At 48.0% G+C, this 115,343-nt stretch carries 71 protein-coding genes, 4 pseudogenes and 1 other annotated feature (1 of these 76 running past the window's edge); of the genes and pseudogenes, 9 read left to right on the top strand and 66 right to left on the bottom strand.

Annotated elements, in window-relative coordinates:
- Window positions 1-966: the 3' portion of an IS701 family transposase gene (locus AC6RNO_RS21720; RefSeq protein ID WP_497106742.1), read on the top strand. Its footprint begins 153 nt before the window's first position; 966 of the gene's 1,119 nt are visible here — the last part of the coding sequence; the start codon falls outside the window, past its left edge; its stop codon occupies window positions 964-966.
- A 46-nt stretch (window positions 967-1,012) separates the two neighbouring features.
- Here the strand turns inward: AC6RNO_RS21720 and AC6RNO_RS21715 are convergent, their stop codons facing one another.
- From AC6RNO_RS21715 to AC6RNO_RS21585, 27 genes and pseudogenes are all read right to left on the bottom strand, one after another.
- Window positions 1,013-1,474 (bottom strand): hypothetical protein, encoded by a 462-nt coding sequence (locus AC6RNO_RS21715; RefSeq protein WP_497106721.1) that lies wholly within the window; start codon window positions 1,472-1,474, stop codon window positions 1,013-1,015.
- Window positions 1,475-2,184: 710 nt separating this feature from the next.
- Window positions 2,185-2,442 (bottom strand): hypothetical protein, encoded by a 258-nt coding sequence (locus AC6RNO_RS21710; protein ID WP_497106720.1) that lies wholly within the window; start codon window positions 2,440-2,442, stop codon window positions 2,185-2,187.
- Window positions 2,443-2,955: 513 nt separating this feature from the next.
- Window positions 2,956-3,924, bottom strand: coding sequence for a 2,3-diaminopropionate biosynthesis protein SbnB (locus AC6RNO_RS21705; RefSeq protein ID WP_497106719.1), 969 nt, complete (start codon window positions 3,922-3,924; stop codon window positions 2,956-2,958).
- 38 nt (window positions 3,925-3,962) lie between these two features.
- A complete protein-coding gene (gene sbnA, locus AC6RNO_RS21700) occupies window positions 3,963-4,964 on the bottom strand; it encodes a 2,3-diaminopropionate biosynthesis protein SbnA (RefSeq protein WP_497106718.1) in 1,002 nt (333 codons plus the stop codon).
- A gap of 47 nt (window positions 4,965-5,011) precedes the next feature.
- Complete coding sequence (locus tag AC6RNO_RS21695; protein ID WP_497106717.1) at window positions 5,012-10,720, bottom strand: SDR family NAD(P)-dependent oxidoreductase; 5,709 nt, start codon at window positions 10,718-10,720, stop codon at window positions 5,012-5,014.
- A 51-nt stretch (window positions 10,721-10,771) separates the two neighbouring features.
- Entirely contained in the window at window positions 10,772-12,010 is a 1,239-nt protein-coding gene (fabD, locus tag AC6RNO_RS21690) for an ACP S-malonyltransferase (RefSeq protein ID WP_497106716.1), read from the bottom strand.
- Between the two features lie 19 nt (window positions 12,011-12,029).
- Window positions 12,030-20,720, bottom strand: coding sequence for an amino acid adenylation domain-containing protein (locus tag AC6RNO_RS21685; protein WP_497106741.1), 8,691 nt, complete (start codon window positions 20,718-20,720; stop codon window positions 12,030-12,032).
- 15 nt (window positions 20,721-20,735) lie between these two features.
- The gene (locus tag AC6RNO_RS21680; protein WP_497106715.1) at window positions 20,736-23,405 is read right to left on the bottom strand and encodes an amino acid adenylation domain-containing protein; all 2,670 of its coding nucleotides are present in this window, start codon (window positions 23,403-23,405) and stop codon (window positions 20,736-20,738) included.
- A gap of 37 nt (window positions 23,406-23,442) precedes the next feature.
- Window positions 23,443-27,411 carry an amino acid adenylation domain-containing protein gene (locus AC6RNO_RS21675; RefSeq protein WP_497106714.1) on the bottom strand — a complete coding sequence of 1,323 codons (3,969 nt, stop codon included), beginning with the start codon at window positions 27,409-27,411 and terminating at the stop codon, window positions 23,443-23,445.
- Between the two features lie 32 nt (window positions 27,412-27,443).
- Window positions 27,444-30,731 (bottom strand): amino acid adenylation domain-containing protein, encoded by a 3,288-nt coding sequence (locus AC6RNO_RS21670; protein WP_497106713.1) that lies wholly within the window; start codon window positions 30,729-30,731, stop codon window positions 27,444-27,446.
- A 9-nt stretch (window positions 30,732-30,740) separates the two neighbouring features.
- Window positions 30,741-31,913 (bottom strand): aminotransferase class I/II-fold pyridoxal phosphate-dependent enzyme, encoded by a 1,173-nt coding sequence (locus tag AC6RNO_RS21665; protein ID WP_497106712.1) that lies wholly within the window; start codon window positions 31,911-31,913, stop codon window positions 30,741-30,743.
- Between the two features lie 20 nt (window positions 31,914-31,933).
- On the bottom strand, window positions 31,934-38,455 hold the full coding sequence (locus AC6RNO_RS21660) for an amino acid adenylation domain-containing protein (RefSeq protein ID WP_497106711.1): 6,522 nt from the start codon (window positions 38,453-38,455) through the stop codon (window positions 31,934-31,936).
- Window positions 38,456-38,479: 24 nt separating this feature from the next.
- Window positions 38,480-39,733 (bottom strand): lysine 2,3-aminomutase, encoded by a 1,254-nt coding sequence (locus AC6RNO_RS21655; protein WP_497106710.1) that lies wholly within the window; start codon window positions 39,731-39,733, stop codon window positions 38,480-38,482.
- 410 nt (window positions 39,734-40,143) lie between these two features.
- On the bottom strand, window positions 40,144-41,205 hold the full coding sequence (gene rsgA, locus AC6RNO_RS21650; RefSeq protein ID WP_497106709.1) for a ribosome small subunit-dependent GTPase A: 1,062 nt from the start codon (window positions 41,203-41,205) through the stop codon (window positions 40,144-40,146).
- An 89-nt stretch (window positions 41,206-41,294) separates the two neighbouring features.
- Window positions 41,295-41,747 (bottom strand): GNAT family N-acetyltransferase, encoded by a 453-nt coding sequence (locus tag AC6RNO_RS21645; RefSeq protein WP_497106708.1) that lies wholly within the window; start codon window positions 41,745-41,747, stop codon window positions 41,295-41,297.
- A gap of 107 nt (window positions 41,748-41,854) precedes the next feature.
- Window positions 41,855-46,348 carry an amino acid adenylation domain-containing protein gene (locus AC6RNO_RS21640; protein WP_497106707.1) on the bottom strand — a complete coding sequence of 1,498 codons (4,494 nt, stop codon included), beginning with the start codon at window positions 46,346-46,348 and terminating at the stop codon, window positions 41,855-41,857.
- Between the two features lie 191 nt (window positions 46,349-46,539).
- Window positions 46,540-47,238, bottom strand: coding sequence for a 4'-phosphopantetheinyl transferase superfamily protein (locus tag AC6RNO_RS21635; protein WP_497106706.1), 699 nt, complete (start codon window positions 47,236-47,238; stop codon window positions 46,540-46,542).
- Between the two features lie 191 nt (window positions 47,239-47,429).
- A complete protein-coding gene (locus AC6RNO_RS21630) occupies window positions 47,430-47,672 on the bottom strand; it encodes a phosphopantetheine-binding protein (protein ID WP_497106705.1) in 243 nt (80 codons plus the stop codon).
- An 87-nt stretch (window positions 47,673-47,759) separates the two neighbouring features.
- Window positions 47,760-48,755 (bottom strand): annotated as a pseudogene (locus AC6RNO_RS21625) (IS630 family transposase).
- Window positions 48,756-48,907: 152 nt separating this feature from the next.
- Window positions 48,908-49,735, bottom strand: a complete 828-nt coding sequence (loaP, locus tag AC6RNO_RS21620) for an antiterminator LoaP (RefSeq protein ID WP_497106704.1) — start codon at window positions 49,733-49,735, stop codon at window positions 48,908-48,910.
- Between the two features lie 882 nt (window positions 49,736-50,617).
- Window positions 50,618-50,818: pseudogene (locus AC6RNO_RS21615) on the bottom strand (helix-turn-helix domain-containing protein); the annotation flags it as partial.
- A 31-nt stretch (window positions 50,819-50,849) separates the two neighbouring features.
- Entirely contained in the window at window positions 50,850-51,062 is a 213-nt protein-coding gene (locus AC6RNO_RS21610) for a hypothetical protein (protein WP_497106703.1), read from the bottom strand.
- Between the two features lie 70 nt (window positions 51,063-51,132).
- Window positions 51,133-52,137 carry a hypothetical protein gene (locus AC6RNO_RS21605; protein WP_497106702.1) on the bottom strand — a complete coding sequence of 335 codons (1,005 nt, stop codon included), beginning with the start codon at window positions 52,135-52,137 and terminating at the stop codon, window positions 51,133-51,135.
- 417 nt (window positions 52,138-52,554) lie between these two features.
- Window positions 52,555-53,439: pseudogene (locus AC6RNO_RS21600) on the bottom strand (transposase); the annotation flags it as partial.
- 622 nt (window positions 53,440-54,061) lie between these two features.
- Window positions 54,062-55,409 (bottom strand): annotated as a pseudogene (locus tag AC6RNO_RS21595) (IS4 family transposase).
- Window positions 55,410-55,724: 315 nt separating this feature from the next.
- Window positions 55,725-56,120, bottom strand: a complete 396-nt coding sequence (locus tag AC6RNO_RS21590) for a hypothetical protein (RefSeq protein ID WP_497106701.1) — start codon at window positions 56,118-56,120, stop codon at window positions 55,725-55,727.
- Between the two features lies 1 nt (window position 56,121).
- Window positions 56,122-56,331: a methyltransferase domain-containing protein gene (locus tag AC6RNO_RS21585; protein WP_497106700.1), complete on the bottom strand. Its 210-nt coding sequence runs from the start codon at window positions 56,329-56,331 to the stop codon at window positions 56,122-56,124.
- Between the two features lie 236 nt (window positions 56,332-56,567).
- On the opposite strand from AC6RNO_RS21585, the gene AC6RNO_RS21580 reads away from it, so the two are divergent.
- The 3 genes from AC6RNO_RS21580 to AC6RNO_RS21570 all read left to right on the top strand — a co-directional run bounded on the left by AC6RNO_RS21580 (window position 56,568) and on the right by AC6RNO_RS21570 (window position 61,810).
- Window positions 56,568-57,890, top strand: a complete 1,323-nt coding sequence (locus AC6RNO_RS21580; protein ID WP_497106699.1) for a TniQ family protein — start codon at window positions 56,568-56,570, stop codon at window positions 57,888-57,890.
- A gap of 92 nt (window positions 57,891-57,982) precedes the next feature.
- Window positions 57,983-60,664, top strand: a complete 2,682-nt coding sequence (locus tag AC6RNO_RS21575; protein WP_497106698.1) for a TnsB C-terminal domain-containing protein — start codon at window positions 57,983-57,985, stop codon at window positions 60,662-60,664.
- Window positions 60,665-60,667: 3 nt separating this feature from the next.
- Window positions 60,668-61,810, top strand: a complete 1,143-nt coding sequence (locus tag AC6RNO_RS21570) for an AAA family ATPase (RefSeq protein ID WP_497106697.1) — start codon at window positions 60,668-60,670, stop codon at window positions 61,808-61,810.
- A 188-nt stretch (window positions 61,811-61,998) separates the two neighbouring features.
- Here AC6RNO_RS21570 and AC6RNO_RS21565 read toward each other — a convergent pair.
- A protein-coding gene (locus tag AC6RNO_RS21565) for an IS5 family transposase (protein ID WP_497106696.1) occupies window positions 61,999-62,771 on the bottom strand; the annotation gives its coding sequence in 2 pieces (ribosomal slippage) (window positions 61,999-62,441 and window positions 62,441-62,771; 774 coding nt in all).
- Between the two features lie 567 nt (window positions 62,772-63,338).
- Between AC6RNO_RS21565 and AC6RNO_RS21560 the strand changes: the two genes are divergently transcribed.
- On the top strand, window positions 63,339-64,943 hold the full coding sequence (locus AC6RNO_RS21560) for a TniQ family protein (RefSeq protein WP_497106695.1): 1,605 nt from the start codon (window positions 63,339-63,341) through the stop codon (window positions 64,941-64,943).
- Between the two features lie 527 nt (window positions 64,944-65,470).
- Here AC6RNO_RS21560 and AC6RNO_RS21555 read toward each other — a convergent pair.
- From AC6RNO_RS21555 to AC6RNO_RS21535, 5 genes are all read right to left on the bottom strand, one after another.
- A complete protein-coding gene (locus tag AC6RNO_RS21555; RefSeq protein WP_497106694.1) occupies window positions 65,471-65,698 on the bottom strand; it encodes a hypothetical protein in 228 nt (75 codons plus the stop codon).
- Window positions 65,699-65,725: 27 nt separating this feature from the next.
- A complete protein-coding gene (locus AC6RNO_RS21550) occupies window positions 65,726-68,038 on the bottom strand; it encodes a ComEC/Rec2 family competence protein (RefSeq protein ID WP_497106693.1) in 2,313 nt (770 codons plus the stop codon).
- A 1,016-nt stretch (window positions 68,039-69,054) separates the two neighbouring features.
- Window positions 69,055-69,567 (bottom strand): deaminase, encoded by a 513-nt coding sequence (locus tag AC6RNO_RS21545; protein ID WP_497106692.1) that lies wholly within the window; start codon window positions 69,565-69,567, stop codon window positions 69,055-69,057.
- A 21-nt stretch (window positions 69,568-69,588) separates the two neighbouring features.
- Window positions 69,589-70,881, bottom strand: a complete 1,293-nt coding sequence (locus tag AC6RNO_RS21540; protein ID WP_497106691.1) for a homocysteine synthase — start codon at window positions 70,879-70,881, stop codon at window positions 69,589-69,591.
- Between the two features lie 69 nt (window positions 70,882-70,950).
- Window positions 70,951-71,478, bottom strand: coding sequence for a ComEA family DNA-binding protein (locus AC6RNO_RS21535; protein ID WP_474683408.1), 528 nt, complete (start codon window positions 71,476-71,478; stop codon window positions 70,951-70,953).
- A gap of 155 nt (window positions 71,479-71,633) precedes the next feature.
- Here AC6RNO_RS21535 and comER point away from each other — a divergent pair, with 155 nt between their 5' ends.
- Window positions 71,634-72,464: a late competence protein ComER gene (gene comER, locus AC6RNO_RS21530; protein WP_497106690.1), complete on the top strand. Its 831-nt coding sequence runs from the start codon at window positions 71,634-71,636 to the stop codon at window positions 72,462-72,464.
- 40 nt (window positions 72,465-72,504) lie between these two features.
- Here the strand turns inward: comER and leuS are convergent, their stop codons facing one another.
- From leuS to AC6RNO_RS21445, 17 genes are all read right to left on the bottom strand, one after another.
- Window positions 72,505-74,964, bottom strand: a complete 2,460-nt coding sequence (gene leuS / locus AC6RNO_RS21525) for a leucine--tRNA ligase (protein ID WP_497106689.1) — start codon at window positions 74,962-74,964, stop codon at window positions 72,505-72,507.
- 100 nt (window positions 74,965-75,064) lie between these two features.
- Window positions 75,065-75,317 (bottom strand) — a binding site (T-box leader).
- Between the two features lie 97 nt (window positions 75,318-75,414).
- The gene (locus AC6RNO_RS21520) at window positions 75,415-76,176 is read right to left on the bottom strand and encodes a methyltransferase domain-containing protein (protein ID WP_497106688.1); all 762 of its coding nucleotides are present in this window, start codon (window positions 76,174-76,176) and stop codon (window positions 75,415-75,417) included.
- Window positions 76,177-76,183: 7 nt separating this feature from the next.
- Window positions 76,184-77,071 (bottom strand): S1-like domain-containing RNA-binding protein, encoded by an 888-nt coding sequence (locus AC6RNO_RS21515; RefSeq protein ID WP_497106687.1) that lies wholly within the window; start codon window positions 77,069-77,071, stop codon window positions 76,184-76,186.
- Window positions 77,068-77,415 carry a ribosome silencing factor gene (rsfS, locus tag AC6RNO_RS21510; RefSeq protein WP_474683403.1) on the bottom strand — a complete coding sequence of 116 codons (348 nt, stop codon included), beginning with the start codon at window positions 77,413-77,415 and terminating at the stop codon, window positions 77,068-77,070. The genes AC6RNO_RS21515 and rsfS overlap by 4 nt, the downstream gene beginning before the upstream one ends.
- A 12-nt stretch (window positions 77,416-77,427) precedes the next feature.
- Window positions 77,428-78,006, bottom strand: a complete 579-nt coding sequence (gene yqeK, locus AC6RNO_RS21505) for a bis(5'-nucleosyl)-tetraphosphatase (symmetrical) YqeK (protein ID WP_497106686.1) — start codon at window positions 78,004-78,006, stop codon at window positions 77,428-77,430.
- Complete coding sequence (locus tag AC6RNO_RS21500; protein ID WP_497106685.1) at window positions 77,990-78,583, bottom strand: nicotinate-nucleotide adenylyltransferase; 594 nt, start codon at window positions 78,581-78,583, stop codon at window positions 77,990-77,992. Before AC6RNO_RS21500 ends, yqeK begins: the two co-directional genes overlap by 17 nt.
- A gap of 12 nt (window positions 78,584-78,595) precedes the next feature.
- Window positions 78,596-78,889: a ribosome assembly RNA-binding protein YhbY gene (gene yhbY / locus AC6RNO_RS21495; protein WP_497106684.1), complete on the bottom strand. Its 294-nt coding sequence runs from the start codon at window positions 78,887-78,889 to the stop codon at window positions 78,596-78,598.
- Window positions 78,890-78,902: 13 nt separating this feature from the next.
- A complete protein-coding gene (locus AC6RNO_RS21490) occupies window positions 78,903-79,769 on the bottom strand; it encodes a shikimate dehydrogenase (protein WP_497106740.1) in 867 nt (288 codons plus the stop codon).
- 24 nt (window positions 79,770-79,793) lie between these two features.
- Window positions 79,794-80,909 carry a ribosome biogenesis GTPase YqeH gene (gene yqeH / locus AC6RNO_RS21485; protein WP_497106683.1) on the bottom strand — a complete coding sequence of 372 codons (1,116 nt, stop codon included), beginning with the start codon at window positions 80,907-80,909 and terminating at the stop codon, window positions 79,794-79,796.
- A gap of 9 nt (window positions 80,910-80,918) precedes the next feature.
- Entirely contained in the window at window positions 80,919-81,419 is a 501-nt protein-coding gene (locus AC6RNO_RS21480) for a YqeG family HAD IIIA-type phosphatase (RefSeq protein ID WP_474683398.1), read from the bottom strand.
- A gap of 151 nt (window positions 81,420-81,570) precedes the next feature.
- Entirely contained in the window at window positions 81,571-83,802 is a 2,232-nt protein-coding gene (locus AC6RNO_RS21475) for a transglutaminase domain-containing protein (protein WP_497106682.1), read from the bottom strand.
- Window positions 83,795-85,078: a DUF58 domain-containing protein gene (locus AC6RNO_RS21470; protein ID WP_497106681.1), complete on the bottom strand. Its 1,284-nt coding sequence runs from the start codon at window positions 85,076-85,078 to the stop codon at window positions 83,795-83,797. Before AC6RNO_RS21470 ends, AC6RNO_RS21475 begins: the two co-directional genes overlap by 8 nt.
- 5 nt (window positions 85,079-85,083) lie before the next feature.
- Window positions 85,084-86,043 (bottom strand): AAA family ATPase, encoded by a 960-nt coding sequence (locus AC6RNO_RS21465; RefSeq protein ID WP_497106680.1) that lies wholly within the window; start codon window positions 86,041-86,043, stop codon window positions 85,084-85,086.
- A 1,096-nt stretch (window positions 86,044-87,139) separates the two neighbouring features.
- A complete protein-coding gene (gene spoVAE / locus AC6RNO_RS21460; protein WP_497106679.1) occupies window positions 87,140-87,490 on the bottom strand; it encodes a stage V sporulation protein AE in 351 nt (116 codons plus the stop codon).
- A gap of 2 nt (window positions 87,491-87,492) precedes the next feature.
- Window positions 87,493-88,506 (bottom strand): stage V sporulation protein AD, encoded by a 1,014-nt coding sequence (spoVAD, locus tag AC6RNO_RS21455; protein WP_488435547.1) that lies wholly within the window; start codon window positions 88,504-88,506, stop codon window positions 87,493-87,495.
- Between the two features lie 3 nt (window positions 88,507-88,509).
- Complete coding sequence (gene spoVAC, locus AC6RNO_RS21450) at window positions 88,510-88,980, bottom strand: stage V sporulation protein AC (RefSeq protein ID WP_474683392.1); 471 nt, start codon at window positions 88,978-88,980, stop codon at window positions 88,510-88,512.
- Between the two features lie 27 nt (window positions 88,981-89,007).
- Window positions 89,008-89,910 (bottom strand): DUF421 domain-containing protein, encoded by a 903-nt coding sequence (locus AC6RNO_RS21445; RefSeq protein WP_474683391.1) that lies wholly within the window; start codon window positions 89,908-89,910, stop codon window positions 89,008-89,010.
- A 104-nt stretch (window positions 89,911-90,014) separates the two neighbouring features.
- On the opposite strand from AC6RNO_RS21445, the gene AC6RNO_RS21440 reads away from it, so the two are divergent.
- Window positions 90,015-90,221 (top strand): DUF1657 domain-containing protein, encoded by a 207-nt coding sequence (locus AC6RNO_RS21440; RefSeq protein WP_474683390.1) that lies wholly within the window; start codon window positions 90,015-90,017, stop codon window positions 90,219-90,221.
- A 318-nt stretch (window positions 90,222-90,539) separates the two neighbouring features.
- Here AC6RNO_RS21440 and AC6RNO_RS21435 read toward each other — a convergent pair whose 3' ends face one another.
- Complete coding sequence (locus AC6RNO_RS21435; RefSeq protein ID WP_488435548.1) at window positions 90,540-90,977, bottom strand: MarR family winged helix-turn-helix transcriptional regulator; 438 nt, start codon at window positions 90,975-90,977, stop codon at window positions 90,540-90,542.
- A 159-nt stretch (window positions 90,978-91,136) separates the two neighbouring features.
- On the opposite strand from AC6RNO_RS21435, the gene AC6RNO_RS21430 reads away from it, so the two are divergent.
- Together AC6RNO_RS21430 and AC6RNO_RS21425 are read left to right on the top strand one after the other, a co-directional pair.
- Window positions 91,137-91,700, top strand: a complete 564-nt coding sequence (locus AC6RNO_RS21430) for a nitroreductase family protein (RefSeq protein ID WP_488435549.1) — start codon at window positions 91,137-91,139, stop codon at window positions 91,698-91,700.
- Window positions 91,701-92,589: 889 nt separating this feature from the next.
- On the top strand, window positions 92,590-93,381 hold the full coding sequence (locus tag AC6RNO_RS21425) for an alpha/beta hydrolase family protein (protein ID WP_497106678.1): 792 nt from the start codon (window positions 92,590-92,592) through the stop codon (window positions 93,379-93,381).
- A 100-nt stretch (window positions 93,382-93,481) separates the two neighbouring features.
- Here AC6RNO_RS21425 and AC6RNO_RS21420 read toward each other — a convergent pair whose 3' ends face one another.
- The 15 genes from AC6RNO_RS21420 to AC6RNO_RS21350 form a co-directional block, all read right to left on the bottom strand.
- The gene (locus AC6RNO_RS21420) at window positions 93,482-94,588 is read right to left on the bottom strand and encodes a GDSL-type esterase/lipase family protein (protein WP_497106677.1); all 1,107 of its coding nucleotides are present in this window, start codon (window positions 94,586-94,588) and stop codon (window positions 93,482-93,484) included.
- An 8-nt stretch (window positions 94,589-94,596) separates the two neighbouring features.
- A complete protein-coding gene (locus AC6RNO_RS21415) occupies window positions 94,597-95,622 on the bottom strand; it encodes a glycoside hydrolase family 88/105 protein (protein WP_474683384.1) in 1,026 nt (341 codons plus the stop codon).
- Window positions 95,623-95,649: 27 nt separating this feature from the next.
- The gene (locus tag AC6RNO_RS21410; RefSeq protein ID WP_474683383.1) at window positions 95,650-96,495 is read right to left on the bottom strand and encodes a carbohydrate ABC transporter permease; all 846 of its coding nucleotides are present in this window, start codon (window positions 96,493-96,495) and stop codon (window positions 95,650-95,652) included.
- Between the two features lie 12 nt (window positions 96,496-96,507).
- Entirely contained in the window at window positions 96,508-97,401 is an 894-nt protein-coding gene (locus AC6RNO_RS21405) for a carbohydrate ABC transporter permease (RefSeq protein ID WP_474683382.1), read from the bottom strand.
- 91 nt (window positions 97,402-97,492) lie between these two features.
- The gene (locus AC6RNO_RS21400) at window positions 97,493-98,830 is read right to left on the bottom strand and encodes an ABC transporter substrate-binding protein (protein ID WP_474683381.1); all 1,338 of its coding nucleotides are present in this window, start codon (window positions 98,828-98,830) and stop codon (window positions 97,493-97,495) included.
- Between the two features lie 116 nt (window positions 98,831-98,946).
- Window positions 98,947-100,494 carry a response regulator gene (locus tag AC6RNO_RS21395; RefSeq protein WP_474683380.1) on the bottom strand — a complete coding sequence of 516 codons (1,548 nt, stop codon included), beginning with the start codon at window positions 100,492-100,494 and terminating at the stop codon, window positions 98,947-98,949.
- Window positions 100,495-100,500: 6 nt separating this feature from the next.
- The gene (locus tag AC6RNO_RS21390) at window positions 100,501-102,264 is read right to left on the bottom strand and encodes a histidine kinase (RefSeq protein WP_497106676.1); all 1,764 of its coding nucleotides are present in this window, start codon (window positions 102,262-102,264) and stop codon (window positions 100,501-100,503) included.
- Window positions 102,265-103,044: 780 nt separating this feature from the next.
- On the bottom strand, window positions 103,045-105,117 hold the full coding sequence (locus AC6RNO_RS21385) for a beta-galactosidase (protein ID WP_497106675.1): 2,073 nt from the start codon (window positions 105,115-105,117) through the stop codon (window positions 103,045-103,047).
- Window positions 105,118-105,726: 609 nt separating this feature from the next.
- Complete coding sequence (gene rhaS / locus AC6RNO_RS21380) at window positions 105,727-106,773, bottom strand: rhamnose ABC transporter substrate-binding protein (protein ID WP_497106674.1); 1,047 nt, start codon at window positions 106,771-106,773, stop codon at window positions 105,727-105,729.
- Window positions 106,774-106,953: 180 nt separating this feature from the next.
- Window positions 106,954-107,949 (bottom strand): ABC transporter permease subunit, encoded by a 996-nt coding sequence (locus AC6RNO_RS21375; RefSeq protein ID WP_497106673.1) that lies wholly within the window; start codon window positions 107,947-107,949, stop codon window positions 106,954-106,956.
- A gap of 1 nt (window position 107,950) precedes the next feature.
- The gene (locus AC6RNO_RS21370; protein WP_474683373.1) at window positions 107,951-108,988 is read right to left on the bottom strand and encodes an ABC transporter permease; all 1,038 of its coding nucleotides are present in this window, start codon (window positions 108,986-108,988) and stop codon (window positions 107,951-107,953) included.
- 21 nt (window positions 108,989-109,009) lie between these two features.
- Window positions 109,010-110,536: an ATP-binding cassette domain-containing protein gene (locus AC6RNO_RS21365; RefSeq protein ID WP_497106672.1), complete on the bottom strand. Its 1,527-nt coding sequence runs from the start codon at window positions 110,534-110,536 to the stop codon at window positions 109,010-109,012.
- A 1,083-nt stretch (window positions 110,537-111,619) separates the two neighbouring features.
- Entirely contained in the window at window positions 111,620-113,107 is a 1,488-nt protein-coding gene (locus tag AC6RNO_RS21360) for an ATP-binding cassette domain-containing protein (RefSeq protein ID WP_497106671.1), read from the bottom strand.
- Window positions 113,108-113,150: 43 nt separating this feature from the next.
- Window positions 113,151-113,927, bottom strand: a complete 777-nt coding sequence (locus AC6RNO_RS21355) for a DeoR family transcriptional regulator (protein ID WP_497106670.1) — start codon at window positions 113,925-113,927, stop codon at window positions 113,151-113,153.
- 446 nt (window positions 113,928-114,373) lie between these two features.
- A complete protein-coding gene (locus tag AC6RNO_RS21350) occupies window positions 114,374-114,694 on the bottom strand; it encodes a cupin domain-containing protein (RefSeq protein ID WP_474683369.1) in 321 nt (106 codons plus the stop codon).
- Window positions 114,695-115,343: the final 649 nt, after the last annotated feature.

The following is a 115,343-nucleotide window of genomic DNA, read 5'->3' as shown; positions in this document are numbered from 1 at the left end:
CAGGCTAAAAACGGAGAAGGGCGGAAACTCGTATTTCTAATCGTCGACGATACGTGCTGCAAGAAAGACAGGTCAACTAAGAAAATGGAAGCACTCAGCTTCCAATATTCTCATGAAGCCGGAAAGTCTGTTTGGTGCCATTGTCTGGTTACCGCTCACGTAGTCGCACATGGCTGCTCCTATGCCTGGGATTATCGCCCTTATTATCAAGAGGCGTATTGCCAGCAGCAGCGACTTCCTTTTAAGAGTAAAAATGACTTGGCGTTAGAGATGATCGAGGTTTTTCCTGCCCAAGATGACGAGCGTGTCTATGTCCTCATGGATAGCTGGTACACCAGCGAAAAAGTCATTAACGCCTGCAACCGTAAAGGATTTCATGTCATTGCCGCAGTAAAAACCAATCGCCGGATTCGTCCGGCAGGGATATCGATTCCGATAGATGATTTCGCAATGCAGTATATCCGAAAGTCTGACCTCCACTCCGTTACGGTGGATGGTCAGGGGAAGTACTGGGTATACCCTTACGAGGGGGCCGTCAGCGAAATCGAAAACGTCAAGCTGCTGCTATCCTGGAAGGACGTGTATACCGCTTCGAGCAAACCGCAGGTTTGTCTCATGTGTACGGATCTGTCTTTGGATCTCGTTACGATTCAGAGATACTATCACGTACGCTGGAACATCGAGACGGGATACCGGAACTTTAAGGAGTTGCTGGGCTTTGACCAATACCAGTTGCTTTCGTTTACAGGCATTGAGCGATTTTGGGCTATCCAGTTCTTGACGCAAAACTTTCTGGAGTTCCAGCGACAGGAATGGCTGGAGCAGCAAGCCGAGTTGACGCTTGGTGATGTCGTGCGCCGCATTCGGGAAGAGTATTTGGGGCAGATCATCGTTTATGTGTATCAGCAGGCCCTAGAGAAGAAACCTCTTTTTGACATTCTTCAGCAACTCAAGCTGTCTGCCTAAAATCCAAGTGGCCGTTTACACTACAGGTCTGCCCTTTTGACCTTGTTCACGTGAAATTCGCAAGACTCAAGTTATTAAGTAAATTATCGAATCTTACGAATGATTCATCATAATTAGCACCCTTATTTTTGTCAAAAGCATCCATATTTCTATCAAATCCATACAAATGATTCTCAATGAATTCTTCTTTTGACGATATCTCTGTTGAAAAAGCCCATGGTAAATTCATGGTATTATAGTAATTTTTATGAAGAGCATACAAATAATCTATTGTTTTATTTTTTAAAATTTCAAGTTCGTTAATTCGTTCTTTTCTCGTTGAATGAAATTTAGACTGAGCGTCTCTTAATTTATTTAATTCTTTAACAATGCATTGCTTAGTCACCGTGTTTTGTAATAAAAATTGATACACTGAAACAACTTCAAATAATAAGTCTTCCCCCTGTAAATTTTTCAAGTACTCTTCTATGCTTTCAATCTGTTCTGTTAAACTTTTTATATCATTCATGATTTTGACTCCAAAAGTTTTATTTCATAAGAAAGTTTTTTTTCAATCACTTAATTCAAAATAAATGCAAAAAAATCCTATACTTTATTTGCTAAGGAGTAGAACCATAAGTTGTCTGTTTAACTGTCGAATTAGTTGAAGGCTTAACTGATGAAAATATTTATCCGGTGTACCTATCCCGGCTGCAATCAAAATAGCCATAAACAACACTAACCAGAAGGTCAGACGTTTGTATCTTTTCAAATAAAATTCCACACCTGACATAGACGGGTCGATGTAAGTCTTTTTTATATCAGCTAGATCTTTCTCATCCAGCACCACAAACTCCGATGCATAATCATCGAAAAGTGTAGTAATATCATTTGATTTTTTGCGTACGTAATTGCTGTTAATGAAATATGAGATGATGAAATAGAGGCAGTGAAACGCTAAGGCAAGTAGCAAAAACCATCTTTCGCCGCGCGATAGCCCCAGTGCCCCAGAAAATACCGCTGTGATAATCCCATTTTCATTAATCGATTGAATGTTGTTGGTTTAGATTGTGTCAAATCTAAGCCATGTGTGATGAGTCGCTTCAATGAAATATTTGACAAGATGAAATCCATCTTTTCATCTAAAAAGTAAAAATATACTACTAATATACCATATTTAGATAGAAAAATATAGAAAAAAATAGGACCTGATTCTCATCAGTCCTATTTCAAATTTGATTACATCGAATCAATACCGATTTTCATGTTTGAAAATCTACCTTTAAAATCACAAACAGCATCCCAAGTTCCTTCTGCATTATTTAACTCTTCATCATAGGGCAGTTTTGGGTTCAGATACGCAAATAAAATTTGATTTGCAAGTTCTTCATCGCATTGTATTGGTGAATATTGAATGGCTGCTCTTTGTTTTAAATTTTCATCAATGATAACATCACAAGTTATGACTAACTGAGCCTGTACTCTCCGTGCATTCAAATGGATCCCCCCCACTCCTACTCACTTATTAGATATGTATTCCTGTCACTAAATTCTTAACCCTTTTTTTTACCCGCACTAATCAGCAATAGATCCTAAGTATGTGTTATTACACTTTATACATTGATAAAACATGAGATGACTCTTCGTCGATCCTCCGCATTCAAAGATGGGATTGTCATTAAGATCCGTGTTCAATGTGACTTTTGACGTTGCCGCGCTGCGATTAATTCTTTGATATTTCATCGAAATTCGCTCCTTGGTTTTATTCTTGCTTCTATTTTCGCCAAGAATTAATCGTTCCAAAAGCCCTAATTAAATAAATCAAGCTTCTTTTTCATAAAATAGCCTCTGGATCCCAGACACAGCTAGTACGCAATTTTGCAGAAGTTCGCTTGTCACATCGGCCAAAAATGCTGAGCACCGAACACAATGGTTCCCAGTACAAACGTAAATAGCAACTCACCGATAACAAATATCGCTGAACTGTTTTGTTTTTTCTTGCTTATTCTATTAGTCATCTAATAGAACTCCGTTTCCTAGTGAAATTGCTTTCTTATAATAATAAGAGGCCATTGCAATATCGAACGCAGCCATCCCCATGGGATTAAAATAAATAGGATCATCTGCTGCAAACCAACATTTTTCTGTCTCACATACCATGTCTACAATTGATTTGGTCTGATCCTTGGTTAGTCCCCTCTCCCTTGCTAAGACCTCAATATCTGTATTCTCCCTGCATACCTCATCCCAATTGTCCACGATGATAGATTTGGTGTAATTAAGGATGTCTGGTGTATAATCTCTGAGCGACACGTTGAGCAATAAGGAGCCTGGTTTGGGTGGTGTATTAATGTATCGCTGCTTCGAGCCCGTGCAAGTGATGACAATGTCCGAGGCATCATATGCCTCAGACCAATTTGCCGCGATCGTGACTTTATGTTTTATCGTAATAGGCAGGTCATTGGCTTTTATACCGGCAATATCGTTAATGATGAATTTACTTATCTTGTCGCCAAACTGGTCCTCGAGCATCTGCAAATGAAGTTGGCCTATTGGCCCAAAACCGATAATGCCTACGACAACATCCTGAAAGTTACGTATTTTCTCATAATATTGAACAACAAGCCCGGATACGGCAGCAGTACGAATTCCGCTAATCAGTGCCGAATTGATAGTGGCTATCGCTTTTCCTGTTGATGCATCGTTCAAAATCGTAACCGAGTGGGCTCGCTGCATGCCTATTTTTACATTACCCGGAAAACTGGCAATCCATTTAATACCGGCAGCAAATAAATGGCCCCCTACAAAGGCAGGCATAGCAATTAAGCGGTTGGCTAAATCATGAAAACGTAAATAAGGTTTAACAGGCTGGTTGTAATTGTTGGCATGAAATAATCGTACGGTATCTTCGATAACACGTACCGATTCGGACCAGTCTACCCCACACTTCAACAAATCGGATGTATTCAAATACAACATAGCATCGCTCGACCTCCGCTTTTTTCTTCAGACATTTATCAAAGCATCGTTATGGCAGTTTCCTGTGACTGTAACCAAGCAAACCATTCTAAGTTGTATATAGTATCTAAGTAGGGCGTTCCGCTATCTGCACACAAAAAAACGACATTAGGCTTGACGCCCATGTCAATTGCATCAAAATAGTGTTGGATTGCATAATATACACTCCCGGTAGATCCACCTACGAATAAACCGTGGCGCTCAAACATTTCATGACAAGAGATTGCCGCATCGACCTCCGATACGTGAACCACCTCATCAATGCTAGCTTCACTAAGTATGCTCGGCTTAATACTTGAACCTATACCCGGGATATATCGTTTTCGAGGTACTTGATTAAAGATAACCGATCCTACAGTATCAATACCGACAATTTTGATATCAGAAAACTTCTCTCTCAGTATTTTCGAAAGCCCCGTTATTGTACCTCCAGAACCGACACCGATGAAAGCGTAGTCAAGCTTATTGAAAGAGCTATTCAACTCTTGGCCTAATCCGTAATAGTAAGCACGAAAACAATCATGATTGCCGTATTGATTAGGCCAGTAGCTGTCGCTTATCTTACTTTGTAATTGCTTAACCATTTGAATACGGTTTAACAGATACCCTCCCGTTTCATCGCGATCTATTACTTTTTCAACATCATAGGCCATATGCCTCAAAAGTTTTTCCGTTGTGGAAGATACGTTAGGGTCAATCACAGCAATAAATTTAATACCAATCATTTTACAAATGGTTGCAATTGCGATGGCGAAATTTCCTGAAGAAGATTCGATTATTACTGTATTTTCAATAATTTCCCCTCTCTTTATTGCCTCTAAAAGCACGTATATGGCAGGTCTGACTTTAATGCTACCAGTTAAGTTCAAAAACTCCAGCTTGCAAAATAAATTGATATGCATATGATCTAGCTGGATTAAAGGAGTCTGACCTACCTTATCGGCCAAATCCATTAGCTTATTCAACGTTCGATTTTGCCATATTAATTGTCTAGTCAACATCCTCGTCGACCTCCAATAGTCATTTGCGTCAACCTTTGCGTTCTATCTCATTTTATCTCGTTATAATCGAGTAGTTTCTGAATAAACATGGACATGACCGGCTTTAACTCTTCCATCACAGCCGCTACATCGGATGGCTTCATACGTCTGTTTCTATAAACACTTGCTACAAAATCATTTACCAAGCGGCTTGAAATCGTAATAATCTTGTCTCCTAATTGATAAAGTTCTTCGTCATCAGAAGGAGTGTACCAATCAAGCAAAGTCTGTACCCAAAGCTCCTTGCCTCCGAGGTTTACATATATTTCGTTCAGCAGTGTTTTAAATTGACTTGCCTCAAGGTCAGCCTGTTCAACCAGAGCATATATGTTATCGAGTTCTCTCCCCATATGTTGCTTTCGTCGAAGTGACGACAACAAACGATTGAATTGTTTCACATGGTTAAAACGAAGCGGTGATTCATCGTCCGGCAACCGCTCCAGTGTCAAAATGCATCTGGCATCTTTCGGCAGGAAACCGTAGATGTCTTCAATCGTTTGATACGTAGTGGTGAACTGTTCATACGAAACCTTCTGATTGTTCATACGTGCCAGATGATTATGATTAATCATCGTGTATAGCTGTTTATCCGCATCGTACCCGGTTAGGATCGTCAAGTGGTCCGTATGTTCCTTCATATAAAATGGTGTGTAGAATGTATAATACTCATCGAATGAAACCATCACGGGTACTTCATTATCCAGATGACTCGTAATCATCCGGTGCAGATTCTCTAAACCTTCAACCTTCTCAACATGAACACGGTACCCGAATTGTTTGAGCAGTTCGTTGTCCGAAGGATACCCGCGCAATTTCTCTTGATTGTTATAATCGAACAATGATCCTTCATCCTGCAGATCAAACCCACGTTTCATCCCGAGCAATAGTTTAAAATGTTGGATCAACGATACATCATCGGCTGTCATCATAAGGGCCAATCCCCTGTCATAACAGTCAAATTGCCGCCATGACAGCTTGTTTACAAAATCATATTCCCCTTGTTTTTTCGATACTTTCCGTCCTGTGCCTTCTTTCTTTATCGTGGTTTGGGCTAGGGGGACTGCTGGCTGTTGAGCTTTTCTTACCTGCTCGGTGCTCTGGTCTCCCTCGGTTTGCTCACCCGCGGCAAGAAATTGTGCAAGGTCTGCTACCGTTAAATAGTTAAAGATATCAGTGACGTCAACCTCTTGATTCATATGATGTCCAATATGACTCGACAGCCTGACCGCTATAATCGAGTCTCCACCTAAATCGTAGAAATTGTCGTAGATGTTAAGTACCTCGACACCTAAAACATCACCCCAAATATCAGCCATCTTCCGTTCCGTAGTCGTATACTCCTCTTCTTTCTTACCAAGCACTCGTACACGCTTAAGCTGTGTACCGATAGCGTGATCTTGACGAGCTGTCTCATAAGCTCGCTTATCGACTTCTATTTGAATGGTTTCGGCAAGCATAATTGGAAAATTTTCCTTTATGGTTCGAATGCGGTCATAATTTAATTCTCCAACGATAACCTGTCCTCGGGGCGCCATTAAGTGCTGCCTAAATGCGTGCAGTGCAACTGCAGTAGGTAGGGGTTTAAATATAGAGTCCTCTGACACTGCACCAAAATCGACTGCCATGCCCGTTTCCTTCCATGCACTCCACGCGATTGCAAGCGTAGGCTTACCTTTCATAGTTCTGGCTTGCGCGAATGCATCAAGGTAGGCATTTGCCGCCGCATAATCGCCTTGACCAACCCCTCCAATCCAGCCGGTTATCGATGTAAATACAATAAAGAAATCAAGCTTGTCATCTTCGGTGTGATGGTCTAGAACAGTCGCGCCGCGCACTTTTGGCAGTAGCACTTCGGTAAATACAGACTCCTGCTTCCTAAATAAGAAACCGTCTCCTGCAACACCAGCAGCGTGAATAATGCCAAGGATGCCACCGAACCGTTTGCGCAACTCAGAAAATAATGACTCTATCGCAGTGGAGTCAGCTACGTTAGCTTCACAGCAAATTAGAGTAGCTCCTGCAGCCCCAAGATTACGGATCTTCTGAACACGAGATGTCAGCTTAGCGTCATGTGACGATACGATAATATCATCCCATTCATCTTTAGGGGGTAATGCGGTCCTGCCGATCAATGCTATGGTTACTTTCGGATTCATTTTCACAAGACAGGAGGCGATTTCAAGTCCGATTCCTCCTAGCCCGCCTGTGATGATATACACACCCTGGTCCTTAATGGACACCTCCTTCACTTCAGAAACTGCATCGAAACGGTTTAGCTCCATTACATAACGGCTGCCATTGCGATAGGCAACAGGAGATTGCTCATTCAATACAGACTCTTGGCTTATTGTCTCTAATAAATCAACGTTTCCATCGACATCTATGCATATACAGCGCACCGTCCTATGCTCTTGATCAATGACATTTGCCAGTGATAATAGTGCACTGTTCCTCGGCACGACAACCCCGTCCTGAGCAGAAACTTGGTATGCACCTTCTGTAACAACACACAACGTAAGCCGGTCATGCAGCTTCTCTCTCAGTAAGGCGCGGAACAACCGAAATAAATCCGTTATTATCTCTTCATCCCCATTGTTCCATTCATCGGGAGCCTTGAATATGACGGTCTGAATATGGTTGCCTCGTAATCCAGACACCAGGACATCGAATGATTCCTGATCCTGCTTTCCATTCATAACAAGATCAAAGACGCGCTGACTTGCGTTTCTCTTACGCTGAAGATTCAAGTAGTCCCCCTTGTAACGGAACACAGCGATAGCATCTTGGAATAAACCAACCGCATCATGTGATTGAACATCTTGTTTCCAAGTCTGCCGCCATGTTAAGTTAGCGGAAACATCCGATTGATCCAGAAGACGTTGAACTGAACGTTCGTTCACCCGTTGGACGACATATTCATCAATACGAGCGAGTAGCTTTCCGCCAAGATCCATGATATGTAAATCAAATTTTACAATTTCGCCTTTCGTGGCGGAATCATCGTTTTTTGTACAAACACAATAGATTTCACTGGGAAGCGCGTGATAAACCGATACATTTTTATAAGAGAATGGAAGATACGGCTCGTTACCTAACAAACCACAATACAGCATGCTTCCTACAGCGCTATCCAGCAGTCCAGGATGAAGATAGTAGTGCTGCAGCCCTTCGGTTTCGGATAGCTCCAAGTGGCATAATACCGTATGGTCATTGACCCAAACCTTCTTCAAATTTTTAAAGCGTGGTCCATAATTCTGATCAATATTGCCATAATAGATGTTCTTTGCTTCGAGCACACTGCTGGCTTCCTGTTGCAAACTACTATATTCAAAGGTTTCAGCAGAAATCGGGAGGTTGTCGAACCCGAGCTTACCCTGTGCGTGTTCCCGCCAATTGTGATCACCTTCCCGCTTGCTGATCACTTTGAAGTGGATAAGTTCTCCTTCCCTGCGAATGATGCTCTGCACTTTACGAAATTCGTTTTCTGCCAAAATGATTGGTTCCAGAAACACGAAATCAAACAGTTGGGTAACCGGTATCCTTCTATAAGCTTGGCCTACTTGCAGCGCTATCTCAATATATGTCGTGCATGGAATGACGTATTGGCCGAACAGCTTGTGTTCAGCTAATATCCAGCTGTCAGTGCTGAAATTCGAAATGAATAATGATTGATCGATAGTGTCCCACACGTTTGCATGTAAAAGCGGGTGGGCTAACCGTTCGCCGTAGCCGATTACTTCTGCTTCCGATGATCGCTTTTCGATGCTTCGGATTCCGTTCACGTCTGGCCAGCACCGCTTGCGCTCGAACGGATATACCGGCAAATGTACCCGTTTGTTCGATTGGAACTGATAAAGCCTCTTCCAACGAACATCCGCACCTTGCGCATATACGTTTGCGAGTTCACGGAGGTCGTCTATAGACGATAAACGGATAAGCTGCTGCACCAAACGCTCTGCACGCTGGTTGAGATCGGCACTTTCGGCAGCGAAAGATATCTTCCCTACGGCTCCTGATTTCCTGGTTGATGATGGTTTATGCCATCCGTAAAAAAAATCAGGATGGACAATCGTTTCAAGATCACTCTCGTATGCCGTGTCAATTTTTGTAATCAAATCATCTATGCCTTCACATACAATGGATAATCTATGACTGTGATGACCTCGGCCAACATTGGCTGTATAACAGATGTTATGCAAATCAGCGAGTTGCACACCTTTTGAAGCGAACCATGACTTATAACGCTTGAGCAAGTTTTTTACGCTGTCAGCAGTTATGCCTGACAAGGTAAGAATACCGTTAGCAAAGGAAGATTCTTTCGGTTGTTTCTCTTCTATTGGTACAGGTGCCTCCTCTAACACGAGATGCACGTTAGTACCACTTAAACCGAAAGAACTGATTCCTGCACGTCGGACGACACTACCCACTTCCCAATGAGCCAGCGTATCATTTACATATACCGGCGAAGTCTCAAAGTGAATATTTCGATTGGGGCTTTTGAAATGCAGATGCGGTGGCAGCTGTTTATTCTTCATCGATAAAAGGACTTTTATCATACCAGCAATACCGGCGACATGGTCGGTATGCCCAATGTTTGATTTCACGGAACCGATCGCACAAAACTGAAGACGGTCCGTGTATTGACGAAAAGCTCGTTCCAACCCGTCTATTTCCACCGGGTCACCTAATTTCGTACCCGTTCCGTGGGCCTCCACGTAGCTGATGGTTTCTGGATCGATCCGGGCATCTTTCCAAGCTTGCACAATGACCTCTTGTTGCGCGATAGAATTTGGAGCCGTCAAGCCTGCGGAGGCGCCATCCTGATTCGCCGCGCTTCCTTTGATAACGCCATAGATTAGATCCCCGTCCGCAATAGCCTGTTCGAGAGGTTTTAAAAGTACAGTGCCGACACCCTCGCCCATACCGGTTCCATCTGAACGATGATCGAACGATTTCGTTTTACCATCTGACGAGAGGATACCAAGTTCATTGCTACCATCATCTAACGTCATTAAGATAATCTTTACACCACCAGCAAGCGCCATATCACACTCCCGCCTTCGAATAGACTGACATGCCAAATGTACAGCCATTAAAGAGGAGGAGCAAGCGGTGTCTACGAGCATGCTTGGGCCTTTAAGGTTCAATAAATATGAAATGCGGGAAGCAATGACGGATTTGATATTGCCCACCGTAGAAGACGGCACCAGTTCCGGATCAATTTCCTTTATCATCCGCTTATATTCTTCGCCGAAATCGTTGCTGAAACCGACGAAAACGCCAGTTCGGCTTCCCGAGATACAGTCACCTCCATAGCCTGCATCCTCAATGGCTTCCCAGCAGGTTTCCAGAAACAGCCGCTGGTTAGGATCCATTAGCCCAGCCTCTTTCGGTGATAATCGAAACAATGCCGGATCAAATTTATCGATCTCATCTAAATAGGCCGCTTTGCGAAATCGCATCTTTTCATGGTTTATACCGTTTTTTCGAAGTAGGGGCAACAGGTCCTTCTGCCTGTCGATAGGCAAATCTCTGATGCAGTCTTCTCCGTTTTTCAGACTATTCCAAAATTGTACCGGACTATTCGCATCGCCAAACCGACATGCCATGCCGATCACAGCGATGTTTCCGCTCCCCGCATTGTCCCGGTCTTCTGCCTGAGAAGATGTATGGCTGCTATTCAGCCTAAACCGATCCAGTCCCAGATACTTACTCACGTTTTATCCTCCTCATGTTCTACTCTATTACGTGTGTAGGGTAACGGTTCGCTACAATATAGGATTCCGATGTCCAGTCTCTAGAAACAGCTGATTATAACGCATTTCTTGTTCCTCCATCGGCGCTTGTTTCGCACGCATTATGCTCATGAGTAGTGAATAAGCAGTGTACACTTCCGTTGCTGTGGCCTGTACTTGCCCGCTCTCCAAACTTGCCCGCAATGCAAGTAGTTCCGCGTACGGCTCCGACACGCCGCGCTTATATTCACCGGCTTGTGGGTTGCGATTTTTGGTGCAAACAATGACCGCGAGAGCCCTGTCCACTAAGTGTGTAACCGATAATTGCAACCGTTCCTTCTCAGCTGCGATCCCTATAGTCACACTATCTATATCTTCCGACTTATCGAATCCGTATACATGGAACGGCATGTTACGCGCTAGGCTTTTCAACACGTTGCGCGGACCGATCTCGATAGCCGATGCTGCATATGCAGCAATATAATCCATGACCGCTTGCCAATGAACCGGCTGTATTAGTTGGTTCGCCAACTGCTCTACTATCTCGTCAGCTCCTGTATAAAGCCGGCCTGTCGCACTCGATAGTACCGGCCACTTCGGATCACAATATTGGAATTGACCAAGCACCTCACGCATGCGGTTTACTACAGGCTGCATAAGTGGCGAGTGAAAGGGTGCACTGACGTGAAGGGCGACTACCGGGGTCGCTCCTAGCTGCAAGCAGGCCTCCCCTACCTTCCGCACCTCTTCCGCGTGACCCGAAATAACGATCTGATGCGCCGCATTATAATTCGCAATAACAACGACCCGGCCGTCTTGGGAATACTCACTGCACAATCTTTCGATAACATTGGCCTCCAAACCGATGACAGCCAACATAGCGCCTTCATCTTCTGCAACGGCCTGCTGCATGAGTTGCCCTCTGTTTCGAACGATTCGTAGTGCATCTGCATAACGAATGGCCCCCGAACAAGCGAGGGCCGTTATTTCTCCTAAGCTATGACCCGCAGCGAGTGCAGGCTCGATATCAAATTCTTGTTGAAACACACGAAACGCGGCCATACTAACTGTAAGAATAGCCGGCTGGGCAAATTCTGTCATAGAGAGCTGTGCCATATCACCGGAAAAGCACATCTCTTTTAACGAATACCCTAACGCATCCTCCGCTTCTTCGAATGCTTCGCGAGCAACGGTGAAGCGATCGTAAAAGGTTCGTCCCATTCCCACATATTGAGATCCTTGCCCGGGAAATAACAACGTCAAGTTGTCCATCTATGTCTACCTCCCTACACTATATAACGTACTCGTTAAGCAACATCGTCAAGAGCCGCTCAAAGTCGTCAAGTAAATTCCTTACGCTGTCTTGATGCAAGAAGGAACCGTTACATGTGGTTCGGAAAAAGATACCATCTTGCGTAGCTTCTACGGTGTGGACAAGATCATGCTCTGTGTCATATACATGCAAATCGTTCGACAGCTCGCTGAACAGGGGGATCATCTCATTCGCTTGTCGGTGCTCCCACTTTTGCCTCCGCCAGAACGAATCCTCCCATTGGTTTGTGATCGCAAATTGCCGCTTTTGATGGACGTGAAGAAACATCTCCGAGAAATTGGCACATCGAATCAGCTCAATGCGAAGCGGAAGAACTGTCGAACCTTGGGCACCTTTTACCGCTTGCTCCAAATAAATATCCTGACTTCCCGTAATTTGTGACAATAAGTAAACGTAGAGGGCAAGCAAAATATCCGTAGCTTCAACTGACTCTTGCTCCGCCGCGCGCTGCAAGTTGGCATACCGCTCACCTTGAATTGGGAAATTCATCCTTATCCATTCTTGTCTAACCTGACGATCCTGTCTAATATACTCACGCGGCAGCCGAAGGAGTACCCCTTCCATCTCTTGCAGCCAATAATCGGTATCGTTTTCCGCAAAGCCGACATTCGATTCCGGTAACTGTTCCTCAATAAAATGGGCAAGTGCCGAAATCGTCGGGTACGCGAATAAATCCGCAATTCGAACCGTACCGGGATACAAAGCTTCCAGCTTCCCATGTACTTGGACGATGGCAAGTGAGTTACCACCTATCTCAAAGAAGTTATGGTCGACACCGTGCTCGTCCATATGCAGAAGCTCACGCCATATGTACCACAACTGCTGTTCGATCGGCGAATGCGGGTTCGTACATTCCGTTGCAACTGGTGCCGAGATGCTGATCTTAGATTCCGGGAGCGCTCGCCGATCCAGCTTGCCGTTTGGCGTCAATGGCCAGCGCTCCATATAGATGTACGAGAGCGGTACCATATACTCAGGCAGAGTCTGACGCAGTTGCAACTGCAGTTGTTTGGGCTCCATTTCTGCCTCGCCTACGTAGTAAGCTGTCAGAAAAGGATTCGCGGTTTTTTCCCCCGCTAATGTAACGACCGCCTCTCTAATGCTGGCATGTTTACAAAGCGACTGCTCAATCTCACCTAACTCAATTCGATATCCCTTCAATTTTACCTGAAAGTCGCTACGTCCCACGTATTCGATGCTACCGTCAGGTCTCCATCTTGCCAAGTCTCCGGTTCTATACATGCGCTGGTCTTGATGAAAAGGACAAGGAATGAACCGTTCGGCCGTCAGGTCGGTTCTGCCATAATATCCCCTCGCCACAGGCTCCCCTGCGATATAAAGATCACCAACAATATTGATGCCCGCCGGCTGCAATTTCCGGTCAAGAATGTACACTTGTGCATTCGGTATCGGTCTGCCAATCGTTACCTTATCCGCGCTAGTCAGATCCTGGATCGTAGACCAAATGGTCGTTTCAGTCGGCCCGTACATGTTATAGATTTTTGCTTTAGTCTGAGCTTTAAGTCGCTGGAGAAGCTTGAGAGGCAGCTCCTCCCCACCGATATAAATCATTTTTAAATGTTGGAGGGCCTCCGGCAGGTTGGAATCTTCCAGCAACAGTTGCAGACGGGACGGTGTCAGCTGAATCATATCTACGTCATGTGCAACGATCAGTTGTTTGATCGATTGCGGATTAACCTGATCATCCTCTGAAGCGATCATGATAGATGAGCCGTTCACGAGCGGTATGAGCGTTTCAAGAATAAAAATATCAAAGCTAATGGTGGTCAGCGCAAGCCAATTCCCACCATGGATGAAGTCGGCTGCAGCTTCTACTCCCGCTTTGAAAGCAGTGAGGTTGCGATGCTCGATCATGACGCCTTTTGGCCTGCCTGTTGATCCTGAAGTATAAATCATATAAGCAAGATGGTCAGGCGTAGCTTGTGGAAGCGGGTCAAATTCATATTCAGTATCGCCTTCCGTTTCATCCACATGAATAACTGTCGTCATGCCGCTCAGCTTATGCCCCAATGAACGATCGGCCACGGCCAAATTTATGCCGCTGTCTTCCAGTACGTATTGAATACGCTCTTCAGGATAATTGGGATCGATTGGGACGAACGCAGCCCCGGACTTTAATATACCGAGCAGACCGATCACCATATCGACGGATCTGTTCATGAACAGCGCGACGAAACGGTCCACCCCCGCGCCATTCTTAACTAGAATGTCCGCCACGCGATTCGCTCTATTGTTCAGCTCACCGTAAGTGAGTCCCAGCTTCCTGTCTTGTACAGCGCGATGATAAGGATGAAGACTTGCCCGTTCCTCAAATAGTTGTACAATTGTTTTCTCACGCGCATAGTGCGTGCTGTTATCGTTCCATCGGTCGATCAATAGCGACTGCTCTTCGGCAGACAAAAGAGAAATCTCCCCAATCGTTAACAGAGGATGCTCGACCAGCGATCGCAAAACCGCTTGGAAGTGGCCCGCCAAAATGTCGATCGTTTCCTTACGGAATAGTTCGTTGGAGTACTCAATATCTACAATAAGCCGCTTATTTCGCTCGATAATATCGAACGTCAGATCAAACTGCGAAGAATGCTGTTCGAATGGGTATGGGAGGATGCGCAGGTTACCATCATAATCGTACAGTTCCCCCTTGGCATCGCCCGTATTTTGCAGAATGAACATGACGTCAAAGAGTGGATTACGAGACGTATTCCGCTGAAGACACAGTCGATCAACCAACATTTCGAATGGATACTCCGTATGGGAAAGCGCCGCTAGCGTATTTTGTTTAATGTCTTCCATAAAATCGTCAACCCGTCTGTCGCTTCTCGGGAAGTTCCGCATGGCAAGCGTGTTAAGGAACAGACCTGCTATCCCTTCTAACTCCTCATAATTCCTTCCTGCAACCGGTGAACCGATGATAATGTCTTCATCACTACCATACTTGGCAAGCAAAATGTTGAGCGCTGCGAGCAGCGTCATGTATAATGTCGCACCGCGCTGTTGGCCGAAGCGAATGATGTGGTCGGTTAGTTCGGCATCTACCTCGAACGTCAGCACGCCCCCGGAATAGCGCTTTACATTAGGACGGGGGAAATCGGTTGGCAGGTTGAGTACCGGGAGTTGGCCCGACATGACCGAGCACCAATATTCCTCTTGCTTCTTATAGCTCGCATCTTGTAACCGGTCGTTGTGCCATACGCTGAAATCTTTGTACTGAATACGCAGCGAAGGCAAAGAACCGCCGTGATAGAAATGAAAGAATTCATTAATCAGAATGTTGATCGATACACCATCGGAAATAATGTGGTGCATATCTATTACCAATACATGATTGTTCGACCCTAAGCGGAACAATTTGCTTCTTATTAGCGGTGCTTTCGACAGATCGAAAGGTCGAATAAACCGATTGATTTCATCGTGAACGAACCCCCCGGGCGACTCATCGTGTTCTAATGTGAAATCGACCGCGTCAACGATGTACTGGACGAGTAGGCTGTCTTTAATCGCGAACGTTGTCCGGAAAGTTTCATGCCGTTCAATCAGCAATCGAAACGCTTCCTCAAACCGTTCTCTATTTAATTCTCCATCAAGTTGCAGCACGGTTGGAATGTTGTAGGCGACCGAACCGTTTTGCATTTGCTCCAGTACGTAGATCCTTTGCTGGGAAGAGGTGGCAGGATAATACTCCGCCCACTGTGCTGCCGGGATAGTCAGTACCTTCTCTTCATCCGCCGCGGGCGCTATGACGGTTGCAAGCTGACGGATCGTAGGGTTGGTGAAAATATCGTTGATCGTAACCGGCGGCGAGGCATGCTTAGCCAACCTTGTCACAATACCGATTGCTAGCAGCGAGTCTCCACCTAAGGTGAAGAAGTTATCATCCAAACTTAACGTGTCATACCCAAGTACTTCAGCCCAAATCTGCCCGACAAGAAGCTCATCGGCTGTGTTCGGGATCCCGTCCTCCCTGCCGGTTAGAATGAATGAAGTATTGAGGTCGATTGTTGGTACTGACGGCGTAGGTGCGTTTTGATAATCCTCCTTAGTAAAGATATCCTCAGAAAGTTTGATCTTCAGGGATGGCCTCCACTGCTTCAAAATGTCTAAATCAAATTGTCCGATAATCATTTGGTTTACATCTTTGGACAGAAGGGCGTCAAAGGCCTGCATTGCACCTGCTATCGGCATATAGCCAATAAAGCCCGGACCAGTGATTTCCTCAAACGCATACCAGTTCAATGCTAGCGCATTTTTTCCGTTATAACGGCGATATGCACTATAGGCATCCAGGAAGCTGTTCGATGCAACATAATCGCTGCCCGTGGCTCCGCCCCATATCGAGGCGAGCGAAGAGAACAGAATAAAGAAATCCAGACTGTCCGTTTCAACAAGAGCGTCCAGAACAACCGTTCCGTCCAATTTCGCCTTCAATCCCTTACGGAAACTGTCAAACGATTTGGTCGCGATCGGCTCGAACGATTGATGCATTGCACCATGAATTACTCCGTTAATCGGGCCGTAATGATCGTTCACCTCACGTACGATCGTCCTCATTTGTACGGGCTCTGATACATCTGCAGCGTAATAGAGGATCGTCGAGCCCATTATCTCTATATCAAGCATGGCCGCCATCTTCTGCGCTTCTACGAACTCGCAATCGGGACGGACAATCCAGTCGTTCCACTCCGGCTTTGGTGAGAGTGGAGTACGATTAACGATTACAAGTGTAATATTCGCTTTGCTTGCTAAATGCTTGGAGATTTGTAATCCAAGCTTGCCTGCACCACCTACGATTAAATAAACGCCACCAGCACGTATGGCGATCGGAGCAGAAGTATCGGCGAGTGAGTCGACATCACTTCTTCCCATTTCAGGGACGAAGCGCCCGTTCCGATAAGCAACCAACGAGTCCTCATGATTAAACATTATTTCATGGACTACGTGCAGTGCCAGTTCTTCGGCTGTCAATTGTCCGGTCGATAGGTCAGTAACGTAACATTGGAGCTTCGGATTTTCTTGTGGGATCACTTTAGCCAGGCCGACAATCGGTGCCTGTTCCGGATGAATCTCCTCGCTATCGGACACGGCCTGCGAACGGTCGGTTATAATCCGAATTTCAACAGATTGCTCCAAATTCAGCGCAATAAGTGCCTTCGTCAAATGAAATAAACTATACGATCCGAGCTCCTGCGCCCGTTGAATGTGATCCTGCGTATATGAGCCGTCTTGATGCGGGATGTCCAACGACCACAAGTGCACGATACCTTTCAGGTGGACGCTTTCTTCTTTTAGCGAATGAAGCATTTGTACGTAATGATTATGCTCCCTAACATTTATGCTGAATTGATTTGAATGCTCCTGAATAAACGATTCCCCTGGACTAACGGTGTAGACCCCGTTGCCATTAGAGAGGAGCATTTGTGCTAATGCATCTCCAACGCCCTGTTCATCTACAAACACAAGCCAATTGCCTGGCTGAGAGGTGCGGGAGTACGCCTTTTTCAGTTCTGTCCCTTTCCAAACAATCTCGTACGTCCAGTCTTGATACACCTGAGGACGATAACTTGATTGCCCGATTATTAGCATCGTTTCGGCTATTTCACGGGAATCCTTCTGTACCGGATAAGAGCCGATCGCTTGGTAATTGGTATCCAGCAGAGCTTTCTCCCAGAGCTGGTGGTCGATCAACGGAGTGCTCTCCCGAAGCTCAGTATCTTTGAACGCCCACCAACCTTCGGCAAGTCCCCAGATCAGGTTCGTGGATGCTCGGTTTTTAACAAGCTCGATCGCACATAGAATACCTTTCTGCGCAAGCAATGTGTGGAGGTTGAGCAGCGAACCCCGAATATCTTGCGTGGCACGGATCACATTATAAGCAATAATGACATCGTAACTATGAAGCTTAAAGCCTTGCTCGCTTAGTCGCTTCTCGATGTCCAACAACTTGTAGTGCAATCCTGGATATTCGACCTCGAACTGTTTTTGGGCTTGAATAAGCTGGGAGTTGTCGATATTGGTAAACGTATATTCGTACTGGGCGTCTTTAATTTTAGGAAGTAGCAACTGCGTCAAGCTTCCCGTCCCGCCGCCTACTTCGAGAATTCGCAATTTGCCATGAAATGAACGAATATATTGCGCAATCGTCTCAACGGCCATCAATTCGCACATATCGACGCGAGACTTGGCTTCGTCTTCAAATGATTTGAAAAATTGCGTTGTTCCGTCCGGATACAGCACTTGTAGCGGATTGATAGCTCCGGCCAACACGTCATCGTAGTGGGAAAGACAATGCCTCAACAATCGCCAAGTCCCTTGGTTGCCAGGGAAGCGATTCAAGCATTCCTCGAAGTAAGCATCTGCGTCGCCAATTTCATCTAAAGTTGTCGCGATATACCCCGATCCGTTAAATGTCACGAAACCAGTCTCAACTAACAGGCGGAGCACATATCGGAAGAGACGGAGCTGCTTTGCATCCAATCGCACGGCAGCACTTAATTCGTCGAATGCATGCGCCTTTTCCCCACGGAATAATCCCTTTGCATGAAATAACTGCATAAAATAAATGGCACAGTAAAGAGCTTCATTGTCGAATAAATTGGCAGACTGCTTATATCCGACATGTGTAAGCAAACTTTCGCCGAATAAAAATGTCGAACGTGCAATATCATGAATGTCGGCCTGTTCACGGACTGTAACGGTATGGCCTACTTCGGCTACCGTCTTATTCCCTGAACTAATTACATCCTTAGTGGAAAAGTCACTGGTCCAATGACGCGTTTTCGCAAAAGGATACGTCGGTAGCGGTACCCGTCTCCACGCCGACCCTAAATAGAACTCCGTCCAATCGATATCTACGCCGCTGGCAAAAGCTCTGGCCGTCGCTTCGGCTTTTGTCTCATCCTTGAATAGATTGACATTACCGCCTAATCCCCCGGTACTTCCGAAAAAGACACCTTTTTCTGCCGCAGGCGGCCAGCCTTCTTCTTGTGGCCAACGTTCGACAAGTTGTGTCAGTTTGCTTCTCAACTCTTCTTTACTCGCGGTGGCAATGGCGATACGATAGCGATAGGCGTCTCTTCCACAGCCGGAAGTGGCACAGATATCAATCAGGTGATGTTCTGTGGTTGTTATATATTCGGTGAATCGACGCACGTACGCCGACAGGGAGGCAAGCGTTCTGGCCGACAACACGAGCACACCCTGCATCGGCTCATGCGAGCAGTTACGCTGTTCTTTTAAGTCCGATTCTTCAAGAATGACATGAACATTCGTTCCGCTTAGACCGAACGCACTTACGCCAGCGCGGCGGATAGGTTGCCAGTCGCTTGTTTTCCAAGGTAGCAATGTCTCATTGATGTACACAGGCGAATCAATGAAAGGGATTAGTGTATTAGGTTTTGTCACATGCAGCGTTGGCGGGATCTTACGATGCTGCATCATTAATACGACCTTAATAATTCCCGCTATGCCGGATGCGGCTATCGTGTGGCCAATGTTACTCTTCAACGAGCCGATTGCACAAAATTGTTTCCTGTCAGTATGGAAACGGAACGCGTGTTGAAGCCCTTCAATTTCGATCGGATCTCCTAACCGAGTGCCCGTCCCATGTGCTTCGATATATGAGATTGTCTCAGGGTTAATTTTGGCTCGTTTCCAAGCCATGCGAATCGTGTCGCTTTGTGCAATAGCGTTCGGTGCGGTGATTCCACTAGACCGTCCGTCGGAGTTGATGGCAGACCCTTTAATCACAGCGTGGATGTAATCCCCATCTTTAATCGCCTGATCGTACGCTTTTATATATACAACTCCAAGCCCTTCACCGGTAACCGTGCCGTCCGCTGAATCATCGAACGCCTTGGTCCGGCTACCTGGAGATAAAATACCGAAATCGGTGTTCTGCTCAATTGGAAAAAGCGATAGATTTACGCCGCCGACTAATGCGCGGTCACAATCATGGTTTTGAATTGCCATGCAGGCCTGATGCAGTGCGGTGAGGGATGAAGAGCATGACGTATTGATGAGCTGGCTTGGCCCAAATAAATTCAAATGGTATGAAATGCGCGATGCGATAATGGCTGCAACATTGCCCGCCATCGACGAAGCGTCAACCTTATCCAAATAACGCTGATATTGCGACTCATTGTCGCAATATCCGACGAAGACACCGGTGCAACTGCCGTTCATCATGGCAGAACTATACCCCGCATGTTCAATCGCTTCCCATACGAGTTCCAGGAACAGCCGCTGATATGGGTCCATACTTCGAGCCTCGGCAGGGGAAATATGGAAAAAGGCATTGTCGAAATGATCGACATGCTGAAGATAACCAATCTTTGCAAAGCTGTAATTCTCATGTCCAAATATCTTGTCTGCAAGCCCGGCTATGTCTGGAACTCGTTCTTCAGGCGGAGTTCCAACCGATTCTTTACCGGAGGACAAGTTCTCCCAGAATTGCTGTAAGTTGTCGGCATCCGGAAAACGACAAGCCATGCCGATAATCGCGATGTCGGTATTGACGGCTTCGGCATTTTTTGCACTCGCATTCGTAAGCTCCGTCAGCATTGCAAGCGCATCCTTCTCATCCACGCGTTGAGCGGCAAATTGTTCGAGAATGTACATTTTCGTGAGTTTCATTTCATTCACCTTTCATTACTCTATCTGTTGTGCACCCTCTTCTACTGTAATAACACCTTCCTTGACTTTTCTGAGCAGACTCAGTAAATCGGCTTCAGTCGTCTTCTGCTCTGGCTCTGTGGGGCGTACCTTGACAGCTTGTTGTTCAAGAAATTGAGCTAATGCAGCGATGGTATGTAATGTGAATAGTTGCGCTACAGTTACAGAGCTGTTAATTCGCTCGACAATTAAAGCATGCAGTTTCAAGATAAGCAGCGAGGTCCCACCAATTTGTAGAAAGCTGTCGTTAATGCCCACTCGGTTTAAACCAAGCACTTCTTTCCAAATTTGCACCAGTTGCTGCTCCAGCTTCGTGCGGGGAGGATCATAATCCTTATCCGATTCTTCCCTGTCTGTTAAGGCGATGAGCGCTTTCCGATCGATTTTGCCGCTTTTCATGAGCGGCATTTTTTCAATCTTCAACAATAGAGAAGGTATTATATGCCTCGGAAGTCGCTCTTGTAAGTAAGCATTCAATTCGCGTGAAGTCATTTCGTTACGAGGGACATAAAAAGCAACCAGTACACGTTTCTGCGTGTCGAATACTACGGCTGCTTCCTTCAACTGCGGATGGGCGAGCAGTGCAGCTTCGATTTCGCCAATTTCGACCCGGTGGCCACTAATTTTAATCTGGTGATCGATCCGTCCTTCGAAAATAATCCGGCCATTCGAATCGTAGCGTCCAAGGTCCCCCGTTTTATACAGCTTGGAGAATCCCACTTCAGGATATGGATTCTCGACAAAATGCTCCGCTGTTTTGTCCGGATTATGCAAATACCCCAGTCCAAGACAATTTCCGGTTAAATAAATTTCTCCTTGTTGTCCAATTGGCGTAAGGTTGCGATATTCATCTAGCAACAAGATTTTGGCATTACCTATTGGCTTTCCAATTGGAATAACGCCTTCATGATTAGGTCCGACCTCAAAATAGATAATACCAATCGAGGTCTCAGTCGGACCATACAAATTCGTTAAACGTATGGTAGGGAAGCGCTTCTGAAATGTTTTAACACATCGGGCCGTCATTTCTTCCCCACCTATTATGAGATGCCTCAAACTTTTCATAGCATCGTCTATATGGTCTTTTGATTCCATTTGTTCAACCAGCAAATTAAAAACGGATGGCACAAAATCCGTGATGGTAATTTTTTTGCTGGATATGATGTGCAGCACATCTGTGAGTGTCATTTGAAACTCCGGTGTCGGTAGAACGCTACGCGCCCCATGCAAGAGAGGCCAGAACATCTGCCAAACGGCGCTGTCATAAATATGCGGCGTGGTCTGCAAAATTGCGTCCTGTTGACTACAGCCAAAATGCTCGTCCATCCATAGGAAGCGATTCGTAATCCCAATATGCGGAATGACTGCCCCTTTCGGCCTACCTGTAGAACCGGATGTATAGATGACATAGATGGGATCCTCGGGTAAGGCAGTATTTGCGATTTGTTCCGGCATTGGCGCTAGCCTTGTATGATCCACAACGATTACCTCAGTTGGCAGCGCTACGTGTTGGGACTGCTCTGCGCTTGTTAATACAATGCGAGTTTCCAATTCCACAAACAATGATTGGAGACGTTCAGCAGGCTCCGTTACATCCAGAGGGACGAACGCGGCTCCGGTCTTCATCACCGCCAATAAGGCCACCGGCTGATTAAGTCCATGATTGATAAGAACGGGAACATACGAGCCGCGGCCGATTCCCCGATCATGTAACATCCATGCAAGCGCATTTGCTTTCTCATTCAGTAACTTGTAGGTTAGTGTCTCTTCACCATATTCGATTGCCGTATTGCCCGGTGTTTGCTGTGCTTGTTGCTCAATCAAACGATAAATCGGGGCCGACAGCTCATAGGGGCGCTCCGTTTGGTTGCGAGCAAACAGCAGTTCATTCCTCTCCACTGACGTCATCATCTCAATCATTTGAATCGGCCTATTTGCGTCCACCGAGCTTTCCTCCAACAAGCGAAGGTAATGGCCGATCATTCGATGAATGAAATCGGGCGTAAACGTACCAGAATGAAATTTTACCCGCCCCGTTATTTCGCCATTGGATTCTTTTAAGATGAACGTTAATGCGGCGGGCAACTGCGACAAGGCCGACTCGTCCTGCATGCCTTCCATCATAAAAGCGGTATCCAACACCAAGGCCAACTGCTCCTTGTCAAAATCCAGAAACTCAACGATTTTGGCAAAAGGAAAGTTGTGATGGTCCGTTGCGTCCTTTACCACTTCCTTCACCAGTCGCATAAAGGCAGTCAGGTTCATGCTTTCATCTAGTTTTGTTCCAAGTGGCAGCGCGTAGTTCCATGCATTGGGCGGCACTGGATGATGAAAAACCGGTGTGAGTACGATTAGATCTTCCACTCTCTTGTACCGGCGGATAAGCAAGAAAAAGTTGGACAGTAAGTACAGATACAGCTTGACCGGGTGAGCATAAGAATTCGTTATGTATTGAACCGTTTGATCCGGCACTAGGAACGCAGCTTCTTCATAGGAAGTGCACTCCGTTTTCATCGATGGATCACTGTAATCCCGGATTGGGGATAATGTAAGATCCATCCCGCTCAACTTGTCTCTCCAAAATTGTTCCTCCACTTGAAAATCATGACTATTCAATACAATATTATGATTCACCGTCAGTCTCACGGAATATGTCCCCTCCTTGTATAAACAGCTCAACAAACTACACGTCGAAGTCCCAATCTAATGAAGATTTCTGTAAAAATGCGATCTCGCGGATAATATGCAATTCGTGTAACGGTTCGTGCGGATTGTTTAACACTTGCATCATGATTGCCGCGTAATCCTCTAATATCTGCTGTGCAGTTTCTCGTTTGTATCGTTCACAGTTATAATCTAATCTGAATTTTAGGCAGCCATTAGAAAGATACGTCTCTAAATGCCAGTCCACTTTAGTGGTATGCGCTTGGAGGGGGTAGTTGCTGAACTGCATGTCTCCGATTTCGAGCGCCGATTCGCGAGTTCCCCCATTGTGAAAGACAAACATGGCGCTAAACAATCCGGAGTTGGCGACTGATGGATTGAGCGGCAACTGCTCTATTGGCAAATCCGACATTTCGAGGGCTGACACAATCCGCTCCCCTACATCGGTTAAAAACGTATGGAACGCGATAGTACCGGTTACACGAGTACGGATCGGTAGTGTATTAATGAACATTCCAATCGTTTGCTGAAGCTCTCTGAATTTGCGAACCGAGACAGGTGTACCTACTACAATGTCCGCATTGCCGCTATATTTGTGTAGCAGCAAATAGTAGACTGATAGCAGTACGGTGAACAGGGTCGTACGCTGCACAGCTGCAAGCTGCTCAAGTTGACGAGTCCGTTCGGTGTCGAACGTTAAATCAATCGTTGCCGCACGGTACGCCGATTTCTCCGACCACTCAAAATCGCTAGGAATTGCGAGTGTAGGAGCCGGCGTGCGGAACAGTTCCGACCAATAGGTGAGCTGCTTGTTGAACGCATGGGATTGAAGCTGCTGATTTTGCCATACAGCATAATCTTTGTGTTGTACTTGAATAGGAGACAAACGACCTCCTGCATATAGCCCACCGAGGTCTCGAATCAGTATTTCAATTGATGTTCCGTCGGCAATGATATGGTGCATATCGATCAGCAACACATGTCTTTCCTTCGACAACTCGATTAACCCAACCCGTAATAGTGGGCACTGTGTAAGATCAAATGGACGAATAAAAGCTTGAATCGCAGCGTCCAAATGATACTCAGCGGCATCAAGCCGTTCAATTTCAAACGTTATAGAAGGGGATATCTGTTGAACTACTTTGCTGTCTTTGAAAGCAAAAAAAGTTCGGAACACTTCATGTCGTTCGACTAGTTTCTGAAAAGCGCGCTGCAGCCTACTTCGGTCCAACGCTCCGTTAACGATCCGTACTCCGCTAATATGAAAGCTTGTATCATCGGGATTCAACTGCTGACGGATGAACATCTTCTCCTGTGCTGGCACAACCGGATAATAAGGTTGGTTCGGCGCCTTGTCCAGTACCGCGCTAGCTCGCTCTGCCCGCTCAATCAGCTGTCCCATCACTTTAATAGTCGGGTTGTGAAACAATTCCCCCACCGTAATGTCTACTCCGAATCGTTGGGCAATCTGCATTTGCAACTGGTTTAGCTTCAAAGAGTGCCCGCCAAGGCTGAAGAAATGATCCGAAGCACGGATATGGTCCGGTTCCATCCCCAATACCGAGCCCCATATTTCCGTTAATGCCCGCTCGGTATCATTTAACGGCCTTTCCAACGTGGCACTAACAGTGATATTGTTAAGCTGTGGTATAGGTAATGCGAACCGATCCAACTTGCCGTTCGTATTAAGTGGTAGTGTCTCGAGTTGAACCAAATAGCTGGGAACCATGTATTCAGGCAGCGTTTCTAATAGATACTGCCGAATCGCGTTGCGGTTCAGCTCTTGATCCGACACGATATATCCGCAAAGATACGGCTCACCATCATCGTGTTTGCGTGTGGCTACCGCAGCTTCGCGGATAGAAGGATAGCCCGCTAATACATGCTCGATCTCTCCTAACTCAATCCGATAACCGCGAATCTTGATCTGATCATCAATCCGTCCATAATATTCGAGGTATCCTTCTTCATTCACCCGCCCCAAGTCTCCGGTTCGATACATGATTTTATAATGCGAATCGTCATGCAGCTTTCCATAAGGATTCGGGACAAACGATTTGCTCGTTCGTTCCTCGTCGCCATAATATCCGTATCCGACACCGGGACCGGCAACACATATTTCCCCTTTAACCCCTGCAGGGCACATCCTCATTGCAGAATCGAGAACGTAAATCGCCATATTTTGAATAGGTCTGCCGACGGGTATAGTGCTTGCATCTGTGTCAGCCGGCTGATATATGAAGTGATGCGTAATATCGTCGGACGCTTCTGTTGGTCCATATGCATTAACGAGCGGGATCGCAGGGTAATGTTTGAACCACCGATTCACAAGTATAGCAGGCAATGCTTCCCCCGTTACCATCATCCAGCGGAGTGTTGGCAGCGCAAGGTTTTCTGGATCCCTCGTTTCCACGTTATGCAACAACTCTCTTAACAGCGATGGAACGCTTTCTGCAATCGTCGTCCCGCTGTCTAGCAACGTACAGAACAGCGCCTCCACATCCATGACGTTTTCGGTGTCAATGACTCGTACAGATCCGCCCACCAGCAAAACAGCCAAGTACTGCCATACCGATATATCGAAGCATAGCGAAGCCGTTTGGGCAACAATATCTTGCTTCTCAAGATGCAACGCGTTGATCTTGGCGAATATATGGTTAACCATCCCACGATGGTGCACCATCGTACCCTTCGGTTGCCCCGTCGTTCCGGAAGTAAAAATCATATAAGCTAAATCCGTTCCATTGCCTTGCAATTCTAGATTGGCTACGGAATAGGGCAAAAGCTTGGTATCGTCTTCCCCAAAACAAAATTTATATTGAAGCGAATCTGCGGCCTTGCTCAATAAAAGCTTGTCTTCTTCACCAAGCGCACCGACGATAATACCGGATATTTCGCTTTTTTCCATTATGTAGTCAATACGCTGTATCGGAAAGTTCGAATCGATTGGTACGTAAGCGCCGCGCACTTTAAAGATTGCGAGAATCGCGATAAGCGTTTCCGCACTGCGGTTCATATATAGGCCGAGTTTCTCACCCGGCTTAAATCCTTGATCCAGCAGGTAACGAGCCAATTGATTCGCCCGTTCGTTCAATTCCCGATAGGTTAGTGACTTAGTACGATCTACGATCGCCATACAATCGGGGGTACGATTCGCTTGCTCTTCGAACAAGCGGTTGTAGGGCAGTTCGCTAGGAAACGGAACTTCGGTATCGTTGAATTTTAAAATAGAACGCATTTCATCGTCGGATACGAGTTCAATCTCAGACAGTTTCATGTCCGGGTCGGCCATCATCTGTGCAACACTCGCGAATAAATGCGAGCAGAATCGCTCGATCAAAGCCAATTCGTACTTTTGGCTGTCAAAGCTAACCTCCACATAAAGCGACTGTTCGTCTTTTCTGAAACTAAATCTAAGTTCACTCTGTACGGACTGCAAATAAGCAGGGTCGTGCAAATTTTGGTACAGGCATGTTGCTTCAAAGAAACGACGGCTCGTTGCGTTCTCGTCACCATAAAGCTCGTCGATTAATGCGAGCACATCGTAATTCTGATGCTTTATAGCCTCGACGATTTGCTGTTGTGTATGTGCAAGTAGTGTACGCAGGGTGTAACTGTGCGACATTCGTAGGCTGACGGGGAGCACCAAATTTAAATAAACTCTCCCTTCTTCTTGCCTCATTACCGGCATGCCGATATAAATGTCGTCATGCCGGGTATATTTGTGTAGTGCAATTCCAAATCCGGCCATCAGAACGGTGAAGATACGCTGGTCGGACCCGTTACTAATTTGAATCATACGCTCGCTCACCTCTGAAGGAAGCTGCAGAGCCAGTTCTGCAGCTTCCTCATTAGAACGGTGAGTGAACCGACGAGTCGGAAAATTTAATGGATGGTGCATTCCGGCTAGCTGATTCGTCCAGAATTGTCTGGCGTCCTCAAGTTTACCGCTAGTACGCAAAATATTACGTGTTACGGAATAGTTCATTCAACTTCTCTCCTCTCCGTCAGCTAGGCCGTCTAGAAGACAAAATCTCCGGCATCCCATTCACTTGTGGCGAAAGCCACTACATAATTTAATCGAATATTGCCGATCTGTACGTGCGGCATGTCGACAATTTGTTCTATAACCGCGATAAAGTCATCATTCATTCTGGCAATGGTCTGCTCATCGAACAAACCGATATTATACTGCCAATTTAGCAGCAGACAATTTTGTATATCCATCACTTCCAGTGCCAGATCAAGCATGGCATATTGCCGTTTGTACGGATAACTCGTTATTTGCAGGCTGGAACTTTTCCTCAACAGTTGTTCAGGCTGATGAAGGGTAAGCATCGTCTCTACCAGTGGAGTTCGCGCGCTATACCGATCATATGGTACGTGACGAAGCAACCGCTCGAAAGGATACAATCCATTTTCCAACGATTTGCTTACATGATGTTTGACGTCTGATAGATATTCAGTTACGGCAAACTGTTTGTGAGGCTTCATCAGCAGTGCAATTAAATTCGTGAATGCGCCAATTGTTCCGTAAAACTCTGAGCGGACACGGTTATCCATATCACAGCCAATTACCAGTTCCTCTTGATTGCAATATTTACTGAGCAAAATCGAATATGCGGTCAATAGCGAAATATATAACGTGATCTTATGATGAATACTGAATTGGCGTACTCTCGCTGTGAGATCTTCTGGCAGTTGGACTTGTAACTCGCCTCCCGCAAAAGCTCTCGTCCCGGTCCGTTCATGATCGGTCGGCAGTTGCAGCAGCGGTGGATGTTGCTTAAATAAATGCAGCCAGTAGTCTTCTTCCCGCTTCCATAACGTCGATTGCTCGTATTGGATCATCCATGCCGCGTATTCCTTTGGCTGCATGGAAGCATTCGGCAGTTGTATACCGTCGTACAAGTCGGCGAATTCTCTTAGCAGGATAGTTTTCGATATCGCATCCGATATAATATGATGCATATCGATCATAAGAAGATGAACACGCTCATCCAGCTCAATTATCCCAACCCGGACTAAGGGAGCAACGCCTAAATCAAAAGGACGGATAAACGAATGAATCGCCTGCTCGATCTGCCGGCCCTCCACCTTTACGGTTTCAACTTGTAGCGACACATCTTGGTGAATTTTTTGACTAACTATGCCGTTGACCTTATGGAACGAAGTCCTCAGCCCTTCATGCCGCTTGACAAGCTCCAATAGCAAATGATCAACTTTGTCTTTGTTGAGAGTTCCCTCTAGCCTGAGTACGCCTGGGGAATTGGAACTCGCCTCTTCTCCCTCGATCTCTCGCAGCGTGTAGATTTGCTCTTGGAACGGCGTCACTGGGTAATAATCCGCCGGAGCAAGCTGCACTATGTTAGCCTCCTGTTGGATCCCGGATATAACCGAAATATGTTCAGAAATTGCTCGGATCGTTTGATGTTCCAACAACGCTTGCACACTCAATTTGATACTTAACTGCCGCTCGATAGCCGCTACAAACTGTATGGCCTTCAACGAATGACCGCCAAATTCAATAAAGTTATCGTCTATCGCTGGCGATGATACTTGCAGTACTTCTGCCCAGATTTCTGCAAGCTTCTGCTCTACCTCATTGCGTGGAACAGCATATTTGCTATTCGAGTCGCGAGCACCCGGCTCCGGCAGTGCTTTGCGATCGATTTTACCATGAGGGGTTAATGGCATTTCCGGCAGATCCATTAAAAAGCTCGGAACCATGTAAGCCGGTATAGCTTCCTCTAGATAAGCACGCATATCGCCCGGTGAGACGTGGTTTCCATTACATACGTAATAAGAGACAAGATCGGTAACTCCACTTCTAGACGATGCAGCAATGACCACTGCTTGACGAACATCGGGATGTTGCAATATGGCACGCTCTACTTCTTTGAGCTCCACCCGATAGCCGCGAACTTGTACTTGATCGTCTTTACGGCCCCAGTATTCGAGAATGGAGTTTTCATTTAAGCAACCGATATCGCCTGTACGATACAATTGCTTTCCGCTTACTGGATGAAAGGTGAAAGCCTTCTCGGTCAGATCAGGCTTACGTAAGTAACCGTCTGTAATTCCTACGCCTCCGATACAAATCTCACCCTTAATGCCAGGAGGACAAATCTCCCCTGATTGGCCGAGTACATATATGTGCGTATTGGCTATCGGCACGCCAATCGGAATGTTGTCCCCTCTGCTTGAAGGAGTATCCATGCACAAATAAACCGAAGCGTAAATGGCGGATTCGGTCATTCCATATATATTTGCTATGCGTGCTCGCTGAAAAAGTCGATTCCAATCTTGAACTAAATCGGCTGAAATCGCCTCACCGCCATTAAATACCCATTGTAACTGAGGGAGTGGATCGCACTCATTGCGTGACTCGACATACGATAAGAACAGTCTCATTATCGCGGGTACGAATTGCGTTATGGTAATGTTCTCCCGGTTCAGCCACTCGAACAACAATTCGGGACTCTTGCCATCCTCTTCCTTCAAGATGGAAAGCTTCGCTCCTACAATAAGGGGCCAAAACAGTTCCCATACCGAATCGGTGAAGGATATCGACGTTTTCTGTGCAATAACGTCCGTTTCCTTTAAAGGAAATTGGTCGTTTAGCCAAAAGAGAGTATTCAACACCTGTTTGTGCGTAATCGTTACACCCTTCGGGTGTCCGGTGGAGCCAGAGGTATAGATGACATAGGCGGTATCGGATTCCTTACCGCGTGATTCGAATTCCGTAAGCAGTTGCTTCACCACATCTTCATTCGAATAGTGGGATAAAACCGCAGTGGTCCGATCTATCTGATCCAGACATATGACTGACGCGATGCTGTCCGGCTTATCCTCAGTCCATTTATCGAGATGAACCGATTGCGTTACTAATATGTTGCAGCCACTGTCCTTTAATAAATATTCAATTCGTTGCCGGGGATAATGCGGGTCGATCGGAACATACCCCATGCCATTCTTGAAGATAGCTAATGTCGTTGCAATGAAGTCGGTACCTCTATCGGTCATTACAGCAACCAAGTCCGCTCGCGCACCGCCCGTTTGCAGCAGTAGATGAGCGATCTGATTGGACTTCGCATGTAGATCCCCATACGTCACCTTGTGCTCGCCGTCAATAACGGCAATTCGATTCGGGTCCAGTTTTGCCTGTTCGAGGAACAAATCTGCGATGGTAACTTCGGACCGGTATGCCGTGCGCGTATTGTTAAACTGCATTAATTGTTCCGATTCATCAGCAGACAGCAAGTTAAAGTCGTGCAGTCCAATATCAAATATCAGCATATCGTCCATCCTTGTCTCCTACCGTTTCAATTTGAAGAATTTCACCAATCGCTCGATGCCTTCCTCATAGTCAGCAGTTGAGTAGGACAACCGCAGCATATTAGGGATCCCGAAATCCGATCCTGGCACGGTAGCGACATGTGTTGCATTAAAGAGTTCCGTCGCCAGCTCAAGCGAAGTTTCAATGTTATGTCGCCACATAAAACGCTCGCAATCGAGTGCTAGATAGAATCCACCACGGGACCGCAGAGCCCTTACATCTTCAACATTCTGCAGCGCTTCTAGCGTATAATCTCTACGAGCTTTATAGATGCCGACCAAATGCTCCACTTCATGCTGATGATCAAGCGCTGCCACCGCCCCGAACTGAACGATCGGGTCAGCCGTTAGCAATGTATGATGCTGTATAACGGTGAGCGGCTGAACAAGTTCATCCGGTACGATCGCATAACCGACACGTCTGCTATACATCCGATAACCTTTGGAGAAGGCGTCTGTCGTTACAAATTGGGATTTGGTGTTCTGCAGTTGCATAACGGACTCGCACTCATCATCGAAATATGTGTTAGCATAGATCTCATCGTTGATAACCGTAGCTCGTCCATCGACGATTCGGTCGATGGTGTACAGCTCGTCTCGGGTCAATATGTTGCCCAGCGGGTTGCCCGGTGTGTTAATGACAATCACTCTCGTCTTATCGGTGAAATTTTGCTCAAACGAATCAACATCTAACGCGAGCGTATCCAGATTGATTTGGTAATACCGTACCTTTGCTCCGACAAGCAGTGCACAGAAATGATACAGCGAATAATACGGGTAAGGAAGCAGTACCTCGTCACCTTCTTTTAAAAGCAAATAAAACAAATTTCGGAATAACGAGCTGGTTCCTACGCTGATGACAAAGTTCCCAGGTTTAATCGTTACTTTATACTTCTGCTCGTAATGAGTCGCTAACTTCGCTTTCAACTCCGGGAGTCCGCCCGGGTAGACCAGCGTGTACTTTTCGAACGAATCAAGCGCCGCTTGCATCGAGCCGATAATATCCGGATGTAGCGGGAGTTCAGACTTCCCCAGTGTCATCCGAATCGCTTTTCCACCCTTTTGCTCCAGTTCGTTAGCCATTTGATCGAGTATAAACATCAAAAATCTTTCATTATGAAAATTTATTGGCGATCTGATGATCGTAGACATGCCGGTATTTTCCCTTCATTTTAATTTTTTGGTGATTCAGCAAGCTTATTCACGATGGCCGAGAAACGCTGGGCCAGTGATTCAACCTTTACCTCATCGATTCGCGTAGGATCATAGCCGAATATGATTTGAATCGAGCTACTGTACACGACGCAGTTTACAAGTAACGGGCAGCCGGTAATCATAGGCTCGTGATAATCGGTCAGCGTGCCGTTCCATACATCCACCTGTCCATCCGGCGAGAATGTCTGTGCCATGAACAAAGTAGGCCATGACAGGGTGCGTTCGGACTCGAGACACGCTGCCGGATAAACCGCTAATGCAGCCGCTTCCGCCAATGCCTGCTCCGTGCAATCGAGCAATTGAACGAATGATGCGGCGCCACTAGTATCGACACTAAGCGGTACGTAATTGTTAAAATTGCCAATCGAATCGCGATAGCCCACGTCTCTTCCATTAACGGCGATTCCAGCGGATACTACTGACTGCTGTGTCATTTGCCGCAGAAGAAGTACATACGAAGTTAATAGAACAGTTTCGATACTACGCTTTATATGTTCGACGCATTGCATAAACGATGTAAACCTAGCCCCGTTCAAAGATAACTCAACTGATGCTGCGGCCTTGCCACCGACGCCAAAAGGATATTCTAATGCCTGCGAACGTTCAACCCACTGCTGATGTTCCCTCTCTAGCATGCCGTATTTCACCATTTGACTCTGCTTATAAGCGAAAGATGCGTAACTGTGGTAATGAACAACTTCTGAAGCATGATCAGCGGACACAGCATTGTACATTGATTTCAATTGCTCCAGGATCAGTATAATACTGTGTGGATCACAAACAGAAGCATGCAAACATCCAATCAGCCGCTGCTTTTCTTTACCGAGTCTGACCAAACTGAAGCGAACATACTTTCCCTCTGCCGCGAGTAGCGGATTGCTCATTTCGGCTTTCATCAGCTTAGTTAGACATTCGCTGCGCTGTTCTTCGTTCATCTCCTGCAAATCGACTGCTATAAGATGAAACTCCTCGATCTGATTGCATGACCAGAGCAACGGGTGACGCTTTAGCAATGTATGAATCGACTTCTCGAGCAGTGCATGATCAAGCGTTTCGATACAGTCGAATCCGAAGACAACGTTCGTTGCCGTTTCTTCTTGTTGTTCCTGCAGCAGCCAACGTGCCTGCATAAAGGACGGTTTCTTCGAATACAAGCTTTCCTCTTCGTAACTTGTCGTTAGTCGCCGATGCTGTGCGACCGTCCCATCTGTGAGCAAAAGGTAACTGGTTCCGGTAGGTCGTACGTAGATTCCTTGTTCGTCTGCAAATTGATACCGAACGCCTGTTGCTGTAAATCGATCAATAAATTGCATAAGATTTGGGACCGGATATATCACTTCCGTAACACTGCTTCCATACTTCATGAGCACCTGTTTCGCATTTCCACTTTGAGGTGCAGTCAGTTCAATGATTGTGCCCCCATGCTGACGCAGCGCGGCTACGACATCATGGGTCAGCATACACGCATATTGTTCCGTTACCGTATAGCCAAACAACAGCAAACTGTGCACTGCAGCTTCGATCGATTCAGTCAATAAACGAATCGTGGGGACGATGCCGGTTTCAACCGTTGACTCTGCTGAGGCAGCACTGCCTGTCTCGATCAGTTCGACTAAACCTAGCCCTTTCAAATAAAGGAAAGTGACGTCGGCACCGCCGAACAAGACTGCCGCCTTCTTCTCACTTACTACCTCGAAATGAACGCCGCGGCGGTGCAGTTCATGTAGTAAACGATCGATATCAGCTGTCGTGAAGCACAGATGGTACGGTCCTTCTCCGCGTTCCTCCAGTATGTGGAACACAGGGGATGCCGAATCAACAGGTGCAACCAATTCAATTGGGATGCTGCGTTCCATGCTTCCAATCGACAGGATTACATGCTGCAAAGGCTCATGAAGCGATGGCCCCATATCTATCCCGATTTCTTGGTATTGACTACGCACATCTTCAATGTCCGCTACTGCAACTCCAATATGGTGCAGTCCCATCCGGTCTTCGACCTGTTTCGTTAGGCTCGGTTGTCCACTTACAATTGTGATATCTTCAAGCCGCTGCTCAGGATTAGATAATACTGCGTCCAATACAAGCAGGAAGTTGTCTGAGAACGTTTTCATGGTTTCCTGTCCGAACAATTGAGTGTCATACTCCAGTACACACTGGTACGCCCCCGGTAAAGGTGTAACATCAATCTTGAAATCCAGCTTTGATGTACTCGACTCATACGAAATCTGCCTTAGCTGCATCTCCCCAACCGTATGTTCGAGCTCTTGCTCCCGCTGATTATGATAAATAAGCATCGTATCAAACAGTGGGTTTCTTCCCGGTTGAATCGCCTTGCCGCAATGTGCAACGATCTCTTCAAACGGATACGTCTTATTTTCGTAAGCTTGCCAAACGGTCTGCTGTACTTCTTTTAGAAAATCAACATATGTTGCCGATCCTTTTGGAAAGCAGCGGATCGGCAAAAAATTTACAAATACGCCAACGATATTATCCAAGCCTGTATGATCTCTACCGGTGACTAGAGACCCAACAACTAAATCTTCTTGCGATGTATATTTGTGCAAGAGCACATAATAAGCAGACAATAAGATGATATTGACCGTACTGCCTTTTTCGCGAACAGAGCGGTTCAACCGATGGAATAAATCGCCCTCAATCGAGAAGACGTGATGATTGCCTTCAAACGTCTTGACTAACGGTCTCGCATAGTCGGAGGGAAATTGCATGAGCGGCAACTTGTCCCAGAATTGATTAATCCAGAACCCTCGCTGGTTGCTCCAGCTTTCTCCACCTGCTTTTTTCCAGAAATAGGATGTATAATCCTTGTACTGCAAGTGTACAACTGGCAGCTGAACCCCTTGATAGATCTGCATAAATTCGTTCATAAGAATGTTGAGCGAAATACCGTCCAACACAATATGATGAGAGTCGAACAATAAGTAGTGTCCCTCATGGCTGGCATCGACAATTGCTACACGCATCAGCGGCGCTTGCGACAGATCAAATGGACGAATATAATCTTGTAAAACTTGTTCAATTGTCCGCTCATTCATAGATTTTTGATCTATATCGAACGCAACCTCATCATGAACACGTTGATACACTTCTCCATCTTCCAAGAAAAATGAAGTGCGAAGTACTTCATGACGATGAATCATTTGCCTCAGCGTGTCGGCTGCCTTGCTACGATCAAAAGCGCCCGTAATTGATAAGATACCGGACATGTTATAGCTGGTGTTCGCTCCCTCCAGCTGACGTAGGATATACATTTTTTTCTGTGCGGAAGATGCACGGTAATACGGCTGAGGTTCTGCTTTCGGTATTGGCTCAAGTACAGGTTGCCGTTGCTTGCTTTGTTGCGCAATAAAAGATGCCAATTCACGGATTGTTGGATATCGGGCAACATCTTGCAGCGCAATGTCTACCGATAGTTGGATCTGTATTCTAGTTATCAGTTGCGCCGCCTTTAGCGAGTGGCCACCTATGGAGTAAAAATGGTCGTCTATGCGAATAGTTTCCATTCCCAGCAGTTTGCACCAAATGCTTGCTAACTCGGCCTCCACTTGGTTATCGAAATGCACAGCTCCTCTGGCTTCCGTGGCCGTGTATTCCAACTGCTGTAATGTTGTCTTGTTTAGTTTGCCGCTTGTTGTATACGGCAGCATTTCCATCTCTTTGTAAAAGGACGGAACCATATATTCTGGCAATCGTGAAGAGATATGTTCTCGTATCTTATTGCAGTCAACCGGGCTGCTGGCAACATAGCATACCGCCAGCATTTGCTCGTCTCTTGGTCCTGGAACGGCCACCACCGCAGCTTCCTTAATAGTTGGAAGACGTCGTACTACAGCCTCAATCTCTTCAAGTTCAACACGGTTTCCGCGGATTTTTACTTGAAAGTCTTTACGCCCAAAATACTGTAGGGTACCGTCTTCCAGCCAGCGTGCTAAATCGCCCGTGCGGTAAAGACGGCCATATGCAGTCTCAAGATAGGATGCTACCGTTCTAGCCTCATCCCCAATATAGCCTGCCGTTACCCCCATTCCACCTATGTACATCTCCCCCGTACTGCCTCTCGGCAGTAGCCGCAAATCCTCGTCCAGTATATACACGCTTACGTTATAGCTGGGTTTTCCAATGGGAATCGGACCAGTAAATGTCAAATTCTCTAGCACGCGATATCCCGATGTAGAGATACTATTCTCCGTTGGACCATATAAGTTATATAGCGATGCCTGCGGCAAAAGCGCATAATGATGCTGTACCAAGCTGGCCGTCATCATTTCACCGGTGCAAATAACTTTCGTGACGGAAGTAAGCGCCCCTTCCGCCATATGCTCCAGCAGTGCGCGATACATTGTCGGCACGACCAGAATGAAATTAATATGATGAAACTGAATCAAATCAACCAGCTTCTTTGGCGATTTGTTGTCGTTGTCCTGAAGTAAAACAAGCGTCCCACCACCTAGAAGCGTACAAAAAATTTCAACAACAGAAGCATCGAAGGTCAATGTTGCGATTTGCAGTGTTCTCGTTTCAGCATGAATGCCAACGAATTCATTGTGCCACCACAGTGAATTGATTAATTGGTTGTGATTCACCACAACACCTTTCGGTATCCCTGTGGAACCGGATGTAAACATCGCGTATGCAGGCGAAGCTGATGAAAGACAGTTTCCTTCCATCGCTAACGCAGATTGCCTTTCCCACAGGTTTAAATCCTGCACATTCAGTAGCTCTAACCCAAGTTCGCTGGCCAGGTCCATATTTGCGTTATCTGTAATCACTAACGTCGGTTGAATCTGATCGATAATCTGCTTAATTCGTGCAATCGGCATAACAGGATCCAACGGGATATAGAAGGAACCGCTCTTTAATATACCGAGCAGCATTACGATCATTTCCGTCGAGCGGCCGCATAATACCGCGACCGGCCGACTTATGCCTGTAACCTTGCCTGAAATGACCTTCGACAGTTGGTCTGCCTGTTGCTGTAACTGCGCATAGGACAACTGTTTATCGCTATGTATTAGCGCCGTGGCATCAGGCATTCTATCTGCCACTTGATCGAACAGTTCATGCACGCATCGGTCTACTGGCACACTGACAACGTCTATATAGCCAGCGTACAATTGCGGCTCTTGTTCCATTGTAAAAACGGGCACATCGATGATCCGCCTATCCGGCTGATCGATGATGCCCGTCAATATATTGCTATAATGATGAGCGATTCGCTTCATTATAGCTTCCTGAAACGAAGAAGCATCGTAATTAAAATGAATGTCCAGTATATCATCATCTTGCTGTATTTCTACGATTAGCGGATAATTCGCCGTCTCAAACGAATGAATGTTCTCAATCTCAAGGTCTAGGTTCAAGTTGCGCAGCGACTTATTGATCGGGTAATTTTGAAATAAAAACAAGCTGTAAGCCAGAGCACTGTGCGCATCAATCCCCAAATACGTCTTAAGGTCGGCGCCTGATACGGTGAGGAAAGGACTCCTTTCGTGCTGCTCTCGGCTCAATACATGAAGCAAATCTCCAACCGTAGTCGTCGCGTCCCACCTTACCCGCTGTGGGTAGGTAGAAACAAATAAACCGACGATCTCTTCTATACCGACCAGCGATGCAGTCCTACCTGTATGCGCCACTTCGAATAGGATATCCTTCGTTCCGCTATAATTGCTTAGTAACACAGACCACCCTAGCTGCAATAAGGTGCTAATCGTCACTTCGTATCTACGGGAGAGTCGTTCCAAGGTTTCCGTCATTTCCGTACTAAGACGGATATGTAACGAGCGATGATCCTTGGTCTTTCCGTCATACCTATTGAACGGAAGAGCTGTCGGTGCGGTAAAATCATGTAAGTAGTTTTTCCAATAAATCGCCGCCTGAGGGTTCTCCTTCGCTTCCTTTAAGTAAAGTAGGTACTGCTTATATTTCACTTTAGGGCGGATTGTCACTTCTTGCCCCTTGACCAATCTGCCGTAAATCGAAAAAATTTCATTTAACATCACCCCGGAACTCCAACCGTCCATCATGATATGGTGGAAAGACCATACGATCATATACTTGTCATGTGCGGTCTTGATTGTTCGAATCCGCATGGTGTCGCCGGACTCTAGTTGAAATCGTTTCTTCTTGTCCTGTTCTAGCAGGAGCTCTAACCTTTCGCCTTGAGCGTCATCCCCCAAAGCCGACCAATCATAATGCGGAATTTCAATTACCTTTTGTTTCGTAATAATCTGGACCGGAGATTGAATATTCTCCCAGCGAAACACGGCACGCAACATTTCATTACTAGAGACCGTCATTTCTACCGCTCTGCTAAAGCACTGGTGATCAAGCACACCCCGAAGATAGAGAATATGCTGACCATGGTAGTTTATCGAAGCCGGCTCCAGACGATAATGATACAGCATGCTCTCTTGTGTCGGACTTAGCGGGAGTATATCGGCTACGTCACTTGTTTTCATAGATTCTCTCCCAATTTAGATACTTTAAAGCGACATTAAATGATGCTCCGTACTATTATCCATCGCTTCGCCGGACTCATCCACGTACGGCAGTCCATTATATTTGAATACATGGTCGAGGCAATACATCTCGCCTTGCTTATAATCGAGCAATAGAATTTCTTCTGGCGATGTTGGAACGAGTTGCTTCAGACGTTCAGGCAAGTATTGCGGAGCAACGGCCTGGTGCCATTTCAACAAGATTTTTTCCGGTTGCTGACTGCTTGGATAGAACCCGCAAATCTCGAATTTACCGAAATCGTGGGAGGTAAGCAGAACCCCCTTCTTCTCCAGCCCGCCAAGGTTCCGTTTAGACTCAGCGACATTACGGAATGCCTCATCCAACGTTATGGCGTACTGCTCCACGCCGCGAACTGGCATAAATACCGTCATATAGTAAGAGATGATTTGGTTGTCCAAAAATTTTCGCTGCAAATCAATCAATGTTTCGACCGTTTCATTCACACCGCGGATGACAGCCGGTTGTCCCCTAACCTGTACACCAACATCTTGCAATGCTCTGGTTGCTTTGATAGCCATCGGGCTAAGTTCACCTGGATGATTAAATTGGGATATGACGCTTACTTGCTTGCCATCCATCTTTTTCACTTTACGGAAAAACTCTAATAATTCCTCGTCTAGAAACCGTTCTGGGTAATATGCCAAGCCCTTCGTGGCAAATCGCACTAAACGGATATTCGGTGCAGCCAGCAAGGATCCAATTAATTCAGTAAGTTCAGATGTCTTACGGAAAGATGCAGGATCGCCACCAGTGAGAAGGATGTTATCGACATACGAATTTTTCTCTAAATACTGAAGTGCCATATTAAGCTTGTCGTTTATTTTTTTGTGTTCATGCTCTTCATGACGGATCTCGTTCACTTTATAACAGAATTGGCAGTTGGCGATGCAATAATCATCGATATGGAGCAGCAGCGTCTTCTTATATTTATGCTGCAGGAATGATGTATCACCTTGCCGATATGATCGATTTCCATACGGGTCGAATCTTCCCTTAAATGGCTTCGTACCAGGTGGAGGGAGCACGACATTTATCATTTGAGTACGGTAGGGTTCTGTTTGTTCAGCGATCAGATTGGCATAATATAGTGTAACTTTAAATGGCATATAAGACTGCTCCAGAAGGGTGCGTCTCTCTTCCTTCTCCCCATCGCTAAACCCTACAATTCTAGCAAATTCCTCTAAGCCTTTATTTCCTACGAGCAATTCAATGTTCACAGTCTATCTTCCTCTCAAATGGAATGTGTGATATATGGTGGTATCTATTGAATGAAGATGCGCAAACTCCAACAGCAAATAGGTATTGAAGTCAGAATCAAACCTTCAAAAGTCAATTGACCTAACACGTCTCAAACACAACTTACGCTCATATGCTGTTGATCAGTTAGTCATCATGGAAAATCTCGTATGTGTGAGATTGTCCCTGCATATGCCTCATTACCGATGTATGTACCATATTTAGCCCAGTTTGTTAACTCCCGAATCGCATCAGACACTGCCCTTGCGACGAATGATAGCTGTACTGCATTCAGATGTTTGCTATATAGCAAATAGACTTGATCGATAATTACGACCAAGTCTTAGAAATAGCTTTTTTCCCGTTACCACTTCACATCGAAAAGATGATCCTAATATCGCCTTTTCTTTCGATTGATCGATTGGAACAGCTTCTTTCGCTTCTCCTTCTGCTTCAGTTCTTCCCGCTTGTTATCTTTAATCGCAAGATGTTGCGATTCTTTTAGAAGCTTCACATAGCTTTTGAATCGCTCGGTGCTCAGTTGTCCTGTCTCCATCGCCCTCTGCACCCCGCACCCCGGTTCTCCTTGGTGTAGGCAGTCCCGATACTTACATGTGGCAACGAGTGATTGTATATCTTGGAAGTTATGATCAATCTGCTGGTTCTTCCACATTTGCAATTCTCGCAGACCAGGCGTATCAATAATCATGCCGCCTCTAGAGAGCATCACCAATTGCCGATGCGTCGTGGTATGTTTGCCTAACCCGTCGTGCGCCCGTACAGCGCCCACAGACATAATATCTTGCTCGCTTAAGCAATTCACTAAAGTGGACTTACCGACGCCAGAGGATCCTAGCATGGCAATCGTCCGACCGGGTTTGCAATATTGGTTCAATTCATTAATCCCTTTTTGGTGCACTGCACTGATTACATGCAGAGCGACGTCGGGGGCAATCTGCTGTACTAGACTTATTTTATGCTCAACATCATTACATTGATCGGCTTTGTTTAAGAGGATAACTGGATGAGCGCCGCTCTCACTTGCCATAACCAAGTATCTTTCCAGACGGCGGAGATTAAAATCATTGATTAAAGAATTTACTAGAAACACAGTATCGATATTTGCAACGAGCACTTGTTCTTCGGTCGTGTTGCCAGCCACTTTCCGAGAAAACTTACTAAACCTGGGCAAAATGAAATGAATGATCCCTTTGTCCATTTCATTCATTTGTTTATAGATGACCCAGTCCCCCACAACGGGAAAATCACGTTTGTTTTCAGCCGTATATTGGAACTTTCCAGATACAGTTACCTGTACGGTCTCTGCTTCCGTCATGATGGTATATACATACCGATGCTCTTCAATTACTCTACCGACATGGAAACCTTGCTGTTGATATAGTAAGAAATACGGTTCAAAACTTTGCTTCCAACCCAATAAGTCTAGCCCCATTCAATCACTCCGATCATGTTTTGCCAAAGGGATTATGGCCAGGTTACTCACATAATCTAATTAATTATTGCTTTTTCGATTGATTCAAATTATTTCAACCTGTAATAACGGATAATCTCATCTCCAATAATTTCACCATTCATATAAAAACCCATTGATTCGTATAAATTTGCTGCAGCAGTATTATTGGGGCGATGTCCTAGTTTCAATTTGTCCGTATCATAGTTATTTTTGAAATAATTGATCAATTTAGAAAGGGCTTGCTTGGCATATCCTTTTCCTTGAAATTTCTCCTCAATCATGAACGTCGTTAGCCAATACTCGCCATCATCCGGATCTAAATTGTAGATGAGAAAGCCTACCATTACATCGTCAGCATATATGGCCTTCAAGCGAAAATGAGTTGCAAACTTGGACTCTGCTATCCAATACACGACAGGAAATGGATATAATTTTAGCTGCTCCTCGCTGACACGAAGCTGTGTCGCGGCATACCAATTCTGCTCTGTAATTTCTTCTAAACGCACGTTAACTTTGTCCAATCGTCACGCCTCACTCTCTTAAATTGGAAAAAAGATATTGTCCCAAGTATTTATCGATAGCTTCGTTACACCGTCAATCATCAGAAGTGACGATTTATGACCTTGAATCAGAGTCGGAAAAGCTGTTTAAGCTCTTCTGTCGATAGGCCAGCCAACTCAAAGTCTGAGGACGTGAATTCCGGGTTTTCTTTGGCAGTGCAATACTCAACGATTGACTTGATGTGTTCTTCGAATGCTTTCAGAAACTGTCCCATATGCTCTGCACTTAATCGGAATGGATTGTAAGTAATTTGAATGGTTAGCTTATCGGTTACGACTAAGCAGTTAACTTCGATTAAACAGCTAAGCTGATTCGATAGGCTGAATTCTACACCTGTCTCCGCCATCATAATTTGAAAGTATTCATTGTCTACCGCTTTGGAGAACTCCCCCAAATAATTGAATCGAATGTTATCGCGCTCGCTTTCTTGTATTGCGCCACAAATGTATTTATATATGCCGTAATTTTTCCCATTGTGAGGTACACCCCTGACAAGTTCCTTCATCTCCTTGATCTGTTCACCCAGCTCATCGCTGTTAAGATCGGCATGTAAAGGATACAAGCTGGTGAACCATCCGACGGTCTCTGTTAAGTCCAACCTCGAACCTTCCTCCCTGCCGTGGCCCTCTAGCTCAACTGTAATTGCATTCAGATGCGTCATTTGTCTGATCGTGCGAATTAATGCTAGCACCAGCAACTCTCTTGTCTGTGTATTAAATGCTGTGTTCACGCTGGATAAAAGGCCGCTTGTGACTACCTCCGGTAATTCAGAATAAATGGTACTGGACTCGTTTATCAGGCCTTCCTCCTGAATCGCATGAGGATACCGGAATGGATGAACGTTTACATCCCGCCAATAATCCAGCTCGTTTTGCGACATGGATTGGCTTTGCAAATACAAATCTTCAGCCCATGCCTTGTACGAATACGTTTTAAACGGTAATTCCAAATCTTTTCCTTCCCGTAGCTGCTTCAACAACATATGCAGATGGGACAAAATAATTCGCCATGACACCCCGTCCATGACTAGATGGTGAGCAGTTAGCAGGAAACGGTTATCTTGCGTGCCGAGAACAAACAGGCCAGCCTGAACTAACAAATCCCGGGTGAGCCTTGTTCTACTTTTCATTTTCGTAGCAATTTCAATAATACATTCTCCTTGCTGGATCTTATGCATATGGGATAAATCAAAACAGTCGATACTGTGCTGATGAAATAAGTGGTCTTTATTAAAAAACAGTTCATTGTTACCATCTAAATTGAGTCTTAGTGCATCGTGATGTCGGATGATAACGTTCCAGCACATCGTTAGCTCTTGAAGTGTGATTTCCGGCGAGATCGAAATCATAATCGACTGGTGATACTGTTCCGGATTATTCAATTGTAACGACATAAACCACTTAATCGCAGGCGTTTTCGGCAATATCCCGCTCACTTCATCTCGAGATCCAATAACTTTATTCACTTTTTCAACAGATAAGCTCATGTCTTCGATAACTGGACTTTTCAAAATATCTGCAGCAGTTAACGTTAGTCCCAAAGCTTTCATCTTTGTTGATATTTGAATCGCGCTGATGGAATCCCCACCTAGATGGAAGAAATGGTCGTTCATGCCGACACCGGCAATGTTCAAAGTTTCTTCTATCACTTGCAAGAGTGTATTTTCGATCTCATTGCGTCCACCGACATGATTTTCACGTGCAATTTGCATCTCGGGTTTAGGCAATTGCTTAATATCCACCTTGCCATTAAGTGTTAATGGAATCTGTTGAAGCTGCATGTAATAATCCGGAATCAAGTACACAGGAAGTTTTAGTGCTAGGTATTGTTTCAGTTCGAAATCCGAAAAAGATATGTCCGCAACTAGATATGCACATAGATGTGAATTTCCGTTCGGGCCCTCAATCTCAATTACAACTGACTCGCGGATAGCAGGATGATTCAAGAGATTATATTCAATTTCATTCAAGTCGATTCGATTCCCTCTAATCTTCACTACCTGATCTGCTCTGCCTTCATATACAATAATTCCATTTAGTGTGGCATGAGCCAAATCGCCCGTTTTGTAAAGTCGCTCATTGAAGTCATGGTGATAAACAAAAGCCCTCGTTGTTAAATCATCACGGTTCAGATATTCCTTTGCCAGTCCCCAACCTGCAATATACATTTCCCCTGTAACGCCGTAGGGGACTGGCACCAAATCAGGATCCAGTATATAAATCCGAGTATGATCGATTGCCACACCGATCGGAACTGAAACATCGTCATCCCGGTTTGGATCGAATTTATGAATCATGCAGCCTACGGAAGCTTCAGTAGGACCATATTCGTTATAAATTTCAATATCATGTCCGAAAGCATTCATGATGTTACGAGCAACACTTACTTTCAAGTCCTCCCCGCCCACGATAAATCGTTTCACGCTTGCCGCCGTATATGTTTGATGTGCGATCATAGAGAGATGTGAGGGAGTAAGCTTAATGATGGTGGATTTATTTTCTCTCAATATCGTAAATAGCGGATGTCCCTCTATTGCTGGAGGATATACGATAATTTGCCCTCCGCTCACAAGAGGCGTAAAGATAGAGGTAACCGTCAGATCAAAGGCTAGCGAAGAGAATAACGGAAATACATCCATTTCGCTCTTTACATAAACACTTTTCGCCCATTGTATATAGTTCGTCAAACCTTTATGATAAATGACTACACCTTTCGGCTTCCCAGTCGAGCCTGAAGTGTAGATCACATATGCCATTCCATTAAGCGGATCTACTGTGGTAGCTGGATTGCTTATTGCTTCTTCAGACCACTTATTTGTATCACGCAAGTCGATGATGGTATTGACGTTTAATGGGTCGTTTATATAACGTTCTTCATTCACAAGCACAACCGAAATACCTGAGTCCTCAATAATTAAGTTAATTCTTTCCCAAGGCGAGTTTGTATCGATCGGCACATACGCTGCACCTGTTTTTAATACACCAAGAATACCGATTATCGTTTCGATTGAGTGCACGGTCACCATGCCGACAAAATCACCGGGTGCGATATTTTGTTTCAGCAAATATCCGGCCAAACGGTTGGCTTCTTCATTCAATTCTTTGTACGTTAAACATCGATTCTTTAAGGAGATTGCAATACGATCAGGCGTGGCTGCGACTTGTTCCTCGAATAGTTTTATCACACTAGTTTCAGGTGGGTTTATTTCTTGTGCATGCCGACTGTCTTCAACCAGCTTATGCATCTCCGATTTTGACAATAGTGTTAGCTTACCGACTGATTCATACGGATTTTCCACGATTTGATCGATAAGATTGTTTAGTTGATCGTGTAATGCTTCAATATCGGATTCGCAATAGGTCTCTAGTTTATAATCGTATTCAATTGTGGCGGTATTCTCCTCTCCCCATTCCCGGATGATGATCTGCAAGGAATAGGATTGTCGCCCATTATAAAACTCCACATTCTCGACTTCCAATTCGCCGAATTCTCGCTTAAGCTTTGTATTATAACAATTGACACATGTATCAAACAGCCGATTGTCCCCATGTTCACGTGTGAAGTTAATGTCCTGCAGCAATAAATCAAACGGATATTTTTGATGCTTATAGCAACTAGCCGTTTCAGCGTAAACAAGTTTGATAAACTCAACGGCGGGTCGAGTGCTGTCTACGCTAACCCGGATCGGTATCGTATTCGTAAACATGCCGAAAATGCGCTTTTCATTTCGGCCGACCCTGTTCAATACAGGAGATCCAATAATCAAATCTTTTTCAAACGTCGTTTTATTTAAATAAATCATAAATAGTGCGATGTAAAATGAATTAATGGAACAATTGAATTCTGAAACGTTTTTTTTTATTTTCGAGAATCTGGATTCATTCAAAAAAAATACCTTCCGCCTGCCCTCAGGAAAATCCATTGATCTAAGGGGTAATTTGGACGGTAGACTGTTAAATTTATCGTTCCAAAACTTTTTATCTCGTAGAAATCTTTCAGATTGTAAATAGATCTGTTCCCCTTTAATGTAATCCGTATAACGGTTATCCATTATATCACCTGTAGGAATTCCATTAACAAGCTTCAAATATAATTCCGCTATTTGGCTTGTTAGAATTTCCATTGACCAACCGTCTGCAATAATATGATGCATTTTAATAAAGTAACCAACTGCACCGCCTTCGATTGTGAATACTGCAAAATAAAAAAGCCTGTCCACCAGAATAGAGAACGATTTATCCGATTCATTAATCATAAATTTCTCTATGCTTTGCTTGTCACCTTCCACCTGCTCAAAATGAAAGCTTGGCACAGCTTCTTGCTGATATTCCGCAACATACTGCTTAACTTGTCCATTGTGCATTTCAAGACGCAATCTTAATCCTTCATTTATACCAATCGCCAATTGAATGGCTCGTTCCAACATAGTTAAGTTTACAGTTCCTCTTAGGATTACCGCTCCGCCAATATTATAAATCGATGTGGAAGGAGAGAGTTGTTCCTCATACCATATTCTTTTTTGAGCATGTGTTAAGTCAAAGTAAACGGTAGAACTCATCATTCATACCTCCTTCAAAGAAAATCCAGTTTTTCCCTGAACTTCATACATAACTTCGCCTTTTCATACATGAAGCAATACATTTCAGAACCTAACTTCTGAGCCCTCATTCGTCATTTAACGTCACGAACTAACAATTAATACCAAAAGTTTAATTATCACCGATCAAACATATTCACTATCAAAAATTGGATTTATTCGCTTAAATACTGAAAGGATTCCAATGTCAATTGTTCAAAACTCATCTCAATAATATTTTCAGGAAATTGATTCGTGGTGGCACAAACCGAAAGCTTGTATGAACTTTCAATATGATATTGCTTAAATTGCAGATTATTTTCATAGGTATTTCTATTCTCGAATTGAATATTTTCACCATTAACAGAAAAGGAAATCAGATTCAGGGAAATCGATAGACCAACACCTACATTCTTGATGTAACTTTCCTTGAGCGTCCACAAACTATAAAAGTAATCCAACCTTTTTTCTTCCGGCATATTGACCAGGTGTATCCACTCGAGATAAGAAAAAACCCGTTTAGCAATAGCCAGATCGATCAGTTTTACTTCCTCAATGTCGATCCCTATCGGAGTTTGATCGAAGGCGCATACCACCCAATGCCCAGCATGAGACAGATTGAAATCAAGAGCATAATCTGTTAGATAAGGTTTACCATAGACATTGTATTCAAAATGTATGTCGCGATTTTTTAGCTGTATTTTTTTAGATATAACCACCCTAATGAGCAGTTCAACTGCAAGTGATCTGTAACGATCCTCTTTCTTTACAAACCGGTTTATTTTCTCCCTCTTTTGCTTCGGAACTAGTGACAATAGATCGGACAATGCACATTCATTTGGGAGCGTCTTTAACTTCGATGCAAATATTTCCAATAATGTATCCCTCTAAGTATAATTCATCAAGCAGTATGTCGATAGTATGATTTGCTTGCCAGCCCCCCATAGAGCCATCGCTCCTGAGATATTTATTGTAGCAGTTCTCATTTTTGTATTCGACTAAATTCAAGGGAAGTAAGCCTTCCATCAGCAAATAAACGATTTGTCCTCTCCCAGCTAGCTGCTACTTATATATTCAAACCCTCAATAAATTCCCCAATAGCTTCAAGTGTTTGAAATTGACTGAAATCCAGCAACTCATCCGGTAATTCTATTCCTAAATTTTGCTCGATGGCCACTACAAGATGTATATATTCTACAGAATTAACCCCCAGATCTTGTAAATTTACCCTCCACATATCTTTATGCATCATTCTCTCGGAATCTAGATTCTTTGCAATATTTATTAACTTTTCCTTCATTGTATCCATTTTCGTTCTCCTTTTAATCGTAATATTTAAATCGAAACTGACATGAGACCTATAAAGTTGATTCTATATACGTTGAACCAATGATGCTTAAATGCTTATACAGAGCCGATCAAAGATTCCGACATTTTTACGAATCTCAGCAGTCGTATGGTAAAACACATTGTTAATGACATCTGCCTTCAGCCACTTCCACAGTTCTTCAACAAGGTTAAGTTCAGGGCTATAGGGTGGGAGAAAAACAAGTTCAAGCCGTCCTTCATTTTCTTGCAAGAAACTTCGGAGTAACTTGGCATGATGGATTCGCGCATTGTCTAATACCATGACGATTTTGCCCGTTGGATAGGAAGCCAAAACTTGTTTCAAGAACTCAAGAAAGGCTATCGCATTGTACTGCTCGTCCTCTTTCCAGAGGATTTTACCCTCAGCATAATCTAACGTGGCCAGCAGTTTTACGCCACAGTGCTTGCCTGTCGTCTTAATGATTCGCTGTTTCCCTTTTGCGAACCAGGTTCTCTGAAGCGCTTGATAATCACAAATCATGCTTTCGTCTTCAAACAAAAGATGATCAATTTCGCCATTCTCGTAATTTTTTAACCTTGGTAGGGTGGTTTCGACAAACAAGCATTGTTTTTCTTCGTCAGTTGCTGCAAGCGTATAGGTGGGCTTGGTATAGCTGATTTCCATCCGTTTCATGAGTTTGGAGACACCCCGAATCGAGTAGATTTTGCCATACTCCCGAAGGATATATTCACCGATAATTTGAAGTGTCCAGTTGAACTTGGCGGTAAATCCAACGTCATGCGGAACAAAGTTCAAAATGTCTTTTTTCAGCTTTTCTTGCTGCTCCTTGCTTAGTTGCTCTGGCGGTCCAGGTGAAAACTTCATTTCCGTCCATTTTTACGATATAGTCGTAAGTAGGTGCTGACGGTGCTTTTCTTTCTGTCGATACTCACGGCAATATCCTCATGGGTTTTGCCCGAGCAGGTGCAGTTTTACGGTCTGATATCGTTCGAACATGCGTCTGCTCTTCTCGTGCTTTAGCCGCTGCTCTACATCCTGTACTTGCTCCTCAATCGATTTCATAAAGATCACCCGTCCGAATAAGTTATACTGTTTTATTCAACGAATGCGTTTGGGAATTCCTTCCAAATGAATTTAATTCAACTTATGTAGAAGCAACTTTACATTAACGGTGATAGACCGCATAACAGAGGTCTAGGCTATGTATATAATGGTTATCCGAACAGCAACCTGTTATGAATATAGCGAACGACCTCGTCTACGGTCGCAAGTGCCTCCATCGATAAATCGTCTTCGGAAATATTAATCCCGAATTTGGACTCCAAATTTAAAATGAGTCGAATAAAGCTAATCGAATTGATACCGTTATTCGATAATATGTTATCAATGGAAGTTGACTTAGGAAGCTCGAGCAACTCTTTTATCATCACTTCGACTCGTTCCTTTAAATTGAGACATAAATAATCCCCTCTTGTTTCTGATTTATCCGCCGCCAAATTAAAGGTATCAAAGCCAATATCAATCAGCTTCTCCTTTCCCATAAAATTAACTACAAGTTTCGCTCGCTTCTTGTGCCTGTTGATCTTTTTGATACGACTTTCCATACCGAGTAATGGACCAGAAACAATGGTCACAGCTTCTTTATTAATCCAGAATGTTGAGTATTCCATAGTATCGTTTTGAGGATTAATAAGCTCCAAAATATTTGCCATTTCTTCATCTGGGATATATTTAAAATATGCTTCTTCATCTTGATAATTTTCTTTAAGCACAGTGTCTTTTTTGTTAGAATAATTCAAGAGCGATAAAATATTCGGAATCATCATTATTTTATAATAGTTATTGAAATCCATTTTTATCTGTACAAAAACATAGCTAGGAAACATCATTTTGACGACACGCAAGATTTGTCCATTTCTCTTCTCCGATACTATTCTTTTGGGAATACAGCATTTGCATTGGACATTTCCTAATTGGATTTGAAGTTTGCGTCTCACCTCCTCTTCCTTTCCGGTTCTTACAAAAATAGCGTACCATTTCATACTTATTCCACCTTGTATCTGGATATTCAGAAATAAGCAAATAAAAAACACTTCCCATATCACAAACGTCATGACAGATCGCTGATGATATGAAAAGTGGTAGTTAACTATCGTTTTGCTGAAATCCTCTTCTGCTAAAGGCACAGCTTCGCCCCTTCATGCAAAGAATCAAAATTGCACTATAAGAAAATTATTATACTAAACGGATCATTTAACGTGCCTAAACAACGATTAGACGACCTTCGTTAATTTTTAAAATAGCATAACAATGCTTATTATGTGATTTTAGGTTATATTGTCCATATATAAAGTTAGCTGGAAATCAAAATGTATTTGTATTATACACTACTATTTTGCGTTAAGGTGTCGAAAATTGTCACCAAGAAAATGTTTTTTTTAGTTTTTTTGTAAAATTATTCAGATATTCTTCTGGAATTATGACATTATATTGAAGTGCTGGTCTTGGAGCGTATCCGAATTCGTTTAAGATGGATAGATGAGATGGCAGGTAAGCCCTTGGAAGCACCCGATGTCGAGCACTATGAAGTCCTTAATAAGTATAACGAATCGTTGAGTCCGTAGCGAACTACAAGGCAGCTGAACATATTTTTTGAGAAACTCCTGCGATTTGTCGGCTTGTTGGGAGTCGAAAAGTTTCGCTTTTCGTAATTTCTCCATCGCCATATACCCATTTAATGGGATTTTAACAAAGGGGATAGGGAAATTATCAAATAGCTCCCTATTAGCACAGAGGCTGCCACGATCAGCCTTGTGAAGTCGCTTTATTCAACTATCCGTGTCCGTTAGCCCCCAATGTTGCCAGATTGGTGGATTTTGGTATAGTAGAGGTAAAAACATTTACGAAGGTGAGGTTTGAGTTCGTTTTTTTAAGACCTGTCTGACGGTCTCGTGAGAAATGCTGTCGATAACATTCAGTTCCACCGCTCGGTCGGCTAGAAGCGTAAGCGTCCATCGGCTTCTGCCACTTGGAGGCTCGCTACAACTGAGGGCGATGATTTTCGCCTCAATTTCGCCAGTAACCTTCGGAGGGATCGGCGGTGTCGCTCGTTTCTTCCTTCCGATGGCGCCTTCCAAGCCTTGTTTGGCATATGCTTTACGAACCGTTATACACGGTATTGTCGTGCACTTGCATGCGCTCGGCTATCTCCAATTCTTTTAAGGAACCGCCTAGCCTGTTTTCATCGGCTGCCAACAGGATCTGAGCTCGTCTGATGGATCGAGCGGATGCTTTGCCCTTGGAGATGAAAGTACGTAAGCTTGCTTGTTCTTCCACAGTTAAACGGACGGGATTTTTGATCGGATGCATATTGGGATTCCTCTTTTTGGCGTAACTATAATATATCCATCCAACTTATACTATTTGATTTGAAAGACTACTAGATGGATTCAATTATCTGAGAAATTGCATCTTTCTCTCGAGTTTGAATTTCAGTTAACTCGACAATAACTTTTGGTAAATGTACTGGGTCACTATTTATCATATACTTTAGAAATAGATTGCGATGTATTAAGGTTCTATTGCAAAAATCCTTATAGTTTTTTTTGAGCTCATCTAACTTACCTTTAGAAGTAAAAATATCATTTCGATCAAAATAGTTAATCCTTTCAAACATGCATTTTTTATGTTCTGACAAAAAGTGAAATGGTTTGATTAACAGCTTCGATTCACTACCATTCAGTAGTTTAGAGAGGTAGTCTCTTAGTACTTCGTATACGTTTAAACCAAAGTATTCTTCGTAGTACTGAGGATCACCTATTTTTAATGCAGAGTTTCTCGAATACAAATAGTCCATAATTTGGTCTTTTATGTAGGGTATGTAAAGTTTATAGCTTTTTTCTGTATTCAGACAAATCATTTGAACACCATGTAACCAGTCTTTACTCAGATCTGTATTATCATATGCACATTGCATCTCGTTAAAGGTGCATGTACTCTCTACATACCTACCAGAAGCGAAGGCTCCAGCTATATAAAACTCTCTATTCTTTAAATTATAACCATGCACCATAACATCATGGGTAAATGTACTGAATTGCTTCGAGAATGACGAATTACTGAGCTTAGCCTCATCGATAAAAAAATACACATATGTATTCTTGTTAATTGCATCAATAAGAAAAGACGTAACATCTCCACTCCATTTTTCGTTAATAATCCATCTATCGGTTGAATTATTAATTATTAATGGGCATTTATGAATATAGGTCCAGCAATCATAAAAAGATAAGGTATAATTATTGGGTGAAGCATTTAATTGTATAAAGTTTGAAAAATACCAAGCTTCATAATCTTCATGGGCTGAAATAATTGATAAAAGGTTTGCAAATATAGGAAAAGTATAAATAGGTGGTGTACTTGTATGCAATTTTACTTCACTCATTTACTAAAACTCCTTCCTACAGATGCTTTACTTTTTTATGGAGAGCATTCCTTATAAATACTCTCTCAAAAGGGTCGCATAGAATAAAACTCCCTTTACAGCAGCTACATGCTCGCCATTACAACATCTCCTCTAATTAGTTTCTCTATTATTCTATTCCCGTTAAATTCTACCTGAATTTCGAAAGCGCATACGATCGATGCATAATGCTGAAGCAATGGCGATGAAAAAATGGGGGGTTCCCATGCTGGATGAAGACGAGAGCTTGTAGGGAATGGTCTTTCCCCCTCCGCATTAAAGAGGCAGCCCTTATTTCCATGTAAAATTCTGCTTAATCCTAATTCTAACTGTGCCACTCGCGCCTCGATTCATTTCCAGGTATACGGCCGGCGAAGTCCTTCATCAACTTTAGTATAGATGCATCGTTTCGCAGCGGTCGCGTTTGAAGCGTTCGAACGATTGTAGGCGAGCAGTTTGATCAGCACATCCAGCTCATTGGCCTTGAAATCGCCTGTCGTGATACGGTCAATGGAGAAGCCGTTCTTGGCTTCTTTGATGTAATTCTCCATGCAGCAACGTTGATTATAGAAGCGCCGCAGGTCGATCGACTCCCATTCTGTATTGGTCACCATCGCTTCGTACTACCTGTCGGTTCGAACACAATGCAGCCTTGACCGTCGTCGAATACTTGTGTTTTGCGGATGATCGCCACCCGGAGCGCCTTGTTCCAGGAGATTGCCTTGTTAATCAAGGTAATGCCTTCGATGATCCAGTCCTCGTCACCAAAGCGGGTCCAATACTGGCAAGCCTGTACCACCTTGGCCAGTCATTGGGTCCATTTCAGCTTGCCAACGTAGTCGATGTCTTTCTACTCCCACAAGCTGTAGAAATCTTCACCGCCAAAGCCCTTATAGATCCGGGCGTACTTCATCTTGCATTCTCCAATCAGGCCAAACGTTTGTTTCCAGAAGTCGGCTGCGTCGGTGGAAGAATGTGTATTGTTGGGGCGAAGCACCGCATTTAAGTTCATCCGAGTCAGACCTTCAAAAGCGAGCAGCGATGATAGCTTTTGCGTCCGGGCTTGTGTGGATTTATGCCCTCGGCGGCCCCGGACTGATCGCCGTACACCGTCTCTACCGTGAAATCCAGATCGAGAATCAAGTCGGACGGCAAGCAAGGTCGGATCGTCTCTTGATTCAGCAACCGCAGCTCGTTAACCAGCTCGGGGCAGAATCGTCCGAGCCTGGTTAATTCCTTGTACAGCAGACTGTGATGCGGGCAACGGCCTCCAAGGAAGAGCAGGATAAGGTGAATGAAAGAGAACGTTGTGTGTTTTGCCTCCGGAGAGGCTGCACATGGCGTCGTTAGCTTGATTTTTTCAAGAATGACAAGAAAGATTTTGACGCCTCCGAAGCTGGTTGCGTTTTGCAGTGAAAATTCAGACTTGATTTTGCTGATAGCTGTGATAGACTTCACCAAAAAAGTGCTCCTCTTTTTGGGTGATGTTGTTCCGACAAAAACCATTCTATCAAAGATTCGGGGCCCTTTTTATATTTTTAGTGAATAGTACTTTCGAAATTCAAGTTCAAAATCGTTTGAAACTTCTATATGCCTAATCATAACTTCCTTCACGAACTCATAATAAAAATGAATACACAGGAAATATTACCTTATATTTACTTTGATAGCAAGTTTGGTTTCTATTCTAAACCTACCAACTAATCATCTCTTGTCATAACTTATGCACTTCGTTGAAATAACTGGAAGCCTATCGAATACGGCGACACCGAAACAGGCCACCAAGTCATGAGAATAGACTTGGGCCAATAAGTGAAAATGTCTTTGTAACCCCATAAAGAACCTTCCTTACGGATAAATAGATGATGCTGAGCTATTGTTTGGCTTAGACCGTATGCATAATAACTCAACTTTCGCAGCATGAAATCGGCAAACAAGCCTTAATATAACTGGGCAAGGCAGCAATCCATTGCTGAAGTTGACGCCCAATCAAAGTGGATAGCTTTTTCCCTGCTTTCTTGGCTACTTCGTTGATCAAATCAAGCATCTGTTGCAAAGCAACCACCCAATCCAGTGTGCCGATTTCATCGCACAACAAATAAAACAACCCGCCAAAAGAGCGTGCGTCCGTGCTTTGCCGATGCTGCCACGCCAGTAGCATGTATCGGGAAAACACAATCGTCGTATGGCTGATCAGCAAATCGTAGGAACGGCCTTGAAACTCCTTTTGCAAGCGAAGCAGTGATTTGGTGCACTTGAAAAAGACCTCAATGTCCCAGCGGAATGCGTAAATCCGGATGATGTCTTCTACGGGGAGGGTAAGATCGGTCGCCAAAATCGCCAGCCACTCGTTTTTCTTCGAGCGATGACGAACAAACACGACTCGAACCGGAATACCCGAAGGAAGCTCGGTTTGGATCGAGCGGAGAATGCCGCGTTTCTGGCTCACGACGGGAGAGGCTGCCGCGTACAGTTCTTTGAGCGACAGCTTCCGGCCTTGAATAAGGAAACGTTTGTTGTCATTCTTCACCATGCCGATCACATCCATGCCGCGAGCCACGATTTCGCCGATGAGCGGCGCATGGGTAAACCAACTGTCCATTAAGACGTAAGAGGCATGGGTCCCTGTCTTCAGCGCCCGATCCAGCATGGACACGACGACCTGCGGAGCCGGCAGCAGCGCCTCTTGATGGCGTTTGTAGCCGTGCGACCGTTTGTCGATGTTCGCGTTCATGCCGTTGATAGCCGATTTGCTGGAACTCAGCAGCGCAAAATCAAGCGGCAAGAAGGTATGGCCGTCCGACCAACCCAGCGTGAGCTTGCGGAACCCCTTGTAAAACGTGCCGGTGGCATGATCTTTGAACCTGGCCAGCAACTCGACCGCTTTGCTGCGATTACGTTCAAACATGGAATCATCGATGATGAAGATTCGCCGAGGTCAAGGCATCCACCTTCTGCACGGCAGCCGCCCCGAGCAGAGTCAGGAAGCGACGCCAGGCAAAGCCGGTATGATTGAGAAAGCGATAAACGGCATCTTTGCCAGGAAACGAGTCGGCTTTGCTGCTCTCCAGCAAACGAAACCAGTTCTTCTGATGAAACAACAACACGAAAACGAGTTGAAACAATCGGGCTGGGCTGAAGCCAAACCGTTTGCGAAATCCGGCTTGCTGCAGAAACTTTATGACGTTCAGTTCTTGAAAAGCAAGCTTTAATTCGTTTGGCAGTTGATGGAGACCAGGCTGATCGTTTATCATGATGGAAGACACCTCTTCTTTCTGGTAGTGATTGCTCGACACTCTCACTTTACCAAACGAAGTGGTGTTTTTCTATTTTGCAAGCCAGGTATCGAATTGCTTATCATGCCTGCTGCTGCAAGGATTCAAGCCGATTTTTCATCTGCGAAAGTTGAGTCATTAATACAAAATTTCTCATAATTTCTTTTCGAATATTTTATGAGCTTAGAGTTTTTATTTATCACTCATAAATTTCGTCATCACATTACACTATAAATAATTGCTTCCCCTGAAATAAAATAAACAAGATGAATAAATTCATCCCGTTAAAGAAGTTCACTTCTTAAGTTTTTGAGCAATAATCTTGAAATAAGTATGATTGAAGAACAACTCCTGATCTTTATAAAATGGATTTAGTCCAGTTTCACTCTTATCTAATAACTCATCTTTTAAGTTATTTACTATAATTGACCTAGTTTCAAGATCTGTTCCACTCAACTCTAGCCAATCATTTACCTTTACTTCTACTTTCAAAGTGTCATATTCAAGTATTTCAATGCCAACACTCTCATAAAGGTTAATAAGTTCGGCTCTAGTTAAAGCTCTATTATGAGATGGATCTCTCAACGTTTCATATTTGTTATATCTCTTATCTAACTCAACATCATTAGGAGAAATTATATCAATTATTGCAATATTATTATTGCTATCTGCTCGACAAACTCGATTCATCTCAAAAAATACCTTCGCTGGTTCTAAAAAGTGATGAAAAGCAAAATCTACTGACTACAATATCAAATGAACTCCCTTCAAACGGAAGACTTTCGACAACTCCTTCTACAAATTCTATATTTGAAATCTCCCTCTGATCACTTTCAATCTTCCCCTGACGAATCATATCGGGAGAAATAAGTCCATCCTTTGTTATTACGGGCTTATCCATTACTTCCTGCAGTTAAACGACTATCTAATTCTTTTAAAATCGAAATGTATTACAAATCTACTATTTGGAAATAATAGTGATAGAGTTCGTCCATCGAAATTGGAATCTCCTGATAGCGTTATATTCAGACCTACTTAGTTTCATTGATTTAAAATGGAGCACACATTTTCAATGTCAACTGATGACAGGATTTACTCTAAAATAAAAATTGAAAGGGAGGGCAATCCACTGTCGCTATGAAAAATGAAATTATTTCCTTACTAAGCTACCCTGATAGAAGTCGATTGTATCAACTTCAGCCCATAAATGTTGGTACGCCCTATTGTGAATCCTTAACTAGTTATATTCAACGATTAGCGCAGGCTCATTCTCTTTCCGTCATTTCATTAGTTAAAGAACATATAGCACCAACAATTATGATTGAATATATTCATAAAGATGCACTTAGAGGTTGTTCTAGATTTTTTGATAGATCTAATGGACTAAATGGAAGTGGAGCGTTTAGTCGCCAATGTGTACAAGCATTGGCGATGCTTACTCATCTAACTGATATTTCACTCCTTACCCTCCAGAGATATGAAGATGTTCTAGTTTCCAAAAAAATGTGCAGATCACACAAAGCCTGGTGTCCAGAATGTTACTCTCTTTTGCAGGAGCAAAAGCAACCGATTTATGAGCCACTACTTTGGAGTATTAATGAAGTTAATATCTGTTCTATTCATAATCGTCCGTTAGAGCATCTGTGTCCAAATATATTCTGCAACAAACTGATCCCTACTCTCTCCTCTATTCTCGTTGTTGGGTTATGTCCACATTGCGGACAATGGTTGGGACAGATCAATAAAGATCAATCAAGATTGAAACCGGCCGAAAAAGATTTTTGGATTTCTCAATCTTTAGGAAAGTTAGTTGAGCATTATGATCGGAAAGAACAATTCAAAAAGGAAAACATCAGTTTCGCTATTAATCAATTATGCACACAACTGACTAATGGAAATATTGAAGCTCTCGGTAAAACATTAAACATTCCTAAAAGTACCATTTACCAATACCATACCGGAAAATTCACTCCATTTCTAAATACTCTTCTCGATCTTAGTTACCATGCTCAGATTCCACTTTTAGATCTTATACTAGCCAAGCCCATAAATATCATTACACAAAAAAACACTCCTAGACCAACCTCCGGTAGTAAAAGCGCTCGAATTATTTGGGCAGAAGTCGAAGAACAACTATTAAAAATTTCATGTGAGATACCGCCTCCCTCTTCAAATACAACTTCAAAAAGATTAATGATTTCAATTAAATCATTAAAGAAAAAATACCCTCAATTAATGTCAACCATTAGAGACAATTACAAAACCTACGTAAGTCAACGAGCGGAATTTCGTATTACGACCATACAACAAGATGTTATTAGTGCTACTCAAGCATTGCATTGTGAAGGCAAAACTCCCACTGCTAGAGCTGTTGAAAAAAAATTAGGACAACGTGCTGTGCTCAGGAGAAAAGTATTTTATGACACCTGGAAAGATGTTCGAAGAAGTTTTGTTGCTTAAACGTAAAGATCCTTCCCAGTACTTACGTATATTCCCTTCGACTCGTGGCAATATTATTCAGTAAAATCGAAATATGTAAAGGAGCCCAAACCATGCTGACAAAAGAACAATTAAACGCTTGGTACGTGAAAAATCAAATTAATGAAAAAGGTAGAGCGAAAATTGAAGAAATTCGAGATTCAGAACCAGTACGTCGTGTTAACAGCAACATTAAAAACGTGGCAGGACGATACCCTAGTCGAAAAATGAGTTTCTCAATTCAATTCGAGAGTCATACTGTAGAGCTTCCTTTTATATACGAGGTTGAACATAGTGATTCAGTATTGGAATACTATGACCAACCCAATTTGGTGAAATTTGACTATATGAGTCAGGTTAACGGGAGAGATAAACGCAAAGTATTCAATTCAACTCCCGATTTATTTGTATTGTATGATGACCACGGCTGTTGGGTAGAGTGTAAACCTGAAGAGAAGCTTCTAGAACTGTCACTCGAGGATCCTTATAGGTACTACAAAGATGAAGATGGATGTTGGAGATGTCCCCCAGGTGAACAATATGCCGAATCATTAAATTTGCAATTCAAAGTTTTTAGTTCGGAACAAATTGACTGGGTGTTGCTTCGTAACATAAAGTTTCTCGAAGCTTACTTCATTAATAATTATGAAGTAACCGAAGATCAAATTGAAAAAGTACAGTCAATCATTAAAGAGCAGCAGGGAATCGAATTAGATGTTCTTTTGGAACATGCAGACGAATTTAAAATAAGTTCCGATGTAGTAAATTCATTAATCGCGTCTAATTCGATCTACGTCGACTTAAAAAAATACGTATTAGCTGAACCACAGTACACTCATGTTTTTAGTGATTATGATACCGCTTGTGCTTTCGTACATTTAGAAAATGCAGAAACAGATATTTCTGCGAATATGTCTCATGGTTGTGTTTTGGAAGTCGGTAAGAGTCTAGTATGGGACGGCAAGGAGTGGGAAATTCTCAATGTTGGTTCTTCTAACGTTTCTCTTCGATCTCAACAAAACACAGTCGACCTAACTTATTCCCAAATCGAATCGTATGTACAGCAAGGAAAGATTATTGGCAGCAAACATGCAGATACTTTACACGCTAAAGTTCAAGAAGAAATGCTAAAAGCGAGTCGAGATGATTTAATGGTCGCGAACAAACGTTTGAGAATCATTACGCCTTATTTGCATGGAGAATCACCAGAGTCAGAAGATACTCCTCTGCGCACTATTCGAAGTTGGATCGAACAATATCGCCATGCTCAGCAAGCTTATGGTAATGGTTATCTTGGATTGTTACCTCGGGATCGCGATAAAGGAAATCGTAATAGTCGCTTGCCCGAAAAAACAAAAGAGCTTATAAAGGAATGGGTAAAAGAAAAGTACGAAACCTTTAAACAGAGGAAAAAAGCAGAGGTATACGGCGACTTTTTAATTGAATGCGATTTGAAAGGTATTGAAGGGTGTAGCTACAAATCTTTTGTTAAAGCGGTTAATAGTCGTCCAATCCATGAACAGGAGAAAAACAGAAAGGGCGAAAAAGCAGCTTATCGTTTCGAATCGTTTTATCTGGAGTATTCTCTAACAAACATTCGTCACGGCGATCGGCCTTTTGAAATTGGACATATCGATCATACCGAATTGGATATTGAATTGATCGATTCCGTGACAAAAAAAGTGCTTGCAAAGCCATATGGTACGATTTTAACTGATGGTTGCACACGAAGAATTCTCGCCGTCTACGTTACTTTCGATCCTCCCTCCTATCGTTCCTGTATGATGGTTTTACGTGAGTGTGTTAAACGTTTTTCCCGCTTACCGGAAACTATCGTTGTCGATGGTGGAAAGGAATTCTCAAGTGTTTACTTTGAAACGGTACTCTCCGCATTTGGATCAGCAAAAAAGGAGCGTCCTGCAAGTAAGCCTAAATTTGGTTCAACGATAGAACGAATTTTCGGCACTACAAACACTCGTTTTATTAATAACCTCACAGGCAATACACAGATTACAAAAAATGTTCGCCAAATCACCAAAAAAAATAACCCCAAGAAGCTTGCAGTGTGGAACATTGCAAATTTCACAGAACGTCTGAAACAATTTGCATACGAGGTTTACGATTGCATGAGTCATCCTGCTCTGAGAAATCAGTCACCTCGAGAAGCCTTTCTGTTGGGATTAAAGCGTACTGGTGATCGTACAGGAATGATGATTCCTTATGATGAAACATTTCGTATTTTAACCATGCCTACATCCGAGAAAGGAACCGCTAAGGTTGAGCCTGGTAGAGGCTTTAAGAACAACTACATCTACTATTGGTCCGATGCATTTAAACATCCGGATGTTGAAGGAGAACAGGTTCCAATTCGATACGATCCATATAATATTGGAATCGCTTATGCATATGTTAACAAACATTGGGTGAAGTGTATGTCTGACTATTTTGCTGTTTTTAATGGGAAGACAGAAAAGCAAATTAAAATTGCATCAAACGAATTAAAGAAGCAGTATCAACAGCATGGAAAACAATTTCGAATGGATATCAAAATTCTAGCCAATTTTCTACGGAATTGTGAATCTGATGAATTGCTTTTGCAACAAATGAAAGATAATGAAGTTCACAGTACGGTTACTGCATTACCTGGAGGAAAACCAGCGAAAACTAGTCAGCAAAGTAGTAAATTAGACAAGACCGCACCAAATTTCGAAGATGAAGAAATCTTCGATGTACAAGAACGCTACGGGGAGTTTTGATCTATGGCTGAAGCAACTCATGAAGGGGTAAATAAGGACATCCTTTCGAAATCCACAAAGGAGCGCAGCGATTATTTCGAGAAGAAAACAATATCCCATCCAAAATTGGAACAAGCATTTATAGATGCTAAAAAGAAAATTCTTATCGACAAGCATCCCCTTGTCCTTTTATATGGTCCAAGTGGAGTAGGTAAATCTACTTTATTAAAAAAATTACACGATGAGATTATTTCCTCTGTAATAGAAGAACTTCAATCTGATAAAGGAAGAATTCCCGTTGCTTATTTTGAAGCTAAAGCTGCAGAAACACTCAAATTCAACTGGGGAGATTTCTACCGTTCAGGGTTACTTGCACTACAAGAAGTCAGTATTGATAAGAAAATAGTTCCTATCCACCATTTTAAGCACGATTTAGTAACAAAATCCTCATCTAGAGAAACCTATTCAGCGCTCCGCTGGGCATATGAATCAGCACTCGTACATCGAAAGCCACTTGCGTGCATAGTTGACGAGGCCCAGCATATGTCAAAGATACAGCGTGGCAGTAAACTTCAAGATCAGATGGATGTGATAAAATCACTTGCTAATATTACTAAAGTCCCACATATTCTAGCAGGTCCATATGAGCTTGTGCATTTTAGAGATCAAAGCGCACAACTCAGTAATCGAAGTACAGACGTTCATCTACCTCGATATCAAGCTGAAAATAAGGAAGATATTAAAGCTTTCAAAACAGCAATCCTGACGTTTCAGGATTGCCTCCCTGTCAACGAAGTCGATCTGATTTCCCATTGGAAATTCCTGTATGAAAGGAGCATTGGTTGTGTAGGAGTTCTGAAAAAATGGCTCGAACGTGCTCTTCGCGAAAGTCTCAATGAGGAAAAAAATGAAGGAAAATCGCTTGGATTGAAACACTTAGAGAAAACAGCACTTACTGTAAAGCAATGCAGTAAAATGATAACTGAAGCACGTGAAGGTGAACTTACCTTGATTGAGAGTGAGGAAGAGCGCGAAACTCTAATTGTGAGCTTAGGATTAAGGTTACACAAGGAAGAAACAAGTATTGAGGAGAAGCCCAAAGGTAAGAATAAACAAAAACCTGGTAAGAGAAACGCACATCGTGACCCTGTTGGTCACCAGGGTTAGCCAAGGACTTCCTCCAGGACCTCAAGCATTAAACCATTGCTGAATACATTCACAGTTATTTGGGAAACATAAAATGATTTCCAAAAATAACGATGAGATGTGCAGCAATGGTTTTTTTATCCATTCCCAAAAGAAGTATTTTATATCCTATACCTCTAGGGCGCGTCTGAAAACTCATCATAATGGATCTACTTCAACAAAATCATGGCAGAAGCTAAAAAGGCGAAGCTCAAAAAATTTCGAGAAAGCTTATCATAGCGTGTCGCGATCCCGCGGAATTGTTTGAGTTTGTTGAAGAAACATTCCACAACATGCCGTTCTTTATAGTGAAAAAAGTCGCATTCCCAAGAATTTGCCGTATTCGATTTTGGAGGAATGCAGAACGTTGCATTTTGGGATTCGATATACGTTCGAATGTCATTTGTTCCGTAGGCTTTATCAGCTAAAACAACGCTTCCGGACAGCGTCACGCCGGAGAGGACTTCAATTGCCACTGTGCGGTCATGGATATTCCCAGGTGTTAAAAACAGGCGAATCGGATTACCAACGCCATCCACTACGGCGTGGATCTTGGTGTTTCGACCGTCTCGGGAAAGTCCAATCTCTTGGTTGTTTTCGGCGTTTTCAGCCCCTTTTTAGCCCCTGATGCATGCTGATGAGCTTTACAGGAGGTGCTGTCAATGGATACATCCTGCAAGTCCGCATCGCCAACCAAGGACTCAAAAATCTTTTGAAAAAGATCATCTTTGCTCCATAAACGAAAACGAGAATACACCGTTTTCCAAGGACTAAAACGTTCAGGCAAATCTCGCCAAGGAGCGCCTGTTTTTACTTTCCAAAGCATTCCATTCAGCATGACTCGATTGGGCTTTGAGGGTCTGCCTTCTCCTGTATTTTCGGGTGACAATAGACCTTGAATCCGTTCCCAGTCCTGGTCCTTAATTTCGTGGCGTCTTAGCATCCTTTTACAGGCTCCCTCGTGTGGTTTCGTCCCTGTAAAATTATGCTACGGTTTCTTCTTTGAAGCAATAGATAGTTTTCAGACACACCCTAATAAAAGATACTTACGGCTTTATTGAAAGCTTACAAAACTATTAATTATGAATAGTTATTCAAACCAACCAGACAATAATAGATCACATAAATAGTCGCCGCTGTACATATTGCCTAAATGTATGTTCCTTAAACTTAAAGAAATAATACACAGCAATGATAACACACTTCCAGTAAACAAATACTATCTCTATGTCTCAACTTTCACCCGGGAGATGAACACTTTTAAAAGGTGGCCATCTTTCGGGTTTTTAAGTATATGCATTGCTCCCCTGTCCAAAGAAAATAAAGTAGACTGCCGCCTCATCATTTAGCTAACCATGAAAAAATTGCCCAAAGGTATGCGAAGAATAGATTCTCTTTTCTAAAGATAATTCCAATTCGCCCATTTTCATCATCAAATTCGGCTAAAAATCAGAATTTTGGGGTAAAATAACCATATAAATTTTCAATATAGCGATTGGAGTAAATTGAAATGTCTGTTTACGATGATTACCCTGAAAGAAGTACACTCTATCCGCTACAGCTTCGGAATGATAATTCAGAATATATCGAAAGCTTACCGAGCTTTTTACTTAGGCTTGCTAAAGCGCACTGCCTTGATTTCCGGTTATTTCTTAGGAAATACTTACAATTTCATCATACTCAATACAATTTGGCTTTACAATTTAACAAGGTACGTTTAATGATAAGCAAGTTAATTGAATTAACAACCAACGAGCAACTTTCTAGATTATGTTTTAATCAATGGGAATTATGCTTTGATACCCGTGGAATACTCAGGACAACAAGGCAGTGGTGTCCAGAATGTTTGTACCAATGGTCATTAGAAGAAGTTGAACCTTACGAGCCCTTTATTTGGACAATCTCGCAATGCACAATGTGCCTCCTTCACCACGTACCACTACAATCCCATTGCCCTTCCTGTAAAAAAGAGATTTTCTTCTTTCAGAACCAGGATTACGGTGTTTGCCCTTACTGCAATCAAAATCTCATGGAAGTACGAAATAGTAACTTTACCGAAGAAGAAATGTTCCGAAATAAACTTTTACTACAATTTGTTGGTTTAAGTATGACAAATCGTACTATAACCTCTTTTGTTGACCTCCTCCCTGATCTAATATTAAAAATCGGTAATAATAAGCTTTTAGCTAATGTTGTAGGTATTGAAAGTAGTCAAATAACCAGATGGAAAACCGGGGAAAAGTCACCTAATATGGGAAACTTCCTTGCAACATTAATTAACACAAGGGTGAATTTAAATGATTTGTTTGTTGCGCAAAATAATTTGGACGAAGAAGTTGAATCCGTTAAGTTAGTTTTAGAATACGAAAAGATTGAGCATACGCTACTCTCATTTCTTTCCGAAGAAAATCCAAAATCCCTTCGGGTTATCACTAAAGAAATTGGCTTGTCGGTTTACTTTCTCGAAAGGCACTTCCCTCATGTATTGAATAAATTAAAAGAGAAATACAAATTGAAACATCCAAATCTTATTATTCCAAACCAACTAAACTTAAATGAGCTCTTAGAAAAACTCAATGAAGAGTTAAGAAATTCTCAATCATCTTCATTTAAGGAACTTCATTTTAATACTGGATTAAATTCCAAAACGATAATGAAGTATTTCCCGGCAGAATATATCAAACTCAAAGATCTTTACATTTCAAAATCCAAGAAAAACAAAATCTATAAGAGCACCAAAATTGAAGGTGTTACTTACGAGTTATTGTCGAATGAGCTAGATAATGCTATATTAAGAAGTTACGAAAACCTTGAGCCTAATTCATTATTAAAAGTTTCAAATGCACTTGGAGTAAACCAATCAATTTTACGATCACTCTTTCCAGAAAAAAGTGCTGTTGTCTCAGCAAACTATCTAAAAAACAAAAAAAATAAGGGAGAAAAAAGGAAGCACGATGCATGTGAAAAATTGATTAAAATCATAAATAAACTTCACTCAAAAGAAATTTACCCGTCCGTAAAGAATATCAAAAAGGAACATAAATTTTGGTGGGATGAGAAAATGTTATTACTCCATAGAGAAACGTTACAGGAGTTAGGTTATATTATAAAGTAAAATGTACCGTCAGCAATAAAGATATGCAGCATCAACTATTTCTTTGATACTCATATTCTTATGATTAACAAGCTCCCTCGCCAATCTCATTATAATATATTTCTGCTTTGCTGGTTCTTATAAAAGGCAATAGCACTAACCTCTACTATTGATTTACAAATTTGTTTCTAGTCGTGACTGATTTGCTTCAGCAAGCCGAGCTAACACTCTACTATCCCTTAATAAGGCTGCCGATCAATTATGCAGCACCATTAATGAAGCATCTATAATAGTTCAGTAATTGGAAATTTAACTAAATAATAATATAAACGATGCACAGACGGATATGGAAGCATCGTTATTATAGCTTTTTGTTATCTTTTTGTACTTTAAGAGCATTTTTATTACCTATTCGGCAATGGCTCCCTAAATACCTGTAACTTCACATTATTCACTTTCAAATTTCGGTGAGAAGAATGCCTTTTAAAATTTAGATAGGGTGGACAATCTTGTTTTTCAACCGATTATTTTCAATAACCACTTCAGATTTACTCCAAATAAGGCATTCCGCCTTGCAACTCCATGCGAATCAGCCCCAGGACAATAAGTTTGCCATAAGCCGCAAATGGAATAATAAGATTGCCAAAAGTCAATAAAAACAAAACATTATGGTGTAAAAATGCAAATATCAAGAGCTTTAAGAAACAATGCCTCTTCTTTCTTAGATTATGTATTCCACAAAACAGCGTGATAGCAAGTGTTTCATAGGTTGGCACGCTTATGTTTACACTCTTGGCAAACTATTAGGTTAAGTCACATTTCGCCGCCGATGCCCCCGCCGCCGCAGCTCCGCCCGCCACACGTGCGAGAATGGCGCGCTCCGTCTCTTTTTCCATATCGCCTGTGAACAGCCAGCGGGTACCCTGCATGTCCAGCAAAAAAACAATAGAATGGCCGTTCTGCTCCGCTGCCGTCTGCACCTCTTGCCCGGTTCCCGAAAAAGGATGCAAAATGTGCAGGCTCGTATCCGGGTCAATCTGCATCCAGGAACTCTGCTCTGCCGTCAGCAGCGGAATGCGGCGATCCATAGCCGTTGCAAAAAGCTTAGTTATCCCGGCATTAGGCTTCACCGTACCGTTAAACAAAAAATTCCGCACCGGAACCTGCTCGATGACCGCCTGCAAACCTCCGCTATGATCCGCGTCCTCATGTGTCAGAACAAGTAGGTCAAGCTTGTGTACGCCGCGTTTTTTAAGCAGCGGAACGAGCAGCTTTTTGCCGACCTCATACGGATCTTTCCGCTCCTTCCACTCCTCCCCGGGTTTGCGGAAACTCAACGTGCCGCCACCGTCAATCAGCAGATGACGGCCGTAAGGAGTGCGGATCAAAATGCTGTCCCCCTGCCCCACATCGATAAATTGCACAAGTCCTGACCGGTTGAACCGCTCGGGCGTATAGCCCATGTAGAGCAGCAACACAAGGCCGGCTGTACTTAGAGCAAGACACAGAGTTAACCGGATCTTCTTTCCGTCTGAGGCGGCCGCCGGGTTCAATGAGAAGCCGGGATCTTCGCCGCTCAGCTTTCTTCGTTCATGAAGAAGCAAATACGTCACAATAAGCAGACCGTAAAATGCCGCAATCCAAACCATGCTCGGAGTCGGCCAAATCATTTTGAACTGGCGAAACTGCCGCAGCTCATCCGTAATCCAAAACACGCCTTTATTCAGCCACGAAAGCAGCCAACCGATTCCTTGGCCTGCCGGCAAATATACGAGCCCGGACGCAAGAGCCACGATTCCTGCCGGAAAAACCACCATGCTGATGACGGGAACAAGGAAAGCATTTGCGACCCAGGACAGCAGCGAGAACTGGTTGAAATAATAAATCGAGATCGGAAAAGAAATAAGCTGCGACACGATCGTAATGGACATCGTATTTCTAAGAGCACCGGATGTAATGAACTTTTGCAGCAAAAGGTTGACTCTTTGAACGCCGACAATAAGTCCGATCGTCACCAGAAAGGAGAGCTGAAAGCTGACATCAAGCAAATAATAAGGATTGACAAGCAGCATGAACCAGGCAACGATCGCCGTAATATGCAGCGCATCCTTCACGATTCCGCGCCTGACCGCATACAAAGCGACAATCGCCATCAGGCCTGCCCGTACAATCGAAGGCGAAGCACCCGTAACAAGAACATAGAAAGGCATGAGCAGCATTGCGATCAGCAAATACGTTTCTTTTGTCAAACGCATTTTTTTCATGATCCAGATGCAGACGCCGAGAAAAATAGCGACATTTAGCCCCGAAATCGCCAAAATATGCGTCAGACCGAGCTCCGAAAACTGCTGGAAGCGGTCAGGATCAAGATCGTCCAGCATGCCGATCAGCATGCTTTTCATAAACCCTGCCTCAGCCGCAGGGAAAATAAGATCCATACGCCTGCCCAGGGCGTCGCGCAAATCGTCGTTGAGGCGCAGCAACTGGACGACGCTAAAGCGCAGCTTGGCAGGCTCGACCTGCGCCTGATCCGCTCCTTTGGCTGTAAGCAGCCAATGGATGCGGTGAAGGCGCAAATACCGGCGGTAGTCGAAGCCGCCGAAGTTGCGTTCCACGGACGGGCTGCGCAGCGTCCCGTGCAGCGTCAAGGCGTCGCCGCGCCGCCAGCTCGCCGCCTGTGCCTGCTGCTCTTGCCGGAGCAGGCGCAGCGAAACCTGCACGCTTTCCCCGCCCAGCGGGAAAGCGTCCGCGCCCTGGAAGCGGATATCCTCCGCTTCCACGGTAAAGCTGGCCCTGTCGCCGTCGACGGAGACAGGGCTGGCGATGCGGCCGCGCAGCGTGACCTCGCTGCCGTCGATTTGCTCCTGCTTCAGCCCTTGCTGAAGCAGGGCGGACACATTGCGCTGGTCGGTCCAATGGAAGTAGCCCATGGCTGCTCCGACCAGCAAAAGCGCACACACCGGCAGCCGTCCAGGCAGCCGGAGCGCAAACACCCCTGCTGCCGTACACAACAGCAGCAGGCAGGCGGTCAAGGATAACCAAGGCAGCTTCGCGTACATCGCGAGCACATAACCGGTTATCCACAGACAGCATCCTAGAACAACCGGGCGATTCATGCGGACATCACTCCTATTTTTCAAATGATTTATGGCCGCTATCCCTGCGGCTCAGGGGGTACATGACGCTTCATCGACAAATGTACGCAGCTTCAGCCGCCTAATCGATCGTTTCGTAAATCCGTTGTGCTCATATTCCGTAGAACAGGACTTTCCGCCAATGAAACGTTCAGTTAGCTTGATCTGCCGCGTAACGCGACCCGATCGCGGCCTGGTCGTGGCCGCCTGGCGCAATCGTGACGGCGGCCGACTACAAAGTATCAACGCGCTTCGTCTTATGATCGCTATCCCCTTCGCTCATGGTTGTGGATTGGGCAGCTATCGGCATTACCTAACCCGCCCCTCCCCGCCATGAGTACCTCAATGCCCCACGCCGGGTGCTGCACAGCGGGTTGTCGAAACCATGGTACTCCGCTTTCGCCTCTTTCTAGCAGAATAGTACTCTTGCAGTACCTCAATGCCCCACGCTAGGCGTGCACGACAGGTGGTCGATCCACGGGTATCAGCTTTTACCTCGTTTCAGCGGAACAGCACTTTGCTGCCCGCACGCGAGCTCCCAACGCAACATAGCCGTCGCACTTAATCATACCTACCGAGCCTCGAGCCTCTTCTGAGTAAAAGGGATAGCGCCCATAAGAAGTGCTGGGCAAGTATGGCTCGGTTGATTCGCCTTTACCCCACTCCAATGGACATCATCACGTCTGACTGGGAAAGCAGACGGTTCCGTATTGCCGCCTACATTGGGAAGTAAAGACAGGCGGTTCAGACCGTAATGCTGCACTCATTCCTATAGCACCTTCAATCGCCTGAGCGAAGTTCTCCCAAGCGCGGTATAGCATTGCATAACGGGGGCCATACGCAATCGGCAGCTCCCCGGGCTCCTTCCTGAGCCAAAGGGAGAGTGCGCATAGGAGGCGCAGACCGGAACGGTTCCAACAAAAAAAAGCACCTCCTTCCGCGCGACGTAACGTCGGCTGCGAAAAGAGATGCTTTCTCTTTTTTGCCATTTCAAATCTTTAATTCACAACTTCGGACAGAGTACCCTGCGGAGGCTCGTAGCTTTCCATTTCCCGAAAAGCGATGCCTCTGGCTTGCATCAGGCCGCTTACTTTCTCGCTGTCTTTCGGGTAACCGCGATGAAACACGATTTCCGTCACTCCGCTGTTGGCGAGCATGTTCGCGCAAGTCCAGCACGGCTGATCGGTTACGTATACGGTCGAGCCCTCACGGTCTTCCCTGTCGGTAAAGAGGAGCAAGTTCTGCTCGGCATGAATCGTGCGGATGCAGCGCTGCTTGCGGACCATTTCCTCCTTCTCGCCGACCACTTTCAGTTCGATTTCCTCAACGAGCATGCAGCCGGCTTCGCTGCAATCGGGTACCCCCATCGGAGCCCCGTTATAGGCTGTTCCGAGCAGCTTTTTGCCCTGAACCAGCACAGCGCCTACATGCCTGCGGCTGCATTGGGAACGGGTCGATGCCATATACGCGATATCCATAAAATAAGTGTCCCAATCCTTGCGGGTGCTCATTGGCCTTGTCTCGTCTCCTTCTTACGCTTGGCTCGCTTTGATCGCTTGATCCAAATCGTAGAGTATATCGTCGATGGCTTCCGTACCGATGGAAAGCCGAATCATGCCCGGCGAGACGCCGGCCGAAATTTGCTCTTCCTCACCGAGCTGCTGATGCGTCGTGCTGGCCGGATGAATGATCAGCGACTTGGAATCGCCGACATTCGCCAAATGCGAAAACAGCTTCACGGCATTAATGACCTTCCGCCCGGCTTCCAGGCCGCCCTTAATGCCGAACGTGAGAATCGCTCCCTGGCCTTTAGGCAAATATTTTTGCGCCAGTTCGTAAGATGGATGGCTCTTGAGGCCGGCATAGTTAACCCACTCGACAGCATCGTTATTCTCCAAAAACTCCGCGACCTTCAAAGCATTGGAGCTGTGGCGCTCCATGCGCAGATGCAGCGTTTCAAGACCTTGCAGCAGCATGAACGAGTTAAACGGCGAAATCGCGGCTCCCATATCCCGCAGCAATTGCACGCGTGCCTTGATAATATAAGCGATAGGGCCGACTGCCGCCGTATAGACGACACCATGATAACTTGGGTCGGGTTCCGTCAATCCGGGGAATTTGCCGCTTGCCTGCCAGTCGAATTTGCCTCCGTCCACGATAACGCCGCCGATCGATGTGCCGTGGCCGCCGATAAACTTCGTAGCCGAGTGAACGACGATGTCTGCACCGTGCTCGATCGGGCGAAGCAAATAAGGGCTTGGGAACGTATTGTCCACAATCAGAGGAATTCCGTGCTCATGCGCGATTGCGGATACCGCTTCGATATCCAGTACGTCGCCTTTCGGATTACCGATCGTTTCAGCGTAAAGAGCCTTCGTCCGGTCTGTAATCGCCGCCCGGAAATTTTCGGGATTGCCGGGATCTACAAAATTGACCTTGATGCCCAGTTTCGACAATGTCGTGGAAAATAAATTATAAGTGCCTCCGTACAAGCTCGATGCGGAAACGATTTCATCTCCGGCACCGGCAATATTCAGGATGGAGTATGTAATAGCTGCCTGACCCGAGGCAGTCGCAAGCGCCGCAGGCGCGCCTTCCAGCGCAGCGACCCGCTTTTCGAATACATCGGTGGTCGGATTCATCAAACGCGTATAAATGTTGCCAAATTCTTTAAGCGCAAACAAATTCGCGGCATGCTCCGTATCGCGGAAACCATAGGATGTAGTTTGGTACAGCGGGACTGCGCGCGACATCGTTGTCGGGTCCAGTTCTTGTCCTGCATGCACGGCAAGCGTTTCGATACTTAATTTGCGTTCGTTAGACATTGAGTCATCCCCTTTTAGGTAATCTTTCCCTTATTATTTTCGCACACTATTCGACAAATGAAAAGATTGCTATAGTTTTCCCGCATAGACGTAGGGTTTCAATTTTTCAAGCATCTTTTTGCCGATGCCTTTAACTTCAGCCAGTTCCTCGACTTTTTGAAACCGCCCCTTTTTCTCCCTGTATTCCAGAATCGCTTTCGCTTTGCTGGCTCCGATGCCCGGCAGTTCGTCCAATTGCTCCAGCGTAGCCGAATTCAGGTCTAACAAGCCGTTTTTTGCAGCAGCGGGAGCCGCGGAAGGCGAAGGATATGCAGCATCGGGCTTCGGCTCCAAGGTCGGGCCGGCAGCCGGGGAAGATAAGGCAGGTGACGATGGAACAGGCGTTGGCGCAGGTGAAGATGGCGGCGTGCTGCTGCGCGGTGCGGGGCTTGGCGCCGTTTGGGCAAGCAGTTCCTTCATTTGATCGTTGACAGGAACAAAATTCGTTTGAATCGCGGAACGACCCCCAATCGCAAACTGCCATATCGTATATGCCAGTAAAACTATAGAAATGGAAGATAGAGTGATTATAACGCCCTTTTTGCCAAATAAACCCACGAATTCTCCCCTTTCCGGTATCATTGGTTGTTTGCAAGCATATACATGAAAAAACATCATAACGCCTTAATTGGCATGTGCCCAGCTCTATCCAACTTTGTGACAAGCAACATGGATACCAGGGTGACTGAACTTTTTCCGGGAGGGATTTCTAGATGAAGGCAGGATTCATCGGTACTGGGAGTATGGGAAGCATATTGATAGAAGCATTTATTCATTCCGGCGCATTTAATCCGGAACAAATCATTGCGGCGAACCGCACGGCAAGCAAAGCGGATCGGCTGGCGGAGACGTATCCGGGGCTTCAGATCGCCCGTTCTAATAAAGAAGTCGTACAGCAAAGCGAAGTCATTTTTTTGTGCATTAAGCCTGGAGAGTACAAAAAGGTTATCGATGAAATCAAAGAGGACGTGCTTCCGTCCCATTTTGTCGTTTCTATTACGAGCCCGGTTCTCTTGCGGCATCTGGAAAGCAATCTGCCGGCAAAAATCAGCAAAATTATCCCAAGCATTACGAATTACGTGCTCAGCGGGGTGACCTTGTGCATTCACGGCAACCGGATGCAGCCCGAGGATAAGGAATGGCTTGAAAATGTGCTGGCGCACATCAGTTCCCCTATACGGGTGTCTGAAGACTATACGCGGATCTCTTCGGATATATCCAGCTGCGGTCCCGCATTTCTATCGTATTTCATCCAAGCTTTCATTGATGCCGCCGTAGAGGAAACCGGAATTTCCAAAGAAGAAGCAACGCTCCTTGCCAGCGAAATGGTGCTGGGCACCGGAAAGCTGCTGACGACGGGAGGCTTTGACCCTGCAGGCTTGCAAAAACGCGTATCCGTACCTGGGGGCATCACCGAGGAAGGTTTGCGTATTATGGACGCCACGGATTTGTCCGGCATGTTCACTCAGATGATTCGCGCGACCCACGCCAAATATAAAGAAGACCTCGAGAAGGCCGAGCTGCTGTTTGCAATTGAGCCGTGACCTTCCCGAGGGCCGCTTCTAATGAGGAGCAATTCCTCCGTTAACCTGCAACGATATTGACGAGTTTTCCTTTAACGACGATGACTTTGCGAACGGTTTTGCCGGCGGTCGTTTCTTTGACTTTGTCAAGATCCATCGCCAATTGCTGCATAGCCGCTTCTTCCGTATCCTTGGAAATCAGCACGCGGTCGACAATTTTGCCGTTGACTTGAACAACGATTTCAACTTCGTTGTCAACTGTCCAAGCTTCGTCGTAGGAAGGCCATGGCACATAGGTGATGGACTCGCTGCCGCCAAGCTTCTCCCAAAGCTCTTCCGCCAAGTGCGGTGCGATCGGGGACAGCATTTGAACAAAGTTTTGCATCGCTTCGAGCGGCAGACGCTCGGTCTTATAAGCCTCGTTGACGAAAATCATCAACTGGCTGATCGCCGTATTGAACCGCAGGGCTTCGTAGTCCTCGGTTATTTTTTTGATCGTGCGGTGCCATGTGCGCTTGAACGTATCGCTGCCAAGCGTTTCCCCGGCGCTGATTTTCGGATGAACGCTGCCGTTCTCGTCCACGAACAATCTCCAAACGCGGTTCAGGAAGCGGTAAATTCCTTCGACGCCCGTCGTGTTCCACGGCTTCGTCGCTTCGAGCGGCCCCATGAACATTTCGTACATGCGCAGCGTATCCGCGCCGAATTCGCCGACGATATCGTCCGGATTGACGACATTGCCGCGGGATTTACTCATTTTCTCCATATTTTCGCCGAGAATCATGCCTTGGTTGACGAGCTTGTGGAACGGCTCCTTCGTATGGACAACCCCGAGGTCGTACAGCACTTTATGCCAGAAACGGGCATACAGAAGGTGAAGAACCGCGTGCTCGGCGCCGCCGATGTACAAGTCGACCGGCAGCCATTGCTGCTGCTTGTCGTGGGAGCACAGCTCCTTGTCATTGCGCGGATCGATGAAGCGCAGGTAGTACCAGCAGCTGCCGGCCCACTGCGGCATCGTATTCGTCTCGCGGCGGGCTTTCATGCCTGTCTCGGGATCGATCGTGTTGACCCACTCCGCGACGTTCGCCAGCGGCGATTCGCCCGTTCCGGACGGTTTGATTTCGTCCACTTCCGGAAGCAGCAGCGGAAGCTGATCCTCCGGCACCGGCTTCATCGTGCCGTCTTCAAGATGGAGAATCGGGATCGGCTCTCCCCAATATCTTTGACGGCTGAACAGCCAGTCTCTCAGCCTGTAAGTAACTTTGCCGCGGCCTTTGCCGTTTTGCTCCAGCCATTCGATCATCCGGCCGATCGCCTGCTCGTTGTTCAAGCCGTTCAGCAGCTCGGAATTGACGTGCGCGCCGTCACCGGCATACGCTTCCTTCTGCACATCGCCGCCCTGCACGACTTCAATGATAGGCAGTTCGAATTGCTTCGCGAATTCCCAGTCGCGCTGGTCATGGCCCGGAACGGCCATAATCGCGCCTGTGCCGTAGCCGCCGAGCACGTAGTCGGCAATCCAGATCGGCACCTTCGCGCCGTTAACCGGATTGATCGCATAAGCGCCCGTGAATACGCCGGTTTTGTCCTTGGCCAAGTCCGTGCGCTCCAGATCGCTTTTGCGCGCCGCCTTGTCCTGATATTCTTTGATTGCGGCTTCTTGCTCCGCAGTCGTAATCGCCGCCACAAGCTCATGCTCAGGCGCAAGTACGCAGTAAGTGGCGCCGAACAGCGTATCGGGACGCGTCGTAAAAACGGTCAGGCTGCGGTTGTCATGCCCATCGATCGCGAACTGCACTTCGGCGCCCTTGGATTTGCCGATCCAGTTGCGCTGCATGTCCTTGATGCTTTCCGACCAGTCAAGCTCCTCCAGGTCTTCGAGCAGGCGCTCCGCATACTCGGTAATTTTCAAAATCCACTGGCGCATCGGCTTGCGGATAACCGGATGGCTGCCGCGTTCGCTGAGCCCGTCGATCACTTCTTCGTTCGCCAGCACCGTGCCGAGCGCCGGACACCAGTTGACCGGAACTTCGTCGACGTAGGCGAGCCCTTTTTTGTACAGCTGGATAAAAATCCACTGTGTCCATTTGTAATACTCCGGATCGGTCGTGCTGATCTCGCGGTCCCAATCGTAAGAAAAGCCGAGCGATTTGATTTGACGGCGGAACGTGTCGATGTTCTTGTTCGTGAACTCGCGCGGGTCGTTCCCCGTGTCCAAAGCGTACTGCTCGGCCGGCAGGCCGAACGCGTCCCAGCCCATCGGATGCAGGACGTTGTAGCCTCTCATCCGCTTGAAGCGGGAGACGATATCCGTCGCCGTATAGCCTTCCGGATGCCCGACGTGCAGACCCGCTCCCGACGGATACGGGAACATGTCAAGGGCGTAAAATTTCGGTCGGTCCGAATTTTCAAGCACTTTGAACGTTTTCTTGGCATCCCAGTACTGCTGCCATTTGGGCTCGATAGCGAGCGGGTTGTAGCCTTGCTGTTCTCTTGTTTCTTTGATCTCCTGCGACATGTCCAAATCCTCCCAGCCTGCATGCTTTGCAGGCATGATTAAAGTGCGCTTCGGGGGCCTCCCGTAAGCGCCAAAAAAACCCCCCGTCGCTAGCGCAATCGCTAGGGACGAGAGGTTAGATTCCCGTGGTACCACCCTAGTTAACATCAGGCGTGCTTCGCCCATGTTCACTCTGCCCCTTAACGCGGGTGAGACGATCCGGCTAGCACCGCCGGCCTCCTAAAGACCTCATGCGATGGTTCACCTTCCAGCTCGGAGGCGAGTTCGCTTGGCTAGCATCTGCCGGCTTTCACCTGATACCGGCTCTCTGGTAGATGCTGCGGGAAGCTACTATTCCTCGTCAAAGCTTTTAACCAATCCAATTAGCTATGATTATATGCAAAAAAATGCAGCTCTGTCAAGTAGGCCGGCCGATATTAGGCCGATGCCCGGCGATGTCCGCCTGGCCGCCTATTTGCGCGCCGCGAAAAAAGCCCGCTCCGTTCCGCGCCGCGGCGGCTCCCACGCAAAATCGGCCGCTTCCTGAACGTCGCTGAATCCTGCCGCCAGCAGCTGCTCCTTGATCCAGGACAACGGATAGGCACGTTGAGCATGCACTTCATCGATGCGGCGGAAGACGCCGGGGACTTGCCCGTCCCGAACAAAAATGGTCAGGTCATGCTCGATCTGCATCCGGCTTTCGTCCAGCTCGCTCGTCCAGATGTAGGAAACATCGTCCTCGTTCAGAAAAAAAGGCTGCGTATCGGCATAAGCGATCAGCTGCTCGGGGGTGTGTACATCAAACAGGAACAGCCCGCCCGGCTTCAACCCTTGGTACGTTTGCCGGAAAGCTTGAATGATATCCTCTTCCTCCAGCAAATAGTTCAAGCAGTCGCAGAACGAAATAGCGGCATCCGCCTGCTCAGCCAGCTCCCATTCGCGCAAGTCCTGCTGTACCCACGCCAGCGCGCCGTTTCTCGCCAGCGCTCCGTGCCGCTCAGCCTTCTGCTGAGCAACGGCAAGCATGTCGTCCGACAGGTCGATGCCCGTCACCCGGTATCCTTCCAATGCGAGCGGAATCGCCAAGTTGCCTGTGCCGCAGCCCAGGTCAACAATCGTAACCGGATGCAGACCGTACCGCTTCCAGCCCTCTCTCGCAAAACGAAGCCAATCCCCGTACGGCATGTCCTCCATCAAACGATCGTACGTATAAGCAAACCCTTCGTAACTCATCCTGCTCTTACGTCTCCTCTTGTTTCAGATGGGTCCAGTTTTCCTGCTGATAGATGAGCCCTTCCTTCATCAGCTTGCCAAGCGCCCGCTTGAAAGCCGATTTGCTCATGCCGAAGCGGGCGGCTATCGTATCCGCCGCCGTCTGGTCGGAATACGGCATCGCGCCGCCCGGCCGTTCGCGCAAAAAGGCGAGGATGCGCTCCGCGTCTTCGTCGCGCCCTTTTTCCTTCGGCAGACGCATCGACAAATTGACGCGGCCGTCCTCCTCGCGGACGAATACGACCCGCACATTGACCTGCTCGCCTACGCGCAGCAGACGCGGCCGCTCCGGCGCGGCGATCATGCCGATGATGCCGAAGCCCAGCACTCCCGCATCGCAGACGACGAACGTCCCCATCTGCAGCGGCTTATACACTCTGGCGTCGACATAGCGGTTCTTCCAGGCGGAAGGAGCGCGCACGCACAGCGGCGCCAAGTCTTCCTCGGCGGCGAGCTTGGCGATCAGACGCCCCTGACGGTCGTGGGCTAAAGTGGCGTACACCTTGTCCCCGACCAAAGGGCGGAGCGTCTCCAACTCAGGCACATGTTTGTAGGGTAGAAGCAAGTTCCGCCCAAGCCCCACTTCGAGAAAATAGCCGAAACGGGGATGGATATCGACGACTTCCAGCAGAGCGACCTCGCCCAGCAGCAGAAGCGGGCGTTTCATCGTCGCCATCAGGCGGTCCTGCGTATCGTGGAACAAAAACACTTCTACGCGTTCCCCGGGCTTCACCAGGCCTGCCGTCTCTCCGTAAGGGAGCAGCACGTCCTGATTGCCGTCGGTCAAAAAATATCCGTTAGGCGGAATTTCTCTCGCGACCTCAAGGCTGACTAGCGTTCCCGCATTCATGCTCATACGCGTTCCACAACCTTGGCGTCGGACCATAATCTCTCGATGTTGTAATATTCGCGGTCATCGCGGTGGAATACGTGAAGAACAACATCACCCAGATCCAGCAGCACCCATCTTGCGGTATCGACTCCTTCATAGCCTCTGATCCGCACGCCGTGCTCCTGCGCTTTTTTTCTGGCTTCGGTGGCAATTGCCTGCACTTGGGTCTCCGAATTGCCGTGGCAAATGACGAAGTAATCGGCGACGAGCGAAATGCCCTGCAAATTCAGCGCCACTACGTTCATCGCCTTTTTATCCTCCGCAGCTTCCACCACTAAAGCCATAATTGCTTCTGGGGTCATGCTCATTCCATCATCCTCCTATAATTGATTGTTTGCTTGCGTCAACAAATCGTTGCGGGTTAATATCGTTAACGGATAAATCCGTTTGCCTTTTGTCAAAAGAAAGCCGATCGTCGAATCGAAGCCGGCGACCAGCGCCTTTTCAAGACTATGTTCAGCGATTTCGCGAATATTATGCACGCCCGGAAAATCGCGTCCCGGCTCGATATAGTCGGCCAGGCAAACCACTTTGTCCAGCAGCGTCATCCGCTCCCGGCCGGACGTATGATAACGGATCGCGTCCAGAACTTCCTCATCGTCCACGCCGAACTCCGTTTGCGCGATAAAAGCGCCTGCGTGCGAATGCCAAAGCTCCTTGTCATAATCGAGCAGGTCTTGTGGAAGCCCGTTTTCCCGGATCATGTTCGCCTGCTCCTGAATCGGCCAATATTTGCAGTAATCGTGCAAAATCGCCGCCAAATCCGCTTTCACCGGATCGGCGCCGAACCGCTCGGCCAATCGAACCGCGGTTTCCATGACGCCCAGCGTATGCAGCCAGCGCTTCTCGGGCATCTGTTCTTTGACCGCCTCGATAAGCTGCTCACGACTCCGATTCATATAAACCGTTCACCTCCATGTAAGCATGCACGGCATCCGGAACGAGGTAGCGCACGGAGCCTCCCGCCCGTATTTCTTCCCGGATGGCCGACGATGAAATTTCCACCAGCGGCATCGGCACGATCGTAACCCTCTCCCGGATGTGCGGCGGAAGAACTTCCATATCCAGCTCGTAGCCCGGTCTTGCCAGACCGATGAAGCGGATGCGGCTTACGATATCGTCAATGCGGTGCCACCTCGGCAAATATTCGACCATATCCGCTCCGACAATGTAGGCGAACTCCGCTTCGGGATGCCGCTCGCACAGCAGTTCGATCGTATCGATACTATAGGATACGCCGCCTTTCGTAATTTCAACATCAATCGCACGAAAAAAAGGATTGCCCTCCGCCGCCAGGCATACCATGCTCCAGCGCTGCTCCGCCGTCGCCGCCGGCGCATTCGGCTTATGCGGCGGCACGTTCGCCGGCATCAGCCACACTTCGTCCAGTCCTGCTCCAACCCTCGCCCGCTCCGCCGCGATCAAATGACCCGTATGAATCGGATCGAAGGTGCCTCCCATGATTCCGACCAGCATGCTCCCACCTCTTTAAACGGGCAGCTCGATCTTTTTATGATCCCGCGATTCCTTGTACAGCACGATAATTTTTCCGATAACCTGCACGAGCTCGGCGCCTGATTTCTCCGACAGTTCGATGCCTACCTCGCCCCGGTCCTCCCCGCTGTTGTTGAGCACGGTCACTTTGATCAGCTCCCTGACTTCAAGCGCTTCCTGAATATGGCGGATCAAATGATCGTTAACTCCGCCTTTGCCGACTTGAAAAATCGGGTCCAGGTGGTGCGCCAAAGACCGCAAATAACGTTTTTGTTTACCAGTTAACATGCTAAAAGCCCCTCTATTCTTGTTCGGCTAACGATTGCTCGACGACCTGCCTCATCGCTGCGACGGGAGCAGGCGTGCCGGTCCAGTATTCAAATGCGTAAGCCCCTTGATAAATAAACATGCCGAGCCCGCCGTGAATGCGGGCTCCTCGCGCTTCCGCTTCGCGGAGGAAGCGGGTAATGCGCGGATTGTAGATCAGGTCGCTGGCCAGATGCCGCTCCGCAATGAGCTCCGCGGGCATCGGCAGCTCCTCGACGTTCGGATGCATCCCCGCCGAGGTCGTATTGACGATCAAATCCGCTTCGCCGGCGATCCCAGCGAGCTCGTCAAGCCCCAGCCCGGCGGCTTGCGTGAACGCGCCGAGCGTCGCCGCCAGGCTAACCGCCCGCTCTTTGGTCCGGTTCGCGATCAAAATACGGGCCGCGCCTTCCTTGGCGAGCGCGTATCCGACGCCTCTGGCCGCTCCGCCCGCGCCGAGCAAAATAACGGTCTTGCCCCGAAGATCGACGCCCGTCTCCTCTTTCAAGGAACGGACGTAGCCGATGCCGTCGGTATTGTAGCCGACCAGCCGGCCTCCGTCGTTAACAATCGTATTGACAGCGCCGATCACCCTAGCGCCTTCATCGATCTCGTCCAAGTACTGCATCACTTCGACCTTGTGCGGTATCGTTACGTTCACGCCGCGAAAGCCGAGCGCCCGGATGCCGTACACGGCCTCTTTCAGTTCCTCCGGACGAACGTGAAAAGCAGCGTAAGCCGCGTTGAGCCCAGCCTCACGAAAAGCTCTGTTCAGCATAATCGGCGAACGCGAATGCCGAATCGGATCCCCAAAAACGCCATACAGCACGGTATGGCTGTCCAATGTCCGGTTATTCTCCATCATATCCCCCTTATCAGGCATAAGCTATATCAGCGACTCGCGCGCAATAACTTTCGTCCCCTTGGGCGCATGAACCGCCAATTCCGCTCCGGCGTCGCTGTTCACTTTGATCCAGCCGAGCCCCGAAATGAGCACATCCATGCGCGTGCCCCGCGGAATGCGGATCGGGTGCTTGACCAGCTTCGGAAGCTCGTCCAAATCCTCCTTGGCCGGCGGAACCAGCATTTCTCCCCTATGGTTCGTGTACAGCTCGTCGGCGCGCTCCAGCTTCGTCCGGTGAATCTGGATCGCATTGGACATATAGCAGGTAAACGATTGGTGATCTCCGCGAATAAAATCAAACCGGGCCAGAGCGCCGAAAAACAGCGTCTGTCCGTCGTTCAGCTGAAACACCGTCGGCTTCACCGGCTTGCCCGGCATCACTTTGGACAAGTCCCGTTTTGTAATAACCTCGGTCAGCCTGTGCGTGTATACGATTCCCGGCGTATCTATGATGGATTTGCCGTCGTCCAGCGGAATTTTGACCAAATCCAGCGTCGTCCCCGGATATTGCGAAGTCGTAAGCTCCGCTTCCAAATCGCTGTAATCGGCGATCAGGCGGTTAATCAGCGTCGATTTCCCGACATTCGTCGCGCCGACGACATAGATGTTCCGGTTGCCGCGATGCTGCTGGACCGCTGCGATCACCCTGTCAAAGCCCATATTTTTTTTAGCGCTGCAGAGCACGATTTCCACAACTTTCAGACTGTGCTCCTTGGCCCGCCGCTGCACCCAGTTAATAATTTTGTTCGGGTTCGTCACTTTGGGCAAAAGGTCTATTTTATTCACGACCAGCACGATCGGATTATTGCCGACAAAACGCGACAAGCCGCTGATCATGCTGCCTTCAAAATCGAATATATCGACGATATTGACGACCAGCGCGTTCTTTTGCCCGATTGAGCCAAGCAGCTTCAAAAAATCGTCCTGCTGCAAAGTCATGCTCGACGCTTCATTATAATGTTTGATCCGGTAACAGCGCTGGCAAATAATCGGCTCTTTCTGAAAAGCCTCCACCGGCACGTATCCGAGCTTCGCCGGCTCTTCGATCTGCAGCTCGACGCCGCAGCCTGCGCAATGCATAATTTCTTCCTGACTCATGAATCCTCCCTAAGACTGTTTGTTCATTAGCGATAACGCCAACTTCTCGATGCGGCGGTTAATTTTCGTGAAAAAGCCTTCATCCCCGATTGAAATCGGCTTTACGAGAATCGTATAGAGCCCCATCCGGTTGCCGCCGAGCACGTCGGTCAGCATTTGATCGCCGATCACGGCGGTTTGCCTGACGTTCGTTCCGAGCAGCTTCATCGCTTTGAGAAACGAGACGTTCGTCGGTTTTTTGGCCTGGTAAATAAAGGGGATGCCGATAGGATCGGCAAAAGCCGAAACGCGGCTGCGGCGATTGTTCGAGACAATGACCACTTTAAAACCGAGCTGCTGCACCCGCTTCAGCCATTCAATCAGCTCCGGAGTTGCGTGCGGATCCCGCGCCCCTACGAGCGTATTATCAAGATCCGTAATAATTCCGCGGACTCCGAACCCCCAAAGATGCTCGAAATCTATATCGTAAATCGAATTCACGGACTGTCTGGGCACGAGCTTTTTCAGCAAACGATTTCCCTCCAAATAGTTCCTCTACATATACGTGAAACTATACCATAGTGCCCGATTTGTTGCAAAAAAATAGTAGAGCGTTTCCCCGCCCGCGGCACATGAAGGCCACCCGCCAGGTTGGCGAGTGGCCCGCTAGGAGTCTCCCAGATTATTTCATCTGTTCTTTGATTCTGGCGATCGTTTGAGCGGCAGTCAAATAATCGCTCTCCGTGGAAGCGGCCTGGCTGTATTTCGCCTGCTCGAACAAATGCAGCAGCGCGTCCAGATCCGCCTTCAGCCATGTGCTTTGCGCCGTCCAGCGGAGAATCGCCTCGCGGATCGTCTCATGCTCCTGGCGCCGGTAGCCTTTGCGCCTGCTGAAACGCTGCAGCTTTTCGAAGTCCGCAACAATTTTTTCATTGAAATTGACGGCCTGCTGCTTCCTTTCGTCGGATGTCCCTATTTTCAAGACGCCCTTTTTCACAAGCAAATACACAGCCGCTGCGAGCACAACCAGCAGAATGGCTCCCGCTACGGCCAGTTTCACCCATGGAAAGCTTGCTTTGCTTTCGGCTACGGGCGTTTCGCTGATAGTGGTATCGATGGCCGGAGTAGCCGTCGGCACAGGCTGCGCCTCGGGATACACGTTTGGAAGCCTGAACCCGGACGTCGGCTCGAACGAAATCCAGCCGTAGCCCTCGAAATAAATTTCGACCCAGGAATGGGCGTCGGAATTTCTCACCGTGTATGTGCCTGCGCCGTCCACATCGACGTTTTGCATATACTGGCTGATCGCTCCGAAGTCGCGCAGCTCGTCAGGCATTTGAGCCGTGCCGGAGGTGTACCCTTTTACCCAGCGCGTAGGCAGGCCGATCGAACGGGCGAGCACGGCCATCGCGGTCGAGTAGTAATCGCAGTATCCCTGCTTAATTTCGAACAAGAAGCGGTCTGTGAAATCTTTGCTTTTGCCTTTGCTTTCGTCCGGCGTATTCGTATACGGATACGTTTCGTTCAAATATTTTTCAAGCAGCCGGGCTTTGTCGTAGGCATTGTTTCCCGTTTTCGTTATATCGGCGGCCAACTGCTTGACGCGGGCGGGAAGGTCGGCGGGAAGCTGCAAATATTCGCTCCAGTCCGCCCTCTGCAAATAGTCGACATTCACCTTGCGCAGGCCTTCCTCGTCGAGGATCGCTTGCTGGCTGACGATTGTATACTCCTTCGGATAAGCGCCCTCGCCGTTAAAGCGCAGCTCGGACTGCCTGGGCGACCAGAGAAGAAGGTGAAACGGATTTTCGCCTTTGTTGATTTCCGCGACTTTTTGAATCGGAAAGCCGCCGAACAGCACCGGGTACGCTTCCTCTTTTTCCATGACGATGTCCTGCGTCACTTCCTTGGTCTGCAGCAGCGACGTATTGAACCGCGGATCCTGCCGCAAATTGCCGGCATTGACGTAGCTGACCGGGAGCTTTTTCTCCGCATCGCTCATTTCCCAGCCCGATCCGTTGTACAACGCTCTGGTTTCCCCGCGGAAATAGGTCCGTTTGGAAGCGACGACGGTCATGACCGGCGAATAATCGTACCGGAAGCCGCCGCCCAATTTCGAATCGTCCCGGCTGTAGCCGGATGAGGCGTCCGCCGTCGACGCCGTTACGCTGACCCCTTTGCCGAGCAGCGGAACAGCCTCGCCGCGGCTTTTTTTCCAGGCCGTATACGGATCCGTCAGCAGCGGATCGATGGAAGGCGCAAGCGCTCCGACGAACACCGTTACGGCAACGATCAGCACGATGGGCAGGCCGATGGAGGAAGGATACTCGCTGATCGCTTCCCAAATGACCGGTGCGCGGTGCTTTAATCCGTTGAAATGCTGAATGACCAGCAAGGACAGCCCGCAGAACAGCACCATCGCGACTTGCGGCCACAAATAAAACACGCTGAAAGAATCCCGCACGGCGAAAAACAGCACGCTGACTACGATTAGCACAAAGATGCGGAACCTGGACTGGAAGAAATGCATCGCCGCCAAATAAGCCAGCCATGCCGCCAAACCGAACCAGATAAAGGGCTCGATCTGGCTTGTATTTTGAGCCGCAAATTGCCATAACGTTTCCAAAGACTTGATTTTTACAGGGACAAAGTGATAATTCAGGTACAAGCCATGCCAAACGATAATAAGCAGCAATTGGATGACGCCGCGCCAAACTTTGTGCAAGCCGGGAACAAAGTACGCCAGCCCGGTCACAACCAAAGTTCCGCTGACGAGGGCGACAGTTTCTTTCAGCCAGATGACCTGCTCCAGCTGAATCCACAATACGTATTGGTACAAGAAAAGCCCGGTCAAAAGCGCCGTCATCCGCTGCGGCCAATCGGTCAGCAATATTCGTCTCCAACGGGAATTACGCATACCGCTTCGCTCCCCCCAGCAGGTTAGGCAGATCGGCCAGTTGGCCGATCTCGTAACCCGTATATCCTTGGGACCGGACCTGCCCCAGCCAATCGGCCGCCTCTCCTTCGCCCGGCGCCTGCTTGGCGGGCGCGGCCGGAGGAGCCGTATGAATCCACATATGGCAAGGGTTCATTTGCAAATGATGGACTTGATGCAGCAGCTGTATCATCGGCGCGTCGTGCTGCGGCGAAACGATGACAAAAAAGCAGCCTGGCGGAAGCTGGCGCGAACGGTCTTTCACGATGTTCCCAAGCGAATAAAAGCCGTCTGGTTCGATGCCGACAAGATGATTCATAATTTGCTTGTGATGATTCTGGCTTTGTCTCGGTTCGAAGTAAGCCGCTTCCTTCCCGGTCGACAGCAAGCCCAGCGCCAGATCGCGGCTGGAAGCGTAGCGGAACAGAGAAGCGGTCACCGATACCGCCAGCTCGAATTCGGCGGCATTCCGGTACGCACGGCTGGAACGGTCGAGCAGAACGATCGTCTTCGGCAGCGATTCCCGTTCGAACTCTTTGGATTTCCACGTTCCGGTCTTCGCCGTCGCTCCCCAATGAATCCGCGACAGGCGGTCCCCGTAAATGTACTCGCGCACGCCGTTGATCTGCGTCGTTTCGCGGTGAGCGCGGGTAGTCGTGGAATGGTGCTGCAGCCCTTTGAGCATTTGATGAAACTGCACCCATTCGCGGATCGGCACGGTTTGCGGGTAAACGACAACCTGCTGCTGAAGTTCCAGACGTCCTTTATGCTCGAAAAAGCCGAAAATATCTTCCGTGAGGCACTCCGTCAGCCCGAAGCGGTACAGCCCGCGCCGCAAAGGAGGCGTGCTGTACACAAGCTCCCCTCTGCGTCTCCAGTCCGGAACGAGCGTTCCCTCAAAAACCGTTTCTTCCCCGTTCTGCCTGATTAGTTGATCGCGGATCATCACATAAGGAATTGGCCAAAAGCCGGGGATTTGCACATGAATGCCAACCTGCAGCGTTTGTCCGGCATCGAGCTCGGCGAGCTGCTCGGAGCCCGCCAGCTTGCGGGAGCCCTGCGTTCTCTTCACTCCGCTCCAATTTCCCAGCAGCAAATATACGGATAAAATCAAGACGGTTAAAAAAAGCATGGCGGCCAGCTTGCCGCCTTGAAAAAGCAAAAAAAGCAAACTGCCGGCCAAGCAAAAAGTCACGATCCACAAGCCTGTCGGAAAACGTGGCCGTTCCCCCGTCCGCCCTATGAACAGTCGGTTCATGCGGCTCACTTCTCCAATCGTACCGGCACGCGAACCTGCTCGAAAATCGATTGCAGAACAGAGGTGACGGTCGCTCCGTCCATGCGGGCTTCGGATTGAAGTATCATTCTGTGCCCGAGAACGTAAGGAGCCAAATATTTAATGTCGTCAGGAATTACATATTCTCTTCCGTTCATGAACGCATAAGCTTTGCAGGCGAGCACAAGCGATAAAGTGGCGCGCGGGCTCGCTCCCAAAAATACGGATTTATGCTCCCTCGTTTTCCTCGCGATCGCAACGAGATAGTCGGCTACCGCTTCATCCATGTGCACGTTCCGCACTTTGTCCTGCATATCGAGCACCTGCGCGGTATCCGCGACGGGTTCCAGCGATTCCATCGGATTCGCCTTGCTCTGCGTGGCGATCATCCGCTTCTCCGCAGCTTCATTCGGATAGCCGAGGCTGAGCTTGATCATGAAACGGTCGAGCTGCGCTTCCGGCAGCATGTAGGTGCCTTCAAAATCGATCGGATTTTGCGTAGCCAGCAGCAGGAATGGCGACGGAAGCTCATGCAGGTCCCCGTCCACCGTAATGTGCCGTTCTTCCATAGCTTCCAGCAGCGCCGATTGCGTCTTGGTCGTCGCCCGGTTGATTTCATCGACCAGCAAAATATGGGTCATAACCGGACCCGGCCGGAACAAAAACTTCTCCTCTTTAGGATGGTATATGGAAACGCCTGTAATATCGGATGGCAATAAATCCGGATTGCATTGAATTCGGCGGAACTGGCCTTCGATCGAGCGGGCCAAAGCTTTGATGAGCACGGTTTTGCCGGTGCCCGGAACATCCTCGAGAAGCACATGCCCGCCGGCCAGCAGGGCAGTCAGCAGCAGGTCGATCTCTTCCGTTTTCCCCAGAATGCAGGCTTCCAAATTCGCTTTCAAGCGGGCTAATATTTCTACGTGTCGTGGCGTGACAGTTTCCATGTGTGATCCTCCCTAGAGTTTTACGTCAGTAAAGCTAGCTTCGTAAGCATAGCTGAATTCTGCGGTAGAAAAACTAAATTTGTAAGCATTACTGAGTCCTGCGTCAGTAAAACTAATATCGTAAGCATGCTTCTGTAAAATAGAACGAACAAGTTTTATGAAAAGCTTATTTTTCAGACTGCTGTAAGACTCACACGCCAGGAGATGGTCCAGCCCAGTTGCTTGGCAGCACGCGTGAAGAAAACCTGCAAAAATGCAGTTTTTTGCTCGTTGATACGCTAACCAACAAATATTCCTGCAAATGTGCAGTTTTTTCGCGAGCACTTGAGCTTCAGACCCATTTTGACCGGGAATTCCTGCACAATTGCAGGCTTTTCCTCAAAAATGGACCACATGCGTAGAAAAGCCTGTACTTTTGCAGGTTTTCGGTTTGCGAGGCCGCTTTACGGGTGGGTGGTTTGCGCTAACGATTAGGGTTGTGCGGGTGGCCGCGCCAACGATTAGATCTATGCTTGGGCTGCGCCAACAATCAGGGATTCGCCTGGGCTGTGCCATCGATTAGGGCTTCCCTTCGGACGCGCAACGGTCAAGGCTTTGCCTGCGTTGCGCCAACGACCAGGCTTTGCCTCGGCTGCGCCATCGATCAAGGATTCCCTTCGGTTGCGCCAACGACCGGGGATTCGCCCGGGTTGTGCCATCATTCAAGGATTCCATTCAGCTGCCCCAATCAGAGCGTCGTGGTTTTCCCTGGCAGTCTGATTTTTGCTGCTTGTTCCAGCGGAATTAGTCGTAATTACTTGAAAATCTAGGTAAAAGGGCTTAATTCCAGTTTACAAGATTCTTTTTCTTGCGTATACTTGTAAATTCTCTAAATTTGTTTGTAAACAATAACCATTTTGCACCGGCGGCCGGAGCAGTTATGCGTTTCTCGGGCGGAGCAGTTATGCGTTTGGCGGGGGAGCAGTTATTCGTCCGGTGGGTGGAGTTACTTTTGTGCATATCCCCCGCTAAGATCCCCTGCCGGACTCCTATTGTAATTAGACGCCAAACAAGCCTCAACGGTTTCATCCGTGAGGCTTTTCTCGGGCAAAACTTTTTATCCTTTGGGCTTGACCAGCACCGCGGCCAAAAATGAAAAAATAATCGCCGCCGAAATGCCGGCGCTCGTCACTTCAAAAATGCCGGTGATGATGCCGATGGCTCCGTCTTTCTGCATTTCCTCCAGCGCTCCGTGCACAAGCGCATTGCCGAAGCTCGTAATCGGCACCGTAGCGCCGGCGCCGGCGAAATTGATCAAAGGCTCATAAATCCCGCAGCCGTCCGCGATAGCGCCCAGAACGACAAGTATGCTCATCGTATGAGCGGGACTCAGCTTGCCGACATCGATCAGCAGCTGTCCGATTACGCAGATGGCGCCGCCTACAAGAAAGGCCCATACAAAAGTCATCTCTATCTCCCTCCTGACTCGATAGAAACCGCATGCGCGATACAGGGGATGCTCTCTCCCTGCTGAAAAGACAGCGGCGACAACAGCGCACCCGTCGCCACGACAAGCACCCGCTTCAGCTCGCCTTTCATGATGCGCTTGAGCAAATGGCCGTACGTGACGGTCGCCGAGCAGCCGCAGCCGCTTCCGCCGGCTTGCACCGACTGCTTTTCCCGATCGTAAATGATGAGCCCGCAATCGTCGAACTGGGTCTGCTCGATCGGAAATTGGTGCTTTTCAAACAGCTCCCTGGCGATGTTCAGTCCGACCGATGCCAGATCGCCGGTAACGATCAGGTCGTAGTACCCGGGCTCCCGGCCCAAATCGCGGCAGTGAGCCTGGATCGTATCCACCGCGGCGGGGGCCATGGCCGCTCCCATATTGAACGGATCTTTGATCCCCATATCGACGATCCGGCCGATTGTAGCCGAGGTGACGACGGGACCGTCGCCTCTGGGAGCGAGAACGGCGACCCCCGCGCCGGTCACCGTGTACTGCGCCGTCGGCGGCTTCTGTGAGCCGTACTCTGTCGGATAGCGGAACTGCTTCTCCGCCGTGCAGTTATGGCTGCAGGTGCCCGCCATGACACGGTTCGCGGCGCCGGAGTCGATCAGTTGGGCGGCCAGCGCCAGCCCCTCCATCGAAGTCGAGCACGCACCGAAAATGCCCAGATACGGGATAGCGAGTGTGCGCGCGGCAAACGTGTTGGAGATGATCTGATTCATCAGATCGCCTCCGACATAGAACTGCACCTGGCCGCCGGTAATTCCGGCATAGTCGAGAGCCCGCTGCGCGGCTTCTTCCAGCAAAGCCCGCTCCGCCTTTTCCCACGTTTTTTGCCCGAGGGTCAAATCGCCGTGAACGATGTCGAAATCTTCGCTGATCGGGCCTTGCCCCTCTTCAGGTCCGACAACGGTCGCCGTCGCGATGATAACGGGCCGTTTTTCAAAAATCCAGCTCTGATGTCCTTTCAGCATACGTCATCCCCCTATGCCCAAAATCAGATGCACGAGACCGACGAAAAAAGCGGCGACCGTTCCGAACACGATCACCGAGCCCGCCAGCTTGAACATGCTGCTGCCTACGCCGAGCACCAGTCCTTCGGACTTATGCTCAATCGCCGCGGAGCACATCGAGTTGGCAAACCCTGTTACAGGCACGGCCGTACCCGCTCCCGCCCATTGCGCCATTTTGTCGTAAACGCCAAAACTGGTCAAGATAACGGAGATAATGATAAGGACAGCCGATGTCGGGTTGCCCGCCGTTTTCTCCGTAAAGCCGCAGCGGATAAATATTTGCATCAGGCATTCACCGATAAGACAGATCGCGCCGCCTACCAGGAAAGCGCGGATGCAGTTTTGCAGCACCGGTCTGGGGGGCTCCTTTTCCTTGGCCAGCCTTTGGTATTCCTGCTGCGTCATGGTCATATTTTTTTTCTTGTTGTCTGCCATGCGTTTCCTCCTTCTGCAGGTCAGCGATTAGTTTTTTAGCAGCGGTCCCAGTTCCTTCAATACACGGTTAAGCTCCTCCGAGCAATGTCCATACATCTCTTTTGCCGCCTGTTGGTTCGTGGTCAAAGAAAAGAGCTCCAAATCGGCTTCGCACTTTTTCAGCGTGGCAAGCAGCATCGGCTTTTGGCTCGGCGAAGGCACCTTTAGCTTGTCATCGTAAAGATCGACCGTCAAAATGCCGTCCGTATCCACCTGGGCGATAAATACGTTTTCTTTCGTTACCCCCAATTTATCCAGCTCTTCATGGAGCCATCCTCTGCTTTTACCTGCTATCGCCAGAGGCTCGTCCATGATGACGCCGTCCGAAATCACATCCTGCGAGGGCTTGGTGACCGGCAGCTTCATGCCGAGATGCGCAGGCGTTAGCGGCTGATTTTCGCTTTTCAGCAGTACACTCAAATCTCCGCTCGCTTCCAGCATCGCAAATTCGACGTCCGCTACCCGGAACACGCTTTTCGTGCGAAGCTGCTCCAGAAGCTCATCGGAGGTGTACCGTTCCTTTTTCAAATTGTCCTCCAAAATTTTGCCGTCTTTCACGAGCACCGTCCCCTTTCCCTCGAACCATGTCCGCAATATTTTGCTTTTCAATGTGAGGAGTTCGAGCCCCAGCGGGACAATGGACCATACCGCCATGGCGATAATGCCGTGCGAGAAGTGAGCTTCAATATCCGTGGAAGTGACCCCGGCCAAATCGCCGATCGCAATTCCCGTCACATATTCGAAAAATGTAAGCTGGGATATTTGTTTTTTGCCGAGAATCCTCGTGAAAATGAACAGCGTGAACAAAGACGTTAACGATCTGACAACGATATGTAACCAGTCAGGCACATGTCGTACCTCCCTTTTGCGATTGTTACGATCAAAAGTCATTATATGCGATTTTGAAAAGTTCTATTAGAATTCAAAAATGGATTTTATTTCCATGTTAATCCCGGCGGTTTTGGGTATCTTATCGTCTTAGGGAGGTGATCAATTTGACAGTAGCAGCTCAAGTTAAAACTTGCCTGGCTTCGTTAAAAAGCGCGCAGGCAAGCCTGGAAACATTTGCACTCAGCACGCAAAACCAAGAGGCTAAGCAGCTTTTTCAAACTGCCGCACAATCGACCCAGCAGATCGTCGACCAAGTTTCGTCGCGCGTTCAACAGCTGGAGAATGAAGAGCCTCAGTACAAAGGCTTTTAGCATATAGTGCCGCGACAAATAAGAAACAGCCGACTGCGCATTTGCGTCCGCAGCCGGCTGTTTCTGCGTTTATATCCATAACAGCACAATCAAGCTCAGCAGCACAAACAAAACCAGGACCATCAGCACAATCGCCGTTTTTGACATCAAACCCGCCTCACATTCCGATAAAATGGCACGTTTTCAATCGCTGTAGTCCATTGTATGCGTGATCGAAGGAGGACGTGCAAGCGCCTATCCGCGGTAGCGCAAAAAACCGTCCCCCTCTCTGTTCCGAGAGTGCGGACGGCTGTATGTTAAGCTTACTGCGCTTATAGCTTATAGATGAGACTTCATTTTCAAAATCAACTCGGACAAAGCCGCTTGCTCCTCGACGGTCAGCGCTTGCGTGATGCGCTGCACGAAGCAATTGCAATGCTGCGGAAAATTGTCCAGCAGTTGTTGCGCCTTCTCCGTCGGAGAAATGATAAAGCTCCTGCGGTCGCAATGAGCGAGCTTGCGCTCGATATAGCCTTTTTGCTCCAGACTGTCCAGCAGACGGGTCAACGTGCTCAGGCTGACGGCAGGTATTTGCTGGGCGATTTCCTTCACGACGATCGGACCTTTCATGCCTAGGACGTACAGTACGTTGAATTCATGGCGGGAAAGATCGGCGCTGCAGGCGAAGCTGTATTGGTATTGTTGAAGGGATTGCCCCATGCTGATCAGAAAATCGCTGATGATTTCGTTGTGCTGTCGTTCCGTTCTCAGCGTCATAAGGACGTACCTGCCTTTCCCACAGGATGCATTCAACTTACAAAAAGTTATCGCGAAAGTCAATACGGCAATGAAGGCGATATATGGTAGAATACTAGAATAACATGAAACGCCGATATTGAAAAATGTTGAGCTCATAGAGGGAGAGATTGGATCGCAATGACCGCACAAATCATCCATGCTTTAAAACAGCGCCGCGCTGTCCGCAACTACGAAGCCCGCGAGGTGGAAGACTCCAAAATCGAAACGCTGCTCGAAGCCGCCGTTCTGGCGCCTAACGACCGCTTGCGGGAGCCGTGGCATTTTTATGTCATTCGCGGGGAAGCGAAGTCCCGGTACGAGACGATAGCCAAACAGTTTCTCGAGGAGCGGTTCCCGACCAAACCTCATTTGGTCAAAGAATCGCTGCTCGTTCTCGAAAACACGCCGCTCGTCATCGTCGTAACGGCCGACTTGATCCCCGGAGACGAAGCGTCCTCCGAAGATAATGAATATGCGGCGGCATGCGCCATTCATTCCATGTGGCTGACGGCTCAGGAACTCGGGCTCGGACTCGTCTGGCGGACGCGGGGCATCGGGCTCGTGCGGGACGAGCGCATGCATCAACTTATCGGCTCGCCCGACAACAAAAAAATCGTCGGCACTTTGTTCATCGGCTATCCGGCCGCAGAGACGCCGCCGACAGCGCGCACTTCGTTCCGCGACAAGACAACGTACTTGTGAAACAAAGTAACGGGCGATAAAAACCGTTGAAGCGCCGTTAGCTGCTCGCTAATCGCGGGAATCGGCGTTGCACGTCTCCCCCTCCCATACACAAACATGAAAAATCAGCTCAACCGGTTCGGACAAGCTTAAAGTAGAGTATGCGGAGCCCGTTTGGCAAAGTGCCGGGCAGCGCCGTAAAACAACGGCTTGCCAGCCGAAAAAGCCTGCGAAAGTGCAGGTTTTTCCCAAGATAGCGGCTCGTTTGGCGGAAAAACCTGCAATTGTGCAGGAATTCCCGCTCCCGACGGGCCAAAACTTGAATTTGAGCGAAAAAGCCTGCACATTTGCAGGAATAATACAAATCCGGAGCAGTAAGGAGCAAAAAGATGTACTTTTGCAGGCATTCTGCGGCGGGGGTTCGTCCTCAGACGCCCGGGCCGTGCCTGGAGCTTGATGCACATCGGCTCAGGCGGACCTGGGTGCGGATTCTCTGCTCGAACGATGTTTTGCATCGTTGCGAGGTGCTCGGTCGAACGGGTAGCACCTGAAGCTCGATGCATCCGATGGTTACATCGGCTCAGGCGGACCTAGGCGCGGATTCTCTGCTCGAACGATGTTTTGCGTCGTTGCGAGGTGCTCGGATCGCGGGTGGCACCTGAAGCTCGATGCATCCGATGGTTTACGGCGGGCTCGCACATATACAGCCTGGTGACGGTTTCGCTTGACAGCGCCTGACTGCGGTGATACCATCTTTTATATCCAAGTTTTACAATTGGAATTCGCATCTATACCCCATCGATGGCCTGCCACCGGTTCACCGGAGACACAATGATCGCCCGCCTTGTCCGAGCGATCGTGTGTCTTTTCTTTTTTCATCATTTGACCAATGAAGGGGGCTTACAGGACGATGGTTGAAACATTGCTTATTTCCGAGGCGTTTGAGATTGAGCTTGGTGACGGCCTGCGTATACAGGGGAATGTACAGCTGCTGGACGACGGATTGGCCAAACCGGTTCTTATCGCTAGCCACGGATTTCAAGGATTCAAAGAGTGGGGCTTTTGGCCCCGTGTCACTTCAGAAATTTCGCTGCGCGGCTACTACACGGTAAGCTTTGATTTCTCCCGCGTGTATGCCGGGAAATCCGGCGCCGATGAAAAGCTTTTGGCGGCCGTATCCACGATATCCGCGGAACTTGCCGACCTCGGCATCGTTTTGGCCGAGCTTGTATCCGGCAGGCTGCCTCATGCCAGGCAGGCGGATCTGAACCGAATCGCGCTGTGGGGACACAGCCGTGCCGGCATCAGCAATCTCGTGTTTGCCTCCGAGCATCCGGAAATCCGCGCCGTGACCGTGTGGAACGGCGGGGCGAGCCCCCAGCTTCCCGAAGGGGAAAAGACTGACTGGAGCGCCCGGCAGCTCGCCGTTTTTGAAGACCTGGCGAACAACGAAGACCGGTTTGATATTCGCAGCGTGCTGGCCGAACTGGCTGTCCCCGTGTTATTCGTACAAGGCGGCGACGATTCGGACCGGCTGCTGAGCGCTTTCCGGACGAATCGCACCATAGCTCCGCACCAATCTTTCGTGCAAATTCAGGGAGCGGATCATACCTTCGGCGTGTCGCACCCGTTGAACGGGACTACGCCTTATTTGGAGGAAGCGTTTGAAGCTACTGCAGCGTTTTTGTCCAATTCATATTGACATATACACACTTGCTTCCCTTTACTATTATGGAACAAAAAAAAGACCTCCACTTGTTCCCTCGAACAAAATGGAGATCTCCGGATTCGCACGCGGATGATTACCGCAAAAACAGAACGAGCGGCTGGATGTTTTGCTCTCTGATGCATTCGACTACGAGCTTGGCGATTTCGATCGCGCCGAGCTCCTGGAAATGCGTATTGTCTTCCGCGCCGCGCGGGAAATTCGGGAATTCGCCGGGAAACGCCCATAGGAACAGCGATTTCGATGGCTCGGGGCCAAGCTTTTCATATAAAGCTTTTGTTTTGGCCCCAAGATCGATGAGCAGGACGTTCTCTTCTTCGGCGAGCTGCTTCATGGCCGTAATGTAATCGCCGTGCGTATCGATCAAGGTGCCGTCGGCGGCAAAAAAGCGCCGGTGTACCGGAGTGACCAGAACCGGGATCGCCCCCCGCTGCCGCGCACCGTCGATGTACGCCTGCAAATGCTGCTTATACGTCGTAAATGGGGACGTATGCCGCTCTTCGTCCTGCTTTTGATCGTTGTGGCCGAATTGAATGAACAAGTAGTCGCCCTGTGCAATACGCCGCCAAATCGCATCGAGACGCCCTTCGTCGATAAAGCTTTTCGAGCTTCGGCCGGAGTACGCGTAGTTCGCGACGGCAGCGTCCGCTTTAAAGAAAAGCGGCAGCATCTGCCCCCAGCCCGCATAGGGATAGCCTTCAGGCGGCTGATCCGTGACGGTGGAATCCCCCGCCAGGAACAGCGTTGCCGCCTGCTTCGCGGGCGCGATCTCCATGGCGTTGACCCGCGGGGCCGCGCCGGAAAAAGCCAGCTTCAGGCAGCCGTCCTGAACATGCACAGTAAAGGAAACGACGGCAAACTCGCCCGCCGCCGTCTCCAGATTCGCCAGCATCAGCCGGCCCATGCCCGCTTTAATTCCCGTGCAGGTGGGCGTGATCAAGTCGCCCATCGTTACGGTAACCCGGTAGTTGCCGTCAGGAACATCGACGGCAAACACGGCGCCGGCTGGAATGCAAAAGTCGCCGCGCAGCGCATCCGGCTTCCCTCTGTCGCGCGAGTAAACGCGGGTCGTATCCAGAAAGCCGTACCCCCGTTCCTGCGTATAAAGTGTGCTATCCAGAACTTGAGTATACCCTTCCTCGACGGTTCCCGGCCCGAAATCAAATTTATATAGAGCGGTCATGGTTCACACTACCAATCTTTGTGGTTGATTAAAGACGAGAGGAACACAAGTCCGAGCCCTTGGCCCCAGCCCTGAATCCGCTTGTACGGAACCCCTCTGTAGCCGTCGATATCGCGCATAACGGCCGTTCCCGCAGAAACGCCGGTCACCGTGCCGTCCTCCGAAATTTTCGACAGTATTCCGCGAATCGACTTGTTGATGTATTTGTTGTACAGCCCTCCGCTTCCGAGCAATGCCGCTGCGATGCCCGCCGAGCCGGACGTTTCCGGGTAGGAGGTCGGGTCTGTCAGCACGGTGTGCCACAAGCCGCTTTCATCCTGCAATCGGACGAGAGCGCTTAATTGGTCGCGCAGCGAGCCTTCGATAATCATGAACGACGGGTGCGTCACGTGGACGATGCCGAGCGCACGGGCCATCGTAATCGCCGCCCAGGAATTGCCGCGGGCCCAAAACATGCCCGACATATGATTTTGCGCGATGTGGTCCCAGCCGTGGTAGTATAAGTTCGTCGACATATCCTGCAAATAATTTTCGTGGCCGTGATACTGCTTGAGACCGTCTTCCAAATAATCTTCCCGGTTCAGCAGCGCGCCGATCCGCAGCAAAAAGTAACCGGCCATAAACATCGTATCCACCCATGCCTGCTGCGGGAAGTTATACGACTCCGAGTTAACGGTATGCTGGAACACGCCTTCCGCGAACCGCTCCGCGTCATGCTTCAAAAACTCCGCCATCTGCGTGGCGATCTCGATGTAGCGGTCTTCGCCGGTCGCCTTGTACAGCGTCAGCAGCGAGTGGCCGATGGAAATGCCGTTGACCGACAGCTTCGGCAGCCCATCCTCCAATTTTTCGTCGACCCATTCCTTGAGCATGTGCAAATACTCTTCATTTCCCGTCGCTTCATAAGCTTCGGTAACTCCGTAAAAGGCTACGCCACCCGGCCAATCCCAATTGAAGTCCATGCGGAACGTGCGCCGGACGACGCGGTCAATCACTTCCCGAATTTGTTGCGGATCAAAATCTAGTGCTGGCATCTCTGTCATTTCTCCTCTCATTTTCGGTTATCCTTTGAGCCCGCTTGTGCTGATGCCTTCGACGATATATTTTTGGAACACGACAAACACGATGAAAATCGGCACAAGCGACAGTGTCGACATCGCGAACATACCGCCCCAGTTGTTCAATGCATCATTGTCCAAAAATAATTTAAGCGCAAGCGAAACCGGATACAGTTTGGGGTCATTCAAATAGAGCAGCGGCGTATAGAAATCATCCCATCTCCAGTAGAACGAAAAGATGGCGCATGTCACTAAAGCCGGAACGATCAATGGAACGATAATTTTGTAAAAGATCGCATATTTGCTGCAGCCGTCCATTTTGGCGGCCTCGTCGAGCTCCGGCGGTATCGTGCGGATAAACTGGATGATCAGGAAAATAAAAAACGGAATTCCGAAAAACTGCGGAACGATCAACGGTTTAAACGTGGACAGCCAGCCGATTTTGGCGAACAGTACGTATTGCGAAATGATCGTGACGTCCTGCGGCAAAAGCAGCGTCAGCATGACCGCGCCGAACCACAGCTTGCTGCCGAAAAAGCGGATGCGGGCAAAGCCGTAGCCGACCAATGCCGAGGAAATGACGGCGCCGACGGTCGAAATGATGACGATAATAAACGAGTTTTTCATAAACGTGGTGAAGGTCGTGCCCGCAAAGCCTTGCCAGCCCTTAGCATAGTTGCTCCATTCGAGGCGGCTCGGAATCAGGCTTCCCGCTGTCGTATAAATTTCATCGTTAGGCTTGAGCGAGCTGGCAACGAGCCAAAGTATCGGATACAAGGCAACCAGGGCGATTGCGCACACGAAAACGTGATACAAGACCGATCTCAAGCTTTGGGATTGAATCCGCATGTCAAACGCCTCCTAGTTTTCATAATGAACCCAATACTTGGATGTTTTGAAAATAACGAGTGTAATGATTCCGATAATGAGCAGCATGACCCACGCCATCGCGGACGCATAGCCCATCTCGAAAAAGACGAACGCGCGGTGGAATAAGTAAAGCGAATACAGCAGCGTATGCCCGAGCGGGCCGCCCTCGCCGTTGGAGATGATGTAGGCGGGCGTAAAGGTCAGGAAGCCGGAAATCGTCTGCAAAATCAGGTTGAACAAAATAATCGGACTCAGCAGCGGGAGCGTGACGTTGAAAAACTTGCGGAACGGCCCCGCGCCGTCCACACTCGCCGCCTCGTAGTACGTTGCCGGAATATTTTTCAGGCCGGCCAGGAAGATCAGCATGGACGAACCGAACTGCCAGACGGAGAGCAAAATCAGTGTGCCGAGCGCCGTGGCCGGGTACCCGATCCAAGCAATGTTCGTTTCGATCCCGACCATGCCGAGCAGTGCGTTCACAAGACCTTTGTCCCCGAAAATTTGCCGCCACATGATCGAAACGGCCACGCTTCCGCCGATCAGTGAAGGCAGATAGTACGTCGCCCGGTAAATGGCGATGCCCCGCGCCGCCACATTCAGCAGCATCGCTACGAGCAGCGCGATAATCAAACGGGCCGGGACCGAAGTCAGCACGTAGGTCAGCGTAACTTCGAGCGATTGGATAATTTTGTCGTCTTCGGTAAACATCTTCTGGTAATTCGCGAAGCCGACCCATCTGGGCGTTGAAAGCAGGTCATACTCCGTAAATGAGAAATAAAGAGACGAGAGTATGGGATACACCGTAAAAATCAGGAAGCCCAGTATGAACGGTAGAATAAATACGTATCCGACCACATGATCGTTTTCTTTCAGCAGCGATTTCATCGAACCACTCCTCTCCTCCGCTATGTTTATGCCGGAAGGGCGGCCCATCGGCCGCCCCCCCGTTCACGTCTACCGATCCATGAATGTCAGCTTATTTCTTGTTTTTGGCGAGAATGGCGTTCGCTTCTTTTTGGAACTTGGCGGCGCCTTCTTCGACCGTAATTTTTTTGAACAGCATTTGATCCTGAACGTCTTTGAGCAGTTTGCTTACTTCGGCCGCGCCCGCAGGGTCCGGCGGATCCATCGGGCTGCTGTTTTTCTCGGCCCAGGCTACATAGTCGTACACCTGCACTTCTTCAGGCTTCAAAGTAGGCTTCATCGCCTCCTTCACCTTGCTGGACAGCGGAATGCCGCGGTCGCCTTTAATGATTTTGTTCGCTTCCGGATCGTTCAGGAACCAGTTGATGAATTTCGCCGCCTCTTCTTTTTGCTTGGAGCTTTTGGCGACGGACAGCAGCATGCTCGGCTTCATGTACAGCCCTTCCTTGCTGTTCGGCCCCGGCAATCCGCCGATCATCAAAGGCCGTTTCGCCGCTCCCTGCAAAGGAATGAACTGATTCGACCAAGCCATCGTCATAAAGCCTGTGCCGAGCGCAACCGGATTTTCCTCAGGCGTTCCTTTGGAAAGCGCTATTTTGTCCAGCGTATCCATGTAGCCTGCGTCATACCATTTTTTGTACTGCGTCCAATAATCGATGAAATATTTGTTGTCCGTATACCCGAGTCCGGTACCATCGTTGTTAAAGTAATGCTGGCCTTGCGTACGCAAATAATAAGGGAAAAATACGTCGTACCGCATATGGTCGAGCAGCTTGCCCTGTTCCTTCATTTTCTTGGCGAGCTGATCCAGATCGGACCAGGACCAGTTGTTCGGATCGAAGGTCGCGCCCGCTTTTTTGATCATATCGGCGTCGTAGATCGCGCCCATCGCATTAACGCCGGTCGGGATGCCGTACAACTTGTCTTTCACTTTCCCCGTACCGACGGCCGACTCCGACATCGCGCTGGTGTCGATCACTCCGCTTTTGGTCAAAGCGGTCAAATCTTCCAGCTGGTCTTTTCCGCCGTATTGGCTCAAGTAGGAAATGTCCATCTGGATAATATCGGGAAGCTGGTTAGCCGCCGCTTGCGGAGCGAGCTTTTTCCAATAATCGTCAAACCCGGAGTACTCGGCGTCGATTTTTACATTCGGATTTTTTTGCTGGTACATTTCGATCAGCTTCAGCGTATAATCGTGCCGCGCCTGACCTCCCCACCAAGCAAATCTCAGCTTGACATCCCCTTTGGCGGCTGTCGTCGCTGCGGGAGCCTGCGTTGCTGCAGCACCGGGACTTCCGCCCGCATTGCCTGCATTGCCGCCATTGCTGCAGCCGATTGCCGAGATCAGCATAGCCGCGGATACGATGGTTGTAAACGCTTTACGTTTCATCTTGATTCATCCCCCTCAAACTTAAGTACCTGTTCTGCATCTTTATTATCAACAAAATAAGACACAAGATGAATGCAATAATCCGCCATGTTTGTTTAAAAAACAGTGATCATTCGTTAATACCCTCTTTTATACTCGGTAGGCGCGCAGCCGGCTATTTTTTTGAAAACCTGGCTGAAATACTGGGGATTGTCTCCGAATCCAAGCTGCTCGGCAAGCTCAAAAATTTTTACGTCGTCCTGATTTTTAATCATATCCATCGCCTTGGCGACGCGCAATTTAACGACATAATTCGAGAATTTTTCCCCTGTTTCTTTTTTGAACAATTTGCCGAGGTAGTCCGGGTTCATGTACAGCATCTGGTGCGCCACCCAATTCAAAGACAATTCCGGGTTGCCGAGCCGCTCGTTCAAGATCGCGATCACTTTTTGAATAATGACCGAATATTTCGTCCGGTTGCGCTCGTAATTGAGCTGCGTAATTTCTTTGGCGATCGATTTGAGAAAAGCGATGCTCTGCTGAAGCGTTTCCATTTGCGCGAACCGGACCGTATGGTTCATGTACTCGACCATTTGTTCCTCCGAGCACAAGCGCGCCATCGAAATATACAGCTGCAGGACGTACGATTTCGTCGTTTGGATATCCATGCGGGAGCTCAGCAAATTGTCGAAAAAACGGTCGATTTCCGCGCCCGCCTCCTCCCAGTTCCCCGTACGGACCGGAAACAAAATGCGGTCCTCGTCATGGACGAAACCGCCGCCCCGCAGCATCGCGGAATCCGGGATATCCCGCATCGTAATGAGCCCGCCTTCGCCCAAATAAAACCGGTGCCCCAAACATTCCAGCGCCTGCAGATACAACCGTCTCGCATCTGCCATATCGCCGGCCTCGCTCAAAGCCACCGTCGTTTCCAGCTTGTAGTACATCTTGAAAATACGGCTGACTTCGCCGATTTGCTTGTGCAAAAGCCCGATATCCTCCCGGTCTTTGACGACGATCAGCACCTGTTCTCCGACCGTCGAGCTGAGCAGCGAATCTTCCAGCAAATCTTCGGCGATATTTTTCACCGCAAACAGATGCTCGTACTCGAATTTGCCCTCCAGCCGAAAAACGATGAACCGCACCTTGCCGCCGATCTGCAGCCCGAAGAGCTCGCTGTAATATTCCCATTCGCGGCTGCCATACGATTTGTTCATGACAAACTCCTTCAAAAACTGCTCTTTCACGTGCGGCAGCACTTTGCGCATATTGTCCTTCATCGAGCGGATAAAATCTTCCTTGCTCTCCTCCTGCCTGAACTCGCCGGCGATTTCTTTTAGCGAAGCAATGATCGCGTTCTCGTTGCAGGGCTTGAGCAAATAATGCTTGACCCCATACTGCATCGCAGCCTGGGCGTATTCAAACTCGTCAAAGCCGGACAGCATAATAAAGCGGATGCGCGGATGCGTTTCTTTCACCTTCGCGACCAGTTCCAGCCCGTCCATGCCCGGCATGCGGATGTCGCTGATAATGATGTCGGGCGCATGCTCGCTTACGAACGAATACGCCTCAATCCCGTTGCGCGCCGTTCCCGCCAATTGCGTCTCCGCAGATCTCCAATCGACAATCGAAGAAATTCCTTCCAAAATCATGCGTTCATCGTCAACAAGCAAAACTTTATACATAAACGGCTACCCCCTCTTCATACATGGTATTCGAACAGTGACACAAGCTCCGCCTTCTTCTCTGTTGCCGATCCGGATCCCGTATTGCTCCCCGAAAGCGATTTTGATCCGCTCGTCGATGTTTTTCAGGCCGACTCCGGTTCCTTTCGACTTCTTTTCACCGTTCATAATTTGTTGCAAATAATGCTCATCGATCCCCGGCCCGTTGTCCTCGACCGTTATTTCCAGCGCTTCGCCGACTTCTTTGGCAGCAATTCGGATCACGCACGGCTCCAGCTTCACTTCGAGCGCATACTTTACCGCGTTCTCCATCAGCGGCTGCAGCGTCAGCTTCGGTATGCCGCAGCTTTTCAGCTCATCCGGAACCGACATGCCGAAGTCGAGCCGTTCCTCGAATCTGACTTTCTGAATCGTCACATAGTGCTGGACAAGCTCCAGCTCGGCTCCGACCGTAATCATGTCCTGCTTTATGTTGATCGAAGAACGCAGCAAAAAGCCCAGCGCTTCCACCATTTGCGACACCTGCGTCTGCCCGTTCATCTTGGATATCCAGTTGATCGACTCCAGCGTATTGTACAAAAAATGCGGATTGATTTGCGCCTGCAAAGAGCGAAACTCCGTCTCTCGGATCATGAGCTGCTTCGTGTAGTTTTCTTTAATCAGCTCCTGAATGCGCAAAATCATCATCCGGTACGTGCGATACAGCAGCCCGACCTCGTCCATCTGCATATCCGGAGGCGCTTTCAGCGGAAAGTCCGAATTTTCCAGGTCGCCGATTTGCAGGCCGCGCATGCTCGCAATGAGACTTTCGATCGGCCGCGTAATGCTTCTCGCCATGGCGATTCCGAAGCCGGCCACGAGCAGGAAGCTGACGATGAACGCGGCGATCATCACATTTTTCATCATAATGATGCGGTGGAAAATTTTTTGAAAAGGAATCGTATTGTAATACGTCCAGCCCATATAATCCGAGTGAATATGCGAGACAAAATATTTCTCTCCCCCGTCGTCGATAATCCGGAAGCCTTTTAAAGCAGCGGGGCTCGAATCGCCGATCAGGGAGCTCATGCCGGACGTGCGCGGATAAACTAATTTATTGCCCGAGACGATCAGCATCTCGCCTTCTCTCGTCACCGCCTCGCCGGCATGCCTGTCGACGATTTTTTCCAGGTTCACTCTGACGACGAGCACCCCCAGCTTTTTCATCTCCAGGTTATTAAACGAGCGGATCTGCCTCGAAGCGATCAGGCTGTAATCCTCATCATCGGGAAAAACCCACCCCAGGCTGCCGACATGAAGGTTCGCCGCATCCAGCACCTGTTTCTGCCGCTCGCTTGAAAACGTTATCAAATTCCCGCTGGAAAAACTGCCGCTGCCCGTATCCAAAATATCGGCCGACACGATATACGTCTCCGTATTGATATACTGCACGAGCCGGTCGACAAGCCTTGTGCGCGCCTGAATCCGGTCGTACTCGGAAGGGTTGCCGTTCATAACCGCCAAATCCTGCTGGATCTGCACGTCCGACATGACGTTAAAAGTAAGCCGCTCGATTTTGCTCAGCTCATTCTCAATGAGCGTGGAAGAAAGATTGAGCACCTGCGAGGACTTCTGGTAAATTTGCTCGTCGTAAGTCGAATAGGCAACCTGCAGACCTGCAAAGGAAATGCCCGAACTGAGCAGCATGCTGACCGTGATCAAAAGAAACAGCTTTGTCGTAATGCGCCAAGCCCGAATTTCCAGCAGCCGGTTCTGAATCCAGAATTTCATCCCTAACCACCACGTTTCTGTCATAAGTGTGTCGAATCATAGAAGATTGGTTCGCGATGCATGGAGATTTCTCCTTTAAAACGAAAAAAAATGCCGCCCCTTCGTCATTATAATGACTTAAGGGACAGCTTCTCGATACGCTAACAGCGAATATTTCTGCGATTGTGCGGACTGTTGAAAAACCCCCGCGTCAGCAGCGATACCCACAATCTGCCTGGCTTCACGGAGAATTCCTGCAAAAATACATGAATTTGCGTCCTTGAAAGCTATCTACGAAGAATTCCTGCAAAAGTGCAGGCTTTTCACCGAACACATGCACTCGTGCACACTTTCAGCAAAAATTCCTGCACTTTTGCAGGTTTTTCACCAAAACAAGCCAATTTCACAGAAAAAACCTGCACTTTCGCAGGCTTTCTCTCTAACAAGCTGCTTTCTGCCCAGTTGCGTAGTTCCATGACCTGCACCAGGAGAAGCGCACACCCACACTCGTTCCCCTAGCCCTCACAGAGTGCCGCGACTTGCTCGGGCAGCGCGAATTGTGCAGGCATTTCGCAGCAAATATGGGCTCAGACTCGTTTTAGCCGAAAATTCCTGCACAATCACAGGCTTTTCGCCAAAACGAGCCGCTTTCGCGGAGAAAGCCTGCACTTTTGCAGGCTTTCTCTGCGCCGCCGGGCGATAGCAGTTCTAGCGGGCGTGTTCTCCTAAGCCGAACAGGGCCGGACCGAGCTGGACCAAGCGGAAACGCAGCGCCGCAGCGCGTGTAACCAGCCGCCCTCCTTATGGGCGGGCTCTTTTTAAAACACGGACGCCGTACGGTGGCAGCGTCAAGCTGTTTTGAACTTCTCCCGCAGACAGCAGGTCGGTGTATACCGCCGTCGCCGCATCCAGTTCGACTGCCTGTCCGGTTTTGCCGAAGTTCATGACGAAGACGTACTCATGCTCCCCGTCGGTGCGAACCTGCGCAGTTACTTGTTCCGGCAAATCCGTTTCCAACGCGCGTTTCACCCCGGCTTCGCGGAATATGTGCCCGTAAAAAGCGCGGTTGAACGACGCTTCCGCGCGGGCAGCGATATAGTACGCCCTGCCGCTGCCAAGCCGGTTGACGGTTACAGCCGGACGCCCCGCATAAAAGTCGTCTCCGTACACCGCCAGCGCTTCCGCACCTTCCGTATGAATGAGCTCGCACAATTCACGCACTTCAAATGTGCCTGTCAGCCGCAGCGGATTGCCTTCCTGAAACACGATGCTGTTCGTATCATGATCGTGCAGACCGTCCATTTCCTCCGACCAAATGCCCAAAGTTTGGCGAAGCGGGCCCGGAAATCCGCCAAGGAAGCACAAATCGTTCTCATCCACGACGCCCGACCAGTAAGTGGCGACGAACGTTCCGCCGTTCCGAACGAACTGCTCGATCCGTTCTCCCACGCCCGGGCGCACCAGATAAAGCATCGGCGCAACAACCAGCTTGTATTTTGCCAGATCGCAGTCCATATCGATGATGTCTACAGGAACGCCCTGATCCCAGAACGCCCGGTAATGGCTGAGAACCGTTTCCTCGTACTTCACTCCCTTGTTGCGCGGACCTTGCGAATCTTTGACCGCCCAGCGGTTCTCCCAGTCGAAAATAATCGCCGCTTCCGCAGGGACGGCGGTTCCGATAACTTCCGCCAGCTTCTCAAGCGCACCGCCGACTTCCGCCACGTCCCGGAACACGCGAGTATGCTCGTGGCCGGCATGATCGATTACGGCGCCGTGCAGCTTTTCGCTCGCTCCGCGGCTTTTGCGCCACTGAAAATACTGGACCGAGTCCGAGCCGTGGGCTACCGCCTGCAGCGAAGCGAGCAAATGCATGCCCGGACGCTTCAGCTTGCTGACCGGCTGCCAGTTCGTCAAGCTAGGCGTGCTTTCCATCAGCAGGAAGGGCCGGCCGCCTTTGATCGAACGGAACATGTCGTGATTGAGCGCGAACCAGGCCGCCAGATCGCTTTGATCCGCAGCGTCGTGCCAGGTCGGATAAGCGTCCCAGGAAATAACATCGAGCACATCTTTGAATTTCCAGTAATTAAGGCCTTCGTAAGCGTCCATAAGGTTGGTCGTGACGGGCAGATCGGCATTTTTCGCCTTGAGCGGCGCAATCTCCCGGCGGCAAAAGTCGACCGTCTGATCGGTGACGAACCGCTTCCAGTCCAGATTCATCGCATGGACCAGATTTTCCCCATGCGGAGCCGGCGATTCGATCTGCGACCAGCTCGTATAGGTGTGGCTCCAAAAAGCCGTCCACCAAGCCGCATTCAAAGCTTCCAGCGTGCCGTATTTGCGCTGCAGCCACTGGCGGAACGCGTCCTGGCAGTAATTGCAGTGACAGTCTCCGCCGTACTCATTGGATATATGCCAGCCGACAACCGCCGGATGAAACGCATACCGATCGGCCAGCTTGGTGTTCATCAAGTCGACCTTTTCCCGGTAAACCGGTGAAGTGTAGCAATGATTGTGGCGGGCGCCGAACAAATTTCGCACCCGGTTGCTGCCGACGCGCAGCACCTCCGGGTATTTTTCCGCCATCCAGGCCGGTCTGGCCCCGCTCGGCGTTGCCAGCCAGGCATAAATACCGTTCGCGGCAAACGTATTCAGAACGCGGTCAAGCCACTCGAAGGTGAACACGCCTTCTTCCGGCTCAAGGGCCGACCAGGCGAATATGCCGATCGCCATAACGTTGCATTTGGCTAATTTCATCATGCGGATATCTTCTTCCAAAACTTTCGGATCGTGCTGCCATTGATCGGGATTATAGTCCGCTCCATGCATAAAAACAGGCAGTTTGGAGCTGACGGGCGGGAATTTTTGCGGCATGCTATCACCTCTATTAGGGAATAAATGGCTTAGAAAGACAAACTATCTCCATAATAAACGTAATTCCCGCCCGAGCCTACCCGATAAAGCTATGATAATCAGTAAAATTCTACGCTAAAAGAATCTTTTGGGGCGCGTCCGATATGCTTGATGTTTTTTTTCATGCGGATGGAGTTTTCGCAGCGCCGGCACTAAGGGCTAAAATCATCGGCATGCGCAAAAAACCTGCAAAAGTACATCTTTTTGCTCCTTGATGCGCTGGTTTCGGAATATTCCTGCAAATGTGCAGTTTTTTTCGCCAAAATGTAAGGCTCAGGCCTTCATGGCGGGAAATTCCTGCACAATCGCAGGCTTTTTCCAAAAACGGGCCGCTTCCGGCACAAAAGCCTGCACTTTCGCAGGCTTTTGCTGGCGGCGGATGGTTGGCAGGCCGATTTCGCAGGCTTTGCAGGACGCCTGTGGCTGGCAGGCCGATTTCGCGGGCTTTGCAGGACGCCTGTGGCTGGCGAGGCGCTTTCGCCAGCCCTGCAGGCCACGGATGCCAGTGCAACCGGACGTATTCTTCCTTGACCGTCCACGTCTAGGCGATTTTGCCGCTGCCGCTTACGGTCAATACACCTTTTTCCACTCGGCGATATTTTTCGCGTCGAATTTGAACGGATCGCCCAACATGATTTGCGTGCCTTCACCGTCTTTGATCACTTGTTTGTCTCCGAGTCTGCCGGCCACAAACTTCTCACCGACTTTGCCCGTAAGCGTTCCCTTCACAAGCCCGTCAGCCGCATATCCGGCCAAATAGCCGACGTCGACCGGATTCCACAAATACATCCACGGACAGACGCCGCTATCGATGTATTCGGCCATTTCACTGGGCAGTCCGAGCCCGGTCAGGAACACTTTACCTTTCAGCCCTTTGTCGGTTAACACCTTGCCCGCGGCTGCGATACCTACGGTCGTAGGAGCGATAATGCCTTTTAAATTCGGAAAAGATTTGAGCAGCGCCTCGGTTTCCGAAACGCTTTTATCCCGCAAGTCGTCGCCATAGGCTACTTTCACCAGCTTGATATCTTTGTATTTCGGATCTTCCAGCTCTTTTTTCATCCACTCGATCCAGGCATTCTGATTCGTCGCTTGCGAGGTAGCGCTCAGCACGGCGATTTCGCCTTTGCCGCCGATCATTTCGGAAATCGCCTGCACCTGCACGCGGCCGATCCGCTCGGGGTCCGCCTGGTTGACGTGCACGAGCCGGCTTTGCGCATTGACCGCGGAATCGAGGGAAAGCACTTTGATGCCCGCGTTCATCGCTTTTTTCAAAGCGGGCTGGAGCGCATCCGGATCGTTCGCCGCTATGGCGATAGAATCGACTTTTTGCGAAATGAGCTCCTCGATCATTTTGATCTGGGCTTCGGCGGTCGGCTGATCCGGCGCTTTCAGAATCGGTTCCCCGCCAAGCTCCGTTATCGCGTTTTTGAAGCCCTCCATCTGCTTCTCTCCGAAAGGGTTCCCCGTATTTTTGAAAACGATGGCGAATTTCTTTTTACCGCCGTTTGCGCCCGCTCCTTTACTTCCATCGGCAGGCTGTGCCGCACCCCCGCATCCTGCAATAAGCGATAAAGCCAAAACCGAGGTCAAACAGGTGAAAACCAGCTTTTTCATTTTTTGTCCTCCCTTTAATTGGATATATGCAAATCGGTTCAGGCCGCCGAAGTCACCACAAGCTTAATATACTATACCTATGTACTGTATATTTGAATCGTCGGCAATAAAGCCCGCCGCTTAACCGGCAGGCCGCAAAAGCCTTCCGCTCCGCCTGAACCGTTTGATATCGGCAATACGTTACGCCGCTTTTCGCAGCCGGCCTTTTGCCGGCTTAAGCTTGGGAACCATCACGGCGACAATCAGCAGCAGACCGATAATGATGAGCAGCGCCTGGGCGGGCACGTTCACCAAACCGAGGCCGTAGCTGAGCATGCCGATCAAAAATACGGCGAGAATCGCGCCGATCATCCTCCCTTTGCCGCCTGCCGTGCTGATGCCTCCGAGCACAACCATGGCGATAACGTCCAGCTCGTAGCCGGTTGCGACGTTGGGCCGCGTGCTGCCCATTCTCGATGTGAGGAAAATAGCGGTAATCGCAGCCATCAGGCCGGCGAGCGCAAACACAATGATTTTGATTTTATCGACCTGAACGCCGGAAAAACGGCTTGCGGTCATATTGTTGCCCATCGCGTAAATTCTGCGGCCGAACGTCGTTTTATGCAGCAGCAGACCGTACAGCACGGCAAAGAAGGCGAAGGCGATCAAAATAAACGGAATGCCGGCGATATATTCCCAGCCGAAAAAGCTGAACCAGTCGGGGAACTGCCCCTTCGCCTGATCCTCCAAAATAATGTAAGCGATACCGCGATAAATAATCATCGTCGACAGCGTCACGATCACGGACGAAAGCTCCTTGAACTTGACGATCAGCAGGCCGTTGACCAAACCGCAGAGCGTCCCGACCAGCAGGCAAATGACGATGGCCAGTTCCATCGGAACTCCCCGGTGGTACAAGTCCGCCATAACGACGGATGACAGCGCAACCGTCGAAGCGACGGAAATGTCGATATCGCCGAGAATCATAATCAGCACCATCGGCAGCACGATAAAAGCTTTGTCAAGAAAGCTCATCGTCGCATCGCGCAAATTTTCGATATTCATATAATACGGGGACAAATAAGCGTTCATCACGTTGACCAGAATAAAAATGAGGACGAGCAGCCATTCCCATTGGAAAAAGAAGCTTTTGATTTGCAGCGGTTTGCGGCCGCCCAGCAAGCGGGTTTGTGCCATGTTAAATTTTCCTCCTCATGAGATGGTTGCGGTCCACGCCTCTTTTTACGACTGCGTTAATGAGCACGGCGATGAGAATGATCGTCCCCTGAATCGCCATCTGCCAAAAAGGAGAAACGTTGATCAATGGCAGCGCGTTATTGAGAATGCCCAGGAGAATCGCGCCCAGCAAAAGTCCGCCGATTTTGCCCGAGCCCCCGGCAATGCTGACGCCCCCGAGCACGCAAGCGGCGATGACGCTTAATTCGTAACCCATCGCGGTATCGCCCTGGGCCGATGCGAACTTGGCGACCCACAGGACGCCCGCAAGCCCGGACAAAGCGCCCATAACGGTATAGACCAGCCACAAAATTTTCGTATTGTTGATGCCGCTGATTTTGGCCGATTCCGGGTTGCTCCCCACAGCGTAAATTTGCCGTCCGGTTCTCGTGTGGTTAATGAAATAATAGAACACGATGTAGATCAAAACGGCGATCACGATGAGCGTATTCACGCCCAAAACCGAAGTCGTGGCGATCGCTTTAAAGCTTTCCGGCATCTGGTGGGCGCTGACCCATTTGCCTCCGCTGACCGTATACGTCAATCCTCGGAACACGTTCATCATCCCTAGCGTCGCGATAATCGGCAGCACACCCACTTTGGCTACGAGAAAACCTAACATGAAACCGCATACAACTCCGATGGACGTACCGAGCAAAATCGCGAATACCGGATGAAGCCCGGGATAAAACGTTACCGTCAGCGCAGCAACCATCCCCGAGAGGGCGAGCGTCGCGCCGATGGAAAGATCGATCCCTCTCGTCACGATCACGAGCATCATGCCGACGGCGAGGATGCTTAAAATCGCGGTATTTTTGACCAGATCATTGACGTTCTCCAACGTTAAAAAGCTCGGATTGCGCAGTTGGACGGCAATGGACAGCAAAATAATAAAACCAAGCAGCCCAAGCTCTCTGAATTTAGCTATGCCGGCGCTTATCGACGCTTTTTTTCCCGGACTCGCGTTTAGCGTTGTTTTAGCTGTCGTACTTTCAGCCATAATGCCCCCACCTCTTGTTCGTTATCCGACTGTCGCGCGCATCGATGCATTTGCAGGATTGCCGGTCATCGCTGCTTCAAGAATCGCTTCCTGCGTCGCATTCTTGCGGTCCATCGTGGCCGTCACCCGGCCTTCCCGCATCACGACGATGCGGTCGCACATGCCGAGCACTTCCGGCATTTCCGAAGACACGAGCAGCACCCCGTAGCCTTGCGCCGCCAGCTCGCCGATGATTTCGTATATCGCCGATTTGGCTCCCACATCGACGCCCTTGGTCGGCTCGTCGAGAATGATGACGTCCAGATCCGCCGTCAGCAGCTTGGCGAAGACGACCTTTTGCTGGTTGCCGCCGGACAGGGAGCTGACCAGATCGAAGATGCTGCCCGCTTTGACGCTTACTTTTTCCGCCAGCGCCTTCGCGGTTTCCGCTTCCTTGTTCACATTCAGCCAGCCCTGCTTCGAAAATTTGCCGATAAACGGAAGCGTGATGTTTTTCCCGATTTCCCATTCCAGCACCAGCCCCTGCTGCTGCCGGTCCTCAGGCAAATAGCCGATTCCCGATTTCATCGCTTCCAATGGACTTTTGATCCGCATTTCTTTTCCCTTTAGATATATACGGCCGCTGTCCAAAGCATGAATGCCGAATATCGCCTGGCACACCTCGCTGCGCCCCGATCCGACCAGCCCGGTCAACCCGACAATCTCGCCCCTCCGAACCGCAAGAGAGATATCGGCGAAAAATCCGGTCCGACCCGCGCCCTCGACGCGCAGTACTTCGTCGCCGGGTCTCGTTTCCTTTTTCGGAAACAGCTGCGTAATTTCCCGGCCTACCATAGCTACGATCAGCTCTTCGTTCGTAATATCGTGAATGCCCCAGCAGCCGATATACTGCGCGTCCCGAAACACGGTCACCCTGCTCGCCAGCCGGTACATGTCTTCAAACCTGTGGGAGATAAAAATAATCGCCGTCCCCCGGTCCCGCAGCCTTTCGGCAATTTTGTACAGCTCCTCGCTCTCCCGTTTGGTCAACGCCGCCGTCGGTTCGTCCATAATGATGATTTTCGCGCTCGTAGAAAGCGCTTTCGCAATTTCAACGATTTGCTGCTGCGCAATACTGAGCGCCCCCATCTGCGTTTTCGGATCGAAGCTTGCGCCCAGCTCTTTGAGCAGCCTGCCCGCTTCCTCGTGCATCTCGCTCCACAGGATGCGTTTGGTGCTTTTTTGAATTTTTTCGTGTCCCATAAAAATATTTTCCGTGACGCTCAAATCCGGATAACAGGTAACGTGCTGATAAATCGCGGCAATTCCCAACTTGCGCGCATCGTTCGGATTGTGAAAATGCACCTTCTCACCGTTCACGTACATCTCGCCCGCATCCGGGGCATGCACCCCTGTGATGATTTTGATAAACGTCGACTTGCCGGCGCCGTTCTCCCCCATCAAAGCGTGGATCTCGCCCGGCCTCAGCTGGAACTGCACCTGATCGAGCGCTGTAACCCCCGGAAACATCTTTGTAATCGCTCTCAATTCCAAAATAAACTCAGACATAAGCGGCCTGCTCCTATCCTTCTTATTCAGCGCATCATCTGTATTCGCAAACACAGTATAACACGATAAAATTGAAATGAATAGAACTTTTTTGAATTTTTGATTTCATTTTTGATCATTTATGTTCGTTTCAACTCAAAAAGAACATTGTCCACCCCGTCCGCCGGAACCGGCGAATCACCGGCCATGCGCAGAAAACCTGCAAAACTCTCATAACGTCTGCCGTAGACGATACCCTCAGAATGAAAAGAATCAGGTCTACTGCGTGCAGGCTGTTAACACCCCCACACTAGGAGACAACACATCTGCTTGGCAATGCGGAGAGTGCCTGCAAAAGCGCAAGTTTTTGCTCGTTGATACGCCTAAAGTGAAAAATCCCTGCAGATGTCAGATAGTTGATAAGGGGCATAGCCGTTCTTCCCCAACCCACGCTACTCCTACATAATTGTGGCGCTGAAGTGGGGCACAAAACGGCTTGTCAGGAAGAAAGCCTGCAAAAGTGCAGGCTTTTTCCTTATAAATGGTCCATTTTGGCGAAAAGCCTGCGATTGTGCAGGAATATCCCGTGAAAATGAACCTGAGCCCATGTTCGCGGCGAAAAGCCTGCACAATTGCAGGAATTTTTCGCAGCGGACGTATCCATCGAGCAAAAACTGTACTTTTGCAGGTTTTCTTCGTGCAACCAGGCAGATTGTGCGACCAACTCTGGCGTGTGGGCTTCCGGGCAGCCTGTAAAACTGAGGCTTTTCCGCTCATCCTAGGCATTCAGCCCCTCACGACTGAAAGTCCAATGGATTTCCCCTCAGATTAAATTTTACGTGGGGGCCGATTTACAACAATCTGAGAGGGGCATTCAGGTCATACTTTTGGTGGATTCTCAACAGCCTGACTTGCGCAGATTTTCTGAACGTGGCAGTAAGCACCCCGTCAACGGACGGTGCTGCGCTGCATGCCGGCGGGCGGTGCGTCGTTCGACCACCTGCGGTCGCGCGAACGCAGAGCTTGCGGGCTGGCAAGCCGCGCCAGAAACAACAAAAAACACGGCGCAGCCCGCCCGCTGCGCCGTGTTTCCTGCTAACCGCTTTATTTGCCGCCCGAGGCATAGTACAAAATATGCTCCTGCGTCGCTTCGTTGCGGTTAAAGATTTTGCGGATTTGCCCGTTGTACATGACCATAATCCGGTCGGACATCCCCATAATTTCCGGCAGGTCCGACGAAATCATAATGATCGACGCTCCGGCAAGCACAAGCTCGTTCATGATGTTGTAAATGTCCATCTTCGAGCCGATATCGATGCCGGCCGTCGGCTCTTCGATGATCAGCACTTTCGCGTTGGCGAACAGCCACTTGGCCAAAATGACCTTTTTTTGCTTGCCGCCGCTTAAATTATCGACGTTTTCCAGCTCGCTGACCGATATTTCCAGCCGTTCCACCAAATCTTTGGCAGCTTCGGCTTCCTTCTCGCGATTCAAAAACCCGGCTTGGGACACCCGCTTCAAGTTCGTCAGCGTGATGTTCTCGGATATCGGCGAATTGGAGATAAGCCCTTCCTCCGAATTCAGCCCGGTCACGTAACAAAGGCCGTGCTTTTTGGCCAGGTGGGGAGTCATGGAAGTGAACGTTTTGCCGTTCAGCACGATCGCGCCCTCGAAAGGCCCGTATATGCCGAACAGCACTTTCGCCAGCGTTCTGCGGCCCGAGCCGCTCAGTCCGGTCAGCCCGATAATTTCGCCTCGCCGCACGGCAAAATGAATATGCTCGATCCGCCCGTTGTAACCGACGTTCTCTACGCGCAATATTTCATCCCCGTGCTTCACCTTCAGCTTCGGATAGCGGTCCGCCACGTCCTTGCCGGCCATCACTTTGACGATTCCGTTCAGATCGACTTCGCCGATGCCGTACGTCTGGACGACTTCACCGTCCCGGATTACCGTAACCCGGTCGGCGATCCGCTGCAGCTCCTCGATCCGGTGCGAAATATATATGATCGTAATGCCGTGCTTTTTCATCTCGCGAATAATGTTGAACAGCAGTTCGATTTCCTGCTCCGTCAGCGCTGCGGTCGGCTCGTCCATAATCATAATTTTGGCGTGCTGCGAGTAGGCCTTGATGATTTCGACGAACTTTTGCTGCCCGATGCTGAGCGTGCTGACAAGCGTTCGCGCATGGAAATTCAGCTCGAACTTTTTGAGATATTCACCGGTTTCTTTGTAAGCGCTGTCCCAATCGATCAGCCGGGTCCATTTTTTCACCGGTTCCCTGCGTATGAAAACGTTCTCAGCAATGTTCAAATCTTGGAACAGCCGGATTTCCTGGTGGATCATGGCGATTCCGAGCTCTTGCGCCTGTTTGGGGCTTTGGATCGACACCTGCCGGCCATTGATATAAATGTCGCCGGAATCCGGCTGGAACAGCCCGGCCAATATTTTCATCAAAGTCGATTTGCCTGCCCCGTTTTCGCCGATCAGCGCATGCACCTGGCCTTCACCCGCGCTCAACGCGACATTGTTCAAAACGACGTTGTCGTGGAAGCGTTTCGTAATGCCCTTCATTTCCAAAAAATTGTTCACCCTGCGTGCCTCATTTCTTCAAAAGGTTCAAGTGCAGTACGGTTTATTCCAGCTCAAAGGTTGTATACAAAGCGACGGCGTGCTCGAAAAAAAACGTTTTGAACTCGGACGGCACCTGCTTGTTCGTAATGACCTTTTTGGCCATCGTCAAGTCGCCGAGCTTGGCAAACCCGGTCCGGTTGAATTTCGTGTAATCGGCTGCGACGATAATTTCGCTGGAAATTTTTTTAACTTCTTGTAAAATCATTGCTTCCTCGTAGCTGCCAACCGTATACCCGGCATCTCGATGTACACCCTTGACACCGACAAACGCCTTGTTGATGTAAATGCCGCTGAGCGCCTGCAGCGTAAAACCCCCGACCAGCGTCGAACCGGCCTGCACGAGATCCCCGCCGGTGACGATCACTTTGACGCCTGCGGCGTCTTTCAAGGCGAGGCCGATCACCATGTCGTTCGTGACGACGGTCACCTTTTTATCGTTCAGGCTGCGGGCGATTTCCAGACAAGTCGTGCCTGGACTGAGATAGATCGCGTCGCCGTTCTCGATCATTTGTGCGGCAATTTTGCCGATCATCCGCTTTTCTTCAATCGTTTTATCGTCCGCCTCGAAAACAGCCGCCTCCCGGGCTGCGCCGAGCTTGTCGTTGATCACCGCTCCGCCGTATGTTTTCACCAGAAAACCGCTCTGTTCCAGCTTGTCCAAATCTCTGCGGATCGTCACTTCCGTCACGGAAAAAAGCTCGCTAAGCTCGACCACATCGACCCGTTTGTGCTGGTAAAGCAGTTCTTTGATTTTATTTAACCGTTCGATAGCAAACATGGTGCAGCTCCTTGTACGTTTTGTTCATGTTATGTTCTATTATATCACATTTCGGATCGATTGCGTTCGTTTGATAAAAGCGGTCGTTCACACTATAGGTTCGCCGCAATGAGATAAACCTCTATCGAGGTCTTTCGAAGATGAGCGACCGCGTTTAGAGGTAGGTTTATTCGCCAATAAGAATGCTGTTCTTCACGCTTTAGCGCTGCAAAGAACTTTAAACATTCTTATGTGGTAAAAAAGCGCCACTCCAACTCACACAATGTTGTTCGCCCAAAAAAGCGAATGCGGCAACCGGCGGTTAAACCGGTTTTTTCATTGTATGATTTGCGGGTGGCGCAAAAATTCGGATCAACTCTCCGGGCGTGCCCTCTCACGGCGTACGTTGCAGTACTGCACGGCGGTGGTCAAGTCCCATACTTAAACGGTTCGGTTCGATCCGGCATTTAACCGCGTTTTACAAGATCTTCGCGGACCGGGGTGAACACATCCAGCAGCGCGGACGATTCCAGTGCCGTCACTCCATGCTTGGCCCCGCTTGGTATGTAAATGGACTGCCCCTGCCCGATCACCGTCGCCGTGCCGTCGATTCTGAACTCGATCCGACCTTTCAGGCAGTAGGACATTTGCTCGTGCACATGGCTGTGCTCGTACCCTTCCGCCCCCGGCTCAAAATGCACTTCCATCATCATGAGGCCGCCTTCGGCCTTCAAAATACAGCGCTTCACTCCCGGCTCGGCCGGTTCCCATACTCCGATGTTCGACATTTCCATCGCTCCTCTCATGTGCAAAAACGATACTTTCCTTTGTACCCGACATACGAAAAAACTGCCGAAAAACCCGCTCACAGGCGGCGCGTGCAGAAAACCCGCAGAAAACCTGTAAAATCTCCCATGACGCCGTGGACGTCAGCCTACTGATAAGCTCTCGCGCGCAGAGTCCGCTTAGTTCCACTATACGCACCTCCCGGCGCACGGTGTTTCGCTGCACGACAGCGGCCCGCCGACCACGCTATTGGCATTGAGCAAAAAACCTATAAAAACCAGACTATTGAAAAAACTGATGCACCAGAAGATAGTACGCCCACCCGCCACAGCGCGTGCAAAAATTGCTGCAAAAATGCACTAGCTTTGCAAAGAAGCTAACTTCAACTGGATTAAAATGGACAAGTTTCTTTTTGAGTTATTAGATACTTATTTTTCCATTCGTTACTTCCGGCAAATGAGCTAAAAAGTCGATGGCCTCTTGAGTAAGGGAGTGTTACCATTTTCAGGGAATCTATCATTTATTGGTTGAATTCGTTAGTCAGCACGAACTTTTGCGCCACGTGCTTCTTTGGGGAGTTTCTTGAGCGTCCTCGTTTCGGCTTCTTCTGACGGCCTTTTGAAGGCTTCGTCGGTTTCCGGAACAAGGCGT

This window comes from Paenibacillus sp. sgz302190 (assembly GCF_059820445.1).
Note: the sequence above shows the minus strand (reverse complement) of the source record. Positions and strands in the feature narration are given on the sequence as shown.

Excerpts from the sequence above, each read along its gene's own strand:
- AC6RNO_RS21675 (WP_497106714.1), bottom strand. The coding sequence starts at position 27,411 with ATGAACTATTCCGTAACACGTAATATTTTGCGTACTAGCGGTAAACTT.
- AC6RNO_RS21445 (WP_474683391.1), bottom strand. The coding sequence starts at position 89,910 with ATGACTTTTGATCGTAACAATCGCAAAAGGGAGGTACGACATGTGCCT.
- sbnA (WP_497106718.1), bottom strand. The coding sequence starts at position 4,964 with ATGTTGACTAGACAATTAATATGGCAAAATCGAACGTTGAATAAGCTA.
- fabD (WP_497106716.1), bottom strand. The coding sequence starts at position 12,010 with ATGGACAACTTGACGTTGTTATTTCCCGGGCAAGGATCTCAATATGTG.
- AC6RNO_RS21415 (WP_474683384.1), bottom strand. The coding sequence starts at position 95,622 with ATGCCAGCACTAGATTTTGATCCGCAACAAATTCGGGAAGTGATTGAC.
- AC6RNO_RS21425 (WP_497106678.1), top strand. The coding sequence starts at position 92,590 with ATGGTTGAAACATTGCTTATTTCCGAGGCGTTTGAGATTGAGCTTGGT.
- yqeK (WP_497106686.1), bottom strand. The coding sequence starts at position 78,006 with ATGAATCGGAGTCGTGAGCAGCTTATCGAGGCGGTCAAAGAACAGATG.
- AC6RNO_RS21610 (WP_497106703.1), bottom strand. The coding sequence starts at position 51,062 with ATGCATCCGATCAAAAATCCCGTCCGTTTAACTGTGGAAGAACAAGCA.
- rsfS (WP_474683403.1), bottom strand. The coding sequence starts at position 77,415 with ATGAGCATGACCCCAGAAGCAATTATGGCTTTAGTGGTGGAAGCTGCG.
- AC6RNO_RS21390 (WP_497106676.1), bottom strand. The coding sequence starts at position 102,264 with ATGAAATTCTGGATTCAGAACCGGCTGCTGGAAATTCGGGCTTGGCGC.
- AC6RNO_RS21410 (WP_474683383.1), bottom strand. The coding sequence starts at position 96,495 with ATGCGGATTCAATCCCAAAGCTTGAGATCGGTCTTGTATCACGTTTTC.
- AC6RNO_RS21605 (WP_497106702.1), bottom strand. The coding sequence starts at position 52,137 with ATGAGTGAAGTAAAATTGCATACAAGTACACCACCTATTTATACTTTT.
- AC6RNO_RS21575 (WP_497106698.1), top strand. The coding sequence starts at position 57,983 with ATGCTGACAAAAGAACAATTAAACGCTTGGTACGTGAAAAATCAAATT.
- AC6RNO_RS21570 (WP_497106697.1), top strand. The coding sequence starts at position 60,668 with ATGGCTGAAGCAACTCATGAAGGGGTAAATAAGGACATCCTTTCGAAA.
- AC6RNO_RS21430 (WP_488435549.1), top strand. The coding sequence starts at position 91,137 with ATGACCGCACAAATCATCCATGCTTTAAAACAGCGCCGCGCTGTCCGC.
- AC6RNO_RS21560 (WP_497106695.1), top strand. The coding sequence starts at position 63,339 with ATGTCTGTTTACGATGATTACCCTGAAAGAAGTACACTCTATCCGCTA.
- AC6RNO_RS21580 (WP_497106699.1), top strand. The coding sequence starts at position 56,568 with ATGAAAAATGAAATTATTTCCTTACTAAGCTACCCTGATAGAAGTCGA.
- AC6RNO_RS21550 (WP_497106693.1), bottom strand. The coding sequence starts at position 68,038 with ATGAATCGCCCGGTTGTTCTAGGATGCTGTCTGTGGATAACCGGTTAT.
- AC6RNO_RS21490 (WP_497106740.1), bottom strand. The coding sequence starts at position 79,769 with ATGGAGAATAACCGGACATTGGACAGCCATACCGTGCTGTATGGCGTT.
- AC6RNO_RS21670 (WP_497106713.1), bottom strand. The coding sequence starts at position 30,731 with ATGGACGATATGCTGATATTTGATATTGGACTGCACGACTTTAACTTG.
- AC6RNO_RS21640 (WP_497106707.1), bottom strand. The coding sequence starts at position 46,348 with ATGATGAGTTCTACCGTTTACTTTGACTTAACACATGCTCAAAAAAGA.
- AC6RNO_RS21370 (WP_474683373.1), bottom strand. The coding sequence starts at position 108,988 with ATGGCTGAAAGTACGACAGCTAAAACAACGCTAAACGCGAGTCCGGGA.
- comER (WP_497106690.1), top strand. The coding sequence starts at position 71,634 with ATGAAGGCAGGATTCATCGGTACTGGGAGTATGGGAAGCATATTGATA.
- AC6RNO_RS21395 (WP_474683380.1), bottom strand. The coding sequence starts at position 100,494 with ATGTATAAAGTTTTGCTTGTTGACGATGAACGCATGATTTTGGAAGGA.
- AC6RNO_RS21435 (WP_488435548.1), bottom strand. The coding sequence starts at position 90,977 with ATGACGCTGAGAACGGAACGACAGCACAACGAAATCATCAGCGATTTT.
- AC6RNO_RS21585 (WP_497106700.1), bottom strand. The coding sequence starts at position 56,331 with ATGGATAAGCCCGTAATAACAAAGGATGGACTTATTTCTCCCGATATG.
- AC6RNO_RS21715 (WP_497106721.1), bottom strand. The coding sequence starts at position 1,474 with ATGAATGATATAAAAAGTTTAACAGAACAGATTGAAAGCATAGAAGAG.
- spoVAD (WP_488435547.1), bottom strand. The coding sequence starts at position 88,506 with ATGCTGAAAGGACATCAGAGCTGGATTTTTGAAAAACGGCCCGTTATC.
- AC6RNO_RS21630 (WP_497106705.1), bottom strand. The coding sequence starts at position 47,672 with ATGGATACAATGAAGGAAAAGTTAATAAATATTGCAAAGAATCTAGAT.
- leuS (WP_497106689.1), bottom strand. The coding sequence starts at position 74,964 with ATGTCGCAGGAGATCAAAGAAACAAGAGAACAGCAAGGCTACAACCCG.
- AC6RNO_RS21475 (WP_497106682.1), bottom strand. The coding sequence starts at position 83,802 with ATGCGTAATTCCCGTTGGAGACGAATATTGCTGACCGATTGGCCGCAG.
- AC6RNO_RS21520 (WP_497106688.1), bottom strand. The coding sequence starts at position 76,176 with ATGAGTTACGAAGGGTTTGCTTATACGTACGATCGTTTGATGGAGGAC.
- AC6RNO_RS21465 (WP_497106680.1), bottom strand. The coding sequence starts at position 86,043 with ATGGAAACTGTCACGCCACGACACGTAGAAATATTAGCCCGCTTGAAA.
- AC6RNO_RS21375 (WP_497106673.1), bottom strand. The coding sequence starts at position 107,949 with ATGGCACAAACCCGCTTGCTGGGCGGCCGCAAACCGCTGCAAATCAAA.
- rsgA (WP_497106709.1), bottom strand. The coding sequence starts at position 41,205 with ATGGGGCTAGACTTATTGGGTTGGAAGCAAAGTTTTGAACCGTATTTC.
- AC6RNO_RS21665 (WP_497106712.1), bottom strand. The coding sequence starts at position 31,913 with ATGTCTACGATCATCAGATCGCCAATAAATTTTCATAATGAAAGATTT.
- loaP (WP_497106704.1), bottom strand. The coding sequence starts at position 49,735 with ATGAAATGGTACGCTATTTTTGTAAGAACCGGAAAGGAAGAGGAGGTG.
- AC6RNO_RS21365 (WP_497106672.1), bottom strand. The coding sequence starts at position 110,536 with ATGTCTGAGTTTATTTTGGAATTGAGAGCGATTACAAAGATGTTTCCG.
- yqeH (WP_497106683.1), bottom strand. The coding sequence starts at position 80,909 with ATGAGTCAGGAAGAAATTATGCATTGCGCAGGCTGCGGCGTCGAGCTG.
- AC6RNO_RS21660 (WP_497106711.1), bottom strand. The coding sequence starts at position 38,455 with ATGAAAACAAGTGACGTAGCCGATATACTCCCGCTAAGTCCGACACAA.
- AC6RNO_RS21540 (WP_497106691.1), bottom strand. The coding sequence starts at position 70,881 with ATGTCTAACGAACGCAAATTAAGTATCGAAACGCTTGCCGTGCATGCA.
- AC6RNO_RS21545 (WP_497106692.1), bottom strand. The coding sequence starts at position 69,567 with ATGAGCACCCGCAAGGATTGGGACACTTATTTTATGGATATCGCGTAT.
- yhbY (WP_497106684.1), bottom strand. The coding sequence starts at position 78,889 with ATGTTAACTGGTAAACAAAAACGTTATTTGCGGTCTTTGGCGCACCAC.
- spoVAE (WP_497106679.1), bottom strand. The coding sequence starts at position 87,490 with ATGACTTTTGTATGGGCCTTTCTTGTAGGCGGCGCCATCTGCGTAATC.
- AC6RNO_RS21385 (WP_497106675.1), bottom strand. The coding sequence starts at position 105,117 with ATGCCGCAAAAATTCCCGCCCGTCAGCTCCAAACTGCCTGTTTTTATG.
- spoVAC (WP_474683392.1), bottom strand. The coding sequence starts at position 88,980 with ATGGCAGACAACAAGAAAAAAAATATGACCATGACGCAGCAGGAATAC.
- AC6RNO_RS21705 (WP_497106719.1), bottom strand. The coding sequence starts at position 3,924 with ATGTTGTATTTGAATACATCCGATTTGTTGAAGTGTGGGGTAGACTGG.
- AC6RNO_RS21685 (WP_497106741.1), bottom strand. The coding sequence starts at position 20,720 with ATGAAACTCACGAAAATGTACATTCTCGAACAATTTGCCGCTCAACGC.
- AC6RNO_RS21470 (WP_497106681.1), bottom strand. The coding sequence starts at position 85,078 with ATGAACCGACTGTTCATAGGGCGGACGGGGGAACGGCCACGTTTTCCG.
- AC6RNO_RS21590 (WP_497106701.1), bottom strand. The coding sequence starts at position 56,120 with ATGAATCGAGTTTGTCGAGCAGATAGCAATAATAATATTGCAATAATT.
- AC6RNO_RS21400 (WP_474683381.1), bottom strand. The coding sequence starts at position 98,830 with ATGAAACGTAAAGCGTTTACAACCATCGTATCCGCGGCTATGCTGATC.
- AC6RNO_RS21355 (WP_497106670.1), bottom strand. The coding sequence starts at position 113,927 with ATGTTTGCTATCGAACGGTTAAATAAAATCAAAGAACTGCTTTACCAG.
- rhaS (WP_497106674.1), bottom strand. The coding sequence starts at position 106,773 with ATGAAAAAGCTGGTTTTCACCTGTTTGACCTCGGTTTTGGCTTTATCG.
- AC6RNO_RS21420 (WP_497106677.1), bottom strand. The coding sequence starts at position 94,588 with ATGACCGCTCTATATAAATTTGATTTCGGGCCGGGAACCGTCGAGGAA.
- AC6RNO_RS21350 (WP_474683369.1), bottom strand. The coding sequence starts at position 114,694 with ATGTCGAACATCGGAGTATGGGAACCGGCCGAGCCGGGAGTGAAGCGC.
- AC6RNO_RS21405 (WP_474683382.1), bottom strand. The coding sequence starts at position 97,401 with ATGAAATCGCTGCTGAAAGAAAACGATCATGTGGTCGGATACGTATTT.
- AC6RNO_RS21500 (WP_497106685.1), bottom strand. The coding sequence starts at position 78,583 with ATGCTGGTCGGAATCATGGGAGGCACCTTCGATCCGATTCATACGGGT.
- AC6RNO_RS21515 (WP_497106687.1), bottom strand. The coding sequence starts at position 77,071 with ATGAGCATGAATGCGGGAACGCTAGTCAGCCTTGAGGTCGCGAGAGAA.